Below are 113667 nucleotides of genomic sequence, written 5' to 3' on the forward strand. Positions count from 1 at the left end.
TACTGCATCTTCTGAGGTCGAAAAGCCGTCTCTAACGCCGTGAAATTGTAGATCAGCAACCCCACCCCGATGCCGTCTTGCGTTCAACAAGGCATCAGAGGATGTATACAGCAAAGTGTCATCTACAAATGTTCGGGTATTATCGACTCTCTCAGCGATCGTGGTTATGTACTGTGAGATTTGACCGAGATATATCCATCAGAAAAAACACTCACCTCGCAGCCACTATACTTGAAAATAACCTTCCCAAGTGTTCGGTCGTTGGCGAACAAGCTCTCCAAGGCGTCGGGGTCAATTACTTCATAGAGTGGGGGAGTTAGTTCGAGAGGGTCAACATCTTCTACTTCGGCCACTGATTTAATTACTTCATTGATTACATTATCGACGGACGCTGTTGCGGTCTGTGTTTGAACCATTGACCACTATAGTCCCTCGCCCTTCTTGAACCTATTGGTCATTTGATATTATCCGGGGCGACTTAACAAGGGCTGGAAATTAGCCAGTGTCCCCCTCATTCGCAAACTCCTCCCCGAAGTGGTTGTACGGGTTTGTTTGTTCCTGTTTCATCATCTCCATCCGCTCAATATCGACGCCGAGTGAGTCCAGCGTTTCAAGGGTCTCCTCAATGTCCTCCGGCGTGCGGCCCACTACTTCCAGTGACAGGTTCTCGTTGTTTGTTAATAGCTCTCGGATGCTTAAGATACCGGATACCTCCATCAAGTCGTCCACCATCTTCTCTCGGTCTTGGAGAGCGACTGTCGCGGTGACGAGGAGGTGATGACCTAACCCCGTTTCACTGTACTTGATGATTGGATGATAATCGATAATGACGCCACGCTCCTCAAGACTGTTGATTCGATTAGCGACCGTACTGGACGAAACACCGACTTTCTCAGCCATGTCCTCGGTCGTGTTACGTCGGGCGTCCTTCTGGAGTAGATACAGTATCCCTTTATCCACGTTGTCGATTTCCTCGGAGACCATCGCTACACTGTAGAAGTCGCAACGGGAAGTGACTTTTCTCAGTAGTCATATTTAGAGAATATATCTATCGACTAAACACGCCAAGTCAAACAGGCTGAATTTGGAGGAGACGCCGTGTGAGATTCACTGTGCGTATCTCGCAACAACAATCGGAACACCCTTATGAACTAGTAGAATTTTCGACGGTCAGTAAGCACACGTAATTGCCGCTCAGCACAGGTCTGACATCCGCAAAAGGTGAAAATCATGTCGGAATCGGTGGGAGCCGTGCCTGCTCAAGCCAAAACTCCTCAAAAACATCTACAAGAGACATGAACTCGACAGGATCTGTTGGTTTGGTCAGATAGGCGTTAGCGCGGGCATCATAGCACCGCGCAGCATCCTCGTCAGCTTCCGAACTCGTGAGCATAAGCACAGGAAGTGGTTTGAGCCGGGAATCATCCCGAATCACTTCAAGGACCTCGCAACCATCCCGACCGGGCAGGTTCAAATCCAGCAGGATGAGATCGGGAAGCTCGTTATCTGAAGACCCCTGTAAGAACTCCACAGCGTCGTCACCATTAGTGACTGTCTGTAGTGCTATCTCTTGTTCGGCTGACTTGAATGCCTCCCGAGTGAGCCGAATGTCACCGGGGTTATCTTCGACAAGCAAAATGTCGATCCCATCGTTGCCTGAGGACTGGTGAGCAGGAGTGTCATGCATGGTAGATCGCCGAGGATTACCCCTTGATGCGCCCGTGACCGTGATACTGCTTCTCGACGGCCACATACCCGTCAGAGAACACGCTGATCTCGCAATCGTTATAGTTGAATATAACTTTCCCAACGGTCAGGGAATCGTCAAAAAGGCGGTCTAAGGCCTCGGGATCAATGGCATCGTACAATGGGGGTGTGAGTTCTACAGGGCGCACACCTTCTGCTTCAGCAACTGCTTCCACCACAGTCTGACTAACACGCTTCTCCTCGGGGATTTCGGTCTCGACTTTGTTCACATCCCCTGTAGACCAGCCACATCCTTAAACTTATAGCTTGATTGATGCTTTCCAGAGAGGCTTAAATAGGGTCTGGAAATCAGCCAGTATCGTCCTCGTTCGTAAATTCCTTTCCGAAGTGATTGTAGGGGAACGCTCGAATCCGCTTCAACAAATCTATGCGCTCGATATCGACGCCCAACTCGCCCATCTCACCGATACTCTTCTCAATTTCTTGCTTGTTCTGCCCGACCAACTCAATCGAAAGGTTGGCGTTATTCGTTAACAGTTCACTGACACTCACCACACCAGGGACGCTTACGAGATCGTCAACAATCTCCTCTTGGTCATCAATTGGAATCGTCGCCATGACGAGCAAGTGATGGCCCATCCCCGTTTGCTCGTAGTCAACTGTTGGGTGATATCCCGTGATAACGCCGTCCTCTTCGAGCTTGGTGATGCGATTGGCGACTGTGCTGGACGAGACGCCGACCTGTTCCCCGATGGCGTTCGTCGTGTTATTCCTGGCATCTTCCTGCAAGAGATACAGGATGCCTTTGTCAACCGCGTCAAGTTCCTCCGAAGCCATGGTCGGGCCGTAATGGAACCGTCAATAAAGTAGGTCCCCTTGATTTGTCCAGTACAGGCCGAGTAGTCTACATATCTACGTCTTCGAGAACAGACCCATCGTTGCTGAGAATACGAAGATTGCCATCCCCACATGTACAAGTTTCGTCTCGTCCATTGCCAATGGGCCGTATTTCTCCGTCAGGCCCGAGACGCACCGCATGGGCACTCCCACAGTTTTCACAGACTGCTGCTGCCCGCTGTCTCTCACCTTCCCCCGCCATTTCTCTGCTTCTTGTATGATGTACGAGTTAACTTTTATCCATAGGGAAAGAGAGATTGTCCCCCTCTGATCAGTACGCACACGTAGTTATCGAATCATTCAGTTTTATTCCGGTTTCTGAATAAAGAACCGTACTACTATCTACTGCTAACTCGAGTGACGGGCACCCAACTCGCGTGCGGAAGGAGCGACTGACGCCGACGGCCGACCGTTCGAACAGTCGGCCGCTCGAGCAGGTCGAAAGGAACGTCCCCACGGCCCGCAAAACGGCCAGTATGATCGCGATTTTCTCCGATACGCACAGTACGAACGGCCACGAACTCGAGGGCGAGGCGCTGGCCGCCGTCCGCGAGGCCGACGTCGTCGTCCACGCGGGCGATTTCACCAGCGAGGCGGCGCTCGAGGCCTTTCAGCAGGAGGCGAACCAGCTCTTGGCGGTCCACGGCAACGCCGACAGCGCAGCCGTTCGGGATCGGTTACCCGAAGCACGCGTCGTCGAAGCGGGCGGTATCCGGTTTGCCGTCACTCACCGTCGCGACGGCGGCGAAATGGGGTTGGCGATGTTCGGGCGCTCGAGAGACGCCGACATCGTCGTCTCGGGCCACACTCACCGGCCGACCGTGATCGAGAGCGAGGACTGCCTGCTGCTCAACCCCGGCAGCCACGCCGATCCGCGCGGGAATCGCCCGGGGTTCGCCGTCCTCGAAGAGCCAGAGCCGGGCGAGTCGGGAGACGCCCACGGGAAGCGAGACGGCCGACTCGAGGGCGAGATACGCGAGCCAAGCGGCACGCTCGTGGAGTCGTTTTCGGTCGAATCGAACTGAGAAGTACCGTTCGCTCGGCGACTCGCCAGCGAGCGCGTCAGCGGGGTGGTGGAAGGCGCCGCGGGCGAATGGAGGGGGCCGCGGGCGAATGGAGGGGCTCGGGTGGACCGGCCTGGAGGGCTCGAGTGAACCGGCCAAGTGCACGATCGTGGTGGGACGATCGCAGCGGGGGGACCGCGGCCGGCGCGGAGGGCCACGCGAGCGGGGAGCCGCTGTGCGAGACGCAGTTGTACCTACGGGCGTTCATATAATAGAGTCAACGGAAGGTAAAAGCCCGATTTTAGCTATCCGAATCGCCCGCCGACATCGACCACGCTCACCACCGCGAGCGCGGCCAACAGACGTCGAAACGGTTTTGCACACCGACACAGTACCGATCTGGTATGCTCGATCTCATCCCCGACGATCCCGTCATCATCGCGATCGTCCTCATCTTGCTCTCGCTGATCTTCTTCTCCTATCTCCTGCTTCGCCGGACGATTCTCGAGTTCCGCGACGGCATGCGCGGCGATCGGTAAGGCGATCCGTTGGGCGACGCTGATCGGTGGATGACGGCGATCATCAGCCAGCAAGCGCCGTCTCGATCCGCTCGAGGGCAGTCTCGATATCCCCACGCTCGAGGTCTCGATGCGTACAACAGCGGACCGTCCGCGAGTCGATCGCGCCGGTGTTGACATCGGCCGCTTCGAGCCGATCGACGACGGCCTCGGCCTCGAGGCCCGTCCCCGTGACGTCGACACAGACGATGTTGGTCTCGGGTTCCTGAACCTCGAGGCCGTCGATATCGGACAGTCCGTCGGCGAGCAGCCGAGCGTGGTCGTGATCCGTCGCGAGGTCGTCGACGTTCTCGAGGGCGCGGCGTCCGGGACCGGCGAGGATACCGACCTGTCGCATTCCGCCGCCGAAGAGTTTGCGCACGCGACGGGCCCGCTCGACGAACTCCTCGCTGCCGGCGAGCATCGAGCCGACCGGCGCGCCGAGGCCCTTCGAGAGACAGCACATGACCGAATCGACGTGGTCGGTAATGGCGGTGACGGGAACGTCGAGCGCGACGGCCGCGTTGAACACGCGAGCGCCGTCGAGGTGGACCGGGACATCGCGGTTGCGAGCCGCCTCGGCCGCCGCTTCGATCTGCTCGGGTGCGATCGCGATCCCGCCCTTCGCGTTGTGGGTGTTCTCGAGACACAGCAGGCCGGTTCCCGGCCGGTGAAGGTCTTCCTCGACGTATTCCGTGCTGATTTGGTCGGGCGTGGGAACTCCGCGGTCGCCGCCGTCGAGCATCCGCACCTGCAGACTCGAGTGCTGGGCGAAGCCGGCGAGTTCGTACCGAACGACGTGGCTCTCGCGCTCGGCCAGCACCTCCTGGCCGGGGTCGGTGTGGACGTGAGCGGCGATCTGGTTGCCCATCGTTCCGGTCGGGACGAACACTGCGGCTTCTTTTCCAACGGCGTCTGCGCCGCGGCGCTCGAGGTCGTTCACGGTCGGATCCTCGCCATAGACGTCGTCGCCGACCGCGGCGGTACGGGCCGCTTCGCGCATCCGCTCGTCGGGTTTCGTAACGGTGTCGGAACGCAGATCGATCATGTCCGCTGTACTGGCGCAATCAGCAAATAGCCGGCGACCGTCGTCGACGGCCACCGCACCGCTACCGAAATCTGACTTAAACGGCCGATATGCTTCGTGCCAACCTACTCTCTCGTTGCGGCACGAATCACGATATGGTCATGGAACCTACGGAGACGACCGCAGCGTCGGACTCGAGCGACAAGTCGCCCGGCGACGACGCGTACGCAGCCCATCTCGAGCGAAGCCGACGGGTGTGGGATCGCTGGAGCGACTGGTACGGCCTGAGCGAGTCCGATTTCGAGCCGATACGCGAGCGAGCGATCGACCGGCTGGCTCTCGAGTCGGGCGACCGCGTCCTCGATATCGGCTGCGGACCGGGGGTAAACTTTGCGTACGTCCGCGAGAAAATCGGGTCGGCGGGACACCTCGTCGCCGTCGACTACAGCCCCGAGATGGTCGCCAAGGCCAGAGCTCGCGTCGACGACCACGGTTGGGACAACGTCGAGGTTCGTCGCGCCGACGCAACGACGGTCGCGTTCGACGAGCGATTCGACGCCGCAATCGCAACCCTCTCGCTGAGCGTGATGCCCGACGTAGACAGCACACTCGAGACCGTTCGTCGGCACGTAGCGCCCGGCAGTCCCGTCGCCGTGGTCGACGTCAGGCCCGCGCCGAGTGGTCCGGCGAGGCTCCTGAACCCCCTTATCTGGCGGTTCTTTCGGTGGTACGCGAACTGGAACCCCGAGCAAAACGTCCTCGCGTCGCTGCGGGCCGTCTTCGACGAGTGCGAGGTCGTCGAGACGAACCTGGCTGGCGTCTCGTATACGGCGATCTGTCGAACGGCCGATTCGCGGGAGACGCGACCGTCCGGGCCGCGGGATCCAAACCGGTGACGTCGGCGCTCGAGGGAACCGCCGAGAGCCCGGAATCGATCACAGTGTATCCTCGAGCACGCGCTCGACCGCGTTCGCCTCGCCACGACGGAGCAGTTCCGAGGCCGTCGAGACCGCACATGCGAGTTCGTCGGCGACCGCTTCGATACCGTTTCGCCGCGGGACCTCGTAGTAGCCGAGTTCCCGGGCGACCTCGAGCGCCGCGAGCTGGCGGTCGGACGCTGTCGTGCCCGCGACGGTCACGCTGTCGCTGGTCCAGCGAACGTCGACGCTGACGCCGTCGGCAAGCGTCTCGAGGACGGTCGTGAGATCGGACGGATGGCCGACGATCGTCAGCCGAATCGTTCGGTCCGATCGCACCTCGATCGGGGGCACCACGACGACGGTCTCCTGGGCGAGCGCGGTCACCAGCGACAGTCCCTCGGCCTCGAGGTCGCGCCGGAGATAGAGGAAGAAGCCGTCCGCGGCCGGCGTGAGGTCGTACTCGCGGATCGTCTCGCGACCCTCGAGTATCGGCTCGTAGGCCGACGGCTCGCCAGCAACGAAGGAGGTGATCGTCTCGACGCCGTCGACCGACTGGCCGCCGAGGATAATCTCTCGCTCGATATCGGACGATTCGACGATTCGCTCGTGGATCGGCGAGAGCGCGGCGGGGTCGTGCTCGAGCGAGAGGCCGACGGATTTCATCGTCGGCATACATGCCACCGTGCGATATAAAATCTCGAGTCATACGGTTTACTGTAAGTCGTTACCGCCGAAACCGGGACCCGTCTGCGGTTTCGCCGGTAAATCGTTACAGCAATCCGTATCAGTCCACAGCGGCGAGAAGTTTCGCGACGGAGCGACGCGTCCCGAATCGGCCGTGCAGTTGGCGGGATCGGCCGGCTGGTCGTGAGAACTGTCAGCAAGTGGCTGGGATCGATCGCCCGAGCGGTGACAGACAGGCTTTTGTCGGTCTCGACGGACAATCGACGGCATGAACGAGTCACGCGGGAATCTCGAGCGGACTCTCGCGGTGGTACCGTGACCGACGGCGACGCGAGCGGACGCGCCAGCGTGCTCGTCTCGGTGCTTCGGCTGGCGGCAGTCGCGCTCGTCGTGGTCGGCTTCAGCGGGTGGCTGATCGACCACGACGGCACGGTCGTCCTCGAGTCGCCCTACACGATCGCGTTCGGTGTGGGGGTCGCCTGCGCGCTGGCGTCGATCTATCTCGGGATCTTTCTGGCGAACGGCGGTTCGGCAGCCGAGACCGCCGACTGACCCCGGTTTCGATCCGAAAACGGTATCCGCGCGCTCGGAGACCGGTGGGACATGGATCCACGCATTCGCGAACACGCCGAGATCATCGCGAACCACTCGGTCGACTTGCAGGAAGGGGACAACGTCGTCGTCGACGCCCACCCTGTCGCCGAGGACCTCGTCGTCGCCCTCCACGAGGTCATCGGTGACGTGGGTGCGAACCCGGTCACGACGAGCCAGCGCACCGGCAAACGGAGCCAGCGTGCGTACCTTCGCGCTTCCGACGAGGACGACTTCGGGACGCCTGCCCACGAACTGGCACTCATCGAGGAGACCGATGTCTACATCGCCATCCGCGCCAGCGACAACGTCACCCAAACCGCCGACGTCGATCCCGAGATCAGCGCCGCTCACCAGCAGGCCCACAGCCCAATTCTCGAGGAGCGTCTCTCCACCCGCTGGTGTCTCACGCAGTATCCCGCGCCCGCGAACGCCCAGCTCGCGGAGATGTCGACCGAAGGCTACGAGAACTTCGTCTGGGACGCCGTCAACAAGGACTGGGCGGAACAGCGCGACCACCAGGCCAACATGGTCGAACTCATGGATCCCGCTTCGGAAATCCGCATCAAGAGCGGCGAGACGACGGACGTGACGATGTCCATCGAGGGGAACCCGACGCTGAACGACCACGGCGAGCACAACCTCCCCGGCGGCGAGGTCTTTACCGCCCCACAGCCCGGCAGCGTCGAGGGCGAGGTGCTGTTCGACATGCCGCTCTATCATCAGGGACGGGAGATCACGGACGTCTTCCTCGAGTTCGAAAACGGCGAGGTCGTCTCCCACTCCGCGGCGAAAAACGAAGGCGTGCTGACGGAAGTGCTCGAGACCGATCCCGGCGCGCGCCGCCTGGGCGAACTCGGCATCGGGATGAATCGCGACATCGACCAGTTCACCTACAACATGCTCTTCGACGAGAAGATGGGCGATACGGTCCACATGGCGGTCGGCCGGGCCTACGACGACACCGTCGGCGAAGACAACGAACAGAACGATTCGGCGGTCCACGTCGACATGATCGTCGACATGAGTGAGGACTCGCTCATCGAAGTCGACGGCGACGTGGTACAACGCGACGGGACGTTCCGGTTCGAGGACAGATTCGACGGGTAACGACCGCGGCTGGCTTTATGCGCTCGCGGCCGAAAGCAACAGGTATGGCAATACTCGTCGCCTACGACGATTCCGAACCCGCACAGCAGGCCGCCAGCCACGCGTTCACGCAGTATCCCAACGAGGAGATCGTCCTGTTGCGGGTCGTCGAGGCCGCAGCGGGGTCGACCGGCGCGGGTATCGAACTCGCTCGAGAGTACCTCGCCGAGCGAAAAGAACGAGCCTCCGACGAGTTGGTCGACACCGCCTCCGATCTGGTGAACGCCGACGACGTCGACTTCCGAACCGAAATCGCGGTCGGGAATCCGGCTCGAGAGGTCGTCGCCTTCGCCGAGGAACACGACGTCGATCACATCGTCGTCGGCAATCACGGCCGGTCCGGTGTCTCGCGGGTCCTGCTCGGTAGCGTCGCCGAAACGATCGTTCGTCGCTCGCCGGTGCCGGTGACGGTCGTGCGCTGATCCCGCCGGAACGCCTCTCGAGTGTTGGTCATGCTGCCGTCGACCACGAGCGATTCGTCGGTGACGTAGGGCGCACTCGAGTCGATTTCGGCCTCGATCGGGTCGTGTGTCGGCTCGCTGCCTTCGCGTGGTGGCGCCCGACCGTCGGCGATGACGACGGCTATCCTGTCTGCAAGGAGCGACGACATGCCAGCGTCACTCCCACACCAGCGGGCAAAAAGCAGCGGGCTGGCGACGAGTACGAACGAGGCAGCTATATCCGTCGCCGACGGGAGTGGTCTGATATGGGGTTTATCGCCGAGTACGAGATCGGGTGTGACCGTCTGCCGCTCGTGACCGTCGCGGCGGCCATCCCCGAGGCGACGATCGATGTCGATATCCAGCCCACCCAGGACGACCGACCGCCGCTGATCGCACACGTCGATTACGACGATATCGGAGCCCTCGAGCGCGCCTTCGACGACGTCGTGTTCGTCGCCTCGTACACGCACGTCGGCCGCGAGGACGACACAGACCGCTACCAGATCGAGCCCGCCGTCGGCATGGCGGCCCAACTCGGCGATCGGATCGACGACCTCTCGCAGCTTCATGACCTCGCCAGTACCGACGCCGTCATCGATCGTATCCGGGTTACCCCGACGGGGTGGGTCCAACGCGGCTGGTTCGCCGACAGAGCTGTCCTCGAGGAGTTTCGGGTGTTCTGGCAGCGAAACGGTACTTTCACGCTTCGTCGCCTCACTCGAGATCACTCGAGCGCCGAAGACGATGGACTCACCGATCGCCAGCGCGAGGCCGTTCGAACCGCCTACGAGATGGGGTACTTCGAAATCCCGCGGACAGCCACGCTCGAGGACGTCGCCACGGAACTCGGGATTACCGCGTCCTCGCTGTCCGAGCGACTCCGGCGGGCACAGACCCATCTCGTCGAAACGGCCGTCAGCGGACCTCGGCCCGCCAGGCCCTCCTGAGCAGTGTCGTCGCGATCGCACCGAGGGCGACAACACACAGGGACAACACCGCGACGGCGGGGACGACGGCGTTCCAGTATCCGACGAGGCCGCTCACCTCGAGCACCGTTAGCACGTCCTCGCCGAGCATGAGGGCTCGAATGCCGTCGACGCCGTAGGTGACCGGATTCGCGACGGCGACGGTCCGGATCCAGCCCGGTAACACCTCGAGCGGGAGAAAGGCACTCGAGACGAACAGCAGGGGGAAGGTGAGCAGGTTCGCGATCAGAATCGTCGCCTCCTCGTCGCGAGTCACGAGCGCGACGATCGTGGAGAACGCGACGAAGACGGACCCAAAGCACACTGCGATCGCGACGATACCGAGGAGGCCGAGCACTCCGGTCTGGTGATACGACCCGACCGAGTCGCCGGTCGTATACCACAGCATGGCGTAGCCGAGCGCGAGGATGATCGCCGTCTGGACGGCGATTCGACAGAGTTCCGACAGCGTCTTTCCGAGTATCATCGCTCGGCGGTCGATCGGCGAGGCGAGCTGGGCGTCGAACATCCCCGTTTCCACGTCCTTGACCAGCCCGATACCCGAGACCGCGGCTGCGGCGAGTGCGGACTGGATCACGATCGCCGGCGTGAGAAACGTGACGTAGCGGACATCGTCGCCGTAGGCCTGCGAGAGCGCGCCGTCCGCGACGGCGCCGAGCACCGCAGCCAGCAGCACGAAAAAGAGCACCGGCTGGACGAGCGAGGAAAACGTGACGAACGGACTGCGTGCGGTCTTGCGAAGCCACCGCTCGAGCGAGCACCGCGTATCGCCCCAGAAACCGTTCCCGCTCGCTCGCTGCGGAACCGGTTCCGATTCCCCCCGTCCCGCGTCGCTCGAGTCGCCAGGGGACGACGCCGAACTCATCGTCGCTCCTCCTCGCGTCGTTCGGGCCGGGTGCCGGTCAGCGAGACGAAGACATCCTCGAGCGTCGGCGATCGAAGGTCGAACCCCGTCACCGGAACGTCCGCCTTCGAGAGCGCGATGAGCAGTTCGTGTGCCCGGTCACCGATTCCCTCGGCCGTCACCGTCAGCCCCTCGGGCGTCGAATCGGTCTGTGACGGATCGATACCGTCCAATTCGTGGACGGTTCGGCGTGCGCGCTCGAGGTGGGGTTCGACGGCGAAGCCGTCGCCTGAACCGCCGATCTCGAGCGTCAAGATCTCGCCGCCGACGCGGGAGATGAGCGTCTCCGGTGTGCCCGAAGCAACGAGCCGGCCGTCGTCGATGATGAAGAGTCGATCGCACCGGGGGAGCGTCTGCTCTACGTACTGCGTCGTGAGAAAGACGGTCGTGCCCGCCTCGTTGAGCCGGTCGACGTAGTTCCACAGCTGGGTTCGGGCCGCCGGATCGAGACCGACGGTCGGTTCGTCGAGAAAGACGACGGGTGGGTGATGGACCAACGCGGTGGCCGCGTCGAGTCGCTTTGCCATGCCGCCGGAGAACCGGCCGGCCCGCGTGTCGGCGACATCTGCGAGTCCGACGACCTCGAGCAGTCGGTCGACGCGGTCGCCTCGCTCGGCGCGTGGGACGCCGTAGATATCACAGGCGAAGCGGACGTTCTCTCGAGCGGTCAGTTCCGCGTCGACGCTGGCTTCCTGGGCCATGTAGCCGATCGATTCGCGAACGGCCCGTGGGTCGGATCGAACATCGTAGCCGTTGATCGAGACGGTGCCGTCCATCGGGTACAGGAGCGTGACGAGCGTTCGGATCGTCGTCGTCTTTCCAGCGCCGTTAGGACCGAGAAAGCCGACGCATTCGCCCGCCTCGACCGCGAGCGAAAGCCCCCGAACCGCCTCGGTGCCGTCGTCGTAGGTGACGTGGACATCCGTCGCATCGATGGCCAGCGAGCGCTCCGAGTGCGACCGCGTCGTTTCATACGGTTTATTGTCCGTCATGTCCGGTGCACCCACGACTCGGGCGGCAGGTACGTCGGTACATCGTTACAGCAATCCGTATCATACGGTTTACTGTAAGTCATTTCCGGCGCAACCGCGACCCGGACGGCGGTTGCGCCGGTACATCGTTACAGCAATCCGTATCAGTCGTCGACCGATTGGGTTCCATAGCGGACTCGAACGGTCGAGCGTCGACCGGGTAGCTCTATCTCCAATCCGTGAGGCAGGTTTATACGTCGACGCGACTGGCGACCTCGAGAGTCCCTTCGTCCGTCGGCAAAACCATCGACCGCCGACACCGGCCCCTGCCAGCCCGGTCCTTACCCGGGAACCGCTCCAACGATCGGCTATGAACGTACCCGAACCACTCCAGGACGCCGACCGACACGGTGCGGTCGTTCGAACCCTCGAGTACGACGACGGGACCGTTATCGCGGTCGATTTCGGCACCGCTGCCGACCTTACCATCGATGTCGTCGACTCGAGCGTGATCGTCGTCACCGGCGACGGCCAGTTCGAGTTCGAACTGCCGCCGGAGGCGACCGACATCTCGGGGAACAACGGTATTCTGACGATCCAGGAGTAGCCGGGAGTCATACGGTTTACTGTATGTCATAGGGATTATCGTCGGAGTTCATCGTTGTTCAACGACGAACCGAGAAACGCCGTTACAGTAATCTGTATCACTCATCGTTCTCGGCGACGGCAGGCTCGTACCGCCAGCCCGGACCCTGGTCCGTCTCGAGACGGTCGATACCGGGCGCGTCGTCGAACGTCCCCGCGAGCCACGCTGTCCACGCCTCCCGAGAGTCGTAGCCCGCGGGATGGTCCTCGAAGACGGCGTCGGCGAGCATCGTTTCAGTTGCGACCTCGTGTTCGACCAGTGTCGCGAACGCGACGCGGGCAGCCGTCCGCTCGGCCTCGGTCAGGTCGGCGGTCTCGAGGGCGTGGCGAACGCTGCCGACCGAGGACTCCCCGCCGGGGTCGGGAACCTCGCGCCCGTCGCGGTCCGACTGCTCGAGGGCCGCCTCGCCGTCGTAGCGCCAGCTCTCCGCGACTGGTCCGGTCGACAGCAGTTCCACGTCGGGCAGGACCTCGAGTCGATCCCGAACGAGGTCCTCCCACCAGCGATCGGCCGAGTCGTAGCCGGCAGGGACTTCGGTGTAGGATTTGTCGATCAGTTCGGCGGTCGTCGCCTCGCCCCAGTACCGCAGCGCCGAAACGACGCTACGGACGGCGGCGTCTTCGTCCGCGCGAAGCTCGAACGACTCGAGGGCGTCCTCGACGCGTGCCGGCGTGTCGATCCGGTCGTCGTACCGCCCGATCGGCGTGGCGTGTAGGACTCGGTGGCCGTTCCGGGTGAGTTCGAACTCGCCGTCAGCGACATCGCTGTCACCGATATCGCTGTCGTCGACGGATTGGAGTAAGGCGTTGTCGACCAGTTGGACCAGTCGCTCGTCGATCGCCTCCCGTGGCGCCTCGAGCGCTGCGGCCAGATCGGCTGGGGAGACGCCCCGGCTTGCCGCTCGCTCGAGAATCTTCCGTCCCAGGTCGTCGAGCGTGTTCGAGTCCACGCGAGGGGCTAGGACGGACCGACACTTAGTTCGAATACGGGGTGCAAGCAAGGATATTAAGCGGGGATCCGTGGTCACGTCGACGACGTGTCCGCGACACTGCCGCCGTCACGGTGGCGGAGACACCGGTACGGCCCTCGCGAGTGGCAGCCTCGAGAATCGACGGATCCCGATCGAAACCGACCGCACTCCCGGATTTCGACTCGACCACGGCGTTCGTTCGGGCGACGGCCAGTCCCCTTCGCGGCGAGGAGTTTCCCGCGATCGGAGTGGGTTCGTCGGCGCCGATCCGGCCGCCTCTCTCCGACGCCGAAATCCACTCAGATATTATGCGGGTTCCTGGAATTCTCGAGTTGAAACGATGGGGGCAAATATCGTGTGCAGTTACCGCGGTTCGAACCGCCAGTAGCCCGTCCTCGAGCGCATATCGTACGACAGATCCAGCATCACTTCCGTTGTTTCAGCTGGAGCATTTCCTCCGAGACCATCATCGTGGCGCTCGACGAAGACCGTCGGTTCGTCGGTCTCGAGGACCGCGCGGGCGCCCCGAAGCACGCTCGGCGCGGCCCCCTCGACGTCGACTTTGATCACGTCCGGCGACGCCAGCGAATCCAGCGCCGGGGCGTCGGCTCCGCTGGGCTCGAGGCCGGTAACGAGCGAGTCGAGTCGCCGAACCGGAACCGAGCGGACATCGAGGACGGTCGCCCCCCACCGCGTCGCGGCCGCGCGGTCGAACGCGGACAATTCGGGGTTCGAGGAGCGATAGAACGTCCGCCGGCCGTCCCTCTCGCCCAGTGCGCAGGCGTGGAGATCGATCCGACCCCCGAGGCCGTTCAGCGCCAGGTTCGCCCGGAATCGGTCGGCGACGGCCGACGGCGGTTCGAACGCGGCTACCCGTCGGTCAGGCTCGTCCGTCGCCAGCGCCAGCGCGTAGATTCCGACGTGTGCCCCGACGTCGACGATCACGTCGGTCGGGCCACAGACCGCGTCCAGTTCCGAAAGCATCGCGTCGTTGGCGTGGCGAGTGATCGGTTCGTAACACCGAATAGTGCCCGCCGGCGTCGAATTGTTCCTCGAGTGGAACCGCCGATCGTAGTTCAGCGCCGCGAGCCGGTGGTACCACTCGTGGGCGACACCGCGAACCTGCTCGAGCGCCCCGCTCGGAAAGTTGGCTGGATCGATCGCCATCCAGACGAGACGACGCGAGCATCGACGGTGAATGTTCGGCCGTGTTTCACAGCGCCGAACGGACTCGCCGCAGGGAGGGACGCCATACTCCTACGGATCTCCGAGCCCCAGACGGGACCGTGGTCCTCGAGACGATCGAGACAATCGTTTCCGAGGCCCTGGAGTCCGACGTTCTGGCGCGTCTGACTCGGTCGGCGCCGGTGGGGCGCTCGGTATCGCCACCGTTTGCGGACGACCCTGGCTGTCGGCCCGTGCTGGCCCACGGCGACTACCAGCCGAGCAACCTTCTCGCAGCGCCCGACGGGACGGTCACCGGCGTCTTCGACTCCACGTCACCCACGCTGGCTACGCGCTCGCTCGAGCCGAAGCGCGGTTCGTCGACGTCCACTGTCGGCTCCCGGCAGTGACCCGCGAACGCCTTCGACGAACCTTTCGGGACGCCTACGCCAAACACGGGCCACTCACGGACCAGTACGACTCGCGGGCACCGGTGTACAGGCTGTGCTGGATCGCCCAGTCGGTCGCCAACTACGTGCACGTCGTCCAAACGGCGCGTGGCCGGACCCAGCTGTGGCGACAGTGCCGGCGACTGCTCCCGGGCTGTGATCGATCGCCATAGTCGGCGGATTTATTCCTCGTTTTCCCGAATAGCTGCCTATGACTGGCGACGAAACCGACGGGACGGCGACGGCCACCCGGACGGACGGCGGCCGCGACCCGTCGGACGACCGAGACGAAGGTCGAGACCACGACCGCCCCGAAGACGACAGCGGGTTCGTATTCGGCGAGGACGACGGTGCCGGCGACGAGCCGCGGGACGAACCGACTCAGACGACCAGCGACGACGACCGTCGGATCCGGGTCGATCTGCAGTCGTCGGACGCCGGTGACACCCCCGCGTCGGACTCGAGTGACACGCAGCCATCGGACTCGAGTACGGTCCGGTCGGAGCCACCGAACCGAAACCCCGACCGCGATCTGTTGGCATCGGGTCCCGATCCGGGGCCCAACGCCGTCCGGAACTGGACGGTGCTTTTGGTTGGGCTCTCGCTGACATCGCTTGCGACCGCGGCGTTTACGTACGCGACCCAGGCCGATCCCCTCCCCGTCGTCGGCGCGGCGGCACTCGGGCTCGGCTTCGTCGCGCTGGCGAGCGTCGCACAGAACACCGACGTGGCGCTGCTGGAGTTGCTCTCTGCAGCCTGGATCGAACACCGTCGCTACACCTGGTTCGCGACCGGCCTGTTCGCCGGTGGCATCGTCCTCGGCGCGCTCGCCTTGCTCGCAGGGATCAACGTCCTCGAGCTTCTCATCGAGGTCGCCGGCGAGAATCCGTTCGCCGAACTCGAGGATGAGGAGTTTGAACTGACGGCGTCCTTTTTCATCGTGAACAACACCGGCCCCTTCCTGTTGTCGATCGTCGGCGGGCTGTCGCTTGGCCTGTTGACGGCGTTCGTCATGGTCTTCAACGGCCTCATCGTCGGCAACGTGAGCGCGATGGTCGCCGACCTGGTCGGCCTCGAGTACATTATCGTCGGACTCGCACCCCACGGTATCTTCGAACTCGCGGCACTGTTTCTGGCCGCCGCGGTCGGCTTTCGGCTCATCTATCGACTGGCCGAGCGCGTCCTCGACGTACGCGAGGCGTTCGTGACGAAATCCTACGCCTACCGGACGCTCGCGCTCGTGGGCTTTGCCTGGCTTTTGCTCGTCCTCGCCGCCTTCGTCGAGGCCTACATCACCCCCGAGCTGCTCGAGATGCTCGTTGCCGACGATCTCGAGGCAACGCCGGAAACGACCGAGATGCCATAGGCCGAGGGCGTTCGACGCTCGATCGCGAAAACGGCGGGAAACGGGATACTTTTGGACCGGTCAGTCGAACTGGCGACCATGACCCAGACAACCCACGAGTTCGACGAGTGGCCGCTCAAGCGGCTGCTGACCGAGGTCGTCGGTTCCGGCCCCAAATCGGCCGAGGATATGACGCCAGCGCAGGCCCGCGAGGCCATGGCACGCATCTTCGCCGGCGAACCCGACGAGACGACCCTCGGTGCCTTCTGGCTGGCGAATCGTTGGAAGCGAAACACCCCCGACGAGCTGGCGGCCTACACCGACGTCATGCGCGAGCAGTCGGTCGTCACCGCCGAGCCCGACGCCGACCCGGTCGACTGTGGCGCGAACTACGACGGCAAACACACCTCCGCACTGCTCGGCGTCGGTGCCGGCGTCGTCGCCGCCGCCGCGGGGACGCCCGTCGTCGTCCACTCGGGCGACCGCGTCCCCACCCAGAAGGCGACGGCCTACAAACACGTCCTCGACGAGCTCGGTGTCCGGACCGACATAGAGCCCGCCGAAAGCGCCGATATGGTCGACGAGACGGGCTTTGGCTTCTACTACCAGTCCGCGTTCAACCCCGCCGTCGACGACCTGCTCGAGCGCCGGGATCAGATGGGCGTCCGGACGTTCGTCAACACCATCGAGACGGTCGCGAATCCGGCGAACGCCGACGTTCATCTCGGCTCGTTCTACCACCTCGCGTTCGCGAAGAAGCTGACCGACCTCATCGCGACCAGCGAGGAACTCGAGTACTCGCGGGCCATCTTCTTCCAGGGGATGGAGGGGTACGACGATATCCGACCGGGATCGACGAAAGTCGCAGAATGGGACGCTGAAGGTGGCGATAACTCACTCGAGGACTACGAGATCGAAACCGCCGACTACGGCATGGCGATCGAACGCGAGGACCTCGCCGTCGACGACGTCGCCGCCGACTCGGCGTCGATCACCGAGGCCGTCCTCGCCGGCGAGCGCGAGGATCGCTTCGCCGACGCCATCGCACTCAACGGTGCCCTCCGCATCTACGCCCGCAACGATGTCGACACCCTCGAGGACGGTCTCGAGGTCGCCCGAGAGGTCATCGCCGACGGCAGCGCCGAAGCGGTGCTCGAGGAACTGCGGGCGTTCTGACTCCGTTCGGAGACGTGTTCGTCCAGCGGCCGTTCCCGCGGTCGATGGTCACTTTCTTGATCGAGTCCAGCCTGGTACAAGCCGGACAGTCGGTTCGACCAGCCGTCGCCGTCGATATCGATCGGCGGGGAGACTCGAGGCGGTCGGCGAACCGCGTCGACTCGAGTATGAACTGGCGCTATCGAGACACCGTCCTGGCACTCTGTACGTTCGCCTTTTTCGTCGCGATGTTCGGGCGGCTGGCGATCAGTCCGGTCGTTCCCGACATCACCGCCGCGTTCGGCGTCTCGAACGCGGTCATCGGCGTCGCGCTGACCGGGATGTGGCTCGCGTACGGACTGGCACAGTTTCCAAGCGGCGTGCTCGGCGATCGGTACGGCGAACGGGCGGTCATCCTCGTCGCCGTCGGGGGCACCGCCGTCGCCAGTCTGGTCATCGCGGTGGCACCGGTGTTCGCCGTCTTCGTCCTCGGTGCGATCGCCCTCGGCGCGCTGGCGGGCCTGCACTTTAGCGTCGCGACGACGCTGCTGTCGCGGATCCACGACAACGTCGGGACGGCGGTCGGCATCCACAACTCGGGGGCGACCATCGCGGGGCTGATCGCCCCCGTCGTCGTCGCCTGGATCGCCGTCACCGCGGGCTGGCGACTCGCGATCGCGGTGACGGTCGCAGTCGGCATCCCGGTTTTTCTGGCGATTCTGGTGCTCGTCCGGCCGACCGAACCTCAGCGGCCGAACGAATCCATGCGCGATCGGTTCGACCTCGAGGCGCTGCTCGCGCTACTCTCGCGGCCCACGATCGCGTTCGCGCTGGTGATCGCGGTCGTCGGCGAGTTCGTCTGGCAGGGCGTCGCGTCGTTCCTGCCGCTGTTTCTCGTCGACTATCGGGGCTACTCGACGACGGTCGCCGCGGCGGGGTTCTCGGCGTACTTCGTCGCGCAGGGACTCGCCCAGGTCGGCGTCGGTGCGGCGTCGGACCGGTTCGGACGCGATCTGGCGACCGCGGGCAGTCTGCTCGTCGGCGCGGTCGGGATCGCGCTACTGGTCGCCGGGCCGGGACTCGGTTTCGCCGCCATCGGATTGCTTTGTCTGGGGATCGGCATGAGCTTCGAGGCGGCGCTGTTGCCCCGGTTCCTGGACGAACTCGGGGTCGCCGAACGCGGCGCCGGCTTCGGCCTCGTCCGGACGATCTACGTCGTAACGGCGTCGCTTGGCTCGGTCGTAGTCGGCGTCCTCGCCGACACGTTCGGCTGGGCGGTCTCGTTTTCCGTTCTCGGCGCCCTCATGGGGCTGGCCGTCCTCGCGTACGTGAGCAACTGGGCGCTCGGACTCGAGTTGTAACGTCCCGGGCTGGCATCGAGGATCGACAGCCAGTCACTCGCCGCGAACCTGAACGAACCGGACGCCGCCGTGCTCGCTTCGCTCGAGCGTGCCATCCTCGCGTTTTCGAGCCCTGACGAGCGTCTGGTGGCCCGTGCCGACCGGGGCGAGAATGCGCCCGCCGGGGCGTACTTGCTCTGCAACCGGATCGGGGAGTTCGGGGACGGCACACGTCGCGTAGGCGGCCTCGAAGGGGGCGTGTTCGGGCCAGCCCTCGCGGCCGTCGCCGACGCGGACCGACGCGTCGCCGTAGCCGATCTCGGCCAGCGTCTCGCGGGCGCGCTGGGCGAGGGCCGCGCCGTACTCGACGGAAAAGACGTGTTCGGCGCCGACGATTTCGGCCGTCACCGCGGCGTGGTAACCACAACCGGTCCCGATCTCGAGGACGTCCGCGCCGGGCTCGAGGGCGAGTTCGTCGGCCATGATCGCGACCATGTGGGGCGCGCTGATCGTCTGGCCGTCGCCGATCGGCAGCGGCCGGTCGGCATAGGCGTCGCTGGGCCGGCGCTCGGGGACGAACGCGTGACGCGGGACCGACGCGAGCGCCTCGAGGACGCGCTCGTCGTCGACGCGGTGGGAGACGGTCTCGACCATCCGCTCGCGGGCCGTCTCGAGGTCGTCCGGGTCTGGAGCGGAGCGATCGAACATACGCAGATGTACCGGCTCGAGGGCAATAGGTTGCAGGCCGGGAAATGGAACGCTATTCCTACGCGGTCACACAGCGTGCCCGCTCGACGATCGGCGACCGTCTCGCCATCCGAACTCGAGCCAGCCTACGCTGATCGCGATCATCGCTGCACCGAGGACGTCCGCGTACCCGCCGCCGTGAGCGACGACGACGAGCGGGACGCCGGCGAGCAGCGCCACGGGAACGAGCGGCGCCCCGGCACGCCGGAGCAGGATACCGAGTGCGACGGCAGCCACGGTGATAGCCAGCGAACCGACCAGCGCGAGGGCGCCGACGACCGGACTCGTGACGGTGGCCTCGAGCGCCGCCGCGACGCCCGCTTGCTGCTCGGCCGGCAGTCCCTGACCGACCCGGACCAAGAGCCCGGTCGCGATCCCGGCGATGGCCTCGAACGCGAGGTACGTGACGAGGTAGACGGCGACACCGATCCGACCGGCAGTCGCTACTGGTCCGGCGAAGTCCGCCAGCAGGAGATACAGGCTCACGCCCAGCAGCGCGAACAGCGGTAACAACAGGAGGTGGACGTACAGCCAGACGTCGGCGACCGGCGCGAGGCTCTCGTAGAGGTCCGTGCCGCCGTGGGGGTGGACGGCCAGGACTCCGCCCAGCGCGATGGGCGTGCCGACGAGGAGGAGCCACCGCCACGGCTGGCTCGACGAGACGGACTGCTCACCGTCGCTCGCATCGTGATCGGGTGTGCGGAGTCGGATCATCGGTCACCCTCCGGACGGTTCCCGTCGAACGGGTCACAGACCAGCCGCGTCAGGCGGCCGAACTGTGCCGTCTCGACCTCGGTGACGGACAGGCCCGCTCGGCGGACGACCTCGAGGGGCTCCTGGGTCAGCCGACAGCCGGACTTCTCGTAGTGGGCATCGGCGCGCCACTCCTGATAGCGGGCGATGAGTGGGTTGTCGCTGCGGCCGTGCTCGAGCAACAGGATCTCTCCGTCGGGCCGACAGACCCGACCCATCTCCCGCAGCGCCGCGACGGGATCCGGAAACGTACACGTCGAGAACGACGAGATCACCGTCTCGAAGCTGTCGTCCTCGAACTCGAGCGCCTGCGCGTCCATCCGCGCGACCGTCCCCTCCCGCTCGAGGGTGTCCAGCGCCGCGCGTGCCTGCTCGAGGAGCGGATCGCTGATGTCGATGCCGACGATCTCGGTTCCGGCGGGTAGGTACCGAACGTTCGTTCCCGGCCCACAGGCGACATCGAGCACTCGTCCGTCGGCTCGAGCGAACTGCCGACGACGGTACCGACCGGTGAACAGGTGGTCCAGCCAGCCCAGCCGATCGACCCACGGCGCGTAGCGCGCGTAGGCCGCCTGGATGTCCTCGAGGGTCATATCGCCGTCCTGAAACGGGTCGTCCTCTTCGGGCGGTTCGTAGTCCTCGGACGATTCGCAGCCCTCGGACGGCTCGTGGTCTGTGACCGCCGCGTCACCAGTCTCGAGCGTCATGTCGTCGACTGACAGGGGTCCGGTCTCGTGTGGCTCCGCCCCGTCGGCTGCGTCGGGGCCGCCGATCGCGTCGTGTGTGTCGTACTGTGTCATCCGTGGGGCACCTCGTTCCACACGAGACTAGACCGCGACGTCCACCATAAATATTATCGAGGGATTGATATATTACCAGCGCGGTTGCAAAATTTCGATTGGGTACTACCGCCTGTGTCGAGGGGGTCGACCGAGCCTATCGTGCTCTCCGGCGGTCTGTGGGCGAGACGACTCAACACCAGTTTTGTAACGAACGTGTTACGTCGAGGATCGGTCGCCGCTCCGGGTCCGCACGCGCTCGGTCCGTACGGTTCGGGCGTCGTCGTCGAGCACCAGTCGGAGCTCGGCGTCCTCGTGGCGGAGGACGACCCGGTACTCGACCGGGTCGCTCCCGACGCGTTCGGATGTCCAGCAACCGTCCCTGAGGAATCGATAGCACTCCCACCAGCCGGTTCCCAGCAGGTCGACGCCGCGCTCCCAGTAGAACGCGATCGACGCGGTCCGAAACGCCGCGGCAAACGGTAGGGGGCCGCTGTAGCGCCGGCGACACGACTCACAGTCGTGCAGCGTGAAGTGCGAGACCGGGACATCCTCGAGCGGGGTCAGCTCCTCGACACTGTGGACGGCCGCATCCATCCGACCGGCACACTCCGGACAGATCTCCGCTTGAACCAGCCCGAACTCCATCCCCTGTTTGCGTTTGAGCGACTCGAGCAGCGTCTCTCCGGAGCGTGCGCGAGCCTGGGCTGGCGTGAGGGTGTAGCCGGTGACCGGCCGATCGCAGGTCGGGCACCGAACCACGAAGTACTGCTCGTCCAGTCGCGCCTCGAGGGTGGTCTCCCCGCAGTAGAGGCAGGTGCCGGACGTCTCGATGGAGCCGATATCCGCCGGCCGGCGGAAGTTCTCCGCGAGGATGAACCGAACGATCCGGTCGCCGGCGTGGGTAAACGAGTAGCCGCCGTCGTGTTTCCGGAGGTACGTTCCGGTCAGTTCTCCCAGGTGGTAGGACAGTTTCGAGGTGTTGTCGACGTCGACGCGGTCGTAAATCTCGGAAAACGACAGCGGCTCGAACCCCGCGTTCGACGGCGCCTGTTCGTACTGTGCCATCGCGACGGCTCGAAGGATGTTTACCCGACTCTCGTCGGAGAGCAGGGCGAACGCGTCGGCCGCCGCTCGCCCAGCGGTCATACCTAGGCGGGCGGTACGCGACGAGTTGAATCTATGGGCTGTACTACCCCGATCCAAGTTGCTCCTGATTGACGCTTCGAACCGCGGAGTCGACGAAAAACGGATCTGTGACGTTCAGAGCGCGTTACTCGCTCGATCGACGTCGCCCGATCGTCACACGACCTGCAGATGGTCGTCTTTGAGTTCGTCCGCCGTGAACTCCTGGCCGTGGACCTCCGCCATGTGTTTCTGGGCCAGTTCGACTGCCTCCGTTTCGTTTTCCGATTGGATGATGAACCGGCACGTATCCGATACCGACTCACAGTCCAGTTTGTGTGTGTCTGCCATTGTGATCATCTCGAGTATCCCCGCCGAGAGGCAGTCGGTACCCATACCATGTTATACGGTACCAACCACCAATATAGATAGCACAGGCGTTTACTTAACGATTATCGGTGTTGATCGCACAGCTCGCTGACGGTTTCAGCGTTCGCATGGCCCGCGGTTCTCGCTCGGAACCGCGCATTCGTCGTGCGGTCAGGTGTGCAGTTGCTTACAGTGACTACTATACGACTACGCGGGTTCCGAGCCAGCGCCGCGATCCGCATCGGCCGTTCCGTCCAACCGTCCGGCGGCCGTCCGTCGCCGGCCCGTCGCCGACACGATAGCCGTTCGCTCACAGGCCGCGAGTCCCTGCGGTGGGAGGTTGTTGTAGACGGTTTCGTACTCGCCGGGTTCGATCCGATACGTCTCGTGCCAGATGCCGACGGCGCCGTCCTCGTCGGTACCGTCGCGATAGTAGTCCAGCCACGCCGGTCGATGTAACCGCTCGTCGTCGTGGGCGTACGCCTCGAGCGCCTCGACGGACTCCCAGTACTGGACGAACCCGATCTGACGAACTCCGGGACCGACGACGGTGCGGCTCTCGAGCAGGCCCGAGTCCTCGTCGGCCAACAGCTCCCGAACCATCCGCCCCGCGACGAGGAAGATCGGGAGCCACCGGTGGAGCTTCCAGAACGCGTTGATCCGCATCCCGATGTGGAAGACGACGAACGAATCGGCTCGCTCGGCCGTTACTCGTCGATCGATTCTCGAGTTGGCAGTCGCCTGATCGCCGACCCTCGAGTCGGTATCTCCGTGCTGTGGTGCCATCACACTCTTACTCGAGGGGCGTCTGCTTGCGACTAGCCCCAACATGTTGGTCTCACGCGTGACTGCCGAACGACTCGCTGCGATCGGACGAATACCCGCGAGCGAACTCCCCTCGATCCGCATCGCGACACGATGATCAGCGCCCAGTTTCGCATTCAGATACCCGCCGGCGTCTGGATCCGCGAGGTGTCGGAATCGTGTCCCGACACGACGTTCAAACTGCTGTCTGGCTACCGCCTCGAGGAGACGGCGGTCGAACTCGGCGAAATCGTCGCAGACGACCCCAAGACCGGCGCCGAGGCAGTGCGATCTCATCCGACCGTCCTCGAGTACGATCTGCTCGAAGCGACGGAGGGCCGCGTCCTCTCGAAGTACGAGACGAGCGACACCGCACTCTACGATTTCGTCGAGCTCTCCGGGATGCCGCTCGAATTTCCGGTTCTCGCCCGGGACGGCTGGTTCGAATTCGACCTGACGGGCACCCGTGAGGACCTCGAGCGGCTGCAGGCGACCCTCGAGGACGCCGGGGCACGGTTCGAACTGCAGTCGCTGGTCGGCGGGACGGATCCGGAGACGGTGGTGACCGATCGCCAGCGCGAACTCCTCGAGGCCGGACTCCGAATGGGCTACTACGAGGTGCCACGCGAGTGTACGCTCGCGGAACTCGCCGACTCGTTCGACATCGATAAGGCCACCGCAAGTACGATCCTCCGGCGAGGCGAGGCGAGCCTGCTCAGGGCGTTTCTGACCGGCCCCCCAGGCAGGTGAGTCGCGGTCGAGTCGACACTGACCCAAATCCGTCTGCGACGATCGCCTCGTACGGACAACAGACCGTCTCAGACGGTTTCCTGTCCGTCAGTTCCAGCCCAGCCGCGACCCGGGCGGCGGCTGGGCCGGGACATCGGGACAGGAATCCGTATCAGAGGAGATCGCGCTCGAGCAGCGACCGAAGCGAGCGCTCGAGTGCGTCGGCTTGGGATCCTCGAACCGTCGGACCGAGCTCGAGTTGCAGGCCCGCACCGTCGGCGGCGAGCCAGTTCACGAAGTTGTCGGGATGAGTACCGGCGTACTGTCGGTCGGTCGCGACCGAAACGGGCACGGGGACGGCGTCCTCGAGGTGTCTCGCAACCCGTGTTTTCGTCGGCTCCTCGAGCCCGCCGCCGACGAGAATTTCGTCGTCGGCCAGTCCGTGAATGCTGATCACCGTCTCGAACCCCCGGTCCGCGATCCGACCCAGTAGCGGGTACTCCGCGGGATCGATCGCCGTCGAGGGCGGGTGCCACGCGTCGAACGCACTGCCGTCGGACTCGTGGCCGAGGGTGGCCCAGTAGGCGGCAGTTTCGTGGCCGGTCGCCAGTTCCAGCCCGAGCGCGGCGGTCCCGGGCTCGACATCGCCGCCGTGGCCCGCACAGAAGAGAAGCTCGTCCGTTTCACCGTCGTCGTACAGCTGTTCGAGCAGGTGGCCGGTATCGGTCACCGCGATCGGGTACGTCGTAATCGTCCGGCGAGTCACAGCTGTATCTACGGCGCTGGCATCTTAACCGCTAGCCGAGCAGTGGCCGCTGCGACCAGTCTCGGCCCCACGCTCGAGGTGCAAGCAGACGACCTAACGCCGTCCAGACGGACGTTCGGCCATGGCTACCGACGTTCACAACGGGATCGCGTTCGGCCGGACGGTCGTCGCCGGGGTCCAAGAAAAGAACGTGCCGTTTATGGCCGCAAGCATCGCCTATCAGGCCTTTATTTCGCTGATTCCGTTGCTCGTGCTCGTGTTCTTCCTCGTGACCCTGGTCGGAGACGAGGGGTTGGCGACCGAGGTGTCGGCGATGACGGAGGGGTTCCTGCCCGAGAGCGGCCAGCTGCTGGTCGAGAACGCGATCGCGGAGTCACCCGTGACCGCGGGCTCGACGCTGATCGGACTGGTCGTCGTCCTGTGGGGTTCGCTGAAGATCTTCCGGGGACTCGACACGGCGTTCTCCGAGATTTTCGACTCGGCCGACGAGGCCTCCATCGTCGAACAACTCCGTGACGCCCTGATCGTCCTCGGTGCGATCGGGGCCGCGCTCGTGGCCGCAGCCGTCGCGAGCATCGCCGTCGCCGTCCTCCCGAACGTTCCCTATCTCGGGCTGCTCAATCCCGTGATCCTCGTCGTCGTGCTCACGTTGGCGTTCCTGCCGATGTACTACTACTTCCCCGACGTCGACCTCCAGCTTCGGCAGGTCGTCCCGGGTGCGGTCGTCGCCGGCGTCGGCTGGACGGCACTGCAGTCGCTCTTTCAGGTGTACGTGACCTTCGCCGCCGATTCGGAGGCCGCCGGTCCCGTCGGCGCCGTCTTACTGTTGTTGACCTGGCTCTACTTCGGCGGCATGCTCCTGCTCGTCGGCGGTGTCGTCAACGCCGTCGGTACGGGCTACCTCGAGCCCGAGATCGACGGCTCGGACGACGGCGGGGAAGCCGCTATCGCGGAAGCGGGCCACACACCGTTGCTCGACCGCGTCCAACGCGAGCGCGACCAACTCCTCGAGCGCGCGGAGACGGTCGAACGAGAACGGGACCTGCTGCAAAACGATCTCGCGGCCCAGCGGTCCCGTCGTTACCGTCTCGAGGATCGGGTCGACCGGCTCGAGGCCGAAAAGAGCGACCTCGAAGCCGAAAACGAGCGGTTGCGGGCCACACTCGAGCGCCGACGATGGCCACCCTGGCGACGGGGCGCTCGCGGATTGCTGGCTCGCGTTCGTCGCGTCAGGATCGGTCGCCTCGAGCGGGAGTGATACCCGTCACATGAAGTCCTCGATACCGGACTGTTTGTTTTTGTCATTTTCGAAAATGCTCTCGAGGGACTTCTCGAGCACTTCCAACCGCTGTTTCGTGTAATCCCGGCAGTCGTACTCCTCGGCGACCTGGATCGCGGTCTGCATGTACTTGTTGACCGAGCCTTTGTGGACGGTGAGATTGACGCGGCCACCGCATTCGCGGCAGTCGCCGGTCAGTGGCATCCGCCGAAACTTCTCGCCGCAGTCGAGACAGCGGGTTTCCTGCCGGGAGAACGCGCGCAGATTGCCGATCAGGTCCGGCAGGAAGTGATACTCGATGACTCGCTCGGCGACGTCGGTCTCGTCGACTGCCTCGAGTTTGCGCGAGAGCTCGAGTTGGGCGTCCATCTTGTCCATCATCGAGCCCAGCGTCTTGTACGCCGAGAGGTCGGGGCCCATCGCGATGTTGGTGGTGTCGTGGGTGTGTTCGAACCCGGTGTACTCGCCGTCGGTACCCAGCGTGTCCTCGCCGATCTGGATGTCGACGGATTCGGGATCGGCCTGCTCTCGAGTCGCGAGGTAGAACTCGCGGGGGTACTGGCTAACGATGTCCATGTTGTGGGCCTCGTCGTCGATCTCGGCGGGATCGATCCGAGAGGACATGACCAGGGGCGCGTCCATCTTCCCGCCCCTCTGATCTGGCAAGAAACTGGTACTAAAGTTCAATAGCCCGTCCATGAGGAGCATCACACAATCTTCGTCACCGTCACAATTCCGGCGCTTTGCGGCGTGAAAGTACGGATGAGCATATCCGACTGCCGCACTCGTGAAACCAATTACTCTCCCGACAGTTGCCGCACTCGTGTGGGGTGCCATCCCGAAGACCAGCTCGCCGACCAGTTCGTCCCGATCCTCGAGTTCATAAAATGGCTCGAGGCCGTAGTACTGCTCGAGCAAGTCGTCAATGAAGGCGGCGGTCTGGAGCATGTGCTCGGCAGCGCCATCCGAGAGGACGATGTCCTGGACCTTCAGCTCCACGAGTTGATCCTCGTGGGTCAGGGGCTCGCCGTGGATGTCTTCCTCGTAGCCGAGCGCCTGCAGTTGGCCGACGTCGACGTCGAGCTCGCTCGCCCGGACCGATGTCACGGGGAGATCGGTCATGTCGTAACGAACGGTCCCGTCTTTGAACGCCGAGACGTCGTGTTTCGCCCGTAGAACCCCCTTCTCGATGGGCTCGGGGATCTTGTTCGCCGAGGTCAGTCCCTTCACACCTTTCAGGATCTCGAAGGCGTTTTCGCGTTCGCCGACGGACTCGAGCGCGCCGCGAAACTCCTCGTTGATGTCGATCTCTCGGGGTTCGACGCAGGTGGCCTCGACCTCGCAGTGGTCGCACTCGACGCGGCCGGCCTCGTCGGGTTCGATCTGCTGGTCGCAGTCGGGACACCGGTAATCCGGCGTCGTCCGGTCGTTGCAGTCGGGACAACGGTTCTTGAACGTCTCCGTGCCACAGGACTCACAGCGCTGGCGGCCGATCTGGAGTTCGACGACCCCCGGCGTGTCGGACATCGTCTCGGCGTAGGAGGCCGCATCCGAGACGTTGCGCTGGGCACCACCGGCTTCGCCGATCGGAAAGAGGGTGTGGACCGGCGGGCTCAGATCCCGCCGTTCCGACTTTTCGGGGCGACCCATTCGGTTCCCGACCCGGGTCGGTGCCCGTTCGCGAACCGTGAAGGGAGCGACCTCGTCGACCGCTTCCATAGCGTTTGCACCGGGCTCATCGTTGCCCCACGTCCAGGCACGCTCCGAGAGGTCGTCGTCGTGCCAGGTGCGCTCGAGAGCGATCGCCGGCTCCCCATCGCCGTCGGCTGGATCGAGAGCGGCACCGTCGGTGACGGCCTGGCGCGGCTCACACCCGAGGGTGGCGGCTAGCGGTCGCCAGGTGTCGATCTCGAGGCGGCCGTCGTCCTCGCGCTGGCGGTGTTCGATGACGATCGTCTCGAGGGCGTCGCGGACGGCGTCGGCGTACTCGAGGACGAGCGTACCGCTGTCGTCCGTTTCGCCGACGAATTCGGCCTCGACGTGGCCGTCGGTGATCGTTGCACCCTCGACGTGGCCGTCGGCGACGGCGTCCGCGAGGGTACAGAAGGCGTCGACCGAGAGGTCGTGCCAGAGGTAGGTGTACTCCGGATGGAGCGGCGCGTCGTACTCACGAGCCCACTCGAGGGCCTCGTCTGGGTCGGGAAACTCGAGGTCGATGCGTGGGTCGTCCTCGAGTGCCTGGGTGTCCGCGCCGGCGGCTGCGAGGTCCTGAATCCACCACTCGTAGGTGTAGGAGGCCGGCGCGAGCGGATGGTTGTTCTCGATGAACTCGCCGTAGTTGACCAGATACTCCCCCAGATCGAGGATCTCCTCGACGCCGTTTCTGACCTCGAGGGCGTCGTCGGGGTCGTCGATCCGGCGCACGTCGCCGTTGGCCAGCTTGACGGTCGGCCCCTCGATGGAGTCGACGGGGACGACGCCGGCGGCCTTGCCGGGGCGTTCGGTCTTGATCTGGGTGCCCGTCGCAAGGAAGTCGTCGACTAGGTGCATCGCGGCGGGGTGAACGCCGGCGGTCGCGAACCCGTGGTTGCGCGCTCGACCGTATCGCAACCGGAACCCGCCCGTCGCACAGGGGTGAGAGAAGACGGGGCGGCCGGCGATCAGGTCCCGGAGGAACTTCTCGGAGGTGTCGACGCGGGGCGGCCCATCGGGTTCGTCGGCTGCGTCCCCATCGTCGTTCGGCTCGTCGTCGGCGTCCTCGCCGTCTGGGTCGTCGTCGGCGTCCTCGTCGGCGCTGTCAGCGGCGGTCTCGTCCTCGCTCCCGCCGTAGTTGCCGTCGATCAGATCCTGCAGCCACGGCCAGTCGATCTCCTCGAGGTTGCGGGTGTACCGTTGAATCTTGGGCGCCTTGAGCGCGATCCCTTCGCCCAGGACCAGACACATTCCGCCGCGGGCGCTGTTGGTGTCGACGCGCTCGAGATCGCGAAAGCCCGAGACCTCCTCGTCGCCGGTGGCTTCCCCGTCTAACATGATCGGGAGGTTCTTAGCGATGAACTTCGCCTCCTTTGCCTTGGGCGTGTACTGGAGGCCGGTCTCCTTGTCGTAGAGGGCGATCTCCTCGGCGTAGCGTTCCACTTCGTCGCTTCGGGCGTCGTACTGGTCGATACCGACGAGTGCGCGAGTGTAGTCGGCGACGAGTACCGACAGCGCCTGTGCGGTCCCGCCGGCCGACCGGATCGGCCCGGCGTAGTAGACGTTGACGAACTCGGTGCCGTCGTCGTTCTCTAAGATTTCGACCCTGTCGATTCCCTCGATCGGCGCGGCGACGACGCCCTCGGTCAGCAGGGCGACGGCGGTCCTGACGGCGCCCTCGACCTTGCCGGCTTTCGTCTCGTAGTCGCCGACCCGTCCCTCGGCGAAGTCCGCCGCGAGCTCGAGGGCGGCTTCTTCGCGGCTCATCTCGCCCTCGAGTTCGCGGACCCGTTCGGCGACGCCGTCGATGCCGAGGATGTTCTCGACGCGGTCGGCCATGTCCTTGGCGACCGGAATCTCGACCTCGGGCTCGGGGTCGCCGCCGCGTTCCTTGGCGGTCTCGGCGACGTCGAAGGCCGCGTCTAACTGGGACTCGAGGCGCTCGAAGTAGCGTTCGTCTGCCTCGCGCATCTCAGAGCCAGAGATCGAGTTCGGTGGTGTCGTCGTACTCGCGCTCTAAGCTGTCCTCGAAGACGCGCATATAGACTTCGCCGGCCCAGACGGTCGCCTCGTTCAGATGCCCCGAAATCGTCTCGCCGTCGTCGTCCGATAGTACCGCGTGCGTGTGGGCGAATCGGTCGCCGTCCAGCCAGGAGACGTTGCCGACACAGCTCGCGACCTCGAGGGGCTCGTCGGCGTCGATTTCGTAGTACTCGCACTCGTCCTGATCGTAGAACGCGAGTTCGGCGTCCTGGACCGCCCCGAGGGCCGTAAACCAGGCCGCGTCGGCCTCGACCTCTGCTGCGAGCGATTCGATCTCGCCGCGCCAGTCGGCGCCCGTCTCGAGGCGGGCGACGTACTCTCCGGTCGTCTCGACGGCTCGGTAGTTCATACGCATGTACTGTATCCCCAGGGAGAAAAAGGGCTCCGGTCGGGGCCGCTACAGCGGCGTGGAATCCATACGCTCATCGTGAGCGCCGTCGAAAATACGACGCTGGCCTCCAAATCATCACAAGAATGGATGGCTGTGTGCATTTTAGTAACGTTTCATCCATCTAGGCACGAATACTACTAGCACGCGGGATGAGACACCAAAACGAATAAGGGTTGGCCCCGTGGGATATATGATATCATGGTAACTTTTCACCATGGCCTCTCCCGGCGGCAGCTGCTGGCCGCGGGAGCGTCGGTCTCCGCAGCGACCATCGCAGGGTGCATCGGTGGGAACGGTGAGGACGACGACGCCGAGATTCTCGACCCCGAGGAGTACGACTACGACCGAGACGAACCCGACGACGAAGACGCCGCTCGGCAGAGCTCCATGGTCTACACCCAGGAACTCGAGCGCGACGAGGACTTCGACCCGGTCGTCTCGAACGACGCCTACAGTTTCCAGATCATCACGCTGGTGTTCGACTCGCTGTACGAGTTCGACTACGAGTACGAACTCCAGCCGAAGGTCGCCGTCGACTTCCCCGACGTCGAACGCGACGACACGCGATTCATCTACGAGATCCACGACGGCATCGAGTTCCACAACGGCGAGGAACTGACCGCCAGCGACGTCGCCCACTCGTTTCGTGCGCCGGTCGAGGAAGAAACGCCGAACATGTCGACCTACGACATGATCGAGGAGATAGATGTCATCGACGACTACCAGCTGCAGGTCGATCTGGCCCACCAGTACGGCTCCTGGGAGCTGTTCAACCAGGCCGTCGACATCGTCCCCGAAGACGCTCGGACCGAGGACCGCGAGGAATTCAACGAGAATCCGATCGGTTCCGGCCCCTTCGAGTGGCACGACTTCCAGTTCGGCGAGTACGTCGAACTCGAGCGGTTCGACGACTACTGGGACGAGCCCCAGCCCTACATGGAGTCGATCCGCTTCGAGGACAACGTCGACGACGCGAGCCGAGTCAGCGAGATGCTCGCCCACGATACCGACGCTATCGGCGACGTTCCGAACGACGACTGGGGCCAACTCGAGGACGAGGACGACATCGACGTCCACGTCACCGAGAGCCCGTCGGTCACGTACATCTTCTTCAACACGAACGAGGGTGCAGGGACGGCGGATCCCAACGTGCGACGGGGGATCGCTCACGCCTTCTCGCTGACCGACTACGTCGAGACCTACCTGAACAACGCGGCGATCCCGCTCGTGACGCCGACCTCGCGTATTACGAACGATCTGTGGGAGTTCCCGATCGAGGAGTGGGACGACGAGATCTATCCGGAGTACGATCCCGAACTGGCCGAGGAGCTGTTAGACGAGCACGCGCCCGACGACTGGAATCCGACGTTTATGGCCCCCGACGACGAGCGAGCGACGCTCGCCGAACGCGTCGCGACACGACTGGACGAGATCGGCTACGACATGGAAGTCCAGACGATGGACTTCGGCGCGATGCTCGATCAGACGATCTACAGCGAGGCGGATCCGGACAACTATGAACTCTACATCCTCGGCTGGACCGGCGGTCCCGATCCCGATCAGTATCTCTACTCGCTGTTTCACGAGAGCCAGGAGCAACTCACCAACGGCCATCACTACGACGGCAGCGATGACTTCCACGACACGATCGTCGAGGCCCGCGAGACCGCCGATCAGGCCGAACGCGAACAGCTCTACACCGAGTTGATCGAGGAGGTTCTGACGGAACTGCCCGCCCTCCCCGCCTACACCGAGCACAACTCGATGGCGACCGGCGATCACGTCAGAGATATGCACGTCCATCCACAGATGCAGTACAACCCACACCTCGTCTCCGAGGAGAGCAACGTCTGGATCGAGGACTAACACGCGACCGCAATGGGACTCGCTCGTTACACGCTGTATCGACTGCTGCAAGCGATCCCCGTACTGCTCGGGATCACGATCATCACGTTCGTCCTCGCGAACCTGGCGCCGGGCGATCCGGTCCAGCTCATGCTCGCCGGTCAGGAGGTCGACGAGGAGCTCGTCGAGGCGATCGAACAGCAGTACGGACTCGACCGGCCGCTGCACGAGCGCTATGTCACGTACATGGCCGGCGTGCTCGAGGGTGATCTGGGCTACAGTATCCATTGGGGACAGCCGGTAACGGAGCTGATCCTCGGTCGAGTCGGGCCGACACTGTTGCTCGTACTCTCGGCGTACGCCTTCGCGATCGCAACGGCGATTCCGCTGGGGATCATCGCGGCGACGCGACGTAACGAGCCGACCGACCACGTCTCCCGGATCGTCGCCCTCTTCGGCGTCAGCACGCCGTCGTTCTGGATCGGGATCATGCTCATCCTGCTCTTTGCGGTCCAGTTAGGGTGGTTGCCCTCGACCGGGCTCGTCTATCCGTGGCGCGGACCCGACGCGTACGCGTGGATCGATACCTGGCCCGAGTTACTCTACCAGACGGCTCGACACCTGTTGTTGCCGATGATCGCACTCGGCACGCTCCAGATGGCGACGCTAATGAGAGTCGAGCGAACCCAGATGATCGAGTCGCTACACGGCGAGTACGTCACACTCGCACGCGCCTACGGCGTCCCCGAGCGGACGATCCTGCGAAAACACGCCTTCCAGAACGCCCAGTTGCCGATCATCACGATCATCGGGCTCAACCTCTCGACGGCGCTCTCCGGGGCCGTCCTCATCGAGTACGTCTTCAATATCAACGGGATGGGACGGCTGTTCATCGAGGCGATTCAGGCGTTAGACTACCAACTGATCATGGGGATCACGATCGTCTTCGGGACGATCTTCGTCGTCGGTGTGATCGTCACCGACCTTTCCTACGCGTACATCGATCCCCGCGTCACCTACGGTGAGGAAGAGTAATCATGGCTATCGGCGAATCACAGATGGACGACGGTGGACCGACCGAGGATGTCGAGGCCAAGTTCGGCTGGCGACACACCCTCGGAAAGATCACCGACGACACGACCGCCAGATGGGGACTCTACATCGTCGCGTTCGTGCTGGTGATCTCGGCGTACACCATGGTCGACAGCAACCTCTCGCGGCTCACGTTCGGGGTGCTGTCGGATTTCACGTTCGCCGAGGCGATACCAATCTTCGACCACCCCGAGCGGATTCCGCCGCCGGGAGAGGGCGAGTCCCACCTCCCGCCGGCATTTCACGCCGACGGCTCGATGGCCCACCCACTTGGAACCGACCCCACCGGCCGGGACTACTTCACCCGGATCGTCTACGGCGCGCAGGTGTCGGTGAGCGTCGGCATCGCCTCGACGCTGATCGGGTTCGTCGGGGGGACGATTATCGGTTCCGTCTCGGGGTTCTACGGCGGGAAAGTCGACGACTTCCTCATGCGCATCGTCGAGACCGTCTACGCGATTCCGCCGCTGATCCTCATCATCGTCTTTACCGTCTTCGTCAGCGGCGGCAGCCCGGACATCACCTACGCCATCCTCGGCGTCGGCATCACGTTCATCCCGGTCTTCGCCCGGATCATCCGCAGCGAGGTGCTCTCGATCCGGGAGATGGACTACATCGAGGCCGCCCGCGCCTCCGGTGTCAAACGGCGCAACATCATCCTGCGCCACGTAATTCCAAACTCCATCGCGCCGGTGCTGGTCTACGCCACGCTCCAGATCGGCGTAACGATACTGCTCGTGGCCGGCCTCTCGTTTCTGGGCTACGGTGCCCAGCCGCCGACGCCCGACTGGGGCGAGATGCTCAACGTCTCCCACGGCTACATGCACGCCAACGTCTGGCTCTCGATCTGGCCCGGCCTCGCCATCCTGGTGACCATCATGGGGTTCAACCTCTTCGGCGACGGCCTGCAAGACGCACTGGACCCGCGACTCGAGGACTGACACACGACTACACATGACTGACCCACTCCTCCGCGTCGAGAATCTGAAAACGCAATTTTTCACGGACGCCGGCACCGTCCGCGCCGTCGACGGCATCTCCTTCGAAGTACGGGAAGGCGAGATCGTCGGCCTCGTCGGCGAGAGCGGCGCCGGCAAGAGCGTCGCCTCGATGAGCCTGTTACGACTGATCGAGGACCCCGGCGAGATCGTCGCCGGCGAGATAACCTACAAGGGCGAGACCATCTTCGGTCTCGAGGAGGGCCCCGACGGCGAGCTTCGCGAGCGCGAGGACATGCTCTCGAACGAGGAGATCAGAACACAGATCCGGGGCAACGAGATCGCGGTCATCTTCCAGGATCCGATGGAGTCGCTCAATCCCGTGTTCACGATCGGGGGCCAGTTACGCGAGTTCATCGAACTCAACCGCGACCTGCCGAAAGACGCCGCCAAGGAGGAGGCGATCCGGATGCTCCGGGAGGTCGGCATCCCCGATCCCGAGCAGCGCTACGGGGAGTATCCCCACCAGTTCTCCGGCGGGATGCGCCAGCGGGTGTTGATCGCGATGGCACTGGCCTGCGAACCCAGCCTGATCATCGCCGACGAGCCGACGACCGCACTCGACGTCACCGTCGAGGGCCAGATCCTCGAGCTGGTCGACGAGCTACAGGACAAGTACGACACGAGCTTCCTCTGGGTCACCCACGACATGGGCGTCGTCGCCGAAATCTGTGACCGTGTCAACGTCATGTACCTCGGCGAGATCGTCGAACAGGCGCCGGTCGACGAACTCTTTCACGACACGAAACACCCCTACACCACCGCGCTGCTGAACTCGATGCCCCGCCCTGACCGCACCGTCGGCGAACTCGAGCCGATCGAGGGCGTGATGCCCGAAGCCATCAACCCGCCCTCGGGCTGTCGGTTCCACCCGCGCTGTCCCGAGGCCAGGGAGGTCTGTCAGCGCGTCCACCCTGATGCCAGGGAGGTCGCCCACGCCGACGGCCATCCACACCGCGCGGCCTGTCTCAAACACGACGTCTTCGACGCCGGCTACGACGAGAGCCCGCCCCTCGAGACGGCGACACAGGAAACGGCCGGCGTCCCCGCCGGTGGGAGGTCGACGGGCGGTCCCGGCGGCGAGGACGGAGCGACCGACCTCAAGGACAGCGTGATCGAAGACGGCGGCGAACCGACCGATGGAACACGCAGCGACGACCGAGGTGAGACCCATGAGTGAACGCACTCACACCGAGTCGGCGGCCAGCGAGACGGGCGCGACCGAACCGACCGCGAGCGACGAGACCGTCCTCGAGGTCGACGGGCTCAGCAAGTATTTCACCCAGGGGTCGGGCTTCTTCGCCGGCGTCTCGCTCGATTTCGATCGGTTCCCGCCGATCGATACCGAACAGGAACGCGTCAAAGCCGTCGACGACGTCAGTTTCGAGATCCGACGTGGGGAAACCCTCGGCCTCGTCGGCGAATCCGGCTGTGGCAAGAGCACGCTCGGGCGGACGATCCTCCGGCTGCTCGAGCCGACAGATGGCAGCATCTACTTCAAGGGCGAGGATCTGGCCGACATCGAGGGCGGTGAGCTCCGGGACAAGCGCTCGGAGATGCAGATGATCTTTCAGGACCCACAGTCATCGCTCGATCCTCGGCTGAAGATCGGCCAGATCGTCGAAGAGCCGATGCGCGCCCACGGCATGTTAGACGCCGGGGGTCGCGAACAGCGCGCGAAGATGCTCCTCGAGAAGGTCGGGCTCGATCCCCACCACTACAATCGCCATCCCCACGCCTTCTCGGGCGGGCAGCGCCAGCGGGTCAACCTCGCACGAGCGCTGTCGGTCGACCCCGACTTCATCGTCTGTGACGAGCCCGTCTCGGCGCTGGATGTCTCCATCCAGGCCCAGGTACTGAACACGATGGAACAACTCCAGGAGGAGTTCGGGCTCACCTACCTCTTTATCGCCCACGACCTCTCGGTCATCCGCCACATCTCCGATCGCGTCGCGGTGATGTATCTGGGCAATATCGTCGAACTCGCCGACAAGGAGGAACTGTTCGAGAACCCACAACATCCCTACACCGAGGCGCTGCTCGAGTCCATTCCGGTGCCGGACCCGCGAAAGAAAGGCGCACGCGGCGTCCTCGAGGGCGAAGTACCGAGTCCGGTCGACCCGCCCTCGGGCTGTCGGTTCCGGACGCGGTGTCCGAAACTGATCGCCCCCGAGAACTACGATCTGACCGACGAGAAGTGGGCACAGACGCGATCGTTCATGCGCGCGGTCAAGCGACGAACGTTCGAGCCCATGCCAGCGGAGAGGATCCGCCGGGAGTTCTTCGACGGTGACCTCCCGCGTGGCGAGGCCGGCGAGATCGTCGCGGAGGCGATCGACGTACTGCCGGCCGAGCGCCGGCGACCGGACGAAACGGCCCCGGAGTCGGCCGACGGCTGGACAGAAGCGACCGATCTGTTGCTCGAGTCCTTCGCCCAGCAGAGCATCTGTGCACGGGAGCGCCCGGCCTACGAACTCGAGGCCGAGTACGGAACGGCGCCACACTACGCAGCCTGTCACCTGCATCGGTGACGAGACGCCCCGCGTTCACTCGAGTACCGACGCCGGGTTCTTGAGATAGACGTCCTGTTCGGTAACCCGCTGGTAGAAGTCATAGAGCGTCTCGACCGCGGCAGGGTCCGGATCGAAGCGAACGTGGGGCGCCACATGGTAGCCCCGACAGTTCACGAGAAAGAAGTACAGCGTCCGGTGGTGGGCCGGCGTCGCGTCGACGACACCCATCGAGCGGCTCCCGAGTTCGTTCGAGACGGTCGTCAGCATCGTCTCGATATCGTCCGCTAGCTGTTCGTCCGGACGGTAGTGGGGCACGCCGAACGTCCGTTCCATGTAGTCACGAGTGGCCGCGAGCAGCGGGTTCGCCTCGAGTCCGGTCGGATCGACCGCCTGGAACGTTTCGTAGAGCGCGAGCACCGTCGATAGCTCCTCGCGCGTGACGGCGATCGGCATGACGGGATCGCCCCGCGGCAGTCCGTAGTCGGGAAACGAGTGCGAACCGGGATCGGAGAGGCGGTCGAACACGCGCTCGAGGGACATGTGTGCCACTACGACACACAGGGCAAAACGGCTGTCGGTTACCGCAGTTGGCGGTCGGGACGGACGATCGGTTCGCGGTCGGCAGGCGTTATTCGAGTCGGATCGTCGTCGAATCGCTGGGTTGGTAGCCTGCCGGCCCGGTCGCGACGAACGCGCTGATCTCGTACTCGCCGGGGTCGGGGACGACGAACTCGTGGGGATCGCCGGTCCGTTCGAACCGGCCGGACCAGGTGACGGTCGTCCGCTTTCGCTCTCCGCCGTCGAACGAAAAGGTCGCCGGCCGCTCGGGAACATACCGGCGTTCGTCGCTGGCCTCGAGTTCGCCGTCGACGCGCCAGCCCCAGCGACGCTGCCGGGGTGTCGGGACGTCGACGCCAATCGGGAGTCGATTTCGGAACTCGACGGCGATGTCGACGGACTCGCCGCGATCGTAGCGGTCCCGTGCCGTCTCGACCGACACGGCGATCGCTCGTCGAGCGACCGTGAGTGGAACGAGCGCGGACAGCAGCGTCGCGACGGTCGTCCGGGACGCCTCGAGGTCGTCACTCGGGTCGTCCGCACTCGGTCGCTGTCGGTGGCCGGGACCGACCATCGACAGCAATTCGCGCCTGCAGCCAAAAGTACCCTTCCCCACCCCTGATTATCGCCACGCTGGCAGCGTCGGCGCGTCGTCAGCCTCCATCGAGAGCCATGCGCCGTCGGCTGTAATATCCGCGATGACGTACTCGTCGCCGTCGCTCGCACTACTCGAGTCGATCGAGCCGACGATCGTGTCGGTCTCCGCCATGGCGTGGGGGTTCGTCGCCATGTATGTGACTGACACTCACTCTCATATAAACTCGTCGGATTGATTGTCCGGTTTGGGAACCGATCGGCGGTAGCCGGGCATCGAAACACTGGGTTTATACGCATTTTTGCCCTACAGAGGGGATATGAACGTAGCCGACGCGATGACGCCCCGCGAGGACGTGGTGACCGTCGACCTGCCGGGCACCCGGTCGGACGTCCTCGAGTACCTACAAGAGCGATCGTTCTCTTCGGTGCCAGTCGTCAAGCAGACCGACAACGGACCGGAGTACCGCGGCCTCGTCTCGCGGGATGTCCTGATCGAACAGCCTGACGAGGACCAACTGGTCATGCTGATGGATGACGTACCCACGACGACGCGAGAGACCTCGCTCCCCGACGTCGCACGGACGATGGTCGAGGAGGACGGCCGTCGCGTCCCCGTCGTCGACGGCGAGTTCGAGGGAATCGTGACGATCACGGACATCGTCCACGCCATCGCGACGGGCGATCAAGATGCCGAGGGGACCGTCGGCGACTACGCCAGCGAGAACGTCAACACGACCTACGAGGGCGCCCCGTTGCCGGCCGCCGAGCGCGGACTCTCCTACGCGAACGTTCCCTACACCGTTGCACTCGACGCGTCCGGCGAGATGAGCGGTGTGCTGACGGAAGTCGACATCATCGATGTCGCCCGCATCGTCGAGGGCGAAGAGGAGACGGGCGACAACTTCCCGGACCAGGACTCCGAGTGGTCCTGGGAGGGGATCAAAGGCGTCGGCAGTCGCTATCTCCCGACGCGGGACATCGAACTTCCGAACGGTCCGGTTCGGGAGTTCATGAGCGACGACGTCGTGACGGTCTCGGCCCAGACCGCGGTACAAGATGCCGCCCAGCAGCTCATCAGCAACGACATCGAACAGATTCCGATGGTGACTGGCGAACAGCTCGTCGGTATCGTCCGGGACATCGATCTGCTGGAGGCCCTCTATGAGTGAGGACGGACAGTCGGCAGCGACGGAGTCGACAGACGAGACGAGCGAGCCGACCAGCGGGAAGCTCGTCGAACTCGCCAAGCGCCGGGGCTACTTCTTCCAGTCCTCGGGCGCCTACGGCGGCGTCGGCGGTTTCTACACCTTCGGCCCACAGGGCGCGGCGCTGAAGGGCAACGTCGAGGACGCCTGGCGCGACCGCTTTGCCGTCGCCGAAGGCAACATGGAGATCGACGCGCCGACGATCATGCCCGAACCCGTCTTCGAGGCCTCGGGCCACCTAGACGGCTTCGACGACATGCTGATCGAGTGTCCCGACTGTGGCACCTCCAGTCGCGCGGACCACCTCGTCGAGGACAACACCGACTACGAGGACGCCGAAAGTCTTCCGATCCCCGAGGTCGAGGAGGTCATCGCCGAGTACGAACTCGTCTGTCCCGAGTGCGGTGCCGGACTCGCCGATGTCGCCGTCGAGAATTTCAACCTCATGTTCGATACGAACATCGGCCCCGGCGACGCCGACCCCGGCTATCTACGCCCCGAGACGGCCCAGGGGATCTTCGTCGAATTCCCGCGGCTCAAGGAGTACGCACGCAATCAGCTTCCCTTCGGCGTCACGCAGATCGGCCGTGCGTATCGAAACGAGATCAGCCCTCGCCGATCCATTATTCGAACCCGCGAGTTCACCCAGGCCGAACTCGAGTACTTCGTCGATCCCGAGGAGGACGAGCCCGACCTCGAGAGCGTCGCAGACGTCGCGGTGACCCTCTACCCAGCCAGTGAGCAGAACGCAGAAGACGGCTCGGAGATCGAGACGACGATCGGCGAGGCTGTCGCCGAGGGCATCATCGGCGACGAGTGGGTCGCGTACTTCCTCGGCGTCGCCAAGCCGTGGTACGAGTCGGTCGGCGTCGATATGGACCGGTTCCGATTCCGCCAGCACCTCGCTGGCGAGCGCGCTCACTACGCCGCGGACTGCTGGGACGCGGAAAGCGAAATCGATGGGAACTGGATCGAGATGGCCGGCTTCGCCTATCGGGGCGACTACGACCTCTCGAAACACGGCGACCACTCCGGCGACCGCTTTACCGTCTTCAAACAGTACGACGAGCCACAAACCGTCGAACGTGCAACCGTCGATCCCGACATGAGTTATCTGGGGCCGGAGTTCGGCGGCGCAGCCCAGGCCATCGTCGACGAACTCGAGGCGCTCGCGGCTCGCGATCGCGATGCCTTCGATGGCGAGACGGTCACGATCGACCTCGAGGGCGAAACCCACGAGATCCCCCTCGAGAAAACCGGCTTCGCGGTCGAAGAAGAGACCATCGCCGGCGAGCACGTCACGCCCCACGTCGTCGAACCCTCCTTCGGCGTCGATCGGCTCGTCTACACCGTTCTCCACCACGCCTACCGCGAGGACGAAGTCGACGGCGAGGAACGGACGTATCTGGACCTCGAGCCCGAAGTCGCACCCACTTTCGTCGGCGTCTTCCCGCTGCAAAACGACGCCGAACTCGAGGCGACGGCCGACGAGATCGTCGCCGACCTGCGCGAGGCCGGCCTCTCGGTAACCGAGGACGACTCGGGTAACATCGGTCGGCGCTACCGTCGTCAGGACGAGGTCGGCACGCCGTTTTGCGTGACCGTCGATTACGAGACCATAGAGAATCCGGAGACGACGGTCACCGTCCGCGAACGGGATACGACGTCCCAGAAACGCCTCCCGATCGACGAACTCGCGGAGACGCTGGCCGCGATTCGGACCGGCGACCTCGCCTTCGAGGACCTGTAACTGGCTCGCCGATTGCGATGTTTCCGACGACGGGGCGATCATCTGCCGGCCTCGCGCTGACGACGATAGTGCAGTCCGACAATAGCCGATACCCTACGCGTTTAGCTGCCAGATTTCGAAATTGAGCACCGCCGCGAACGTCACCCAGGCGAGATACGGCACGAACAGCGCCGCCGCCCGCCAGTCGACGCGGCGGGCGGCCGCCATCATCGCGACGATGAACACCCAGAGTGTGAGGATGATCCCCAGCGCGGCCAAGGGCATTTCGAGCGCGAAAAACGTCGGTGTCCAGGCGACGTTGACGGCCATCTGGAGGACGAACAGCCCGAGCGCGAGTCGTCGGCCCGGCGCGTCGCTGCGCCAGAGCAACCAGAGCGCGACGCCCAGCAAGATAAACAGCGCCGTCCAGACGATCGGAAACGCGATCGTCGGCGGATAGAACCACGGTTTCTCGAGCGCCTGGAACCAGGCCGACTCCGGGCTCGAGAGGACGCCCGGAACGCTGCCGACGATGGTGACGAGGAGGACGAAGCCGACCAGTTGCAGTAGCTCGTCCCAGTCGGGTCGTTTGCGAGACGCTGTGTCGAGTGCCATACGTCGACGACGTGCTTGCGGGGCTTGGTATTCGTGGTGGCGAATACTGGTGCTCGTCGTTCGTACGCTCGAGATGCGGTCCCGAGTACTGTCTACCCCCCGTTGTCGAGGCCGTCGATAAGCGCCTCGAGCGTGCCGACGTGTTCTTCGAACTTCTCGCGGCCGGTTTCGGTCAGCTCGTAGCTCGTCCGAGGCTTCCGGTCGACGAACTCCTTTTCGACGCGGACGGCGTCGGCGTCTTCGATCCGCTGGAGGTGACTCGAGAGGTTCCCTTCGGTCACGTCCAGATCGTCAGCGAGGTCGCTGAACGACGTCTCGCCGTGGCGATAGAGGTACGCGAACAGTTGCAGTCGCGTCGGCTGGTGGACGAGTTTGTCGAACTCCAGGCCGTCGTCCGAGCTCGCGTCCATCGTCACTCGTCGTCGGTTTCGGACGCGAGGTACATGTACGCCGCGGTGCCGTAGCCCGCATAGCAGACGCCGAAGCCGGCTAGAACTGCCGCTCGAACTCGAGTCGGTCCGAGACGGTGTAGTAGGGCCCCCCGAGTCGGCCGACGGTATCGACTTTCCGCGAGTCGATCTCGCCGTCGGTCAGCACGCTGTCGTCGACGTGGACGTACTCGACTTCACCGAGAATCGCCAGTCGATCCTTGACCTGCATGGAGTCGTAGAGCGAACACTCCATGGTCACGACGGCGTCGGCCACGCGGGGTGGTGCGATCTGTTCGCAGTCGGCGCGTGCGACCTCGGCGAAGTCGAACTCGCTCTCTTCGGACTCTATGTCCGCTGCGGTCGCGTCCATCGGCTCGGCCAGCGGTTCGGTGACGACGTTGACCGCGAACTCCTCGGTCTCGAGGGCGTTTCGGGGCGTATCCTTCTGATCGTCGCCTTCCGCGTCGGGCGTGTTGAAGATGACGACCGGTTCGGCCGAGGAGACGTAGTTGTAGCTGCTGAAGGGTGCGAGGTTGTCGACGCCGTCCGGACTCGTCGTCGAGATCCAGGCGATCGGCCGAGGGGTGACAGCGGATTTGACGATTCGATCGCGCTCCCTTGTTTCCAATGCGTCGATATCGTAGGCAGGCATCACCCGTGTTTTCGCCCCGACCGTGATATGTGTTGTCGAGACGGCTTCTGATCGACCGCTGGCGATCCGCATCGACGCTTCACTTCCGCCGCGGTACGGGAACCCTTATTCACGCCGGCGAAGAATTCCCGTCAATGTCACGGACGGACGAGTCGGTGCCGTCGATCGATCATCCGCTGCTCGAGCCGGACTTTCTCGAGCGGCGACTCTACCAGCTGCAACTCGCGGGGACGGCCGCCAACGATCACACGCTCGTCTGTCTCCCCACCGGTCTCGGCAAGACCACCGTCAGCCTGCTTGTCACTGCCCGGCGACTCGAGGAGATCGGCGGCACGGCGCTGATGCTCGCGCCGACGAAACCCCTCGTCCAGCAACACGCCGAATTCTACCGGGAGGCCCTCCAGCTTCCTGACGAGGAGATCGTCGTCTTCACTGGCGACGTGAGCCCGGACGACCGCGCCGAGACGTGGGCCGAGGCGACCATCGTCATGGCGACCCCGCAAGTGATCGAAAACGACCTCGTCGGGAGCCGAATCTCACTCGCCGACGTCACCCACCTGACCGTCGACGAGTGCCACCGCGCGACCGGCGACTACGCCTACAACTACATCGCCGAGCGCTACCACGCCGACGCCGACCAGCCGCTCGTGACGGGGATGTCCGCCTCGCCCGGCGGCGACGAGGAAGCCATCCTCGAGGTCTGTGCCAACCTCGGCATCCAGGACGTCGAGGTGATGACCGAGGAGGACGCCGACGTCTCGGAGTTTACCCACGAGACCGACCTCGAGTGGGAGCGCATCGATCTCCCCGAGGCGGTCCTCGAGATTCGGGACGCCCTAAACGAGGTCGTCACGGACCGCCTCGAGAAGTTGAAAGAGCTGGGTATCGCGGCTTCGACCCAGCCCGACCAGTCCCAGAAAGACCTGAACAAGATGCGTGCGGAACTCCAGCGACTGATCGACAACGACCAGTCGGAGGGGTTCGAGGGGATGTCGATCCACGCGGAGGTGATGAAGCTCCGCCAGGCCGTCACGCTCGTCGAAACCCAGAGCGTCGAGGCGCTGAATCGGTACTTCGAACGCCAGCGCAACCAGGCCAGGTCGTCGGGAGCGTCGAAGGCGAGCCAGCGACTGGTCTCGGACCCCCGCGTCCGCGAGGCGATGCGACGCGCCGAGGACTTCGACGAACTCCACCCCAAGTACCGCAAGACGCGTATGCTGCTGGCTGAGACGCTCGGCTTAGAGGACGGCGAACGGGTGATCGTCTTCACCGAGTCCCGCGACACGGCGGAGGCACTGACCGATTTCCTCTCGGAGAGCTTCGACGCGAAACGCTTCGTCGGCCAGGGCGACCGCGAGGGGTCGGACGGCATGACCCAGACCGAACAGCAGGACGTGCTGAACGACTTCCGGGCCGGCGAGTTCGAGGTGCTGGTCTCGACGTCGGTCGCCGAGGAAGGGCTTGACGTCCCCGAGGTCGATCTGGTGCTGTTCTACGAACCCGTGCCGACGGCGATCCGGTCGATCCAGCGCAAGGGCCGTACCGGTCGCCAATCGGACGGCCGCGTCGTCGTCCTCATGGCCGAAGACACCCGCGACGAGGCCTACTTCTGGATCTCGAGACGGCGCGAGAAGGAGATGGAGTCGGAGCTGCGCGAGCTCAAGGGGATGGCCGACGACATCGAACACGAACTCGACGACTCCCAGCAGGCCCTGACCGACTTCGACGACGAGACCGGAGCGAAAGTGAACGACGACGCTGCCGACCCCGACGCAGTCGGCGACTTCTCGAGTGGAAGCGAAGGGGATCGCTCACAGCCGGGACTCCAGGATTTCGGCCCACAGAAGTCGAACACGAGCGACGACGATACCGGTGAACCACCCTCCGCAGACGGGGACGAAACCGACGACGCCGTCGAGACCCACGAGCCGTCCGCCGAGGGCGAGACCGTCGAAATCGTCGCCGACCAACGGGAGATGGACGCGACCATCGCCCGGGACCTCTCGAAACGCGAGGAGATCGAGATCCGCCTCGAGACGCTCGAGGTGGGCGACTACGTCCTGTCGGATCGCGTGGTCGTCGAGCGAAAATCCGTTGCGGACTTCGTCGACTCGCTGTTGGACGGCGATCGATCGCTGTTCGAGCAGGTCGCCACGATGGCCAGACACTACTCCCGGCCGCTCGTGATCGTCGAGGGCGACGGCCTGTACGAACAGCGCGACGTCCACCCGAACGCGATCAGGGGTGCACTCTCGAGTCTGGCCGTCGATTTCGACGCGAGCCTGCTCCAGACCGCCGGTGAGGCCGAGACGACCGAACTGCTCGCGGTGATCGCCGGTCGCGAGCAGTCGACGGCCGACCGCGAGGTCTCGGTTCACGGCGAGAAAGGCGCCAAAACGCTCGCCGAACAGCAGGAGTACGTCGTCTCCGCCATCGCCGAAATCGGTCCCGTCACCGCTCGCTCGCTCCTCGAGGAGTTTGGCACCGTCGAGGCGGTGATGATCGCCAGCGAGTCGGAGTTACAGGACGCAGACGGCGTCGGTTCGGTCACCGCCGAGCGAATGCGGGAGGTAATCGGCAGCGAGTATACTGGCTGATCGCACCTCCTGACGCGGGCGATCGGCGGACAGTATCGATTTCGGGTCGGTCGCGCGAGCAGAAAATACTTATAATGGCACTCGAGAGTATCCAGAAGATACCATAGCGCATCGCCACGCCTGCAGGACGCTCGGCCCTTGTCGAACGCGATTCGACACTGTTCGGCGCCCGACCGTCGTCGATCGCCGATCGCTCGAGTCGGTCTGTGAGCGTGGGCGCACAGACCTCCAATGATCGCGACCCCGGCCCCACGAGACGATCGATGACGCCCGATTTTTCCGTCGACCAACATCGACTCTGGACGCGGCTGCGACGAAACGCTGCGGATTCGGTACGGATCGATACCCGGTCGCTGGCCGTCTTTCGAATACTCGTCGGGCTGCTCGCACTCGCCGATCTCTTCCTCCGGAGTCGTAACTTCAGCTTTTACTACACCGACGACGGACTGATGCCACAGTCGCTCGCGATGGAGATGACGCCGGATCCGGCGTTTTCGTTCTTCTATCTCACCGCCGATCCGACGCTGATCGCCGCGTTGTTCGTCCTCCACGGACTCGTCGCGATACAGCTTCTCCTCGGGTACAAGACCCGAATCGCGACGATCCTTACCTTCCTGTTCGTCATCTCGCTGGATTACCACAATCCGGCGGTCACGAGCTACGCGGACGTCCTCTTTCGGCTGTTGTTGTTCTGGGCGATCTTCCTCCCGCTTGGCGAACGGTGGTCGATCGATGCCGTCCACGCCAATCGCGAGCCACGAGGCTCTATCGCGGGCGTCGCCTCCGCGCTGATTCTCTTCCAGATCGTCTACATGTACTTTCACAACGGCTACCACAAACTGGGCGTCGACATCTGGGAGAGCGGCGAAGCCGCGGCGATGGTGATGGGGCTGGACGACATGACGTTCCTGCTGGCCGGAACGATGCGCCAGTTCCCCACACTCCTCCAGATCGGCGGCTTCACCTGGTTTGCCATGCTAATACTCTCGTGGCTGCTCATCGTCCTGATCGGTCGCAAGCGAATGCTTCTGGCCGGGATGTTCATGGTCGCCCACGCCTCCTTCGCCATTACCGTCCGCATCGGCGCGTTCGCCTACGTCGCGATCGCCGGGCTCGTCCTCTTTATGCAGGCCCAGGTCTGGGCGGACGGCAAGACCGTTCTCGACTACGTCGGGGTCGACTACCGGCGTCTCCTCGAGCGCGGCGACGTTCTCGAGCGGTACGCGGCTGGCGTCCCCGAGTTGACGATCGACAACGAGACCGTCGACCGCGCTCGGTCGGCGGTGTACAGCGTCTCGCTCGGCGTCGTTGCACTCTCGCTCGTGACGGTTCTTGTGTTGTTACACACACCCGTCGGGGGAATCGTCGACGAGGACGACCGAATCCAGGACGGGATCGACGATACCAAATCGATCGTCAACGCTGACCAGCCGGCCTGGACGGTCTTCGCACCGATCCCCAGGACGACGGATCGATACTATGTGTTCGCGGCCGAAACCGCGGCGGGCGATCGCATCGATGTCTACAACGAGCGGCCGTTGACCTACGATCGCCCCGGCGACGAGCTACAGCTGCAGTACGACACCTATCGCGAACGGTTTTTCATGAACAGCGTCCGGCGAGGTACCGACGGCGATAGCGACGGCATCCACACCGAACTGGCCGAGTACTACTGTACCACCTGGGCCGAGGAACACGACGTCGAACTCACGCAGCTGAACATGTACATGGTCTCCGAAGATGTCACGATGGATACCATCACCGAACGAGACGAGCGCGACACCCGAATCTCGGAGTTGTACCAGTACAGTTGTGACGATTCCGAACCCGAGACAATTCAGCCGCCCGAAAGGTAGCGCCGCCTCGAGCACCAACCGACCGCGACCGGAACGCTGAATTCGGTCCCAGCCCTACTCTTCGTCACCCGAATGGCACAGGAACGCTCGGACACCGACGCGGACGTGCCGGCCGACGAACCGATCGTCCTCTTCGACGGCGTCTGTAACCTCTGTACCGGCTTCGTCCAGTTTTTGATCCCGCGAGACCCCGAGGGTCGCTTTCACTTCGCCTCCCTGCAATCGGACATCGGCGACCAGTTACTCGAGCGCCACGACCTCGAGCGCCACGGCCTGGACTCGATCGTCCTGATCGAGGGCGACGACATCTACGTCAAGTCGGCGGCCGTCGTCCGTATCGCGAGTATTCTCGGCGGTATCTACGCGCTCGCCCGTCCGCTCGCCTATCTTCCGCGCCGGCTCCGCGACTGGGGGTACGACATCGTCGCCGCTAACCGGTATCGGATTTTCGGCCAGAAAGACCAGTGTATGATGCCAAGCGAGGACGTCCAGTCACGGTTTCTGGACTAAGCCCCGATTTTCGCTCGATGGTGGCCCTGGCTACCGGAGCGTGTTCAACGTCTCGCTGGCTTCGCGGGCAGCCTCGAGACACGCTTTCGCGTACCGCGGATCGTCGGCCGCCGCGGCTTCGGCCGCGAAGTGTTCGAGGGCCTGCTCGAGCGACTGCCGGGCATCCCCAGTGTCGGTATCGCCCGCCGTCGGCTGTCGTTGTCGTCGATCCGTCGATCGCTCCGGCGATCGGTCGTCGCGCTGTGGGTTCGACGAAGCGGCGGCATCCGGGATTTGACTCGTGGTCGACGGCTGTTCACCCGCTCGCGACTCCCCTCTGACCGCGTCTTCGGCGTCGGTCGTCGCCCCGGTCTGTCGCGACCGTGGGTCCGGCGCTTGGGCACCGTCGTCTGCCGGCCGCCGGGCATCGGCCGACTGCGTCGGTTGCGTATCGGCCGACTCTGCTGGCTGTGATTCGTTCACATCGTCCGTAGACGCCCCCTCGTCGCGTTCGTCGGCGGCGGGCTGGGCCTCGAGGTCGGTCCCCGAGACGGCGTCAGGGTTGCCGTGACAGCTCGGACAGAACGTCGTCCCGTCCTGCTGAAAGAGCGGGTCGCCGCACGTGCCACAGTGGGAGTTGGTCATCGTCGCCCCCTTGAGCAGAAGATCGCTCATCCGCTGGGTCGCCTGCCGTTCGGCCTGGTCGCGTTCGTACTTCTCCCGAAGCTTCTCGCGTTCGGCTTCCTTGTCGAAGTCACTCATACTCGTCTAGAGGAGGTTCTGCGTCGAAAAGGCTACGACACCGATTCGCCTGCTGCAGACGATCGTCGGAATCGAACTCGTGACCGTCACTCGAGTGCCCGTTCGACGGCGTCGACGGCGTTGGTTGCCTGCTCGCGACGGTCGCTGGGGAAAATGCCGATCGTCTCCCCGCCTTCGGCTTTCGCGCCCCGGCAGACGGCTTCCATCGTGGCGCCCCGACTCCCACAGACGACCGTGTATCCTCGAGCCAGCGGTTCGCATCACTATGATCGATTCGGTCGTCCTGGCCGTCGAATCGGCGATCGATTTCGACGAATGGCCACTTGTGAACTACCCCACCCTACTCACTCGCGGCTATCGCCGCTCGTTCCTTGAGGATAGCGTGAGACCGACGGTCTCACGGACCATGCGAACGGGCGCTTCGCGCCCGTGAGCAGATGGGGGTTCCTGTGTCAACGACGGCACTTGCAGGCACTACTTCCCGACGAAGTAGCCCTGCAGAGGTTCCAGTCTCAGCAGGCGTTGATTCGGCCAGTTCCTGACCTACTCCCGACTTGTCTTCACCCACTCCCAGTTCAAGCACTCCGAGACGCTGTACCTCTAACGCAGCGTTCTGGTCCCTATCAGTCTCAAACCCACATGATGGGCACGAATGCTCTCGAACCCACAACGGCTTCTCAGTCTCCACACCACACTGCACACATCGCTTCGTCGTTCCCTCGGGTGGGACAAGCAAGACGTGACAACCGTTTTTGTCGCCGAAACGTTCGAACGTTTTCAGCGTCTCGTACCACGACATCGACGCGACATTCCGACTGTTCCCGTTCTGTTGCATCATACTACCGACGTTCAAGTCTTCGAGGAACACAGCGTCGTATCGTTGCGTGTATGCGTTGGCAAGAGCTTCTCGATACGCTAGGCGCTTGTTCGATAATCGCTCGTATGCTCTTGCCAAGCGTTGGCGAGCCTTATTCCAATTGTTTGACTCGCGTTCCTTGCGAGACACAGCTTGATGTCGTGTCTCGATGCGTTCACGGTCTCCAGTCTCATCTAACGGTGCAAACGCCCGCCCGTCAGAATCGTGGATGAACTTCGTGATACCGAGGTCAATACCGACGGTGTCTTTTATGTCGATGTCTTCGACGGCGGGTTTCTCGGGATAGTCAGCATCGTATTCGACCATGATACTGACTGTCCAGTCACCTGTTTTCTGCTTCTTCAGGATGACTTCCTTGATAGTCGCGTCATCTGGCAGTGGTCGGTGAAAATTCAGGTGGAACGTGCCGATCTTCGAGAGTTTGACCGTAGCGTGGTTAGTCCGGCCCGTGTTACTATCCACGTCAAAGCCAGACTGGTTGTACGTGATGCTACGGTAGTCTCGCGGTGCTTTCCACTTGAGTTCACCAACGTCGAAGCCGCGTTCTTCGAGCGATTCGAGGATGCTTTCACCGTTCTTGATTCGGCGTACAGCCATCTGGAGGCACTTCGAGTACACGTCGCTCCACTCAGTCCACTCACGCTTCCACTGTGGGAGCTTGTTCTGCATCGTAGTGTAGGAGGGTTTGTCGTACTCAGGAGCGGGTTTGTACTCTTGTGTGAGTGCGTGGTTGTATACTTCTCGGCAGGTTTGAATCGAGTGCCATGCACTCTCGGCAGTCGAAGTGTCCTTGGGCTCGGCAGCGTATTTGAACGCTTCTTCGACCACTATTTTCACGTTGTAAATGTCTGTATTTGAATGTTTTGGTTAGACTAAGTGACGGCTGTATCCCCGCCCTACTCACTCCCTGCGGTCGCTCCTTGAGGACGGGGACTTAGCCTGCAACAGTTAATCCATAACGAAAGAACATTGTTCATAGGCCGATACGATATCGACATCTGCCGTATCAACCATCGTCACTGCCCGGCGTTCGTTCTAATTCCGACGGATTTAACGCACGGGCAGGCGCAGTTTTACGTGGTATGACGAAAGTTAGCGTGGTCGGCGCGGCCGGAACGGTCGGGGCCGCCGCAGGCTACAACATCGCGCTTCGTGACATCGCGGACGAACTCGTCTTCGTGGACATCCCGGATCAGGAAGATACCACGATCGGGCAGGCTGCAGACGCCAACCACGGCGCAGCCTACGACTCGAACACGACGATTCGGCAGGGGGACTACTCGGCAACGGAAGGATCGGATGTCGTCGTCATCACCGCCGGCATTCCGCGCCAGCCGGGCCAGACTCGCATCGATCTGGCCGGTGATAACGCACCGATCATGGAGGACATCGGCTCCTCGCTGGCGGAGTACAACGACGACTTCATCACCGTCACCACCTCGAACCCCGTCGACCTGCTCAACCGCCACCTCTACGAAGCAGGCGATCGTGCACGCGAGCAAGTGATCGGCTTCGGCGGCCGACTCGACTCCGCTCGCTTCCGATACGTCATCTCCGAACGCTTCGACGCGCCCGTCCAGAACGTCGAAGCGACGATCCTCGGCGAGCACGGCGACGCGCAGGTCCCCGTCTTCTCGAAGGTCCGCGTCGACGGCCAGGACCTCGAGTTCGACGACGAGGAGAAGGAAGAACTCCTCGAAGAACTCCAGACCTCCGCAATGAACGTCATCGAAAAGAAAGGCGCCACCGAGTGGGGGCCAGCCACCGGCGTCGGCCACATGGTCGAAGCCATCATCCGCGATACCGGCGAAGTGCTGCCCGCAAGCGTCACACTCGAGGGCGAGTTCGGCCACGAGGACACCGCTTTCGGCGTTCCCGTCAAACTCGGTTCCAACGGCGTCGAGGAGATCGTCGAGTGGGATCTGACCGAGTTCGAGCGCAACCAGCTCGGCGAGGCCGCCGAGAAGCTCTCGGATCAGTACGACAAGATCTCGTAAGCAGCTTCCGACCCGTTTTACAGCCGGTAGCGGTCAGTGTCGACAGCTACCGCTGTCGAACGCGAACCTCGAGCGGCCCCGGATCGAGCGTCACACCCAGCGACGGCTCGAGCGAGTCAGTGACGCGGTCGAACTCGACGTGGCGGACGATCGTCGCGAGTGCGAGTTGCAACTCGAGCATCGCGAATCGCATCCCCAGGCAGTGTCGCGGCCCGCCGCCGAAGGGAAAATAGGCGTATTCGGGTCTGTCTGGAGCCGACTCGAGCGTTCGCTCGCCGCTCGAGCTGTCGCCGTCTGCGAGCCAGCGTTCGGGTCGAAACGTCTCGGGCTCGTCCCACCAACGGTCGTCGCGCTGGATGCCGTAGACCGACAGCTGCAGCGTCGTCCCGGCCGGGACGCGATACCCGGACAGGACCATCTCTGTCTCGGGTTCTCGATAAACGCCCGTAATCGGCGGATAGAGTCGCATCGTCTCCCTGACGACGGCCTCCGTATAGACCAGATCATCGAGATCGTCGAGTCCGGGATCACCGTCGTCACAAACCGCCTCGAGTTCCCGATCGAGTTCGGCTCGTACGTCAGGCCTGCCAGCGACGAGCCAGCACGCGACCGCCAGTGCCATCGCGGTCGTCTCGTGGCCGGCGAAGAGAAAGGTGACGAGCTGGTCTCGAACTTCGTCGGGAGAGGGCCGAGCGCCGTCGGGATACTGTGCGCCTGCGAGTACGGAGAGCAGATCGTCGCCGCTCGCGTCCGTCTCGCGTCGTCTCGCCACCAGATCGTCGACGAGGGCCTCGAGTGCCGCCATCGACGCCTCGTACTCGCGTTCGACACGATCGGGAAACCAGGACGGCAGTAGTGAGCCGATCGCTAGCCGTCGTGGCGACGCATACGTCTGGATAGCAGTCACCGTTCGCCTGACGGTTTCGGCGCCCTCGTCCTCGAGCGGGAGATCGAACAGCGTGCGGGTGAGCACGCGGAGGGTGTACGTCGCCATCGCGTCTCGGAGTGCGACGGTTTCACCGTCATCTAACTCCTCGAGGAGGGGTATCACTTCTGCGACCATCTCGTCGGCGTAACCGTAGACGCGATCCGGCGTGAACGACGACTGGAGCAACTGTCGCTGCCGTCGCCACTGTTCGCCTTCGGTGAAGGCGACGCCTTCGGGTGCGACGAGTTCGCCAAAGTCGGTCTCGAACTCCCCCTTTCTGACCTCGTCGGCCCGCGAGACGAGCACCGTCTCGACTGCATGCGGGTCGAACAGGAGCGCGGCATCGTCGCCGTAGGCCTCGTAGGAGACGACGTCGCCGTAGGCCCTGGCGGACTCGACGAATCCGAGCGGATCGCGGCCGATCGAGAGCGTGTTCCCCAGCAGCGGCAGCCCTCGTGGTCCCGGGGGCAGGTCTGCGCTCGAGCGGTCGGTCGTCGTCGACTGCTCCTCGGACTGCGGTGAGTGTGTCTCGGTCATAGCTGGGAGAACGGCAGCCACTAATGTCGGCGTGTTCCCGAATTGGTGAACTTCTTTATATTGAAACGTGACGGTGTACTATGCAATCGACGGATCTAACGCTGCGCTTACCGGACCGGATGCAACTGCCCATCCCCCGTCCGGATTCGGCACTCGAGTTCCAGCGCGAGGAACTGCTCTCCTGGCACGTCGACTCCAAGACTGACCGCGTTCGATTCCTCTCGCTGATCGTCGGTGACCGCGAGGCGATCGAAGCGACGGCGCTCGATCTCGAGGTCGTCCACCGGTTCGATCTCACGCCGATCGACAAGGACACGTTCTACGCCTACGCCGTGATGGATGTCCGCGGTGCTGATGCGACCCTGATGGCGGCGTTCGACGATCCCGGTCTGGTGATCGTGCCGCCGATCGTCTACACCGGTCGCGAGCGCGTTCACGTTACCGTCCTCGGTGAATCCGACGCACTGGCGGGGCTGCTCGAGCGATTCCCCGAAGATGTCGGCGTCGAGGTCGAGCGGGTAAGCGACCACCAGCACCGCGCCGAGACGCTCGCGGGGCGACTGACGGCCCGTCAGTTCGAGGCGATGGCGACCGCTCGAGAACTGGGATACTACGACGTGCCGCGCTCGGCGTCGCTGGCCGAGGTTGGGGCGACTCTCGAGTGTTCCGAGAGTGCGGCCTCGACGCTGTTGCGGACGGTCGAATCGGAACTGGTGGACGCGGCGTTAGGCCGGTAGCGACGACCGGTCTATCGAATCGATCTCAGGGAATAATCTGCTCGTCGTCGTCGTAAATCGTGATCGCGTCGACGGGACACGTCCGGGCGGCGAACTTCGCGTCGAGTTCCGCATCGTCTGGTACCTCACGGGCGAAAACGCCGTCTTCGCTCTCCTCGCTGTCCTCGAGCACTGCTTTCCCTTTCGATTTGTCCTCCGTGAAGGCGTCCCACTCGGCGACACACTGGAACATCCCGATACAGGTGTCCTCGTCGTATTCGACTCGCATACGCGGCCGTTGGGTCGATGGGGCTAAAGCACTGACGGGGCGGGCTCGAGCGCGGGTGCGAGGGTGGGACGTGGATTTCGGGGCAGATACGAAGGAACGTTTTTTTGAACGCCCGTGAAACGACGACGAACGGAATGGTTGCACTGTCGTTCGCGCTTCTGGTCGGGACTGCTATCGTCACCTGTCTGTTCATGGCGTGGGTGCTCGGTGCAAACAGTAACTCGCCGCCGTTTGCGCCTGCCATCGGTGCGAACGCGATTTCGACGATGCAGGCTGCGTTCGTCATCGGACTGCTGGCCGCTGCCGGCGCACTGATGCAGGGCGGAAGCATCTCGGAGACCATCGGCGCGGATCTGATCGACGGCGTCACGATCACCCCGCTTGCGGCGACCGCGGGGCTGTTGACGGCGGCGACGTTCATGGCGGTCGGCATCTACACCCGCTATCCGATCCCCGCGGCGTTTGCGACGACCGGCGCGATGGTCGGCGTCGGACTCTCGCTTGGCGGCGATCCCGCGATGGCGACCTACCAGCGTCTCGGCACGTTCTGGATTCTCGTACCGTTTATGTCCGGCGGGCTGGCCTACGCGACAGCCGTCACGCTGCGTCGCGACGATATCCCCGAATCGGTCGGCGTTCCCCTCCTTGCGGGTATCGTCGGCGCAATCGTCGCGAACGTCCGACTCGGCGTCGTGCCGGATCCGGTCGCCGATCAGGGTACACTCGCTCGTTTTCTCGCCTCCCAGTTCGGCGGCGGACCGACGCTCGTGGCGGATATCTCCCTCGGCGTCGTGCTCGTGACGCTCGTCGCCGGCGGACTCGCGTTCTACTGGGTGCGACGACGGGTCCTCGTCTCCGTCGAGGACGGCATCCGATCGTTCCTGCTCGTCCTCGGTGGGATCGTCGCCTTCTCCTCGGGAGGGTCGCAGGTCGGACTCGCGACCGGCCCCCTCGAGCACCTCTTTCGTGTCGAACTCGGGCTGCCGGCCATCGCGTTGCTCGCGCTGGGTGCGGTCGGTATCCTAGCCGGCGCCTGGATGGCCTCGCCGCGGCTGCTGCAGGCGACCTCGAGGGAGTACGCGCAGTTGGGGGTCCGGCGGTCGATCGCGGCGCTGGTTCCCGGGTTCATCATCGCGCAACTAGCGATCGCGCTCGGCATTCCGATCTCGCTCAACAATATCATCCTCTCGGGAGTCATCGGCGGCGGTCTGGCCGCGGGTTCGGCCGGCGTCTCTCGGCGCAAAATCGCGTTTACCGTCTCCTTCTGGCTGTTTACGCTCGGCAGTTCGATCGCCGTCGGCTACGGGTTCTACCAACTGCTCGCGCTGGCGCTTGGCGGGTGAGGCGAAATATTACTCCGCGGGCGACACGAGATAACTACCGCCGACGGCGACGATGCCGACGAAGACACCGAAGATGCCGATAGGCGGGGAGACGACTGCGAGTGCCCCGCCGAATATCAGTAGACCGACACCAACTCGCCAGGCGATCGACTGCGGGTCGTAGCCACAGTGGGGACATGCCTCGGCGTCTCGCGGAATCTCTTCCGTGCACCGACTGCAAAAATAGGCTGGCTTCATTCGTCGTCACTCGAGTACCGTCACCGGACGCGCAGTTCGGTCGACGACGGTCGTCGCGACTCCGCGACCGAGCAACCGTCCGACGAACCCGCTCGAGGTGGTTCCGTGACCGTGCATGACGACGTGGTCGACATCCGCCTCGCTCGCGTACCGTGGAATCTCGTTCCCGGGCCGGCCGTCGACGACCGCGACTCGAGCGCGCTGTTGGGCATCTCCGACCGACTCGAGGAGCCCCGCCACGCGCTCGCGGGCCGCCTCGGTGCGTTCGTCCTCGCGCTCGAGGATTCCCCCCTCGCTGAGCGGTGCATCGAGTGGCGTTACGACGGCGAGAACGGTCACGTCCGCGTCGGGAAACGTCTCGAGAGCGTAGGAGAGAGCCTCCTCCTCGCGCGGACGGCCGAGCGTCGGAACGAGGACGTGGGCGGGATCGGCCATACGGCCGTGTTCGACCGGGACCCTCATTGGTCTGTCGCCGCGTTCCGTCGTGTCGATGTGTAGTGGTTGCGGAATCGCTATCGGTCGGCGGTTTCGTTTCGACGACGGGACGATTGGCGAGGGGACACTCTGGCGCCTTACCCCAGGACCCAACCGAAGTCGCTCGCGCAGGTGTGACCGCCGCCACCGCCGCCGTCCTCGAGCGTAATCCGGTGTTCCTGTCCGCGATTCCCGCAGTCGATCGTCCGCGTCGATTCGTGGGTCCGATCCGCGCCGCGTTCGACGACGTAGATCGTCATCTCGCCGTGTTCCCAGTTCTCGAGCGTGGTCGTGACGGTTTCGTCGGGCTCGACGACGATCTCCTGGTGACCGACGTCGTCGACGAGCCTGACGTTCTGGTGACCGCGCGGCCAGACGAGATCGGCGAGCGTCACCAGCCGCCGGTCACCGTCGGCGGTCGTCACTTCGAAGTTGAGATAGCCGGCAGCGTCCGCATCCGCGACGGTGTAGGCGCTCACGTAGTAGGTGTCGTCGTCCTCGCTTTCGACCGTCAGCTCGGGGGCTGGATCGCCGGGAACGTCGGTCAACCCGACGAGCGAGACGGCCAGGAGGGTGAGAGTCAGGAGGGCTGCGAGGCGGCGCGAAATCATACCTGATCGCTGTCGCTGCACCGACAAAAATACGTCCGTTTTCCAGCCGTACTGACATCTCGACCGACGGCCTCACCGAAGTCCAAGCGCGAACCTGCCCGAGACCGACCGATACTGGCCCGGTCGAGATCGGCCAGCCACGAACAGATCGGTAGACACATAACGTGTAGCCGAGACGACACGGGACGAGCAATGCCCTCCAGACGTCAGCTCATCGTCGGAGTCGGGAGCGCACTCGCCGGCGGGACCACACTGGTTTCGAGTGCGACACCGCCGACGGCGGCGACGGCTTCGTCCACAGTGGTGCAGTCGACGACAGCAACGCCGTCAGCGGCGGACTCGAGCGATTCGTCTCTCGAGTGGCCGATGGCCGGATACGATCTCGCCGGCACTGGCTACAATCCCGACGCCTCGGGGCCCAGCGACGACGTCGAGATCGTCTGGGAACACGACGCGACGGACTGGTTTCGCGGCGCTGCGCCGCCGATCTTGCTCGATGGCACCCTCTATGCCGCCGGCGACGGACTGGTCGCGCTTGAGGCCGAGACCGGCGAGGGGCTGTTTGGCGTCCGCGGCCCCTACACCTCGAGTCTCGCTCAGGTGGCTGCAGACGCCTATCGAACGGAGACGCTCGCGGCGACTGCGACCAGCGGCATCTACGGGCTGAACGCCGGCGGCGGCCTCGAGGTGCCGTTCCTCGAGACCCGCGTTGGGGCCCACCGCTGGACCGGCCCTGGGCATCACCCACGCGGGCCCAGTATCGGTCCCCACCCGTCGATCGACCCTCGCCCATCGGTCGATCCCGTTGCCACCGATGGCACCGTCTACGCGCCCGTCCACGGGACGAACGATCTCGTCGCGGTCGACGCGAACGACGGGAGCGCGCACTGGCGGATCACCCACCACGAGGACGACCCGGTCAGCGTCTCCTTCGCCCGGCCAGCCATCCGCGATGGCCTGCTGTTCGTCGCCAACTGGCCCTACCAGGTGACGGCCTACGATCGCACGGACGGCGCTCTGGAGTGGCGACGCGAACTCGAGGACCAGATGCAACTCTCTACGGTCGCGACGGAGGCTGGCGTCGTCGTCACCTCGCGAAACGGCGTCACTCTGCTCGATCGTGCCACCGGCGATACCGTCTGGCGTCGGGACCTCGAGGGGAACGCGACCGACGGAACCGCAGCCGTCGCCGACGGGACGATCTTCCTGAGCGACGGCCGCGAGACGTTCTACGCGCTCGACCTCGAGTCGGGCGAGCAACGGTGGTCGGCCCCCTTCGAACGGGAGACGACCCCCGTCGTCGCCGACGGGGTGGTCTACGCCGTCGAACACGGCGCACGACTCGTCGGGTTCGATGCCGACACCGGCGAGGAACGGTTTCGATACGAACCACCGGAGGTACCGCTGTCGCCGCCGATCGTCGGTGACGGCGTGTTGTACGCGGTCAACCGGGAGCGGATTGTCGCTCTCGAAGAAGTCGAGTAGCGTCCGGACACGATTCGTTTGCAGGCCGACTCGACATCACCGTCGAGCGCGAAGGTCCTCCATGGCCGATCCCGAGCGCGACGCGGTCGAGCAGGTGGAGACGTTCGCCGAGCAGGCACGCCGACGCGCCGATCTCGAGCGCGAGGCCCTCGAGTGGGCGATTGACGAACTCGAAGCCAGGATCGACGCGACGGGTGTCGACCTCGACCCGTTGCTCGAGTACGCCCGCCGGAGTCGCGAGAGTTTGCCGGATCGCCACGACCGTGCCTACGAGGCGATGGCCGACATCTTCGACGTCGATGGCGAGGTCTACGAGACCTACGTCTTCGCATTTGCCGAACTCTGCGAGGAGCTAGCCGAGGGAGACGGACGCTCGGAGAAACATCCACAGGGGTGTACGAACGCGCTCGTCTCGGAGCCGAAACTCGACCTCGAGAGCGGCGCTTCCGGTCCGTTGGTGCTCAAGAACCGGGATATCTCGGGACGCGGCGTGCGGCCGAAGTCGGTCGTCGAGCAACCCTCGATCGACGACTACTACGGCTTTCTGACCGTCGATACCTGCGGGACGATCTCCCTTTTCAAGGGCGTCAACGACCAGGGATTGGTCACGGCCAACACCTACATCGAGAGCGAACGCGACGACGTCGAGCCCGAACACCAACTCCGAAACGGGACCGTCATCCGCGTCATCTTGGAAGAGTGTGCGACGGTCGGCGAGGCTCGGACGGTCCTCGAGTCCTACCCGACGCGGCGATTGAGCGGGCAGACGCTGTTTCTGGCCGACGAGACCGACGCCGTCTTGCTCGAGGTCGATCCCGTCGCCGAACGCATCGCGGTCGACGACGAGCCCGTCGTCGTCCGGACGAATCACTTCGTCCACTCCCGGTCGACCCAGACCGAGAGTTCCACGCTGCGGCGCGAGCGCGCGCTCGATCTCTTCGAGCGCGACGACCGATTCGGGCCCGACGACCTCTGGACCGTCGCCCAGGACCACGAACACGGTCCCGGGGACGACTCGATCTGTCGCCACCCCGAGCCCGAGACCGACGCCCCTTACGCGTTCGGCCAGCTAACGACGGCCAGTACGGCCATCTTTCGAGGGGGCTCGCCGAGGATCGACGTCGCGCTCGGTAACCCCTGCGAGCGCGAACGAACACGCTGTGCGTTCGGCGAGGACATCCCAGCCGACCTTCGGACGGGTACGCGGTGGCTCGAGCAGGTGTAGTCGATCGTCACCGACGGCGGGACCCACGCATTGTCGCCAGCGTCGCTTTTTTCGTTGATGACGACGACGAACGATTATGGAGACGATCACGTTCGGCACCGACGGCTGGCGGGCGACGCTCGAGGAGTTCACCGCGCCACGCGTTCGGATGGTCGGACAGGCGGTCGCGACGTATCTACAGGACGAGGGGCTCGAGGGGACCCTCGCGATCGGCTACGACGCCCGCGAGAGTTCCCGCGGATTCGCCGAGGAACTGGCGCGCGTACTGTGTGCGAACGGGTTCGACGTGATCGTGCCCGAACGCGATCGGCCGACGCCGCTGGTGGCCCACGCCATCGTCGATCGGGGCCTCGTCGGCGGGTTCGCGATCACCGCCTCGCACAACCCGCCGGAGTACAACGGCGTGAAGTTCATTCCCGCCGACGGCGCGCCGGCCCTGCCCGCGGTCACCGACGCCATCGCGAATCGACTGGCCGAACCCGATCCGTTATCCGACTCCGAACACGGCAGCGTTCGCGAGGTCGACCTCGCCACCCCCCACGCCGACGCCGCCCTCGAGTTGGTCGAGGATGTCATCGGCGGTGCAGACGCCGCCGGTTTCGCCGAGAGCACGGACCTCGCCGACCTCACTGTCGCCTACGACGCCATGCACGGCAGCGGCCGCGGGACGACCGACGCGCTCCTCGAGCGCGCCGGTGTCGCCGTCGAGCGCCTGCGCTGTGAGCGCGACCCCGAGTTCGGCGGCGGCGCGCCAGAGCCAGCCCCCGACAATCTCGAGGGGCTGATCGACCGTGTCACCGACGACGAGACTGCACCGACGCTTGGCATCGCGAACGACGGCGACGCCGACCGAATCGCCATCGTCACCCCAGAACGGGGCTATCTGGACGAGAACCTCTTCTTCGCCGCGCTGTACGACGCCCTCCTCGAGAGCGATTCCGGGCCGGTGATCCGAACCGTCTCGACGACCTACCTGATCGACCGCGTCGCCGAGGCCCACGACGAGGCCGTCCACGAGGTACCGGTCGGCTTCAAGTGGGTCGCCGAGGCGATCGCCGACCACGACGCGCTCGTCGGCGGCGAGGAATCGGGCGGGTTCACGATTCGAGGACACGTCCGCGAAAAAGACGGCGTCCTGATGGCGCTACTCGCAGCGGTGTTACACGCCGACGAACCGCTCGACGAGCGGGTCGACCGGCTGCTGGCAGCGCACGGCACCGTCGTCCAGGACAAAACCAGCGTCGCCTGCCCGGACCACGAGAAAGCACAAGTGCTAGCCGCCCTCGAGGACGTCATCCCCGAGGACGTCGCCGGCGTCGGCGTCGAGGAGGTCAACACCGCCGACGGCTTCAAGCTCCAACTCGCCGACGGCTCGTGGCTCCTGATCCGCCCCAGCGGGACCGAGCCCGTCCTCCGGGTCTACGCCGAGGCGACCGACGAGGACCGGGTCGAGGCGTTGCTCGAGGCCGGCGAGGAACTGCTCGAGGCGCTGCTGTGATACGGATTGTTGTAGCGTTTTACCGGTGATCACCCGGACGGGGTCGGTGATCACCGGTAAAGAACTACAACGGTCCGTATGAGGGGGTCCCGTACTACCCAGCAGTGACGATTCGACCGTACAGTCTTCGTGCGATCATCAGCAGATGGTAGCACGGCTTCTTTATTCAAAGGTAGTCCTGAAACGTGACCTTCCGATTCAGTAAGTAGGTGTGAATCTAACGCGCTCACTTCTATCAGTAATGGGGATGTTAGGAAGCCGTATCGAATACACAGCGAATGACATCCCTCTCGGTGTGAAGCCGAGATTTCCCGAGTCAATCGAATCGAAGATTCGCGTAGGTCACAACCCACCGATTGAGATCCTAACGCACCTAGTACCCTCCCAAGCGTCGACTGCTGGGTCGAACCGACACCCGCCAACTGGTTCGACCCAGCAGTGCAGGCTTGGGAAGCCACTAGCACGCTCACGCACCCACTTTGTCGACCTGGTACCACTCGCCGTCCCAACTAAGGAAATACTCGAACACACATCGGATGGTCAAGAGGCCAAAACCCGGGTAGACCAACGGGACCAGCGCCAGCGCCGGCGTTAGCTCGGCGACGTGGCCCTGCCGAACGTCGTGGGCGAGAACGGGAACAATCGTCAACGCGATTGCCACGAATGGCAGCAGGAAGAACAATTCGAGGTCGAGCACCAGCAGCACGAGGACCTTGGCGGCGAGTGCGACCAAGAAAACACTGGTTGCGAGACTGGAGACGATCCGGAGCGTTGATAGCTTCCCCCGAAGCCCACCGCGATCGTATCTGCCTGTAATGGCTTTGAAAAAGACCTCGATGTGGCCCAGTCGCCATCGCTTGCGCTGGCCCCAGAGATCGCCGAGATCGTGGGATGCTTCCATCTCGTTTGTAATGTTCCGTGATTGGCGAACGGATAAGCCTGCTCGGAAGCACTTGTGCGCGAAGTCGATGTCCTCAGTCAGCAATTTGTCGAGGCCGTCAACGGTCTCGAAGGCCTCGCGAGTGAACGCCGAGGACGAACTCCGGCAGTAGGTGAACCCTAGTGGCTCAACGAGCTTGTAGCCGGCGTGAAGGAGCAAGCGCTCACAATAGGCCAGCGCCTCGACCGGCCCGGTTACGCGGGGGACCCGTCGGGCCTGGAAGACGTCGACGCCCTCCTCGGTGAGGTGGTACATCGCAGTGGGGATGAAGTCAGGGTCGATCCGTTCGTCGACGTCAAAGGCCGCAAAGTAATCGGCCTCCAGCCGCTCGACGGCATCATTAATTGCACCAGCTTTCGAACCGGGGTCGCCGTTGACCAACACCTGGACGTTTGGGTACTCGGCATACTCGCGGGCGGCCGATAACGTCGGTTCGTCGTTGGGTTCGCCCACGATAGCGATCTCGATATTGTGGTAGTTCGAGGCCAGCAGCGTCTCGACGCTCTCGCCGATCACGTTGGCGTCTTGATACGCGGGGAGGATCGCGGCGACCGGAGGGCCGTCTAGCACGCGCTCGTCGGGATCACGTCCGCTGTAGACTTCCCGAGCGAGCATCACCCCGCTCACCGTCACCAGCACCGAGAAGACGACCGTCGCTGCGACAGCGTCGATCGTGACGATCCGGACGATCACCCAGTGCAAGTCGAGCGAAATCGCTTCCCGTTGGACTCCTTCGTAGGCACCGAATGCCAGCACTGCGATGACAGCCAGCAGATAACCAGCTTGTTCGCCTGTGCTCCGGAGGCTGAAAGCCATATCAGCGATCATCCACCGTTCTGTTGTCAATCTATCGGTCACTATTTTCTGATTCAGGATCCTCCACTTATATTGTCACCAGCAGTGCTATATCAGGAGATGACTGGGTCTAATGGGGCAATCACACCAGAGATGCGGCATTCTCTAACGGTAAATTCGAACCTTTAATTTAAACGTGGAAATGATTTGAGCACACTGTTCTCGACGGTTATCGATGAGGTCGTTCGCTACTCCACCTATACTGATAGGGATTATCGTCGGCGTTCATAGCGTCCCGACCGGGAATCGAAACACGGTATCATACGGTCCGTTGTAGTTCTTTACCGGTGATCGCCGACCCCGTCCGAGCGATCACCGGTAAAACGCTACAACGATCCGTATCAATCCCTTCGAGGCACCCCATCCGGCTGGCGACGATACTCCCTATGAACGCGACTCGAGTGGCGACTGTCGGAAAGTCCACTAGGCCGGCGTCGACGGCCGAAAGAGCCGTCAGGCTGCGTTTGCCGGGCCCGTCTTTACCCGACGTGAACGCGAGTATCGATCCATGAGCGAACGGGACCGCGAGGCGGCCGCCCACATGGAACTGACGCCGGACTCGTGGCACCAGACCGACGACGGGAACTACTACATCGACTGCCCGGAGTGTGGCTCGGCGGCGACGCTGATGAACGTCGTCGATCGCGGCCGGTGTAACGGCTATCTCGACCAGCAGGAAGACGAGACCGAACTCGAGGAGGAGGCGATGGACTGTACGGCGAAACTCTGGCTCGAGCTCGGCTACACGTCCGATCCCGGTGAGACGCCGAGCGACGACGCCGCCGGCGAGTCCGAAGGCGCCGCAGAAACAGACGAGGGTGTTCCCGCATCGGACCAGCCCCCAGGCAACGACGGGACGGTCTCCGAAGAACAGGCCGACGGCGAGTAACTGTCTCGAGCAACGAGGCGGGTTAGTCGTCTGCCGTCTGTGACTCGAGAAACCCGAGCAGCCGATCGTTCACGTCTCGAGAGCGCTCGATGAAGGCGAGATGGCCGGCATCGTCGATAGGGACGAACTCGCCCCGCGGGAGTCCGCGAGCGAGCTCCCGTCCCGCCTCGAGCGCGACGATGTCGTCGTCGGTCCCGTGGAACACCCGCGTCGGCTGGTCCACCTCGAGCAGCCGATCGGACAGGTCGATGTCCGCCAGCGCCTCGCGCTGGGCGGTCCAGCCCGCTCGGTCGGCGTCACCGTCGGCACGCCAGTCGACGATCCCCTCGCAGACGTCGGGGTGTTCCCGGCGGAACGTCTCGGAGAGGCCCGCCGACAGCGAGTCCCGAATCGCCTCGCGGTCGTCGGGCGGTGCCCACAGCGACTCGAGATCGATCCCCGACCCTCGGGATGCCGTCCCGAACAGCGTCAGCGACTCGACGCGGGCAGTCGTCCGAGCGGCCTCGAGCGCGAGCAGTCCACCGAGTCCCGTCGCGACGAGGTGGCCGCTTCGGGCGTCACAGGCGGTGAGGACGGCCTCGAGGTCGGCGACGAGCGTCTCGAGGTCGTACGGACCGGACGGAGCATCGGAGCGGCCGGTGCCCCGTAGGTCCCAGACGACGGCTTCGTAGGGGCCGGCGACGGCCGCGTGTTGCCACCCCCAGAGCCAGCCACCGAGGCCGACTTCGGGGACGAAGACGACGGGGACGCCAGCGCCCTCACGGTCGTAGTACAGCGAGACGGAGCCGTTCGTGGCGGTCGGCATACTCGGTCTGAGCAGACGGAGCAAGGCGATAGTTTCGGTTCCGCGAGCGACCGTCGGCGGTCAGACGAACTATGGTACGTCGTTGCCGGTGCAACCGCGACCGTCTTGCGCTGTCCCGGGAATCGTTACAGTAGACCGTATCAGTCTTCGAATGACTCGGGTTTTCGGACGATTGTGGTGTATACGTCGGGTGCACAGTACCAGCCGGCGTCGATCATCGCATCGATCGTCTCACGTGCGGTATCCGGAGCAATAGCACCGCGTTTCGCACACAGCACGACGAGGTAGGCCGTCCCGCGTGTCTCGATATCCTCGATGTCTGCGACTCGCCGTCCGGCAGTTTCGTCCATTACAGCGACCCCCTCGTTCGAGGCGGCACAGGTAAGTGCTGTGACATCGGCATCGCTAACGGTTGGATTCCCCCGCAATCGATCTGCAAGCGGCGAGTCGTCGACGGAAACGAGGTCGAACCGCCCGTCCTCGACGGACTGTTCGATCCGACGTGCGTCGGGATACCCCGCTTCGAGACCGGTCGTGACGACTTCCTCGTATACGAGATCGGGAATACAGCAGCAACCCTCGAAAGTCGACACGAGCCGTAGCTGCTCGACTTTCGCGAGGTAGATGAGCGCCGTTGCGTCGAAGACCCACATTAGAGGTCGTCGAGATCCGCTTCGAGGTGCTCACTCGAGACCCAGGTCACGTCTCGCTCGTCGGCGAGGACGGCGAATTCCCACGTCGACAGCCCCGCGATGTCGGCTGCTTGTGTGAACGTCACCTCGCCAGCTTCGAGACGATCGAGAGCCTGTTCGCGACGCCACTCCGCGAGCCCGTCGGCGAGCAACTTCCGAACGGCTGTACTCCGGTCGAGACGCTCTTCGTCGAGATACTCCTGGAGTTCGGCCTCGAGATCGTCCGGTACGCGTGCCGAAATCGTCCCCATGTTTGCATCGTATACAAGCGTTCCGTCGAAGCGATTCCCGCTCGAGAGCCGTCGCGGTTCGAAACGGCCGAGACATACCGACACTGATCGGAAAGAGAACGAACAGGTTGCTGTGTCGAGATCGAGCGGTATCACGCGGCGGGAATCGCAGCCGTCGGTGCTTCAGAAGTGGTGAATTGCAGATATCGGTACGTCAGGCGTCGAGAACCTGCCGGAGCACGTCGGGTGCGTCCTCGAGGGCGTCGTCCAGATCCTCGACGTTGGGGCCGCCGCCCTGTGCGAAGTCCGGCGGACCGCCGCCGCCACCGCCGACTTTAGCGGCGAGTTCACCGACGACATCGCCGGCGTTGACGGCGCTGCCGTCGGGGACGGCGACGACGAACTGGGCCCCGCCCTGGCCGCTTCCAAGCACCGCGACGCTGCCTTCTTCGGCGATGGCCGTCGCGGTTGCGCGCAGTTCGTCCATGTCGGAGTCGATGCGGTCGATCACGGCCGTTGTTTCGTCGATTTCGACCTCCTCGCCGCTCCCACCGCCGCCGGCGCGGGCCGAGGCGAGCTGTTCTTTGAGCTCTTCGATCTGCTTGCCGCGATCCTTCCACTCCTCGAAGAATCGTGCGGCCGTCTCGGGGACCTCCTCCGGGGAGACATCGAGCGTCGCTGCGGCGTCGTAGAGGGCATCCTCTTTGGTCTGGGTGGCCTCGATAGCGGCCGCTCCGGCCGCGAAGGTGATACGTTCGACGCCGTCTTGCACGCGCTCGGCGTTGAGAATCTTGATCGTGCCGATCTCGCCGGTACGGGCGACGTGGGTGCCACCACAGGCCTGGACATCCTCGTCGACGTGGATCAACCGGATCTGTTCGCCCGGCGGGATGCCGCCCTGGTAGAGGTCGAAGCCGTGGTCGGCTTCGGCATCGTGGCGGTCGGGCCACTCCTGGGTGACCGCGGTGTTTTCCATCACGATTTCGTTCGCGCGAGCTTCGATGGCTTTGACATCCTCGCGCGTGACTCGATCGTAGTGGCTAAAGTCGATTCGCGAGGAGTCGACCCCTTTCTGGGCACCAGCCTGGCGAACGTGCTCGCCGAAGTGTTCGCGAGCGGCGTGGATGACGATGTGGGTCGCCGTATGGTGTCGCATGAGTTGGCGACGCCGGCCGCCGTCGACCTGGCCGTTGACGAACTCGCCTTTGCCAAGCCGGTCGTCGGTCCGATGGCAGATGACGCCGTCCTGGATCTGGACATCGACGACGTCGACAGTCGCGTCGTCGGTCGAGAGTATCCCCGTGTCGGCGGGCTGGCCGCCGCCTTCGGGATAGAACATCGTCTGATCGAGCACGATGTCGTAGCCGTCTTCGCGCTCGAAGACATCTAAGACCACCGCCTCGAACTGCGTTCGCTGCTGGTCGTCGTAGTAGAGCTTCTCCGTCTCTGGAAGATCCTCGAAGCGTTCGTCGGCCTCGTCGTCGGCGGTCTCCGCTCCAGCATCGGGCGTCTCCTGACGCTGCGCGACGAGACTGTAGAAGTCGTCGGGAACGTCGACATCGGCGCCGGCCTCGGCGGCGATCTCTTCGACCATATCGGGCTGAATTCCGTGTGAGTCGTAGAGTTCGATCAGTTCGTCCGTCGGGATCGGCTCCCCTTTTTCGGCGTACTCCTCGGCGAGACTCTCGACGCGTCGGCCGCCGCGCTCTAAGGTCTCGCGGTACTTTTCGACCTCTGTGCGGACGATGTCACGGATCGTGTCCCGGTTTGCGTAATCGAGGCGCGCAGCCTGCATGTCGACGAGTTCGTCCAGCGGGGCGTCGACACCGACCGTGTCACAGAGGCGTTTCGTCCGGCGCAAGACCATCCGTGCGAGATAGCCCGTGCCGACGTTCGAGGGGACGATGCCGTCGCCGAGCATGTACGCGAGCGTGCGACAGTGGTCCGCGATGGCATAGATGTCCTCGAGCGGTTCGACGAGGTCACGCAGTTCCTCGACCGAAACCCCGAGTTTGTCGGCGATGTCGCCGCGGGCGGCCTCGACATCGTCGACATCGTCGATGTCTAAGTTTCCGGAGAGTCGGGCGGCGCGACCGACGAGTTCGGCTTCCGCCTCGGTGTGGTCGATGCCGGCGTTGTCCTTCAGGAAGTCGATCATCTCGGGGTAGATGGCCTCGTAAACCGTCGCCGTCCCCTGGCTCATCCAGGTCCAGCGTTCCAGTCCATAGCCCGTATCGACGATGTAGGTGTCCATGAAAGAGTAGGTGTTCCCGTCTTTGAGTTCGTACTCGCCGTCGGGGTCCTGTTCCATGCACATGAAGACAAGCGTCGCGAGCTCTAAGCCCTTGTAGATGACCTCGATGGCGGGCCCGGCGTTGCCGCCGCCGACCCAGGGGTCCTCGATGTAGGTGACCTCGGTGATGTCCGCACCCATCGACTCGAGCAGTTCGTCGCAGAGTTCGACGGTGTGACTCTTCCAGTACACTTCCCCTTCGTAGGCGTACTCCTCGTCCGTCTCTTCGCGCGTGTTGAACGCGTGATGGGCCATCATCTCGAAGGCCATCGTGTGTCGGCCCGTTTTCCCAACGTTGTCGATGTCTTGCATCCGAATGCAGGGCTGGCTCACTGTGAGGGGATTCGCCGGCGGCGGCGTCTCCCCGCTGGTGACCAGCGGCTGAAAGTCGTAGATCGATGCTTGGGTCAACAGGACATCGTCACGCCAACGGTTCGCCGCAACTGGATAGGGATCGATCCGCTCGTGGTCGTGGTCTTCGAAAAAAGAGAGGAAGACCTCGCGCATCTCCGCTAAGCTGTAGGCCTGGTCGAAGCCCGGATCGTCGATGAAGTCGTACTCTTCACACGGCGGCTCACCACAGGTTACTCGGTCCTCATCGCGCGTCCAGAAGTGATTCCCACATTCGGGACACTCCTTGCGCACGAACCCTTCTTCCTCGAAGTACTCGAGGCGGTACTCGTCCGCCAGTTCACTCATTGTACGTTGTTGACCAGCCAGTGCCTAAAACAGTTCCGCAACGTTCATTCCCTGCGAGTCGCCGACGCAGTTGGGACGACTGCGTGTCGGTATCGACCACCCATCCGATCAGTGGCGGCCGCTTCGACCCCTCGTTAGAGATGCAGAAAACCATAGTTATAGTCCGAGATTAGTGCCCCATCGTTTGGAACCAAGCGAGAGTAAACCAAATGTCTGTCCCAGATACAAATAACACTTACTATTTCGGCAATTCCGAATCGCCCAGCAGAATCTTTATGGTGGAATTACAGACTGTGCGTATAGACTACCAGTTCGGATTCGATGACATCGAAGGTACACTCGACGACGCGTTCGACCGCCCGATCGATCCTCTACGTCGCCACGACCGTCCAGGCGGCCGAGGACGGAGCGGCGGCACTCGAGAGCGTCCAGACGGGCGGTGAACGAACCGTCCAGCCCACGACATCGATCGATCAGCTCCGCGACCGCACATCGGCGGTCGACTGCGTGGTTCTCGAGACGGATCCAGCAACGGACGACGACCGTCCCGAGATCCTCGAGGCGATCGGAGCGACGCCGGTCGTGCTCTTTGCCGACGACTCCTACAGCGCGACCGCGCCGGCCGGCGATGTCGACGGCTTCGTCCGTCGAGATACCGACGATGCTTACCAACACCTCGTCGACGAACTCGAGCGCGTCTGTGAGCAGAACCCGGCAAACGAGGGGGCTCACTCGAACGTCCGCGCTGTGGCGACGACGTTCGAATCGACCGCCGACCTCGTCGCGTGCCACGAGCGTGATCGACTCTTCGAGGAACTCGTCGACAGTGCCACCGATGTCCTCGCGTACGACTACTGCTGGCTCGCGACGATCAACTTCGGCGAACTGGTTCCTCGCGCCGCAGCCCCAGCCGTTCCGGAACACGCACTCAAGTCGATCTCGCTCGAGGATCCACTCGGCGTCGCCTTCCGTGCCCGCGAACCGATCCAGATCGCCGACCTGGCGAACTACGAGTGGATCGAGCCGCCCTTCGAGGGCGCACGCTCACTGTGTAGCGTCCCCGTCGGGGATGTCGGCGTCTTGCACGTCGCCGCCGAACGGCCGAACGCGTTCGATAGCGCCGAACTCACACTCATCGAGGAACTCTGTGGCGTCGCGACCACGATCCTCGAGCGCAACTGGGCCGAGCAAGGCGTCGCCAACGAACGCGACCGGCTCCGTCGCGAACGCGAACGGTTCCACGAACAGTACACCACACTCAGGGACGAACGCGACGCACTCTTTACGCTGTTTCGCGACGTCTCGGAGCCGATGGTCCACTACGACCTCGACGACGACGACCCCGTCGTCTCGAGTGTCAACGCGAGTTTCGAAGCCGTCTTCGGCGTCGATCGCGAGACTGTCGTCGGCGAACCCCTCGCGGGTGTCGCGCTCCCGAACGGCATCGCCGACCAGCGGGCCAGACTCCGCGACGCGGTCGACGCAACGGAACGCCGCCAGTTCGACGTTCGTCGCGGGACGCCCGACGGCGTGCGTGACTTCTCGCTGTCGATCGTCCCACTCGCGGTTACCGACGCTGTCGAGGCACCCACCGATCGCTCGGGTGGGCTCGTTATCTACGAAGATGTCACCGAACATCGCCGCCGCGAACGCGAACTGCTGGCCGCGAGCCACCGCCTCGAGTCGATCGCCGACCGGATCGACGACGACGTTCGGAGCCCGCTGAATACCGCCCGTGGCTACCTGGAGCTCGCCGAAAAGACCGGCGACGAGGAGCACTTCGACGTCGTCGAGACCGCCCACGAACAGCTCGCCGATCGCCTGCAGGAGCTAGTGGCCGCCGCAACCGACGGCGACACCGATACCGAACCGGTCAGCCTCCACGATATCGCTACCCGTTCCTGGCTGACGACGCCGACGGCCGACGCACGACTCCACACCCAAGACGACCGCCTCCTCGAGGCCGACCGCGACGCCCTCGAGACGCTCTTTGAGTACGTCATCCGAACGACGATCGAGATCGAAGGCGAGGACGCCACCGACGCCGTGACCGTCACCGTCGGCGGCACCGACGACGGCTTCTACATCGCCGGCAGCCGACCCGTCGACAGCGACGAGAGCGGCACCGATCCCGACCCCGACCGTCTCGACGACACCGACGCCAGCGCGTTCGAACTCGAGTTCATCGAGCAGGTCGCCGACGCCCACGACTGGGATATCGGCATCGCAGAAGACGACGACGGCACGGCTGTCGCGTTCCGCGGTGTCGAACCCCTCGAGTAAACGCTCGAGCGACGATCGCTTCCAACTCCCGTCCACGAACGACCGATAGCCGTCATTTCTCGACTTCGAGCAAGACGACGCGTTCCCGAACGAGGGTCGGCAGCGAGGCGTCGGTTGCTGCTCGTTCCGCGTCGGTAATCTCGAAGAACGCACAGAGCGTCGATTCGTCGACGAACTCGAGCGTCGGCTCCCGTGTCAGGACCGCATCGAGATCGGCGACGGCCTCGAGGGCGGCCGGTTCGTCCGTACCGGCGTCGCCCTCGGCCTCCAGCGTCGGGTCGGCGTCGATCAGGACGACCGCTCGCGTCTCGCCCGCCGCGACGCCCATCTCGAGGGCGCGGTCGATCTGACGGCGACCGGCGGCATAGAGGAGTATCTCGACAGCGCGATCGTGGGCGATGTTCTCGCCGCGGTCGATCGCGCGATCGGCGAGTTCGACCGCGCGCTCGAGGTGGCGACGATCGGCGACGTAGCGGGCGTCGAACGCCTGGACGGTCACGCCGTGACGGTCGCCCACGTCACCGAGTATCGCGACGAATGTGTCGAGGTCGTCAACCGCGAGCCGGCACTCGACCAGCTCCATCAGAAATCACCCAGACTGGATTGGCTGTCCTCGGCCGACGACGATTCCGTACGCGGTTCAGTCTCGCTGTCTGTCCCGGCGCTCGAGCCCGGCCCCGCCGTCTCGGCGTCGCCGCCGGCGGGTTCGATGTCGTCCATCGACGGATCCTCCCGGCCGGCGTTCTCGAGGATCGTCTCGGCCGTTTTCTTCCCTTTGAGCACTCGCAGGATCACGCCCTTGTCTGCCGTTCGGAGATCGGCGGGTTCCTCGACCCCCGCCTCGTAGAGCCGTCTGGCGCGCTTACGGCCGACGCCGCCGACCGAGACCAGCTCGAGCAGTTCCTCGCCGACGCCGTGTTCGACGCGGGCACGAGCGTCGCGGACGGCGACCGTCCACTCGCTGTCGATCTCCCGGGCCAGCGATTCGGCGGCTCCGAGCAGCCACTCGGCGGTGTCGACTTTCCCCCGGAGGTCGCCGGGGCCGATCTTGTACCGATCCGTAATCGTCTCCTCGTCGGTTTCCTCGGCCCAATCCTCCAGTAGTTTTCCGGTCTTGAGAGCGGCGAGCCAGTCCTCGAAGCGATCCTCCTCGAACTCGCTGGGCGTATCGCCCAGCAACTCGCGCTCGCGCTCGTAGTAGAGTTCGCCGAATGTATCGTCCTCGCCCGATCGAAGGTAGAGTTCGTACATATCCGGCGTTCGAGCGGTGAGCTGGTAGAGACCGAGGGCGGTCGGGCGCTGGTCGGCGCGCTCGAGGCCGTGGACGATCTCGGCGGCGCTCATCGGATCGAGGTAGAGCCGCGAGACGGTGTGGCCGAGACTGGTCGCCTCGAGAGCCTCGTCTCGATTCTCCTGGGCGGCGAGATCGGCGGCGGCGGTGAACCCGCCTGCGCCCTCGTTTTCGTCGGTACGACCACCGCTCCCCGAGCGCTCGACGAAGTCGTTGCGCTCGAGGTAGCCGAGCACGTCGTCGGTCACCCGCTCGAGGCGGCCAGCCTCGGTCGATTGGCTCGCATAGAGGGTCGCCTCGAGGAACTCGAGCAATCCCTCGCGGGTCCGTGCGAAGCCCGACGCGATCGTCGCGAGGACGTGGGTTCGCAGGGCCGGTTCGGCCGCCAGTTTCGAGCGGACGGCTTCGGGGTCGGCCCAAATATACCGGTCGAACAGCTCGTCGCTCTCGTCGTGGCTCTTGGCCAGCAAAACGGCCTCGCCGTAGGGATCGAGACCCGGCCGACCGGCACGGCCCATCATCTGGTGGACCTCGAGGACATCTAAGGGGGCCATCCCGCCAGCGCTGGGATCGAAGCGTCGCCAGTCTCGAACGATGACGCGGCGAGCTGGCGTATTGACCCCTGCAGCCAGCGTCGGCGTCGCCGAGATGACCTTCAGCAAGCGATCACGGAACGCATCTTCGACGAGCGAGCGTTGGGCGCTCGAGAGGCCGGCGTGGTGAAAGGCCGAACCGTTCTCCACGCAGTCGGCCAGATCCGTGCTCGTCTCGGTGTCGCTGTCGTCGCGAATGTCGGCGGCCAGATCGGCGAGCTCCGTTCGTTCCTCGTCGGTGAGTTCGCGTTTCGCGACGCCGCCCAAACGACTCGCGGCGGCCTCGGCGTTGCGCCGGGAGCTGACGAACACGAGCGAGGAGCCGCCCTCCTGCAGGATGTCTCGCACGAGTGCGGCCTCCTGCTTCTCCGATCCCTCGACCGGCACCTCTCGGGTCGAACCGTCGTCGAAGTTCAGCGCGTTGCCGTAGTGGACGCCCATCTGGAGATCGATCGGTCGCCAGTCGGTATCGACCAGCGCGGCGTCGAGCCAGTCGGCAATCTCGTCGGCGTTGCCGACCGTCGCCGAGAGCGCGACGACCTGCAACGTCGGATTGAGTCGCCGGAGTTTCGCGAGGGTTACCTCGAGGGTGGGGCCGCGTCCGCGGTCGTCGATGAGGTGGACCTCGTCGGAGACGACGCAGGTGAGATCCGAGAGCCAGTCGGCACCGTTTCGCACGAGCGAATCGACCTTCTCGCTGGTCGCGACGACGATATCTTTCGTGGCCAGCCACTCGCTGGTCGACTCGTAGTTGCCCGTCGCCACGCCGGTCGTGACGCCGAACTGTTCGTAGGCGTCGAACTCGGCCTTTTTCTCGCTAGCCAGGGCTCGCAACGGGACGATATACAGCGCTTTGCCGCCGCGCTGGACCGCCGATAGCATCGATAGCGCGGCGATCATCGTCTTTCCGCTGGCGGTCGGGACCGCCGCGACCAGGTTCTCGCCGTCGGTCGCGCCGGCCTCGACCGCCTCGGCCTGGGGCGGGTAGAGCTCCTCGATGCCCTCCTGTCGGAAGTGCTCGAGCGCACCGGGTGGGAGCCCCGACAGCTCCTCGACGTTCATTACCCGCCTTTGGCGTGTCCCGTGGTTTAAACTGTCGTCTCCTGGTGGGTGGGGAACGGTCTTGATTGGAGTGGGAGCCACGTGACCAGGGGACAGCGAACGCAAACACACGCCCGGGAGGCCGGATAGCCTAACCTGTTGGTGTAAATGACTACCCACGTCCGTTCGAATCGGTGAGTATGCTGTCGAACGGGGTGTCGTCGCAGTTGAAACGCATCGCTCGAGGATCCGACGGCGTCGATATCCGTCTCTACCGGCTGATCGTGCTGGTGACGGTCTTCGGCGTCGGTCACCACATCGATCACGTCATCCGCGGGAATCACGTCGGCTGGCCGTTGATTCCGGAAGTCACGGCGTTTACGTACAGTCTCGGGTTCTATCCGCTGATCGCGCTCGGACTCGCACTCTCGCTGGCCGACCGCGTCGGCGCGGGCTACTGGGCGGTCGTCACGGGTGCCGGATTCGTGATGGTCACCGTGTTACACTTCGGACCGCTCGCGGTCGAACCGCCCGGCGACGTCGTCGGCCCCTACGAGAGCGCAACCGTAGGCTACGTCGCGCTCGCGTGGCTCGTCGGGTTCGTCGCCACGCTCGCGGTGACGACGGGCTATGCGAGTTATCGGTGGCTCGAACGAGTGCGATCAGATGTGCAGTGACTGCAGTAGCTACTATAGTCGTGTTCGGCGATTGATACGCGTACGCACGAAGACTTGAATCCGCGAGCAAGCGGTAAGCGGCCGACAGACGGTTGCGACAGTACCGACGGACTGAAGGTCCCGACCGCCGACGATTGGGCTGATGGCCGACGAACTCAAGCGGCGACTCGTCCACGCGAGCGGCTCCGGACTGGTCGCACTCTATCTCCTCGCGAGCTATCTCGAGATTGGTCTCACGTGGGAGTACTTCCGGGTGTTGATGGTCGTCCTCGCGGTCGGAACGATCGGTCTCGAGGTGGTTCGTCTCTACGCTGGTCTCGAGTGGTGGCTCTACGAGAAGCTTACTCGGGAGTACGAACAGGACCAGTTTGCGGGCTATGGCTACTACATGCTCTCCATGACGGTGGTCGTCTTGGTGTTCGAACCGGCGATTGCACTGCCCGCGATGTTGATGCTCGCACTCGGCGATCCCATCAGCGGGGCCGTCTCCGACGATACGCTCAGGACCGTCAAGGGGCCGAAAGTGCTCGGCACGATGTTCGTCGTCAGCGCCGGTATCGCAACCCCATTCCTGCTTGGGACACCCCTGGCGATCGTCGCCGCGGCGCTGGGGGCGACGCTGGCCGACGGCATCAAGATTCGAGTCGGCGACGTTATCGTCGACGACAACCTGACCATTCCCATCTACGCGGCGGTCCTGGCCTGGCTCGCCCTCGAGTTCGGGCCGATCTGACAGTCGGCGCCCAATCTCGAGGCGAGCCTCGAGCGTCGACCGAGTAGCCTCGAGAAACACAACGCATTCCCGTCCTGGCCCGGTAGCGCTGGTATGAGCGAGCCAGATCCGACTGCGGTAGACACCGAACAGTGGCACGAACAACTGGCAGCCAAACGCGCCGAGAAAGACGAGTTCTTCGAGAGCCATCCGCAGTCACCGATCCCACCGGAAAAACGGGAGGATTTCGACGGGCTCACGTATTTCGAACCCGATCCAACCTACCGCGTCGACGCGACCGTGACCGTCCACGACGACCCCGAAGTCGTCCTGATGGACACCACGGGGGGCCGCGAAATGCGATACCTTCGCGTCGCGACGCTTACGTTCGATCTCGAGCGCGGTGGGTCGGACGAATCGACGACGGCAGACGATGGAGCGGCCGAACTATCCGAGGATGACGAACTCGAGAGCGGCACGTACGATCTCGCCGCCTATCAACTCGAGAGCCCAAACGACGAGCCGCTTTTCGTCCCGATGCGCGACAAGACGACCGGTCAGCAGACCTACCAGGGTGGCCGGTATATGGAGCTGTCACCCGACCGGGAACTCGACGACGGCGACGAGATCGTCCTCGACCTCAACCTCGCGTACACGCCATTCTGTGCCTACAGCGACACCTTCGATTGTCCGCTACCTCCCGAGGAGAACTGGCTCGAAGTAGCGATTCCGGCGGGCGAACGGTTCGAGTGATTCCGGCCGCGGCGATAGCGTAATGCCCGTTTCGGGTCGACGTACACAGTCGAAACCGATCGAGGGGAGCGGGGCTCGAGTGGAAACGAGGGGGTTCGATTCGCTCGTGGGCTCGAGTCGAAACGGCGGTCGCCGGTGCCGGGCGACGCGACGCTCGAGATCGGACCACCCTCGAGTCGGAATCGCGGTTGGCTACAGTACAACGCCGACCGTCAACAGCGTCCCGAGTTCGCGGTAGCGTTCGACCATCGCCTCGCGCGTCTCCCAGTCGTCGGTGGGAAACTCGCTTTCGGGCGGGATCCCCACCTCACGGTCGGGAATCTGGTCCTGTTCGGCGACGGCGAGGCCCGCCTCGCGGAAGGCCTCCCGGTACTGGTCGCGATCCCAGCGGGTCATCTCGATCGAAATCGTGTCTTGCCACGGGTGAGAGTGGACGTTCTCTTCGTAGTAGTTGACCGCACAGTAGAACGTCCCACCGGGGCGGAGCACGCGCGTGATCTCCTCGAGTGTGCGGTGGGGATCAGCGGCGTAATAGAAGGCTTCCATCGACCAGACGTGATCGATAGCGTCTGGAGCGAACGGCAACGATCCGAAGTCGCCGACGACGTAGGTAACGCCGGGGTCGTCGGTATAGGTGGCCGCGTTGTGAGCCATCTCCGGTGAGCCATCGAGCCCGTAGATTCGGCCGGCGTTTGCCGTCTCTCGAAGTGCACGGCCGGCGTACCCGCTGCCACAGCCGAGATCCAACACGGTGTCGCCCGACTCGACCGGCATACGCGCGAGCGCGTGTTTCGCGGTGTGCCAGTGTCGATCCTCCATGCCTCTGTCTCGGCCGCTTGCGGCCCACTCGTCGAACTCCTCGCGGACGCTCATACGTCACCTCGCGTCGCCACCGCCAAAACCCGTTCGTCTCCTGGGAGTGTCCGCGCCGCGGCTACACACTCGAGTGGAAGTCCCGCTCGATCGAATCGACCGACACACTCTTTAGGATGGCCTAAAAAGATGTGTGTGGAGAGGTTTAGGTTGGCCGAAATACCGTGGGCATCGGTAATCGGTCGATCGAGAAGCAGTTGCTGTCCCGGCCTCTCGTCCATTCTACCGAAGATAATCGCAAGCTATATGTGTTTTAGGTCGGCCTAAAACTACGTATGCAACAGCGCGACAGCGATCGATCGAATCGTTCGACGACGGGCCGACGACCATTCCTCACCACCGCAATCGCTGCGGCCGGGCTCACTGGACTTGCAGGATGTATGGGTAACGGCGACGGGAATGGATCTTCTGACGGGAACGGCGGCGGAAACGGCAGCGGAAACGGCAGCGGAAATGGCGGTCCAAGCGCCGTCGCCGACGCCGATCCGCTAGCAACGCCGGTCGACCCGAGCGGGGTTTCCTGGGACGATCTCGGCGATCTCGAGGGCGAGATTACGATTTACTCCGGACGAACTCCCGACCAGATCGATCTCGTCTTCGAGGAACTCGAAAACAAGTACAGCGGACTGACGATCGACCGCGACTACGACGACAACGACGTCCAGGTCAACCAGTTAGAACAAGAAGGCGACGCGACGCCCGCGGACGTATTCTACTCCCAGGACCCGGGTGCGCTCGGTGCCGTCCACGACGCGGGAATCGTTCAGGAGCTTCCGAGCGACATCCTCGAGACGGTCCCCGAGAGCTACCGTCATCCGAACGGATACTGGACCGGCGTCAGTGGTCGCGTCCGTTCGGTCTTTTACAACGAGGACCGATTGGACGAAACGCCGTTCGACAGCTGGGACGAACTGCCGACGGATATCTCCGAGTACGCGACCGACGACCGATTCGAGGGAATCATCTCGACGCGTCCCAACTCCGGCACGTTCCGGGGGTTCATTCAGGCGATGGTCGACCTCGAGGGCGAAGACGCGACGCGACAGTGGGTCAGCGACTTCATGGATCAGGATCCACAGCTGTACGGGAGCGGAAGTACCCAAGCCGAGGAAGTCAACCGTGGCGGTGACGACGACCCGATCATCGGGCTCGGCAACAGCTACTACGCCGCCCGCCTCGTCAACGAAGATTCCGACGCACCGATCCGTGTGACGTTCACCGAAGGCGACGCAGGTGCCCTGTTCAGCGTCGCGGGCATCGCCGTGACGAACAACGTCGACGATCCCGAACTCGTCGCCGAATTCGCCCGTCACCTCGTCGCCGTCGAGGGACAGGAGTTCATGATGGACGACAACGGCGAGTTCCCCGTCGTCGACGGCGTCGATTACGTCGGCCCGCTGCCCGGCCCCGACGAGCTCAACTCGCCAACGTACGATCTTAGCGAGTTCGACATGGAACTGCAGGCAGCCAACGACCTCCTGGAAGATGAGGGCATGATGCCACTCTAACGCCGACGACCACCGGTTGACCCTCGCCGACACCAGCATTCGATCCCGTTCTGTCCCACCCCTTCGGCCCCGCCTTTCGCCACTACCACGACGTATCCATCGAACTCGCACGACCGCCCTGATCCGGAAACGCGCTCCGATCAGTCGTACAACCGAAGTCCGAACGACGGACTCGATCCCGTGGTGTATATCTTGGATGTCATCATCGGAGTTCCGGGCTCGAGAAACTAATCAGGAGGTTCAAGAGAATCGAGAGCCGACCGGTTCGTAGGAGATCCGATTCGGTTCACAGACATAGAGGATGAAGCCACTCAAAAGCGCCGTCGAAGCCACCCAACAGATCGCCGCGGTCAGAGAGCGACTCGAGCGTGCAGAGCCAGGGCGAATCGGCTTGGCCGCCGCGAGCGCTCTCGTCGCGTTTTTCGTCATCGTGCCGATGTTCTGGCTGGTCTGGCAGGCGTCGACGGTCGAACTCTCCCGCGCGTACGATCTCATCGTCTCCTCACAGACCGCACGCATCACGGCGAACAGTATCGGATTGATGCTGTTCGTGACGGTGTGTTCCATTTTGCTCGGCGTTCCACTCGCCGTACTGACCACCCGAACCGATCTCCCGTATCCCCGGTTCTGGACGGTCGTGGCCGCGCTTCCGCTCGTGATTCCGAGCTATATCGGCGCGATCGCGTTTACCGGCATGTTCGGGTCCGGCGGCGAAATCGACTCGCTATTCGGACTGGCGCTCCCAGCGGTCGACGGCCTGTCCGGCGCGACGTTCATCATCACGCTGTACACCTACCCGTACGTGTTCCTGACGACCCGGGCAGCGCTACTGTCGATGGACAGTTCGCTCGCCGACGCCGCACGGACGTTAAACGCCGGTCCGTTCGAAGCGTTTCGACGCGTCACGCTGCCACAGATCAGGCCAGGGATCGCCGCCGGTGCGTTGCTCGCCGGCCTCTATGCGATTTCTGACTTCGGGACGCCGGCGTTCATGCGGGCGAGTGTCTTCACGAGCAGGATCTACTGGGAGTTCAGCAGTTTCAACGTCGAGTACGCCGCACTACTCGCCTTGCAACTGATCGCGATCGTCGCCGTCGTCCTCGTCATCGAGGCTGGGATCGGCCGCGACGAGGACGCCACCGGTGGCGACGATACTGGGAGTACGATCCGGCTTGGCAACTGGAAGTGGCCGGCGATGGGTTTCGTCTCGGGGCTGGGCGTGCTCACCCTCGTCGTCCCCGTGGCGATCTTTACGCGGTGGCTGTTCGTGAGCGAGGGCGACCGCATCCCGGCCTACGAGTTCGGGTGGGAGTTGGCCTACAACTCCGTCCACCTCGCCGCACTCGCTGCGCTGGTCGCCTGCCTCTTTGCACTGCCCGTCGCCTACTACTCCGGACGAGCGAATTCACTCGTCTCACGGGTACTCGAGCGGGCAACCTACGTCGGCTTCGCCGTTCCCGGCGTCGTCATCGGCCTCGCGTTGGTGTTCCTTGGAACCCGAACGCTGCCGTCGCTGTACCGGGAAGGCGTCTGGCTGCTCGTGTTCGCCTACGTCGTCCGGTTCTTACCCCAAGCGGTCGGGACCGTCCGCTCGTCGGTCCTCCAGGTCGACGACAAGACGATCGAGGCCGCTCGAACGCTCAACGCCGGCCGACTCGAGGCGTTCCGTCGCGTGACTCTGCCTCTTATCATGCCGGGTGTGATCGCCGGTGCCGTTCTCGTGTTCCTGACGACAATGAAGGAACTCCCAGTGACGCTGATGCTCAGACCAATCGGGATGGAGACGCTCGTCAGTCTCATCTGGAACGCCCAAGACTCGCTTGCGTACCGATACGCGGCGATTCCCTCCCTGCTACTGATACTCATTTCCGGGCTCTCGATGATCGTCCTGCTCCGACAGGAAGGCGACAAGATCGGCTGACGTTCGGTCCCTAGCCGGACGCCATCAGCCGATATCGACCAACGGTGCTGACCGACCGCGAACTCGTGACATCCGCACGCTTAAGTCGATGTCGAAAGTTGTTCACACCAGCATGGACTACAGGCTCGAGATCGACGACACGCCGGCGACGGTACCTGGGGGGACCGGCGTCCTCTTGCTCCACCCGAGCACCGGTGAAACAGATCGCATCGATACCGACTTTCTCAAAACCGACACCGATCACTTTCTCGTCGTCTCCACCCGAACTACCGCCCGCGAAGTCAGACAGAAACTCGAATACTACGATGTCGACGAAGAGCGTGCCGAGATTCTCGACACCCTGAGCATCGAACGCGGCTACTCCCGACGGAAGACGGATACCGTCCACTACGTCGCCGCCCCCGACGACGTCGACGGCATCGTCGAGCACATCGACGGCTTCCTCGAGAACCACGACGGCAAACTTCGACTCAGCTTCGACTCCGTTACAGAACTCGCCTACTACGCCGGCGACGACGACGCCCTCGAGGCCGTCGAGCGCATTCTAGGGTTGCTCGAAGAACACGACGCGATCGGACTGTTCCACCTCTCGGAAGAGCCCCACGACTCGGCAGTCGTCGAGCAGTTCCGTGACCAGTTCGACGGCGTGATCGATCTCGCCGAGGACGGCAGCGTCGACACCGAGTTCTGACAGGGCTGCTGTACCGCGTTCCCGGACCGCAAGCGCTCGCGCTCTCCGGTACCGATGGACACCAGTCCGTACGAACCGGGACCCAGAGATCAGTTCGGATCCGTCCCGTCCGGTAGCGTCGCCGTCGGCTCCGTCGCTCGCTCGCGACGCTCGACGACGGCCTCGAGGTCTGGGCCGTCGGTCTCGATCACCGCCGGATCGGGCAACGCCGGATTAGGGGCGCGACCGATCGTCAGCAACCGTTCTGTCAGCGTGAGTTCTTCGGCTTTCGGGCTCGGTTTCTCGATGGCCTGATGTTCGACGGCGATCCCGTCGGCCGTGGTTTCGATGCGAACGGCACAGAGCTGGTACGACGGGTAAAACACCGGCGGAAGCAAGCCCGTGATACCGTCACGTCGATGGAGGCGTTTGAGCCACGTCCCGGTGTTGACGAGTAATCGACCCTCGAGTTCGCGGGCTTCCGGACGGTGAGTGTGGCCATAACAGAAGATGGCCGTCTCCGGGCGCTCGTCGAAAATTTCGCGTGCGGCCGACTCGTAGGGTTTCTCCGGATCGACCGTGAGATCCGTCTCGAAGAGTCCGAACCTGTCGATCGTCTTTTTGACATCCCGGCGAAGCGCGTAGATCGGGATCCCGACGAACAACAGGATGCCGGCGACCGAGACGTTGATCACCAGCAGGTGCCAGACGGCCGTCCCTGCCATACCGAACTGCCCGAGAAACGTCGCCGTTCGCTCGGTCGGCATCGACCAGACCCCGACCAGATCCAGTCCAGCCAGGATCGCAAGGATCGCGCTCACGTTGAACAACAACAGAAACGGCACCAACGCGTATCGGAAGATCGGGTTCATCTCCACGTAGAAGTACTTCGAAACGAGCCAGATCGGCATCCACTCCGTCGGCGTGATCGCCTGCACGTCTTTCAGCCAGTTGTACCGACCGCGATCGGAGAGCTGTCCCGCACGACTGGTCACGAGCGTATTGTAGTAGTAGCCAAGCGGCGACGCGTGGGGGTTGCCCCAATCCTCGATCCGGTTGTTCTCGTCGCGCTGGTGGCCATGCTCGAAGTGAATCGCTCGCTCGCCGATCGGTCGGCTGATCGACTGGTCCTGGACCAATTCGACGTTGTACTCGGCAAAACGATCGACGTACTCGTCGTACGCCGCCAACTCGTGATCGTGATTGCCGGGCATCAACGTGATTGGGACGTTCTCACCGGTCGCACGAAGTTGGGCGAACAGTTCGGGATACATCTCCTCGAGCGCGTCGAACTTCTCGAGCCCGTCGATTCGCGTAAACTCCCAGAGACCGAACGCGTCGCCGTTGATGATCAACTCGACGTTCTCGTCGGTCTTCTCGAGGTCTTCGAGAAACTCGAGTAACTCCTCGCGGAACTCGATCTCCTCGAGTTGCTCGTCGCCGCCGATGTGGAGGTCGCTAACGACGTAGTAGACGCGATCGTCGACGGCGCTGCCGTCGTCGGTTCCCGTCGTGTGATCGGAACTGGTGGCGGCCATTGGGGATGCTCAAACAGTCCTCAGCGTGACCCCGTAAGTGCATCGGAGCGACTCGGCACAGGTCGGTCGAGGAGACTTCGGTCTCGAGTCGAAAACAGGGTATCCACGAGGAGTGTGAAACGGACCCCAGACGGAAACCACTACTCCGCGAGCGCGTCGAAGGTCGTTTCGGCCCACTGGATGGCGTAGTCGGGGCCGTGATCCCGGTACGCAGCGGTATCGAGCGCGTCGAACGGCGCCGGCAGTTCGATCCCGTGTTTGATCGCCCCACAGGCCAACTCGGTGGCGTCGGCGAAGTCGGTCTCGCCGCGTGCGACCGCCCGTGACAATCCCGAGACTCGATCCTCGAGCCGGTCGCCGGCATCTCGCCACGCGTTGGCGAGATCAGGGTGGGTGTCGTGCCAGCCGGCGAAGATCTCACGAGTCTGGACGCCGAGCCAGCCATCGTACAGCGCCGCAGCGATCTGGTACGTGCTGTTGGGATCGAACGGGACCGCTCGATCGAGATCTCGATACTGCGCCTCGAAAAAACCGATGAACTGTTCGGGCACCTCGAGTCCGCACTCGACCAGCGCTTCCGCGACGAGAAATTCCACGAACGGTTCCGGCGAGCCTTCGATGCGCGGTTTGACCAACACGACCGGTGGGTCGGTCTGGCGGGTCCAAACGATGCTGCCGTCGCCGGGCATGCCGATCGTAAACGTCGAACTCGCGTACCGCTCGAGCAGCGTCGGCGCGTCCGCGGGAAGCCACTCGGTTGGGTAGCTCGCGGGCTCGAGTGCGTCGACGAGTAATCCGAGATCCTCGGCCTGTGCCGGCGCCAGCGTCTCGAAGTCCGTCGCAACGTCACAGACGAGCGCGTCGGGTGCGTGCTCGTCCCGGACGGCGTCGACACTGCTCGAGCAGTCTCGAGGCTCGAACATCAAGCGGCGGTGACTTGCTGGGCGACGATCAGCAGCGACAGCAGTGCCGAGACCGCGACCGTGGCGAGAACGACCTTCGTTGCAGTGCTCATAAACGGAGGCTATCACCCGCATTCCATAAATCCATCTGTCTGTCTTGGGTCGTCAGTCGTCTCTAAGCCGTAATCGATCGCCGACGAACGATCCATAGCGAACCCCCCTCATTTCGACTGGAAACAACGGCGGTGATGCCGAATTGAGGACAAAGAGGCCCTCAAACAGGAAAGGAACCGAGAGACGCGGTAGGAAACTGGAAGTGAAGCGAAGGCCATGTCGGCCAAAACGGAGTTTGGTTACCAAACTGGATGGTAGCCGACAGCGGAATCGACGGCCGATCACTCCTCGGTATCACCGTCACGCCAGGAGTCGGGGACGTCGATGACGTAGCGTCCGTCTTCCTGGAGCGAAATGATGTATTCCTCGCGGTTGTACAACTCCATGAGGTTGAGTTCGTACTGTCCGGGATTGACGATTTTGATGCTCTCGAACTGTTCGTTGAGCTCCGCACGGAGTTCTTCGATCGATGGCTGATCACCGGACGGTTCGCTCACTACGCGACCGTGGTCCGGCGCCTGCTCGTCGTCGACAGCCGGCTGATCGGTGCCCGTCGTCCCCTCGACGGTACCGGCCGGGATGTCGTCGTTCGAAACGACACCACCCCTGGCATCGGCCTGTGCCGAATCCTCGGTCTCGGTAATCGGCGGTTTCGACGGAGCGCTTTCGGCCGACGAATCAAGTTGATCGCGTCCACTGGCACCACTCGAGCGATTGCTCGCATCGTCGCCGCTCGATCGATCCGACGGTTGGTCCGGCGCTGACGATCTGTCTTCGGGCCGGCGAGCAGTGTCTGGCCACTCCCCAAACTCGGATGGCTCATCCGTCGATCCACCGCCCTCGCCGGTCTCACTCGCGGGCCAGGCGGAAGCGGATTCTGCATCGGCGTTGGCACCGGCCGTCTCGAGGCCCTCGGGAGCGGTTTCAGTGTCGGCAGAGGTCGGGTCGGTATCGGCAGAGGTCGTGTCGGTATCGGCAGAGATTGGGTCGGTATCGGCAGAGGTTGGGTCGGTATCGGCGGACGCAGTCCCCGCCTCTCCGAGAGCGGTTCCGCTATCGGCAGCGGTCGCCCGCTCGCCGTCGCGACCGTCGTCGGACGTTACCCAGTTTCGAACGGTCTCGGTCGCTTTCGTGAATCCGCTCTCGGAATCCCAGCCCGAGGTCTCGTCGCCAGCAGGGTCCTCGTCGGGAGCGTCTGCAGCCGACGCTACTGGGGCTGTGTCACCCCCGCCCTGGGACTCCGATCCCTCCGCTGGATCCTGCGATGTCGATCTCGAGGGCGTAAACTGAAACTTGTTCCCACCACAGTCCGGACAGCCCGACAGCATCTCCTTGGAGCCGTCGGGAAACGTCCGGCCGCAGTTCGTACATTCGTGTGGCATTAGTTTCGGGACACGAGCGCGCTGATGAGCGTTTCGTCCTTGTGAAGCGTCTCGATTTGGTTGGCCGGTCCGATCACGGTCAGTTTCGCCTCCGCGTCGTTGGTCCCCATGATGCGACCGAGCAGCGAGGAGTCCCCGGCTTCCGATTTCGGATAGGTCTCGATCTCGATGCCGTTGAAGCCGTCGGGATTGATCTCGGCCATCGTCGTCTCGATGAGGCGGCTCTCTTCGTCCGGCGTCAGCCCTTCCTCTAAGATGACGATGTTGCCGTCGTGGACGCCATCTAGAATCATCCGGATTTTTTCCATCGTGGCCATCTCCGCCATCCGTTCGCCGCTGATCAGGTCGATCTGGACCCCATCAGGCCCCTCCGGGTCGTCCGTATTCGTTGCTTTAGGCATCGATATCACCCAAAATACTGTGCGATGTTGTCGTACACTTCGTCCATGTTGTCGCCCTCCTTAGCCGACAACGGGACGGTCTTGTGTTGGGGGAACGCGTCCTCGATCCGTTTGACGCTCGCGTCGTCGAGGTCGATCTTGTTCGCAAAGATCAAGACGGGGAGGTCGCGAGATTCGATGATACCGATCAACATCGTATTGACCTGGGTAATCGGATCTTCCGCGCTATCGAGCACGTAGATGACACCGTCGACGTCTTCGCGAAGCCAGTGCATCGCTTCGGCGACGCCTTCGGTCGCTTCCCGGGAACGACGGATTGCATCTTCTTCGTCCATCTCGCCGGTAAATTCCTCGTAATCGACTTTCGTCGTCACACCGGGCGTGTCGACGATGTCGATCGTCACCGACTTGCCGTTGCGTTCGATCTCGACGTTTTCTTTCCTGCGCGCGCGTCGCGTTTCGTGTGGAACGTGACTCTCCGTTCCGATCGCATCGCCAGTCCAGTCTCGTGCGATTCGATTTGCAAGCGTTGTCTTTCCGGCGTTCGGGGGTCCGTAGATACCGATTCGTTTGGGATCCTGATCGGAGAACAACCGATCGGTTGCCCGAGAGATACTATCTTTGAGTTCTGTGAACAGTCCCATTTGTAGGGCCTCCAGCACACGGGGTGTGTCTGCGCGTACTACCGCACTGAATTCACTTAAGCCTACGTTACTGGTGTTGTTTTTCGTATATGTTCGCACGAAACGATGCGATCGATTCGACCGTCCGATTCGACGCCGCGTCGGAAACGAACGACCAAGAGCTCGGTTCGGCACGCAGTCATCGGAGTGTGGGCACCCTCGTCCCTGTCACGTCACCGGAGTGGCACCTCGAGTGGAAACGAGGGCATAGTACCAACTGCAACGATGCACACACTGATCGGACAGCCGTCGTGTGATCTGGAGCCATACTAGGAGTATCCCTCCTAACGCACACCTGCACAGAGGAGCCACGAACTCAATGTGTGATATAATGACTTAGTAGCCGTTCAGCACCACCCCCACCCCTTCGTTTCGTGTGGAACCAGCCAACAGTGGGTTCGAGAGGTGCTGGGATATGCGGCTGTTTTCATTCGAACTCAAGTGCTGACCCAATAGACTGTAGAGTTAGAGCTTCTCTGTAGAGAATGTGGCTGTCTCGATCCTCCTAATAACGAACCGGTTCCTGAGCGGTAAATCTAGTAAGCTCTAGTAATAATATTGAAACTACTAGCAATTAATCTAACTCACTTGGTTTGCGGATACTGTTTCTGCACTACCAATATAAAACCTCCCCTTCTCAGATCCTTCACGGTGGGGGGTGGGTTCGGAACGTTCCACACGAAACGAAGGGGTGGGGGGCAGGTGGGCGGATCGTTCGACTGAGAACAACTCACTCACCCTCACACTCCACTCTCCACTCAGGATATCTCCTCACCCACCTCCCTCCACCCCTCCCTCTCGAGTTCACCGTTCAGTCGTCGACTTCCACACTGTCCACACTGTGACGTTCGTTCCTCGAGTTGGTTGTCACCGCGTCTCGACCTGACGACAGTCCACCTGTTGGGGCCCCGAACTCTTTCGTCCCTATCCGTCGAATCGTCGCCAAACGTGGTACTACTGTAATCGTGACTGTACTCCTGCGACGATCTTGTACTCCTGCGACGACCCGTCTAGTATTATTGACCTCGTCGATATATCATCGAAATATAGGAAAATGCACGGGTACTCGATCGAGTCACAACCTGCCAAACGGCAATCGATCCAGCGGGTTCGATCGCGAACTGAAGGGAAGAATTTAATATCACGGTGTTCCTCTGGTTCGTTTGCATCAACTGGATCCGACCCGGGTCGATATATTCGCCGATGATCTTCCAGAGGCGGTCTTGCCCGTGAAATCTTCCGCTCCGGTACCGGATCTCCACTCGAAATGAGGGGGTACGCGTACGACGAATGTCTGACGACGATCTAAACACGCCGCCGACCGACGATCTCGATATCGACGGTACGAGTGGCTTCTCGACGGACCTCGAGGGAACCGACCTTGGCGAGGAATCGTCGAACCAGGGCTTGTTCGACGATCTTCTCAGCGGTGAACCGATCTTCGAGAACAAGGAGGTCTTGCGACCGTCGTATACGCCACACGAACTTCCCCACCGAAACGATCAGATCAACAAGATGGCGACGATTCTCGTCGCCGCCCTTCGCGGTGAAACCCCCTCGAATATCCTGATATACGGGAAGACGGGGACCGGCAAGACCGCGAGTGCGAAGTTCGTCAGCAAAGAACTCGAGAGTACGTCACAGAAATATAGCGTCCCCTGCGACGTCGAATACATCAACTGCGAAGTCACCGACACTCAGTATCGCGTGCTCGCGCAACTGGCGAACAAGTTCATCGAAAAAAACAAAGCCCGTATCGACGACAAAATCGACTCACTCGAGACGCTGCTCGAGCAGGTCGATGCCGCCGGTGCCGATGTCGATGCCGGTCCAGCGGGATCGAACACGGATTCGACGACGCCTGCCGAAGGTTCGGGCTCGGTATCCTCGGTTTCGAGTCGAAACCAAACCGACGGGAAAACGGACGACTCAGCCGCCGATACTGGTCGCCCAGTCGAAACGGCAGGGTCGGCCGAGGGCGACGATACGGGTAACGCCACGCCGTCTGATTCCGGTTCGACGGACGGCCTGTCCACGGACGAGGCGACTGGGGACCAGCCCTCCCCCGATGAGTCTACAGTAGCGCACCCGCTCGAGTCGACGCCGTTCGACTCCAGAGCCGATGTCGTCGAACGGATCGAACAGCTCGCAGCGGACAAAGAGTCCTTCGAGGACGTGCCGATGACCGGTTGGCCAACCGATCGAGTCTACAGCGTCTTCTTCGACGCCGTCGATTACGACGAGCGAGTCGTCGTCATCATGTTAGACGAGATCGACAAACTCGTCGAGAAAAGCGGGGACGATACGCTCTACAATCTCTCGCGGATGAACTCCGAACTCGAGAACTCTCGCGTGTCGATCATCGGCATTTCGAACGATCTCAAGTTCACGGACTTTCTCGATCCGCGGGTCAAGTCCTCGCTTGGCGAGGAGGAGATCGTTTTCCCGCCCTACGACGCCAACCAGCTTCGCGATATTCTGGAACACCGATCGGACGTGGCGTTCAAAGGCGGTGCGCTCTCCGAGGACGTGATCCCGCTGTGTGCGGCCTTTGCCGCACAGGAACACGGCGACGCCCGCCGCGCGCTGGATCTGCTCCGGACCGCTGGCGAACTTGCCGAGCGATCCCAGGCTGAGACGATCGACGAGGACCACGTTCGCCAGGCCCAGGACAAGATCGAACTCGATCGCGTCGTCGAGGTCGTTCGGACGCTGCCGACCCAGAGTAAGCTCGTCCTCTTTGCGATCATTCTCCTCGAGAAAAACGGCGTCCACAGCATCAATACGGGCGAGGTGTACAATATCTACAAACGTCTCTGTGAGGAGATCGACGCCGACGTTCTTACCCAGCGTCGGGTCACCGATCTCATCAGCGAACTCGACATGCTCGGCATCGTCAACGCCGTCGTCGTCTCGAAGGGACGATATGGCCGCACCAAAGAGATCAGCCTCTCGGTGCCGATCGACGAGACCGAGGCCGTGTTGCTCTCGGATTCGCGACTCTCCGACATCGACGATGTCCAGCCGTTCGTGCAGGCGCGCTTCGAGAACTAAATCCACTGGACTGTCGGCCGGGAATCGACGAGGGAATCATAACGGGGGAGTTACTTTCCACAGGTATGTACCGCCGCCAGGTCCTTCTCGGTACCGGGGCCGTCGTCTCGCTTGCGGGCTGTCTCTCCGACGACAGCGAAATCGACGAGATGGAGCGGGGACGGATCGAGATCGTCATCGACGACGAACCGGTCGACCTCGAGGCGGACCGATTTCAGTCCGAACACGCCGAGGAATACTCGATCGACTTTCACTTTCACGAGTTCGACGAGTTCTGGTATATGGAAGGTGAGAAACGAGTCACGTTTGCCGAGGCGATCGATTTGATTCCCCACTTCGAATACGCCACCGACGAGGGCGAACACGTGCTCACCTACGACGGAACGACCTACGACACGAATCATTCGGAAATTCACATTTCGTTTTTCCACAACGACGATCCCGTCGATCCGACGGAGCAGTTGCTCTACAACGGCGACGAACTGCTCGTCGAGGTCGAGACCGACGGTATGGAATAGTGAACAGGAGCTGCTGAAAATCGACGAAGCCGATCAGGATACTGGGACGATTTCGTCTCCAGCCGAAATGGGGGCCTCGAGTCCGGTCGTCACTGCCGAGATGTCGGTCGGTGCGGGCGTCGGCGCGAGCATCCCGCCGAACAGACTGTCGAAGAGGAGCCTGATGTGACCGAGCCACGGGATGCGGAACTGTGCTTTGCCGGTGATCCAATCGGGATCGACCACGTCGGTCTGGGCCCCGCCCTGGTGCTGATCGTAGCCGCTGTTGGCGTCGCCTTTGGTGACGAAGCCGTCACGAGAGGCCGGACACGTCTGGACGTCGTCACAGGTCGCATCGCCGATGATCTCCTCGTCGGCTTTCGTGTCGACCCAGTTTTCGCCCTCGTCGACCCAGAAGTGCGCGCGGTGTATGACGGGCGTTCGATACTGGCTGCCGTCGGGTCTGAAGATGACTACGTCCCCGGGTTGGCCGAACGTGTCGTGGCCGCTCTCGAGGCCGTTGTCGGCCGTCACGACGCCGGTGGCGTCGACGGGGCCATCACCGACGAAGCGGTCGTCGTCGACGACGAAGATGAGGTCACCGCGTTCCATGTTGGGTTCCATACTGCCACTTTCGACGGCGACCAGCGGCGGCCAGACGCCACTGACGGCAAACAGGAGGAGTCCGATCGCGGCCACGATCGCGACGCTGCTTACGATGTCGCGAACGAAGACGACGGAGCCGTCCTCGCTGCGAAGAAACCAGCGGACGACGCCGTCGTCCTCGATGGTGACGGCCGGCCGGTCGGCGCTGGTATTGTCGTCGGACTCCGCCGCTGTTGGGCCGGCGGACGCGCGATCATCGCTCGAGGATGGCATCATCTCGTCGGACTCGTCGCTGGAGGTGGGATGACCGTCGCCAGTTTCGTCATCCGCTTCGTGGTCGCCGGGATCGGGACCGCTCATTGTCCCGGCTTTTGCTGGGGGCACCAATCAACTTTCCCCTCGCCCCACGGCCGTGAGACAGCGTCTCTGACGTGGGCGAATCTGCCGTAACGATATCCCGACGAAACTGGAGACTGCTGGTGGTTTCGGCGTAACGACGTTCATCACGACGCCGTATCGAGTGGAGCCGAATCGACCGTCGGTGTACTCGTGGCGAATAACGATTCGAACGCCAGTCGGACGTTACCGAGCCACGGCACCCGGATCGAGCCCTTGCCGACGATCCAGTCGGGGTCGACGACGGTCGTCTCGGCGCCGCTGCCCTGGATCTGGTCGTAGTTCGGGTTGTTGTCGCCTTTCGTGATGAAGCCGTCGTGTGGTGCCGGACAGGTTGCCAGATCGCTGCAACTATTTCCAGCGAGGGTATCCGCGTCGGCTTTCGTGTCGACCCAGTTTTCGCCCTCTTCGACCCAGTAGTGAGCTCGGTGGATAATCGGCGTCTCCGTCGGATCACCGTTGGGCTCGAAGATCACGACGTCGCCGGGCTGGCCGAACGTCTCGTGGGTTCCGCCCGCCCCGTTTTCGAGTGGAACGACGCCGGTGTCACCCGCGGGATCGTCGCCGACGAACCGATCGTCGTCGACGACGAAGACGAGGTCACCTTCGCCGACGTTTGGCTCCATGCTGGGACTCTCGACCGCCACGAGCGGCGGCCAGGTGCCGCTGATCGCGAACAACAGGCCACCGACGACCCCAACAAGGACGAGTATCGTCACTACGTCGCGAACGAGTGCGACCGATCCATTGTCGGTCAGGACCAGCCAGCGGACGATACCGTCGTCCTCGATCGTGACCGACGGCTCGTCGGGTTTCGAGCGTCGACGAGGGCCAGTAGCATCGACCGGCGGCGCCGACGCAGAACGTCCGTCACCGTCGCGGGAGTCGGTTCGGTCGTCGCGGTCGCCACCGTCCATTACAGCGTCGTTCACCGAACAGCGACATTATCGCTACGGTTTTGACCCGTTTGCTCGGTGTTCGTCGGCGGATATCGGTTTCCCGTCTATCAGCGGTATCGCTATCCTTTTTTTCTTACCCGCGAATGGAGTGATGTGCCACTCGAGGCCCCCGCTCGAATCGTTAGCGAACTGGTAAGCCGCGGCTACAACGCCGAACGCGAGGCCGTCACGCAACTGGCCTCGAGCGACGACCCCGACCGGGCACTCGAGCGCGTGCTCGAGGACCTTGCGGAGGAAACGCTCGTCGTTCGGACCGAACACGTCGAATCGGCGCTCTCTCGGGACTCACCGCCACGGTCTTCGGCGTCGGAGACGGCTTCCGCCACCGAAGACCCCTCCGTTTCGACTGGAACGGCCGGCGGGACGGGTCGTGGATCGACGACCCGATCTCCAGTTGAAACAGGGGGGTCCGCCGGTGGGCCAACCCCGGCGGCTGGCAGTGGAAATCGCTCGGCCGATCCCGCGTTGCGATCGCTGGAGATCGCCAACGACATGACGGGTGCGAGTACGGGAACGGGCGAGTACGAGGATTTCGTCTCGGTGTTTCGGGATCGGCTCGAGCGACTGGGAGCGACGCTTCGTGGACGAGTCAACCATCGGCCGGCGACGGCGATCCAGTCGATGCCCGGCGGTTCGGAGGCGGGGATGGTCGGGCTGGTCAACGATATCCGATCGACCGCGAGCGGCCATTGGCTGATCGAACTCGAGGACGCGACGGGAACGTTCCCGTGGCTCGTGATGAAAGATCGGGAGTACGCGGATCTGGTCGAGCAGTTGCTCTGTGACGAGGTGCTGGCGATGGAGGGGACGCTCGCGGACGATTCGGGGATCGCGTTCGTCGATTCGATGCACTTTCCGGATATTCCGCGCACGCACGAGCCGTCGACGGCCGATCGACACGTCCAGGCGGCGCTGATCAGCGACATCCACGTCGGGAGCCAGGAGTTCATGGCCGAGGCCTGGAACGCCTTTGCCGACTGGCTCCACACCGAGGCCGCCGAACACGTCGAGTATCTCTTGATCGCCGGCGACATGGTCGAAGGGGTCGGCGTCTACCCGAATCAGGACGAGGAACTGGACATCGTCGACATCTACGATCAGTACGAGGCGTTCAACGCGCGTCTCAAACGCGTTCCCGGCGATATCGAGATCGTCATGATCCCCGGCAACCACGACGCGGTTCGTCTCGCCGAGCCACAACCGGGATTCGACGAGCAACTGCGCGATATCATGTCGGCCCACGATTCGCGGATCGTCAGCAACCCGTCGCTGGTGACGCTCGAGGGGGTTTCCGTGTTGATGTATCATGGCGTCTCCCTGGACGAGGTCATCGCCGAACTCCCCGAGGAGAAGGCCAACTACGACGAACCCCACAAGGCGATGTACCAGCTGTTGAAAAAGCGCCACGTCGCTCCCCAGTTCGGTGGCCACACCCGTCTCGCTCCCGAGGAGAAGGATTACCTCACCATCGACGACGTTCCCGACATCTTTCACACCGGCCACGTCCACAAACTCGGCTTCGGCAAGTACCACGACGTGCTCGCGATCAACTCCGGCTGCTGGCAGGCCCAGACCGATTTCCAGCAAAGCGTCAACATCGACCCCGACGCCGGCTTCGCACCCATCGTCGACCTCGATACGCTCGAGGTGACCGTCCAGAAGTTCAGTTAGGGCGTCCGACGGTCGGATCCCCCGGTTCCGGCGACGGGTTCCGTGACCTCAACGATTTTCACGGACTGGCGTGAGACTCAGCCAACCCCTGGCTCGAGATCGAATGCAGTGGAACTACCGGTACACGCTACTCGTCCTCTGTACCTTCGCATTTTTCGGGACGATGGTGGCGCGGCTGGTCATCAGTCCGCTCGTGCCCGCGATCACCGACTCGTTTACGATCACGAACACGGCGATCGGCGTCGCATTGACGGGGATGTGGCTGGCGTACGCGCTGACGCAGTTTCCGAGCGGCCTGCTTGGCGATCGGTACGGCGAACGGCTGATCATTCTCGTCGCCGTCGGCGGCACTGCCGTCATGAGTTTCGTCCTCGCGCTCGCACCGGTTTTTCCCGTCTTCGTCGTCAGTGTCATCGTCCTCGGCGCGGTCGCCGGCTTGCACTACAGCGTCGCGACCTCACTGCTTACGCGAACGTTCGACGACCAGATGGGGATGGCAGTCGGCATTCACACGATCGGCTCACCGGCCGCGGGCTTGTTCGCGCCGGTCGCGGCCGCGTGGGTCGGCACCCGATACGGCTGGCGCGCCGGCATCGCTATCGGCGCGGCGATCGCCGCCCCCATCTTCGTCCTCTTTGCGCTTCGAACTCGTCGAACCGATCCACAGCGGCCGGACCAGCCGGTTTCCGACCGTCTCGAGTTCGCGCCCTTGGTCGATCTCCTCTCGACGCCGCCGATAACGTTTACCGTCGGCATCGCCGCGATCTGTGCGTTCGTCTGGCAAGGAACCGCCTCCTTCCTCCCGACGTTTCTCGTCGAGTATCGGGGACAGTCGGCGACGCTTGCGGGCGTCGTCTTCTCGTCGTACTTCGTCGTTCAGGCGGTGACCAAACCGGTCCTCGGCTCGCTGTCGGATTCCTACGGCCGAGACAGCGTCATCGTCGGCTGTATGGTGACGACCGTCCTCGGGCTCGTTCTGTTCGTCGCCGTCCCTGGGGCCCTCGCCGTCGTCGCTGCGATCGTGCTGGTCGGGACGGGACTGGGCTGGGCCTCCGCGGTCGAGCCACGATTCATGGACGAGTTGGGCGACCGTGAACGCAGTGCCGGCTTCGGCCTCGTCAGAACGGTGTACCTGGTGGTCGGCTCGCTCGGATCGTTCGCCGTCGGGCTCTTCGCCGACGCCTTCGGCTGGGCCGTCTCGTTTGGCGTCCTCGTCTGTCTCCTGTCGCTGGTCGCCGTCGCCGTCGTCATCAACGGCGCCCTCGAGCTCGGCTACTGACATCAATCCAGGGTGGTCAGGAGCTGACGGCGTCGCCGAACAACTGTGCCAGCAGTCGCCGTTGGCCGATCCGCAGATGGCGGTTGACAGTTGGTTGGGACACGTCGAGGCGGTCGGCGATCTCCTGACCGGTGCTCTCGCGGGGCCACTCGAAGAAGCCGGCGTAGAAGGCCGTCCTGAGTACCTCGAGCTGACGGTCAGTCAGTTCCTCGAACAGCGAGGAGATGAGTTCGCGTCTCGTGTGCATGGAACGTTCGACGTGGCGGCGGCTGCGGAGTTCAACGTCGCGGTGTGTGTCCGCGAGGGCATCGATGAAGGCGCGAACGTCGGTCCCGGTCGTAACGTCGACGGTTACGATCGTCTCCTCGTCGTCGCCGACGATCGATCGCGGACTGGCGCCGTGGCGGATCAGTTGCGACGCGAGCACTTCGCCGCTGACGAGCGCCTCGAACCGACAGCGGTCCTCGTCCTCGCTCAGCAGCCGGTAGGCCGAGACGACCACGAGTTCTTCGAGGATGGCCGTCACCGCTTGCGGGTCCACGTCGTGGGTTTCGAAGAACAGGAGCGTGTCCTCGCTCGAGTGTGTTCCGATGCCGTCGTACTCGATGCGTCCGCCCGTTTTCGTCGCGATCTGTGACAGGATATCGTTCGACTCCGTCATCGCGAGGGTGAGTTCGATCTGTACGGCCGAGTGGAGGGCTTCCCGGGTACGCGTCACGTTGATCGCGTTCGCGATCGTCTCGCCGAGTTCGCCGAATACCTCCCGCTCGAGCTCGGCAAACGCGTCGGGTTCGGTCGCGTAGACGGTCAGTACGCCGTACGAGTACTCCGCTAACGTCAGCGGAATGCTGATCACCGACTGGAAGCCCGCATCGAGCGCTTTTCGCCGCCAGGACTCGCCACGGATATCGTCGACGACGTTCTCGACGACGGTCGTCTGCTCGGTTCGTGCGGTCCGACACGCGGGTTCGACCGACGTCTCCGTCGCAAGCGAAACGCTATCGAGGTACTCGCCGTTTGTCCCGGCCCAGCTCTGGGGCTCGAGGGTCGATTCGCTCGAATCGACGGTGCCGATCCAGGCGAAGCCGATCCCCGTCGCCTCGACGAGACGCTCGGGGACGGTCGAATCGATCTCGGCGCGGCTCGTCGCGCCGACGAGCGAGCCGTTGATTCGTCTGATGATCTCGGTGACCGACATCTGCCGTCGAAGGCGCTGATTCTGGGCCTCGAGTTCGGCGTCGCGTTCGCGCAATCGCGACTCGTGCTCGAGTCGGTCGAGAGCGGCTTCGGTCGTCGCCGCCAGCGTCTCGACGAGCTGGCGGGTTTCGGCGTCGATAGCGTCGGACTCGGCGGCGACCGTGACCACTCCGTGGTTGCCGATCGGGACGACGACGGCACTCTCGACGTCGTCTTCGAAGAGCTGTGTTTGATCGCCAGCAGCGGGATCGTCGACGACGGTCTGTGCGCCCGTGACGAAGGCATTCCAGAGGACCGAGCCGTCGCTGGCAAGTGGGGTTGTTGGCGCCTCGTGTGTGAGTCGATCGAACGCGTCGCTGTGGCCGACCGGGACGAGCTGGTTGACGTCGTCGTCGAGCCGATAGAGTGCAACGCCAGCGTCGTCGAAGAGATCGGTCGCGGTGTCGATGACCAGATCGGCGACCGCTTCGACGGTTTCGACGCCTAGTAGCCCGCGCGCGGCTTCGTGAAGCGACTCGAGTGCTAACTCCCGGTGTTTCAGGTCGGTCACGTCCCGCAGCGCACCCTGGTAGGCGACCAGTTCGCCGTCCTCGAAGACGGGCTCGCCGACGCCGCGGACCCAGATCAGTTCCTCCGGTGTCGGTTCGATCCGTGCCTCGAGCTCGTAGATAGATTCGGTCTCGATCGCGGTCTGGAGTCGTTGGCGAACGCGCGGGCGATCGTCGGGGTGATACTTTTCGATGGCCGCGCTCAAGTCGGGCGGCGTGTCACGGGGCAGTCCGTGAATCCGATACTGCTCTTCGGTCCAGGTCGGCTGTGGCGGATCCTCGGTCAGATCCAGTTCCCAGCCGCCGACGCCGGCCAGTTGCTCGACGCGCTCGAGAAGTTCCTGGGTCTGCTCGAGTTCGCGTTCGCGCTCCTTGCGGTCGGTAATGTTCTGGATCGAGCCCCGGACGGCGACGACCGCATCGTCGGTCGACTGCAGGCGATCCTCGTTCGACGCTGCTACCGCGTCGCCCGTGACGATCGGCTCTCCGATCGCCCGCACCCAACGTCTGTGGCCGTCCGTGGTGGTCAGGCGTAGTTCGAGATCGTAGGGTTCGCCCTCCTCGATCGCGCGGTCGAGGGCCGTTCGGAGACGCGCCCGATCCTCGGGGTGATACAACTCGAGTGAGTCTTCGAGGGAAAAACTCGACGTTTCCGGATGGTAGCCCAGTATTCTGGCGACCTCGTCGGTTCCCTCGAGTTCGTACGGCTCCTCGCGGACGTCGAGCTCCCAGGCGCCGACGCTTGCGAGGTGCTGGGACTGCTCAAGCAGCGCCCGGGTTCGCTCGAGTTCGCGTTCGTACCGCTTGCTCTCGGAAACGTCTTCGATCGCCCCCATCACGCCGACGACCTCGCCACTCGAGTCCCGGATCGGTGCTTTCGAGATGCGGACGTCGAGTAGTGAGCCGTCTTTCGTTCGACGCTGTAGTTCGACGCCGGTGATCGTCTCACCGGCGCGAAGCCGATCGAGGAAGATGTCGAGTGACTCCTCGTCCGGCTCCGGGATCGTCGGCAGTTCGTTGCCACGTACTTCCGACTCGTCCCACCCGAAGATGCGCTCGGCTGCGGGATTCCACAGTTGGACGGTATCCTCGAGATCGACCGCGATGAGTGCTGCCGGCGAGGCATCGATGATCGCGTCGAGCCACTCGTTGGTCTCTCGCAGCCGCTGTTCGCGGATTCGGCGATCGGTCACATCTTCCTGAAAACCGACGAAATTCGTCACCGTTCCCGCGTCGTCTTCGATCGGAGCGAGATGGACTCGGTTCCAGAACTCGGTGCCGTCCGGTCGGTAGTTACGAAGCTCGACGGCAGTTGGCTTCCCGTCCGCGACCGCCTCCTGTAGCTGCTCGACGCGGTCTGGATCCGTCCGTTCTCCCTGCAAGAATCGGCAGTTTCGTCCGATTGCGTCTTCACGGTCGTAGCCAGTGACCTCCTCGAAGGCCTCGTTCGCGTAGATGATCGGATTGTCCGGCTGGTCCGGATCGGTGATCGTCACCCCGACTGGTGCTGCCTCGAGCGCTCGATCTTTGAGTCGAAGTTCACGTTCGTACCGTTGGCGATCGAACGCGTGGCCGATCCAATTCGCCATCAGATCGACGAACGTGCGATCGGCCGTCGAAAACTCCCCCTCGCGTGGCGTTCGGTCGAGGAAACACAGCGTCCCGTAGCGCTCGTCGCCGATCTCGAGGGTCGTCCCGAGATAGCTGTTGATATCCCCCGACTCGACCGCGGGATCGTCTGTGTCTCTCTCGTCGTCGGCGTCGTGAATCCCACGGAGACCGTCGGATTCGACCGTCTCGCGACAGAACGTCTCCGAAAGTTTCGTCTCCGTTCCGTCCGGGACGACCTCGGTCCCGTGGGTGTACTCGACGACGTAACGATCGGCGTCTTCGTCGGTTCGCGAGACGAGCCCCGCTTCCATCTCGAGTCGGTCACAGCCGAGTTCGAGCAACTGGCGTATCTGCTCGTCCGTGCTCGCGTTTGTCTCGGCGGTAATTCGATACAGCGCGTCTCGGTACTGTTCGTGTTCCGCGATGCGCTGACTGCAGCGATGGAACGCACTCGTCAGGTCGTCGATTGCGGCCGAGAGTTCGCCGAGTTCGTCGTCTCGGTCGAGTTCGATGTTGATTTCGTCGGTCCGTATCTCCGTCGGATGCGTCGTTCCCTCGAGTCGATCGACGACGGTTCGGACGTCGGTTGCGAGACGTTCGATCGCGTTCGATCGATCGGCGCTGCCACCGACTGCGAGCCCGAGGACGACCGATTCGACAGCCTGCTCTATGTACAGCCCCAGAAGCACCGTCCCGACGAACAGCAGTGACCCGGCGACGATAGCGTTGATCCCGGACATTCGGGACCGATACCACGGTAGCGCCAGCTGGGGGTCTCGTGCCGGTGACGCTCCGTCATCGTGTGACGACCCTCGGCTGAAAGGCATAGCGGCTGTATGTGACCGACAAGAATGAGTGTTCGGTCGGTTCGGCGTCCCTGGTCGGCGCGTTGGCAGCGAAACGATGGAGTCAATCGAGCAACAGCAACTCGGGATGCTCGAGGTACTCCATCACGGTGTTCGTAAAGCGCGCGCCGACGGCGCCGTCGATCAGCCGGTGGTCGAACGACAGCGACAGCGTCAGCACGGAGCGTGGTTCGATCGATTCCGCGCCGTCGTCGGTGACGACGCGGGGTTTGCGCTTGATCTCGCCGATGGCGAGAATCCCCGATTCGGGGTAGTTCAGGATCGGCGTCGCGTACTCGCCGCCGATGCCGCCGACGTTGGTGATCGTAAACGTCGAGCCCTGCAACTCGTCGGGGCCGATCGTTCGATCGCGCGCTTTCTCGACGAGTTCGTTCGTCTCGGAGGCCAACTGGAGCAACCCCTTCTTGTCGGCGTCCTCGAGGACCGGCACCATCAGGCCGACGTCGGTCGCGGTCGCGACGCCGATGTTGTAGTAGTCGCGGTAGACGATTTCCTCCGCGTCCTCGTCGATGACCGCGTTCATCTCGGGGTACTCCTGTAAGGCCGCGACGACGGCTTTCGTGACGAACGGCATGTAGGTCAGCCGAATGCCCCGGTCCTCGGCACGCGGGGCGAGTCGGTCTCGCGTCTCGACCAGCGCCGTCACGTCGACCTCGTCGTGGTGGGTGACGTGGGGGGCGCTGTACGTCGACTCGACCATCGCCTCGGCGATTCGCTTGCGGACGCCGCCGAAGGGTTCGCGGCGCTCGCGCTCGCCGGGTTCGAACGCGGCGTACTCGCGCTCGCCGACGGGGTCCCCGGCCTCGAGTGCCTCGCGATCCGCATCTTGGGCCCGGCGTTGGGCCTCGGCGTACTCCTGGACTGCCTCGGGCGTGACGAACGCCTCGCCGTCGCGGTGGTCGACTGCGGGGACGGCGTCGATGTCGACCCCCGCCTCGTCGGCGAGTCGTCGGGTCGCCGGCGCGGCCAGCGTCCGCTCGCGATCCGCCGACTCGAGGTCGCCTGCCGCCGGCGCGGTCGACGCACCAGCATCGGCGCTCGAGGTCGCCGGATCGCTCGCGGCGACGTCCGGCTCGTCGGCGTCGGCAGACGCGTTACCCGCAGTGGCAGCCGTGTCGCTCCCGGCGGATTCGGAGTGAGTCGGCTGCGAGTCGGTTGTCTGTGAGTCGGTGCCCGTCGCAGCCCTGACATCGGCCGTCGTGATCCGACCGCCGGGGCCGCTGCCCTCGAGCGTCGCGAGGTCGATCCCCGCCTCGCGGGCCAGTTTGCGGACTCGCGGCGGTGCGAAGACGCGGTCCTGGGGGGTATCGATCGTCTCGGTCTCGGCGCCGGTTGCGCCGGGATCACCCGCTGACTCGCTCTCGCCCTCGGTTGTGGTCAGGTCGGCCGCCTCGCTCGAGTCGGTGTTTTCGATATCGCCGGTTTCGGCGGGCGCCTCGCCCTTGAGCGAGAAGGTAACGAACACCTCCCCGACGGGGATGACGTCGCCCTCGTCATAGTGTAGTGTTTCGACGGTACCGTCGACGGGCGAGGGGATGTCGACCAGCGCCTTGTCGGTCTCGATCTCGGCGATCGGCTGATCCTCTTCGACGGTGTCGCCTTCAGCGACGAGCCACGAGACCAGTTCGCCCTCGGCGACGCCCTCGCCGACGTCGGGCAGTTCGAACTCACGAACCATTCTAGAACCCCGCAGCGCGCCGAATGCCGTCCTCGATGCGGGCGGCTTCCGGCAGGTAGTAGTCTTCGAGCGCGTACAGCGGGAACGGCGTGTCGAAGCCGGTGATGCGCTCGATCGGTGCCTCCTGGTAGAGCAGCGCCTCCTCCTGGATCGTCGCGGTGATTTCGCCCGCGAGCCCGCCCGTCTTGGGGGCTTCGTGGACGACCGCGGCGCGGCCGGTCTTCTTGAAGGAGTCGAGGATGGTGTCGTCGTCCAGCGGCGAGAGCGTCCGCAGGTCGACCACCTCGACGTCGACCTCGTCCGCGAGATTGTCGGCGGCCTCGAGCGTCGGCCGGGTCATCGCGCCCCACGTGAAGACGGAGACGTCGCTGCCCTCGCGGCGAACGGCGGCCTCGCCGAGAGGGACCTCGTAGGAGTCGACCGGGACGTCCTCGCGAAACGCCCGGTAGATGAGTTTCGGCTCGAGGAAGAGCACGGGATCCGGGTCTCGAATCGCACTCGTCAACAAGCCCTTCGTGTCGGCGGGCGTCGAGGGGACGACGACCTTGAGGCCGGGCTGGTGGACGAACATCGCCTCGGTCGACTCGGAGTGGTGTTCGGGCGCGCGGATACCGCCGCCGTAGGGTGCGCGGACCACCAGTGGACACGTAAATCGTCCTCGAGAGCGCGTTCGCAGGCGTGCGGCGTGGGAGACGATCTGGTCGAATGCGGGGTAGATAAAGCCCATAAACTGCATCTCGGCGACGGGACGCAGCCCGTAGGCGGCCATGCCGATGGCCGTGCCGACGATTCCGGACTCCGCGAGTGGAGTATCGATGACTCTCTCCTCGCCGAACTGATCGTAAAGGCCTTCCGTCGCGCGAAAGACGCCGCCGTTCTTGCCGACGTCTTCACCCATGACGAGGACATCCTCGTCGCGTTCCATCTCGGTTCGAAGCCCGTCCTGAACCGCCTGGACCAGGGTCAGGCTCTCGGTCTCTCGGTCGGTCTGCGGTTCCGTTTCGGTAGCCATGGTATCACTCCAGGAGTTCGTCGTCGCCGTGGTCGTCGCGAATCGATTCGAGATACTCGAGTTGGCGCCGTAATCGTTTGGGCATCCCCTCGTAGACGTGAGCGAAGATTTCCTCGGGATCGGGCCGGCGAACCGACTCGACGGCCTCGATGGCGTCGGCGACGTCCGCTTCGACGCTGGATTCGATCGCGTCGACGCGCTCGTCGTCGAGGATGCCTTGCGAGCGCAGGTAGGTTTCGAGGCGCGGGATCGGATCTTTTTCCTTCCAGTTTTCGACCTCGTCGTCCTCCCGGTAGACGGAGGGATCGTCGGCCGTCGTATGGGCGCCAAAGCGGTACTGGACCGCCTCGATCAGCGTCGGTCGGGTGGCGCGGCCGGGTGCGTCGTCCACGAAATCGTCGGGGTCTTTGGCCTTCTCGACGGCCTCGCGGGTGACCTTGTAGACCGCGAGCGGGTCCATGCCGTCAACCTGGACGCCCTCAAAGCCGTAGGCTTCGGCTTTCTGGGCCAACGTCTCGCTCGCACTCTGGCGCTCGCGCGGGACCGAGATGGCCCACTGGTTGTTGTTACAGAAGAAGACCGTCGGGGTGTCGAAGACCCCGGCGAAGTTCAGCCCCTCGTGGAAGTCGCCTTCCGAGGTCGCGCCGTCGCCGAAGTAACAGACGAATGCCTTCCGCTCGCCCTTCAGTTTCGACGCCCACGCCGCGCCCGTCGCGTGGGGAATCTGGGTCGCGATCGGCACCGCGACCGAGAACATGTTGATGTCCTTGGGAATCGCATTGCCTTGCTCGTGGCCCATCCAGTACAGCAGTGTTCGCTCTAAGCCCATCCCGCGAACCAGGCCGACGGCGTGTTCGCGGTAGCTGGGAAACACCCAGTCCTCGGTGTCCATCGCGTGGGCACTGGCGACCTGGGCGGCCTCCTGTCCTGATAATGGGGGGTAGGTTCCCATTCGTCCCTGGCGCTGCAGGCTCACCGCGCGTTCGTCGAAGTGGCGGGCCAGGCGCATCTGCTCGTAGATCTCGAGGAGTTCGTCGTCGGAGAGATCGGGCACGTCGGCACCCTCGCGCACCCGCCCCGTCTCGTCGAGGATCTGTACTCGTCGCGTCGGATCGCGCTGTAACGTACTCACGGGGAACCCCTCCAGTACATACCCGACCAATGTATCGCTCAGGATAAAGGATTTTCCCTAAATAGCTTACTATCGGTGAGATTCTTACCACACAGAGCCACGTATTCCGGACAACAGTGGATAATTATGGACAGATGTGGGCGAAGACAGTGTCGTCGAGACGGTCGAGAGGTGTACTGACGTGCCACGCGGCGATGAGCGAATCGATGTTTCCGACCCGTACGATGCGATGTGGGACGAGGCGTCGCCTCATACGGATTGCTGTAACGATTTACCGGCGAAACCGCAGACGGGTCGCGGTTTCGGCGGTAACGACTTACAGTAAACCGTATCAGTCCGATGCGGCCCGCGCCTCCTGCCGGGCCTGCTCGACGCTCTTTCCCTCCCGGAGCACGGCGTCGACGAACAGTTCGCCGGCCTTGTACGACGACCGGACCATCGGGCCGCTGGCGCAGTACAGAAAGTCCAGTTCCTCCTCGGCGACGCGTCGCCACGTGTCGTACTTCTCGGGGTGGTCGTACCGTTGTACCTCGAGGTGATCTCTCGAGGGCCGGAGATACTGGCCGAGGGTAACGATGTCGACGCCGCGGTCGCGACAGTCGGCCAACGTCTGGTAGACCTCGTGGTCGTACTCGCCGTGGCCGAGCATGATCGAGGTCTTGGTGTAGATATCCGATTCCCGGTCGACCTGCTCCAGCACGCCCAGGCTCTGTTCGTAGCCGGCGCGGCGGTCCCGGACGGGAAACTGCAGGCGCTCGACGGTCTCGACGTTGTGGGCGATGACGTCGGGGTCGGCGTCGATAATTTTGCGAACGAGACGTTCCTCACCCTGAAAATCGGGGATGAGGACCTCGACGAGGATGCCGGGGTGGCGATCCTTGATCTCGCGGATCGTCTCGGCGAAGTGGCCCGCACCCTGGTCGGGGAGATCGTCGCGGTCGACGCTCGTGAGGACGACGTAGTCCAGTCCGATCTCGGCGATCGCGTCGGCGACGTTCGCGGGTTCGTCGGGATCGAGCGGCTCCATCCCGCCGGTTTCGACGTCACAGAAGTTACAGGCCCGGGAACAGCGATGGCCCATCAGCATGAACGTCGCCGTCCCGCCTTCGCCGCTGCCGGTTCCAGCCCCGCCGGACCAACATTCACCGAGGTTCGGACAGTTAGCCTCCTCGCAGACAGTGTTGAGATCGCGCTCGCGCAGTGTCTCCCGAATGTCGGCGAACTCCCGACCCGACGGCGGCCGCATCTTCAGCCAGTCGGGTTTGCGTGCGCTGCTCATAGGCGATGTCACGGGCGGGAGCGTGAAAAACCGTCGCTTGTCGGCAGTCGTCAGGTCGTTAGATCGTGCCGAATCCTTGCAGTCGGAGCGCGACCGAGACGACGGCGGCCACGAGACCGACGACGACGACCGCCCAGTCGACAGTCTGGAATGGCTGGCGGTTGTAGAACGACCGGTCACCACGCGTATCGAACCCGCGGGCCTCGAGTGCCATTGCCTGCGTCTGGACGTTCCGAATCGCGGTCATGAACACCGGGATCAACAGCGGAATATAGCTTCGCAGCAGCGTGACCGGGTTGTTGCCGCCGACCTCGTGTCCGCGAGCGGCCTGGGCCTGTCGGACCGTGTTGGCCGACCCGAGGAAGGTCGGAAACAGCCGCAGTGCGGTGCCGACGGCGAAACAGAACGCGAAGGGGATACCGAGCGACCGCATCCCCGCGACGATCTCCTCGTTCGATGTCGTCGTCACGAACAGTAGACCGCCGATGATGAACGCCGCGATCCGTTCGGATCGACCGAGGGCGAACAGCACCTCTCGCTCGGTCAGCGTCCCGACCGGCGTCGAGAGCAAGACGGCACCGCCGGAGTGGGTAAACGCCGGCCAGACGGCGAAGCCGACGAGAAATAGCGCGACGACGATGAAAGAGAGTCGTTTGAAGTTCGGCCAGCCGCCGACGGCCACGAGCGCGAGAAACGAGGCCGCCAGCGGCACGAACACCCACACCGGATCGGTGAACGAGTACGCCATGACGAACAGGCCCGTGATAAGCGCCAGTTTCGAGCGTGCGTTCAGCCGGTGAATGAACGTGTCACGGTCGGCGTACAGCGACGGCGAGGAACTCACGAATGGTCACCCCCAGTAGCGGCGTCGGCCTCGGCATGGGTCTCGCCGGATGCGGCGTCCGACCCAGCCGTCTCGAGGCCAGCGACCAGTTCGTCGACCGACAGCGCCGGCAGCGCGTCGTCCTGACCGGTTTCGGCGGCCAGTCTATTCGACACCTCGATGGGTTGTGGCGGCTCGAGGTTCCAGCGCTCGAGCAGCGACTCGTCGGCGAACAGTTCTCGAGTCGGCCCGTCGAACGCCTTCTGTCCGTCGTCCATCACGACCGTCCGGGGCGCGTACTGGGCAACGGTGTGCATGCTATGGGTGACCATCGCGATCGTGACGCTGGTCTCTCGGTTGAGGCGAGCCACGAGATTCATAAATTGGTCGCGCTGGGTGGCGTCGAGGCCGGTCGTCGGCTCGTCGAAGACGATCGCGTCGGGATCGGTCGCGAGGATCGACGCCAGCGCCACGCGCTGGCGCTGTCCCTTCGAGAGGTTGAACGGGTCGGCGTCCTCGAGGCCGTCGAGTTCGACCGTCTCGAGCGCTTCGGTGACGGCCTGGTCGAGTTCGTCGCCCGTCATGCCGAAGTTCTCGGGGCCGAACGCGACCTCGTCGCGAACGGTGTCGGCGAAGATCTGGTGATCGGGGTTCTGGAAGACGTAGCCGACGGCTCGGCCGATCTCGCTCATCGAGCGCTCCGCGACGTCCCGTCCGCGCCAGCGTGCCTCCCCTGAATCGGGCTCGAGCAAGCCGTTGAGGTGTTTCGCGAGCGTCGTCTTCCCGCTGCCGTTGTGGCCGACGATGGCGACGACTTCGCCGGATTCGACGGTGAGATCGACGCCGTCGACGGCCCGAACCGTCTCGCGGTCGGTCTCGTACTCGTGGACGATGTCCTCGAGTTCGAACACCGGATCGCCGGTCTTCTGGCGGGTGCCGGCGGGTGCGCCGGGTAGCGAGTCGCCGCGGCGTGCTGGCGGCGTCCACTCGAGGGCTCGCTCGAGCACGGCCTCGACGGCCTCGTCGGGATACAACGGCAGGTCTTCGCGCGACCAGCCGAGGCGATCGAAGGTGTCGACGACCGGCGGAACGGCGACACGCGCGTTGTGGAGCGCCTCGACGTCGGTAAACACCTCGCGAATCGGCCCCTGACGATACACCTGGCCGGCGCGCAAGAGGACGGCGTGGTCGGCCAGCAGCGCCTCCTCGATCTCGTGGGTGATCGTGACGATCGTCTCCGGCCCGTTCCAGCCCTCCGGGGCGTCGAAGCCATCGGCGTCCGCGAGCGAACGGATCACCTCGAGGGTATCGTGGCTACCCGCGGGATCGAGGTCGCTGGTCGGTTCGTCGAGCAACAGCAGTTCGGGGTGGTTTGCGACCACACCAGCGAAGACGAGGCGTTGTTTCTGGCCGCCCGAGAGCGCGTCTGGCGGCCGGCGTCGGTCGAGATCGGAGAGTCCGGCGACCGACAGCGCGTGCTCGACACGGGGATCGATGTCGTCGATCGGAACGGCGAGGTTTTCGGGACCGAACACCGTCTCGCTCGTCACGCTCGTTCCGAACAGCTGGGATTCGTAGTCCTGTAACACCATACCGACGTCGTCTGCCATCTCGGGGACGCGGGCGCTCGTTGCGTCGCGCCCGAGAACCTCGATATCGCCAGCGAACGAGCCGGTAACGAAGCTTGGGATGATCGCGTTGAACGTCCGTAGGAGCGTGGATTTCCCGCCGCCACTGGCCCCCATTATTACGGTGAAGCTTCCGGCCGGGATATCCAGATCGAGGCCCCGGAGTACCGCGCCCCCGCGGTCGTCCGGGTCGTACGCCTCGTCGTCTGCGAACGAATCCGCAGCGGGAAGGTCCAGCCCGCGATCGTACGCGAAGACGACATCTCGCAATTTCGCGGCCGGTTCCCCCGTCGAGTCACTGCCCATTCTATCTGGTATCACGCGGGTTCTAGAACTAAAACAGTCCGGATTGGCCCGCGGGAAATTCGGGGGTAATCGTCACCCGATCAGTCGAGCAGTCGCGAGAGTCGCTCGCCGGAAATCGCCGTCAGCCCGAGCACGAGCAGGAACCCGATCGCGCCGAGGACGATCTGGATCGTCGCGCCGCCCTGACCGAAGGTTTCGCCTTGAGCGACGCCGAATTCGACGTTGTAGACTCCGAGCGAAATCGCGATACCGACCGTGACCCAGATGATCGACACTGCCAGCAATCCGAGTGCGGCTGTTCTAGCTCGCCCCAGCCCGACGTCCGGCACGTCCTCGTCGTGAAGCAGGTCGGGGTAGAGCAGTCCCATCTCTTTGATCCGCGGGTAGGTCAGGTACAGCAGCGGCGGACCGAGGACGACCGTCGCGATCAGGTTGTTCGCGAAGATCACCGTGCCGAGTACCGAGAACGGGAACAGCCCGAGTACTTCGAGCCCCCAGGCGATGATCGCCGCACAGACCGCCGAGGCCGCGGCCGCGATAGCGACGAACTCGACCAGTTGTCGAATCGTGTTCTCGCGGAAATCGGGCTCCACCCCGCTCGAGAGCGGACCGAGGTTGCCCCACAGTTTGTAGCCGAGCAAGCCGAAGAAGAAGTTGCCGATGAACCCGAACAGGCTTCCCGGGCCGAACGTCCCCGCGAAGATATCGTTGATCAGGTTTCCGATCGCCGACCCCCAGGCCGCCGCCGGTCCGAACATGATGCCGAAGATCACCGGAATCACGTTGCCCGGCCGAACCGCCGTAATGCCGGGAACGACCACGAACCCGGCGAAGGGTATCAACAGCGCAGCGTAGACCGCAGCGACGACTGCGACGAGCATTATCATTCGCGTGTCACGCCACATCGTGAGTAGCTCTCTCATCGGTTTACAACCCTCAGAACTGCTACTTAAACATAGTCGTTTTCTCCATCATCTTTCGATCAAATGTAACTATTTCATTTATTTCGGCCTGCCGACCGCGCTCGGTGTTGCCATCGATCGCTATGGAGATCGCCGGCAGACGCGCACCGAGCGCAGCAACCACGCGACTGCACGAAGAGCGATCCGCAGTCACTTAATGTCGGACGAACAAGCCTCGAGTATGGGACTCGAGGGGCGATTCGACGAGCAAGCGGGCATCGTCCGCGTCGGTGGCGACGCTCGCCAGCGGTACTACGACTCGCGGGGCTATGGCTACCCACTCGAGGGTAACGAGATCGCGCTGGCGCCGGTCGAGGCGGCCCATCTGCTCTTTCGGGACGACCTCGAGGCGGTCGTCGACGAGTCGGGCGACCGATTGTCGTTTCGGGCGTTCGCCAGCCGCGAGCCCGGTGGCGACTTCGGCGTTCGATTTCTGGTCTACGCCGACTTGCGCGAGCGCGGATTCTACCTTTCGCCGGCGGCCGAGCCGTGGGTCGACGATCCACCGGCGACCGACTTCGCCGTCTTCCCGCGCGGCAAAGGGCCACAGGACGGCGAGATCGCCTATCCGCTGAGTGTGATCGGCGAGCGAACCGATGTCCCCGCGAGCGACCTCGCCGACGGCGTCCTCGCGGTCGTCGACGAGGAAAGCGAGATCACTTACTTCGACATCAGTCCGCGAGAGCCCGAGGGATCGACGGACGCCCCGGTTCCCGAAGACTGCCCCGCTGACCTCCTCGCCGATCGGGTCGTCGTCTGGGAGCCCCCGCTCGAGCTCTACGAGGAGTCGTTCTACGGCCAGCCCCTCGAGGGGCGAGAGTACGACCGGCCGACGCTGCAGTGCTCGCTGCTCGAGGCGGCCTACCTGGCCGAACGCGGGGCGCTCGCGCTCGAGCCGGAGACGGTCCGCGAACGCGGACGCGAGGTCGAAGGTGAGCGGTTCGACCGACGCCTCGCCGTCTACACGACGCTTCGGGAGCGCGATATCGTTCCCAAGACGGGCTACAAGTTCGGCGCGGACTTTCGGACCTACGCCGATGTCGAGTCGGTCGACGAGCTGGGTCACTCCGAGTTGCTGATTCGGGTCCACCCCGCCGACGCCGCCTTCGAACCGCGGGATCTCGCTCTCGACGTGCGCCTCGCACACGGCGTCCGCAAGACGATGGTGTTCGCGCTCGTCGATGATTCGTCCCACATCGAGTGGTGGTCGATCGAGCGCCTAACGCCGTAAGCTGCTCGCACGCGCTATGATCGCCGCCAACGGTGCTGGTCGGAAACGTAAAAACCCCAACAGCCGATAGCTCCCCATATGCAACTCGAGGTGATCGGTGTCGGCGCCGCGGGATGTCGGATCGCCGATGCGATTCACGCGGGCGATCCGGCCGAGCGGTCGGTCGTCGGGACGGCGTTCGCGTTCGATGTCGACGGCGAGGACGTGACCGCCCTGCAGTCGATCCCGGTCGCACGCCGATTTCGGTACGGGGAGACGATCGAGAACGGACTCAACGGCAACCTCCAGCGCGGGTTCACCGTCGGCGAGGAGCACGTCGACGAACTCAGTCGTCACCTCGACGACGGCCAGCCCTCGATCGCGGACGCTTTCGTCGTCGCTGTCGGCCTCGGCGGGGCGACCGGCGGCGGGACGGTCCCCGCGCTCGTCGAGAATCTGCAACGACTGTACGACAAGCCGGTCTACGTCCTCGCGACGCTGCCCGCGACGAGCGAACTCGAGCCGTCGAGCGACGATCGGTCCGGGTCGGGGTCCGACGCCGAGACGCGGCCGATGGCCGAGGAAAACGCTGTTCGCACGCTCGAGCGCCTCGAAGGGAGCGCGGATGCCGTCATCGCGTTCGACAACGAGGAGTGGCTCCGAAGTTCGGAGACAGTACTCGAGGCGCGCGATCGCCTCAACCGGGAGCTGGCCGACCGAGTGCTGGCGTTTTTCACGGCGACCGCGAGCGGGACGGACGAACCGAGCGGTGCGGAGACGATCATCGACGCGAACGACGTCGCGCGCATTCTCGGCGACGAGACGGGGATCGCGACGATCGGCTACGGCAAACAGCAGGTCGAGACCGACGACGGCGGCTCCCGATTCGGGCTGGGGCTCTTTTCGGCGGAGACGAGCGTCGACACGACGACGGCGATCAGCGCCATCGAGACGACGATCCAGAAAGGGCTGCGGGGCAAGCTTACCCTCGAGTGCGATCGCGGCGATGCCGATCGAGCACTGCTGGTCGTCGGTGGCCCGCCGGCGTGGCTCAACCGCCAGGCGATCGCCGACGGCCGCTCGACGCTCGAGTCGGCGACCGGCTCGGCCGAGATTCTAAGCGGTGACGCCCCGCGTCCCGACAGCGACCAGGTCTTTGCGGTCGTCTTGCTCGCCGGCGTCGAGCCCGCGGGCCGACTCGCGGCCCTTCGCTCGAGGACGAAGCCGCTCGATCGGCGTCGGGCGGGCGAGTGATACGGTTTACTGTAACGATTTACCGGTGCACCCGCCGCCCGGGTCGCGGGTGCGCTGGAACCGACGTAAGCAGTCCGTACGAATCCGTCTCGGACAGTATTTTTATTGGTTCTGCCGGAGTGCGTGACGGTAGGACGATTGCTCCGGTGTGTACATGGAGGGGACTGACGAGGGTGCGGTGACGTCCGGGCCGGACCGGCCGGACTGGGGACAGCTCGGTCTGGTCGCGCTCGCGCTCCTGATTTTGGCGCTGGCAGCGGTTGCGATCCCGGCTCTCGGCGGCGTTTCCCTCGGTGGACCGTCACAGGCGGGCCCGGATGCCGGGAGCGAGTCCGGATTCACCGACCTCGAGACGGCGCCGGATGGCGCGGACGCCGATGGCGCCTCGAGCGGCGAGGCCGCAGACGGTACGAACGGCGCCGGCGACGACACCGTGGCGGGCGACCCGGAGGCTGGAGACGGTGCGGTGGCCGACGGTGATCTGGACGACGCCGACACGCCCGGGGACGCCGACGGCGCCGACGGATCGGCTATCGGCGACGGCACCGAGGGAGACGCCCTCGAAGTCGGCGACGATCCCGGCGGAGCGGACGCGGAGGATGCCGATGCGTCCGACGGCGGTAGTCCCGATGGGGCCGACCAACCGGGAGACGGTGACGAGTTCGACGATGGAGAGCTGGCCGGCAGTAGCGGCGAACCCGGCGACGGCGACGAAATCGGTGAGGGCGGTGGGTTCGGCGGTGGTGAGCCAGCGGACGGCGACGGGGCCGGTGACGGCGACGTGCCAGGAGATGGTGAATCCGGTGACGGTGACGAACTCGGAACGGGTGCTGGTGACGGTGGCGACCCCGGAGATATCGACGACGGTGCGTCCGGAGACGACACTGAACCGGGTGGTGGCGATGCCGACGATGACCTCGTCGACCTCACGGACGACGTGGACGGGGACGCTACCGACGGTAGCGACGACGGCGACCTCGGAGACGGTGCCGACGGTGGTGCGGACGAGAACGGCGACGAGCCCGGGGGCGATGCCGCCGACGGAACCGACGGGGAAAACGGGCCGGACGATGGCGACGAAGGCGGCGAAACGGGGGCTGCCTACGATATTTCGTTCGAGGACTCGCCGAGTCCCGGCAGCGAGGCGACGGCCACGATCACCGAAGACGGCGACCCGCTCGAGGGCGCGACGGTCTTTTTCGACGGCGAGCCCGTCGGAACGACCGACGGTGACGGTCGGGTAACGGGGACGGTTCCGTTCACGACTGAACTCGAGGTCCAGATCGATCCGTCGGGAGCGACCCAGGCCTCGGTCGTCCGCGGTGGCGGGGGTGTACCGGGTGGCACGGGCACACCGGGCGGGAGCGGAGCGAGGCAGTTTTCGGGTGGAAGCGTCGGCGCGATCCAGCAGTGGGACAACGAGACGCGAACGACCATCCAGTTGGACGCCGAGACGACCCTCGAGGTCGACGGCGAGTTCGTCGCCGGCAGCGAGCGGACGGTGACCGCGACGGTCGACGGAAATCCGATCCCCGACGGGATGGTGCTGGTCGACGGCGAGGAGTATGGGACGACCGACATCGACGGCACGGCGACGATCGAAGTGCCCGAGGACCGCGAGAACGCGACGGTCGCGGTCGAGCGCGACGAGATTCGCGCCGAGCGGACGTTCGACGTTCGGCACTTCTCGGTCGCGGTCAGCGATCGGCTCCCCGTCCCCGGGCGGACCGTCGACGCCGCGGTCACCGACGGCGATGGGCCGGTCGCAAACGCCACGGTTTCGCTCGAGGGCGAGCCAGTCGCCGAGACGGGTGCGGACGGAACGGTTGCCGTCCAGTTGCCGGTCGCGAGCGAGGCGACGATCGCGGCCCAGTACGACGGGGCGACGACCGAGACGACCGTCGACGGGCTCTATCGCAACGCCGCGATCCTAGGAGCAGCTGTCGTCGGCGTGCTCGCGCTCGTCGCCGCGACACTCGTCCGCCGGTACGGGGCGTCGGCGTCTGCGGCCCGCTCGCTGCCGACGAGGCTCTACCGGCGGGCTCGAGAACTCCTCCATGCGCTCGGTCGGTTCGCGGTCGACGCCGTCGTCCGACTCGCCGGCGCACTCGAGCGACTCGGGCGCTGGCTCGCCGCCCGAATTCGGGGCGGTTGGCGAGCGCTCCGTCGGGCCGGGCGTTGGCTGTACGCACTGCCGGGCGAACTCGCCGCCGAGGGTCTCGATGCACTCGCGGCGATCCATCCCGCACGACTCTACGCCGCCATCGTCGGCGTAGTCCGATCGCTGATTCGTTCGTCGCGATCCGGACCCGAATCGATGGTTTCGTCCGGAAGCGGCGGGAGCGCGAGCGATGATCGCGCTGGTCGGGATGGCGACCAGGTCGGCACCCTCCGAGAGCTCTGGCAGGAATTTCTGGCCCTGGTTCGACCGCCTCGGCTCCGTACGAAAACGCCCGGCGAAATCGGACGCTACGCGATCGAGAAGGGGTTTCCCGAGCCGCCGGTTCGAACCGTTGTCGATACGTTCAGGGACACCGAGTACGGTCGCTCGAGTCCCTCCGAAGACCGACTCGAGGAGGTGCAGACGGCCGTTCGATCGGTCGATGGCGCCCGAACCGACAGCGGTGACGAGACGGCAACCGACGGCGATGACGATACCCGAACCGACAGCGGCGACGATACCGGCACCGACGGCGTCGACAGTTCCCGACCGGCAGGAGGTGAGTCGACGTGAGCCGGTCGGTAACTGACGCGGTACTGGTACTCGTCGCGGTGGGTACGCTCGCGCTCGGTGGCCTTCTCGCCACGGCACCGACGATGCTCCCGCCGACCGTCCTCGAGACGGTCGAGGGTATCGAGAGCGCCGTCGACACCGATCGAGCGTTGCTGGCGATCGGCCTCGTCGTCGCCCTGTTTGCGGTGTGGCGTGCCTACTTCTCGGGCGCAGACGACGTTCATGATCCGGGCATCGAAGGAGAAGCGACGGCTCGAGAGTCGAACGTCGGGGGTGCGAAGACGCCCCGAGACGCGATCGAAAGCGAGCAACCGCGGGATCCGACCGCCGGAACAGCGCTCGAGGAGCCGGCGACGGCCGGCAGTGACACCGTCGCGATCGTCGGCCAGCGGACGACCGATCGGATCGAGGGGACGATCGCGTCGCTGCAACGCGGCGACGAAGCGGACACCAACGCCGTTCGTGAGGAGCTGCGAGCGACCCTGCGAACCGTCGAAACTGCTCGCGGCCGCTCGAGGCAGGCCGCCGCCGACCGGGTTCGACGGGGCGCGTGGACCGACGATCGGGTCGCCGCCGTCTTCCTTGGCGACGACGCCGCGGGCACCCTCTCGATCTGGCACCGACTCCGTCGGTGGCTGTTCCCCGGCCGGACGTTCGATCGACGACTCGAGCGAACCCTCGCGGAACTCGAGGCGTACGCGGCGACTCCGGCGAACGGCGCTGTCACCCGAACGGGCGGTCATGGCGACGAGTCCGACGGGACGAGACCCGAGGGCGACGCCGTCGCGAACGCGGTCGATCCGACGGAGGTCGATCATGCGTAGGGTCTCCCGGTGGCACTCCGGCGTCGTCGCCACCATCGTGCTGACGACCGCCGGATTGCTGGTCGGGTCGCGAGCGCTGTTGCTGGCGGCGATCGTCCCCATTACCTATCTGGGCTACGGTGCGCTGTCGTCGATTCCCGACCCCACAGACGCGCTGTCGGTCGAACGCGAGTGTTCGCCACGCCGACCCCTTCCCGGCGAGCGCGTCGCTGTCACGCTCACGGTTCGAAACGAGGGTCGGCGAACGCTGCCGGACGTCAGAATCGTCGACGGCGTCCCCGACGAACTCGAGGTCGTCGAGGGCTCCCCACGCGCCGGTGCGACGTTGCGGGCCGGCCAGGAGACGACGCTCTCGTATACGCTCCAGCCCCGACGCGGGTCCTACGCCTTCGGCGACACCCGGGTCCGCGTTCGCAGCCTGAGCGCGACGGCTGTCGCGACGGCGGCGTGTCCGGTTACGGGCGACGACGACCTCGAGTGTCGCGTGCCGGTAGACGGGCTCCCGGTCGAGCGCGACACGATCGCGGTCGCCGGCGCGGTCGCGACCGACAGCGGCGGGCCGGGCAACGAGTTTCACTCGACGCGGGACTACCAGCGGGGCGATCCCCTCAACCGCGTCGACTGGCGACGGTACGCCCGCACCGGCGAACTCGGGACCGTCCTCTATCGCGAGCAGGAGGCGGCCACCGTCGTCGTCATCGTGGACGGTCGCCAGTCCGCCCGCGTCGCCGCCGCGCCGGGTCATCCCGACGGCATCACGCTCGCGGCATACGCGGGCGTCGTCACGGCCAGCGCGCTGATCGACGCCGGCCACACCGTCGGCGTCGTCGGCCTCGGCGTTCGCGGCGACGTTC

Annotated in this window: 107 protein-coding genes and 1 pseudogene (1 of these 108 only partly in view); 48 read left to right on the forward strand and 60 right to left on the reverse strand. The window is 64.0% G+C overall.

What is annotated here, in order from left to right; genetic code table 11:
- Nucleotides 1-164 precede the first annotated feature (164 nt).
- From D8Y22_RS05600 to D8Y22_RS05625, 6 genes are all read right to left on the reverse strand, one after another.
- A complete protein-coding gene (locus tag D8Y22_RS05600) occupies nt 165-416 on the reverse strand; it encodes a HalOD1 output domain-containing protein (RefSeq protein ID WP_141463731.1) in 252 nt (83 codons plus the stop codon).
- A gap of 79 nt (nt 417-495) precedes the next feature.
- On the reverse strand, nt 496-984 hold the full coding sequence (locus tag D8Y22_RS05605) for an Lrp/AsnC family transcriptional regulator (protein ID WP_141463732.1): 489 nt from the start codon (nt 982-984) through the stop codon (nt 496-498).
- A 244-nt stretch (nt 985-1228) separates the two neighbouring features.
- Nucleotides 1229-1687 (reverse strand): response regulator, encoded by a 459-nt coding sequence (locus D8Y22_RS05610; protein ID WP_141463733.1) that lies wholly within the window; start codon nt 1685-1687, stop codon nt 1229-1231.
- Between the two features lie 16 nt (nt 1688-1703).
- Complete coding sequence (locus D8Y22_RS05615) at nt 1704-1976, reverse strand: HalOD1 output domain-containing protein (protein WP_141463734.1); 273 nt, start codon at nt 1974-1976, stop codon at nt 1704-1706.
- Nucleotides 1977-2055: 79 nt separating this feature from the next.
- Nucleotides 2056-2544 carry an Lrp/AsnC family transcriptional regulator gene (locus tag D8Y22_RS05620; RefSeq protein WP_141463735.1) on the reverse strand — a complete coding sequence of 163 codons (489 nt, stop codon included), beginning with the start codon at nt 2542-2544 and terminating at the stop codon, nt 2056-2058.
- Nucleotides 2545-2619: 75 nt separating this feature from the next.
- The gene (locus D8Y22_RS05625; protein WP_174811776.1) at nt 2620-2886 is read right to left on the reverse strand and encodes a hypothetical protein; all 267 of its coding nucleotides are present in this window, start codon (nt 2884-2886) and stop codon (nt 2620-2622) included.
- A 194-nt stretch (nt 2887-3080) separates the two neighbouring features.
- On the opposite strand from D8Y22_RS05625, the gene D8Y22_RS05630 reads away from it, so the two are divergent.
- The 3 genes from D8Y22_RS05630 (at nt 3081) to D8Y22_RS23115 (ending at nt 4147) form a co-directional block, all read left to right on the forward strand.
- Nucleotides 3081-3629, forward strand: a complete 549-nt coding sequence (locus tag D8Y22_RS05630) for a metallophosphoesterase (RefSeq protein ID WP_141463882.1) — start codon at nt 3081-3083, stop codon at nt 3627-3629.
- Nucleotides 3630-3754: 125 nt separating this feature from the next.
- On the forward strand, nt 3755-3880 hold the full coding sequence (locus D8Y22_RS23110) for a hypothetical protein (RefSeq protein ID WP_281282378.1): 126 nt from the start codon (nt 3755-3757) through the stop codon (nt 3878-3880).
- Between the two features lie 132 nt (nt 3881-4012).
- The gene (locus tag D8Y22_RS23115) at nt 4013-4147 is read left to right on the forward strand and encodes a DUF7859 family protein (protein ID WP_281282379.1); all 135 of its coding nucleotides are present in this window, start codon (nt 4013-4015) and stop codon (nt 4145-4147) included.
- Nucleotides 4148-4190: 43 nt separating this feature from the next.
- On the opposite strand, the gene D8Y22_RS05635 is transcribed toward D8Y22_RS23115, so the two are convergent.
- On the reverse strand, nt 4191-5213 hold the full coding sequence (locus tag D8Y22_RS05635; RefSeq protein ID WP_141463737.1) for a threonine aldolase family protein: 1023 nt from the start codon (nt 5211-5213) through the stop codon (nt 4191-4193).
- Nucleotides 5214-5347: 134 nt separating this feature from the next.
- Here D8Y22_RS05635 and D8Y22_RS05640 point away from each other — a divergent pair, with 134 nt between their 5' ends.
- On the forward strand, nt 5348-6088 hold the full coding sequence (locus D8Y22_RS05640; protein ID WP_394348190.1) for a class I SAM-dependent methyltransferase: 741 nt from the start codon (nt 5348-5350) through the stop codon (nt 6086-6088).
- Between the two features lie 39 nt (nt 6089-6127).
- Here the strand turns inward: D8Y22_RS05640 and D8Y22_RS05645 are convergent, their stop codons facing one another.
- Nucleotides 6128-6775, reverse strand: coding sequence for a helix-turn-helix domain-containing protein (locus D8Y22_RS05645; RefSeq protein ID WP_141463738.1), 648 nt, complete (start codon nt 6773-6775; stop codon nt 6128-6130).
- A gap of 336 nt (nt 6776-7111) precedes the next feature.
- Between D8Y22_RS05645 and D8Y22_RS05650 the strand changes: the two genes are divergently transcribed.
- The 3 genes from D8Y22_RS05650 to D8Y22_RS05660 are packed head-to-tail and all read left to right on the forward strand — an operon-like array spanning nt 7112 to nt 8958.
- Nucleotides 7112-7348, forward strand: coding sequence for a hypothetical protein (locus D8Y22_RS05650; protein ID WP_141463739.1), 237 nt, complete (start codon nt 7112-7114; stop codon nt 7346-7348).
- A gap of 51 nt (nt 7349-7399) precedes the next feature.
- Nucleotides 7400-8497, forward strand: a complete 1098-nt coding sequence (locus D8Y22_RS05655; protein ID WP_141463740.1) for an aminopeptidase — start codon at nt 7400-7402, stop codon at nt 8495-8497.
- 44 nt (nt 8498-8541) lie between these two features.
- Nucleotides 8542-8958, forward strand: a complete 417-nt coding sequence (locus tag D8Y22_RS05660; protein ID WP_141463741.1) for a universal stress protein — start codon at nt 8542-8544, stop codon at nt 8956-8958.
- Here D8Y22_RS05660 and D8Y22_RS05665 read toward each other — a convergent pair.
- Nucleotides 8865-9146, reverse strand: a complete 282-nt coding sequence (locus D8Y22_RS05665) for a hypothetical protein (protein ID WP_141463742.1) — start codon at nt 9144-9146, stop codon at nt 8865-8867. The two genes, D8Y22_RS05660 and D8Y22_RS05665, sit on opposite strands and share 94 nt — an antisense overlap.
- A 96-nt stretch (nt 9147-9242) precedes the next feature.
- Here D8Y22_RS05665 and D8Y22_RS05670 point away from each other — a divergent pair, with 96 nt between their 5' ends.
- A complete protein-coding gene (locus D8Y22_RS05670; RefSeq protein ID WP_141463743.1) occupies nt 9243-9926 on the forward strand; it encodes a helix-turn-helix domain-containing protein in 684 nt (227 codons plus the stop codon).
- Here D8Y22_RS05670 and D8Y22_RS05675 read toward each other — a convergent pair.
- The gene (locus D8Y22_RS05675; protein WP_141463744.1) at nt 9895-10830 is read right to left on the reverse strand and encodes an ABC transporter permease; all 936 of its coding nucleotides are present in this window, start codon (nt 10828-10830) and stop codon (nt 9895-9897) included. The genes D8Y22_RS05670 and D8Y22_RS05675 overlap by 32 nt on opposite strands.
- Nucleotides 10827-11861: an ABC transporter ATP-binding protein gene (locus D8Y22_RS05680; protein ID WP_141463745.1), complete on the reverse strand. Its 1035-nt coding sequence runs from the start codon at nt 11859-11861 to the stop codon at nt 10827-10829. Before D8Y22_RS05680 ends, D8Y22_RS05675 begins: the two co-directional genes overlap by 4 nt.
- Before the next feature lie 349 nt (nt 11862-12210).
- Here D8Y22_RS05680 and D8Y22_RS05685 point away from each other — a divergent pair, with 349 nt between their 5' ends.
- Nucleotides 12211-12447, forward strand: a complete 237-nt coding sequence (locus D8Y22_RS05685; RefSeq protein ID WP_141463746.1) for a DUF7127 family protein — start codon at nt 12211-12213, stop codon at nt 12445-12447.
- A gap of 97 nt (nt 12448-12544) precedes the next feature.
- Here D8Y22_RS05685 and D8Y22_RS05690 read toward each other — a convergent pair whose 3' ends face one another.
- Nucleotides 12545-13435: a hypothetical protein gene (locus D8Y22_RS05690; protein ID WP_141463747.1), complete on the reverse strand. Its 891-nt coding sequence runs from the start codon at nt 13433-13435 to the stop codon at nt 12545-12547.
- 384 nt (nt 13436-13819) lie between these two features.
- Nucleotides 13820-14623 (reverse strand): FkbM family methyltransferase, encoded by an 804-nt coding sequence (locus D8Y22_RS05695; protein ID WP_141463748.1) that lies wholly within the window; start codon nt 14621-14623, stop codon nt 13820-13822.
- Between the two features lie 119 nt (nt 14624-14742).
- Between D8Y22_RS05695 and D8Y22_RS05700 the strand changes: the two genes are divergently transcribed.
- The 4 genes from D8Y22_RS05700 to D8Y22_RS05715 all read left to right on the forward strand — a co-directional run bounded on the left by D8Y22_RS05700 (nt 14743) and on the right by D8Y22_RS05715 (nt 18930).
- Nucleotides 14743-15030: a phosphotransferase gene (locus D8Y22_RS05700; RefSeq protein ID WP_141463749.1), complete on the forward strand. Its 288-nt coding sequence runs from the start codon at nt 14743-14745 to the stop codon at nt 15028-15030.
- 250 nt (nt 15031-15280) lie between these two features.
- Nucleotides 15281-16435, forward strand: coding sequence for a stage II sporulation protein M (locus tag D8Y22_RS05705; RefSeq protein WP_141463750.1), 1155 nt, complete (start codon nt 15281-15283; stop codon nt 16433-16435).
- Nucleotides 16436-16513: 78 nt separating this feature from the next.
- Nucleotides 16514-17590 (forward strand): anthranilate phosphoribosyltransferase, encoded by a 1077-nt coding sequence (locus tag D8Y22_RS05710; RefSeq protein WP_141463751.1) that lies wholly within the window; start codon nt 16514-16516, stop codon nt 17588-17590.
- Nucleotides 17591-17757: 167 nt separating this feature from the next.
- Nucleotides 17758-18930, forward strand: coding sequence for an MFS transporter (locus tag D8Y22_RS05715; RefSeq protein WP_141463884.1), 1173 nt, complete (start codon nt 17758-17760; stop codon nt 18928-18930).
- A 33-nt stretch (nt 18931-18963) separates the two neighbouring features.
- Here D8Y22_RS05715 and D8Y22_RS05720 read toward each other — a convergent pair whose 3' ends face one another.
- The 6 genes from D8Y22_RS05720 to D8Y22_RS05745 all read right to left on the reverse strand — a co-directional run bounded on the left by D8Y22_RS05720 (nt 18964) and on the right by D8Y22_RS05745 (nt 23468).
- Nucleotides 18964-19617 carry a protein-L-isoaspartate(D-aspartate) O-methyltransferase gene (locus D8Y22_RS05720; protein WP_141463752.1) on the reverse strand — a complete coding sequence of 218 codons (654 nt, stop codon included), beginning with the start codon at nt 19615-19617 and terminating at the stop codon, nt 18964-18966.
- 66 nt (nt 19618-19683) lie between these two features.
- The gene (locus D8Y22_RS05725) at nt 19684-20370 is read right to left on the reverse strand and encodes a hypothetical protein (RefSeq protein WP_174811777.1); all 687 of its coding nucleotides are present in this window, start codon (nt 20368-20370) and stop codon (nt 19684-19686) included.
- The gene (locus D8Y22_RS05730) at nt 20367-21209 is read right to left on the reverse strand and encodes a class I SAM-dependent methyltransferase (RefSeq protein WP_246084361.1); all 843 of its coding nucleotides are present in this window, start codon (nt 21207-21209) and stop codon (nt 20367-20369) included. Before D8Y22_RS05730 ends, D8Y22_RS05725 begins: the two co-directional genes overlap by 4 nt.
- A gap of 198 nt (nt 21210-21407) precedes the next feature.
- A complete protein-coding gene (locus tag D8Y22_RS05735) occupies nt 21408-22337 on the reverse strand; it encodes a DUF7351 domain-containing protein (protein WP_141463753.1) in 930 nt (309 codons plus the stop codon).
- 153 nt (nt 22338-22490) lie between these two features.
- On the reverse strand, nt 22491-22664 hold the full coding sequence (locus D8Y22_RS05740; protein ID WP_141463886.1) for a DUF1059 domain-containing protein: 174 nt from the start codon (nt 22662-22664) through the stop codon (nt 22491-22493).
- Between the two features lie 225 nt (nt 22665-22889).
- Complete coding sequence (locus D8Y22_RS05745; protein ID WP_141463754.1) at nt 22890-23468, reverse strand: DUF4188 domain-containing protein; 579 nt, start codon at nt 23466-23468, stop codon at nt 22890-22892.
- A gap of 132 nt (nt 23469-23600) precedes the next feature.
- Here D8Y22_RS05745 and D8Y22_RS05750 point away from each other — a divergent pair, with 132 nt between their 5' ends.
- A complete protein-coding gene (locus tag D8Y22_RS05750) occupies nt 23601-24236 on the forward strand; it encodes a helix-turn-helix domain-containing protein (RefSeq protein ID WP_141463755.1) in 636 nt (211 codons plus the stop codon).
- A 151-nt stretch (nt 24237-24387) separates the two neighbouring features.
- Here D8Y22_RS05750 and D8Y22_RS05755 read toward each other — a convergent pair whose 3' ends face one another.
- Nucleotides 24388-24981, reverse strand: coding sequence for a poly-gamma-glutamate hydrolase family protein (locus tag D8Y22_RS05755; protein WP_141463756.1), 594 nt, complete (start codon nt 24979-24981; stop codon nt 24388-24390).
- 121 nt (nt 24982-25102) lie between these two features.
- Between D8Y22_RS05755 and D8Y22_RS05760 the strand changes: the two genes are divergently transcribed.
- Nucleotides 25103-26239, forward strand: a complete 1137-nt coding sequence (locus tag D8Y22_RS05760; protein WP_141463757.1) for a YhjD/YihY/BrkB family envelope integrity protein — start codon at nt 25103-25105, stop codon at nt 26237-26239.
- A gap of 6 nt (nt 26240-26245) precedes the next feature.
- Here the strand turns inward: D8Y22_RS05760 and D8Y22_RS05765 are convergent, their stop codons facing one another.
- Nucleotides 26246-29923 (reverse strand): DNA polymerase II large subunit, encoded by a 3678-nt coding sequence (locus D8Y22_RS05765; protein WP_141463758.1) that lies wholly within the window; start codon nt 29921-29923, stop codon nt 26246-26248.
- 1 nt (nt 29924) lies between these two features.
- Nucleotides 29925-30344: a PPC domain-containing DNA-binding protein gene (locus D8Y22_RS05770; protein WP_141463759.1), complete on the reverse strand. Its 420-nt coding sequence runs from the start codon at nt 30342-30344 to the stop codon at nt 29925-29927.
- Between the two features lie 240 nt (nt 30345-30584).
- On the opposite strand from D8Y22_RS05770, the gene D8Y22_RS05775 reads away from it, so the two are divergent.
- From D8Y22_RS05775 to D8Y22_RS05795, 5 genes are read left to right on the forward strand one after another with little or no spacing between them, the layout of a single operon-like run.
- Nucleotides 30585-32252 (forward strand): ABC transporter substrate-binding protein, encoded by a 1668-nt coding sequence (locus D8Y22_RS05775; RefSeq protein ID WP_141463760.1) that lies wholly within the window; start codon nt 30585-30587, stop codon nt 32250-32252.
- Nucleotides 32253-32264: 12 nt separating this feature from the next.
- Nucleotides 32265-33266 (forward strand): ABC transporter permease, encoded by a 1002-nt coding sequence (locus tag D8Y22_RS05780; protein WP_141463761.1) that lies wholly within the window; start codon nt 32265-32267, stop codon nt 33264-33266.
- Nucleotides 33267-33268: 2 nt separating this feature from the next.
- The gene (locus tag D8Y22_RS05785) at nt 33269-34264 is read left to right on the forward strand and encodes an ABC transporter permease (protein WP_141463762.1); all 996 of its coding nucleotides are present in this window, start codon (nt 33269-33271) and stop codon (nt 34262-34264) included.
- A gap of 13 nt (nt 34265-34277) precedes the next feature.
- Nucleotides 34278-35501 (forward strand): ABC transporter ATP-binding protein, encoded by a 1224-nt coding sequence (locus D8Y22_RS05790; RefSeq protein WP_141463763.1) that lies wholly within the window; start codon nt 34278-34280, stop codon nt 35499-35501.
- Nucleotides 35494-36852 carry an ABC transporter ATP-binding protein gene (locus tag D8Y22_RS05795; protein ID WP_141463764.1) on the forward strand — a complete coding sequence of 453 codons (1359 nt, stop codon included), beginning with the start codon at nt 35494-35496 and terminating at the stop codon, nt 36850-36852. The genes D8Y22_RS05790 and D8Y22_RS05795 overlap by 8 nt, the downstream gene beginning before the upstream one ends.
- A gap of 15 nt (nt 36853-36867) precedes the next feature.
- On the opposite strand, the gene D8Y22_RS05800 is transcribed toward D8Y22_RS05795, so the two are convergent.
- From D8Y22_RS05800 to D8Y22_RS22255, 3 genes are all read right to left on the reverse strand, one after another.
- Nucleotides 36868-37374, reverse strand: a complete 507-nt coding sequence (locus D8Y22_RS05800) for a hypothetical protein (protein ID WP_141463765.1) — start codon at nt 37372-37374, stop codon at nt 36868-36870.
- Between the two features lie 88 nt (nt 37375-37462).
- Nucleotides 37463-37966 carry a hypothetical protein gene (locus tag D8Y22_RS05805; RefSeq protein WP_141463766.1) on the reverse strand — a complete coding sequence of 168 codons (504 nt, stop codon included), beginning with the start codon at nt 37964-37966 and terminating at the stop codon, nt 37463-37465.
- Between the two features lie 48 nt (nt 37967-38014).
- Nucleotides 38015-38182 (reverse strand): DUF7556 family protein, encoded by a 168-nt coding sequence (locus D8Y22_RS22255; RefSeq protein ID WP_174811778.1) that lies wholly within the window; start codon nt 38180-38182, stop codon nt 38015-38017.
- 124 nt (nt 38183-38306) lie between these two features.
- On the opposite strand from D8Y22_RS22255, the gene D8Y22_RS05810 reads away from it, so the two are divergent.
- Together D8Y22_RS05810 and glyS are read left to right on the forward strand one after the other, a co-directional pair.
- A complete protein-coding gene (locus D8Y22_RS05810; protein ID WP_141463767.1) occupies nt 38307-39158 on the forward strand; it encodes a CBS domain-containing protein in 852 nt (283 codons plus the stop codon).
- A complete protein-coding gene (gene glyS / locus D8Y22_RS05815; protein ID WP_141463768.1) occupies nt 39151-40944 on the forward strand; it encodes a glycine--tRNA ligase in 1794 nt (597 codons plus the stop codon). Before D8Y22_RS05810 ends, glyS begins: the two co-directional genes overlap by 8 nt.
- Nucleotides 40945-41037: 93 nt before the next feature.
- Here the strand turns inward: glyS and D8Y22_RS05820 are convergent, their stop codons facing one another.
- The 3 genes from D8Y22_RS05820 to D8Y22_RS05830 all read right to left on the reverse strand — a co-directional run bounded on the left by D8Y22_RS05820 (nt 41038) and on the right by D8Y22_RS05830 (nt 42621).
- Entirely contained in the window at nt 41038-41538 is a 501-nt protein-coding gene (locus D8Y22_RS05820) for a TspO/MBR family protein (protein WP_141463769.1), read from the reverse strand.
- Between the two features lie 92 nt (nt 41539-41630).
- Nucleotides 41631-41924, reverse strand: a complete 294-nt coding sequence (locus D8Y22_RS05825; RefSeq protein WP_141463887.1) for a transcriptional regulator — start codon at nt 41922-41924, stop codon at nt 41631-41633.
- A gap of 103 nt (nt 41925-42027) precedes the next feature.
- Nucleotides 42028-42621: a flavin reductase family protein gene (locus D8Y22_RS05830; protein WP_141463770.1), complete on the reverse strand. Its 594-nt coding sequence runs from the start codon at nt 42619-42621 to the stop codon at nt 42028-42030.
- A 134-nt stretch (nt 42622-42755) separates the two neighbouring features.
- Between D8Y22_RS05830 and D8Y22_RS05835 the strand changes: the two genes are divergently transcribed.
- From D8Y22_RS05835 to D8Y22_RS05845, 3 genes are all read left to right on the forward strand, one after another.
- Nucleotides 42756-45218, forward strand: coding sequence for a DEAD/DEAH box helicase (locus tag D8Y22_RS05835; protein ID WP_141463771.1), 2463 nt, complete (start codon nt 42756-42758; stop codon nt 45216-45218).
- 263 nt (nt 45219-45481) lie between these two features.
- On the forward strand, nt 45482-47074 hold the full coding sequence (locus D8Y22_RS05840; RefSeq protein WP_141463772.1) for an HTTM domain-containing protein: 1593 nt from the start codon (nt 45482-45484) through the stop codon (nt 47072-47074).
- A 72-nt stretch (nt 47075-47146) separates the two neighbouring features.
- Nucleotides 47147-47584, forward strand: coding sequence for a thiol-disulfide oxidoreductase DCC family protein (locus tag D8Y22_RS05845; protein ID WP_141463773.1), 438 nt, complete (start codon nt 47147-47149; stop codon nt 47582-47584).
- A gap of 30 nt (nt 47585-47614) precedes the next feature.
- Here the strand turns inward: D8Y22_RS05845 and D8Y22_RS05850 are convergent, their stop codons facing one another.
- From D8Y22_RS05850 to D8Y22_RS05860, 3 genes and pseudogenes are all read right to left on the reverse strand, one after another.
- Nucleotides 47615-48325 (reverse strand): Sjogren's syndrome/scleroderma autoantigen 1 family protein, encoded by a 711-nt coding sequence (locus tag D8Y22_RS05850; protein ID WP_141463774.1) that lies wholly within the window; start codon nt 48323-48325, stop codon nt 47615-47617.
- Nucleotides 48326-48435: 110 nt separating this feature from the next.
- Nucleotides 48436-48573 (reverse strand): annotated as a pseudogene (locus tag D8Y22_RS05855) (SLOG cluster 4 domain-containing protein); the annotation flags it as partial.
- Between the two features lie 149 nt (nt 48574-48722).
- On the reverse strand, nt 48723-50030 hold the full coding sequence (locus tag D8Y22_RS05860) for an RNA-guided endonuclease InsQ/TnpB family protein (protein WP_141463775.1): 1308 nt from the start codon (nt 50028-50030) through the stop codon (nt 48723-48725).
- A 254-nt stretch (nt 50031-50284) separates the two neighbouring features.
- Between D8Y22_RS05860 and mdh the strand changes: the two genes are divergently transcribed.
- Nucleotides 50285-51199: a malate dehydrogenase gene (gene mdh, locus D8Y22_RS05865; RefSeq protein ID WP_141463776.1), complete on the forward strand. Its 915-nt coding sequence runs from the start codon at nt 50285-50287 to the stop codon at nt 51197-51199.
- 46 nt (nt 51200-51245) lie between these two features.
- On the opposite strand, the gene D8Y22_RS05870 is transcribed toward mdh, so the two are convergent.
- Nucleotides 51246-52664: a cytochrome P450 gene (locus tag D8Y22_RS05870; RefSeq protein ID WP_141463777.1), complete on the reverse strand. Its 1419-nt coding sequence runs from the start codon at nt 52662-52664 to the stop codon at nt 51246-51248.
- Nucleotides 52665-52744: 80 nt separating this feature from the next.
- Between D8Y22_RS05870 and D8Y22_RS05875 the strand changes: the two genes are divergently transcribed.
- Nucleotides 52745-53401: a helix-turn-helix domain-containing protein gene (locus D8Y22_RS05875; protein ID WP_141463778.1), complete on the forward strand. Its 657-nt coding sequence runs from the start codon at nt 52745-52747 to the stop codon at nt 53399-53401.
- Nucleotides 53402-53426: 25 nt separating this feature from the next.
- Here the strand turns inward: D8Y22_RS05875 and D8Y22_RS05880 are convergent, their stop codons facing one another.
- Complete coding sequence (locus tag D8Y22_RS05880) at nt 53427-53669, reverse strand: ferredoxin (protein ID WP_141463779.1); 243 nt, start codon at nt 53667-53669, stop codon at nt 53427-53429.
- 134 nt (nt 53670-53803) lie between these two features.
- On the opposite strand from D8Y22_RS05880, the gene D8Y22_RS05885 reads away from it, so the two are divergent.
- Nucleotides 53804-55012 carry an inorganic phosphate transporter gene (locus tag D8Y22_RS05885; RefSeq protein ID WP_141463780.1) on the forward strand — a complete coding sequence of 403 codons (1209 nt, stop codon included), beginning with the start codon at nt 53804-53806 and terminating at the stop codon, nt 55010-55012.
- Nucleotides 55013-55021: 9 nt separating this feature from the next.
- Here the strand turns inward: D8Y22_RS05885 and D8Y22_RS05890 are convergent, their stop codons facing one another.
- The 3 genes from D8Y22_RS05890 to D8Y22_RS05900 all read right to left on the reverse strand — a co-directional run bounded on the left by D8Y22_RS05890 (nt 55022) and on the right by D8Y22_RS05900 (nt 56334).
- A complete protein-coding gene (locus tag D8Y22_RS05890; protein ID WP_141463781.1) occupies nt 55022-55249 on the reverse strand; it encodes a zinc-ribbon domain-containing protein in 228 nt (75 codons plus the stop codon).
- Between the two features lie 6 nt (nt 55250-55255).
- Nucleotides 55256-55711: a universal stress protein gene (locus tag D8Y22_RS05895; protein ID WP_394348192.1), complete on the reverse strand. Its 456-nt coding sequence runs from the start codon at nt 55709-55711 to the stop codon at nt 55256-55258.
- Nucleotides 55712-55821: 110 nt separating this feature from the next.
- Nucleotides 55822-56334, reverse strand: a complete 513-nt coding sequence (locus D8Y22_RS05900; RefSeq protein WP_141463783.1) for a hypothetical protein — start codon at nt 56332-56334, stop codon at nt 55822-55824.
- A 192-nt stretch (nt 56335-56526) separates the two neighbouring features.
- Between D8Y22_RS05900 and D8Y22_RS05905 the strand changes: the two genes are divergently transcribed.
- The 3 genes from D8Y22_RS05905 (at nt 56527) to D8Y22_RS05915 (ending at nt 60542) form a co-directional block, all read left to right on the forward strand.
- Nucleotides 56527-57819: a PQQ-binding-like beta-propeller repeat protein gene (locus D8Y22_RS05905; RefSeq protein ID WP_174811779.1), complete on the forward strand. Its 1293-nt coding sequence runs from the start codon at nt 56527-56529 to the stop codon at nt 57817-57819.
- Between the two features lie 61 nt (nt 57820-57880).
- On the forward strand, nt 57881-59044 hold the full coding sequence (locus D8Y22_RS05910; protein WP_141463784.1) for a C45 family autoproteolytic acyltransferase/hydolase: 1164 nt from the start codon (nt 57881-57883) through the stop codon (nt 59042-59044).
- 76 nt (nt 59045-59120) lie between these two features.
- Nucleotides 59121-60542: a phosphohexomutase domain-containing protein gene (locus D8Y22_RS05915; protein ID WP_141463785.1), complete on the forward strand. Its 1422-nt coding sequence runs from the start codon at nt 59121-59123 to the stop codon at nt 60540-60542.
- Between the two features lie 466 nt (nt 60543-61008).
- Here D8Y22_RS05915 and D8Y22_RS05920 read toward each other — a convergent pair whose 3' ends face one another.
- The gene (locus D8Y22_RS05920) at nt 61009-62298 is read right to left on the reverse strand and encodes a glycosyltransferase (protein WP_141463786.1); all 1290 of its coding nucleotides are present in this window, start codon (nt 62296-62298) and stop codon (nt 61009-61011) included.
- 547 nt (nt 62299-62845) lie between these two features.
- Between D8Y22_RS05920 and D8Y22_RS05925 the strand changes: the two genes are divergently transcribed.
- On the forward strand, nt 62846-63226 hold the full coding sequence (locus tag D8Y22_RS05925; protein ID WP_141463787.1) for a hypothetical protein: 381 nt from the start codon (nt 62846-62848) through the stop codon (nt 63224-63226).
- Between the two features lie 22 nt (nt 63227-63248).
- On the opposite strand, the gene D8Y22_RS05930 is transcribed toward D8Y22_RS05925, so the two are convergent.
- The 4 genes from D8Y22_RS05930 to alaS all read right to left on the reverse strand — a co-directional run bounded on the left by D8Y22_RS05930 (nt 63249) and on the right by alaS (nt 67945).
- Nucleotides 63249-64031: an alpha/beta fold hydrolase gene (locus tag D8Y22_RS05930; RefSeq protein WP_141463788.1), complete on the reverse strand. Its 783-nt coding sequence runs from the start codon at nt 64029-64031 to the stop codon at nt 63249-63251.
- A 140-nt stretch (nt 64032-64171) separates the two neighbouring features.
- Nucleotides 64172-64684, reverse strand: a complete 513-nt coding sequence (locus D8Y22_RS05935) for a DUF3368 domain-containing protein (protein WP_141463789.1) — start codon at nt 64682-64684, stop codon at nt 64172-64174.
- Nucleotides 64684-64974 carry a UPF0175 family protein gene (locus tag D8Y22_RS05940; protein WP_141463790.1) on the reverse strand — a complete coding sequence of 97 codons (291 nt, stop codon included), beginning with the start codon at nt 64972-64974 and terminating at the stop codon, nt 64684-64686. The genes D8Y22_RS05935 and D8Y22_RS05940 overlap by 1 nt, the downstream gene beginning before the upstream one ends.
- A gap of 193 nt (nt 64975-65167) precedes the next feature.
- Nucleotides 65168-67945, reverse strand: a complete 2778-nt coding sequence (alaS, locus tag D8Y22_RS05945) for an alanine--tRNA ligase (RefSeq protein ID WP_141463791.1) — start codon at nt 67943-67945, stop codon at nt 65168-65170.
- A gap of 321 nt (nt 67946-68266) precedes the next feature.
- Here alaS and D8Y22_RS05950 point away from each other — a divergent pair, with 321 nt between their 5' ends.
- Nucleotides 68267-70228, forward strand: coding sequence for a GAF domain-containing protein (locus tag D8Y22_RS05950; RefSeq protein WP_141463792.1), 1962 nt, complete (start codon nt 68267-68269; stop codon nt 70226-70228).
- A gap of 52 nt (nt 70229-70280) precedes the next feature.
- Here D8Y22_RS05950 and cgi121 read toward each other — a convergent pair whose 3' ends face one another.
- Both cgi121 and D8Y22_RS05960 read right to left on the reverse strand, forming a co-directional pair.
- A complete protein-coding gene (gene cgi121, locus D8Y22_RS05955) occupies nt 70281-70811 on the reverse strand; it encodes a KEOPS complex subunit Cgi121 (protein WP_141463793.1) in 531 nt (176 codons plus the stop codon).
- Complete coding sequence (locus D8Y22_RS05960) at nt 70811-73174, reverse strand: ATP-dependent DNA helicase (protein ID WP_141463794.1); 2364 nt, start codon at nt 73172-73174, stop codon at nt 70811-70813. The genes cgi121 and D8Y22_RS05960 overlap by 1 nt, the downstream gene beginning before the upstream one ends.
- Nucleotides 73175-73353: 179 nt before the next feature.
- Between D8Y22_RS05960 and D8Y22_RS05965 the strand changes: the two genes are divergently transcribed.
- The 3 genes from D8Y22_RS05965 to D8Y22_RS05975 all read left to right on the forward strand — a co-directional run bounded on the left by D8Y22_RS05965 (nt 73354) and on the right by D8Y22_RS05975 (nt 75295).
- The gene (locus D8Y22_RS05965) at nt 73354-73830 is read left to right on the forward strand and encodes a hypothetical protein (protein ID WP_141463795.1); all 477 of its coding nucleotides are present in this window, start codon (nt 73354-73356) and stop codon (nt 73828-73830) included.
- Nucleotides 73831-73972: 142 nt separating this feature from the next.
- Nucleotides 73973-74563, forward strand: a complete 591-nt coding sequence (locus tag D8Y22_RS05970; protein WP_141463796.1) for a diacylglycerol/polyprenol kinase family protein — start codon at nt 73973-73975, stop codon at nt 74561-74563.
- Between the two features lie 93 nt (nt 74564-74656).
- The gene (locus D8Y22_RS05975) at nt 74657-75295 is read left to right on the forward strand and encodes a DUF1684 domain-containing protein (protein ID WP_141463797.1); all 639 of its coding nucleotides are present in this window, start codon (nt 74657-74659) and stop codon (nt 75293-75295) included.
- A 192-nt stretch (nt 75296-75487) separates the two neighbouring features.
- Here the strand turns inward: D8Y22_RS05975 and D8Y22_RS05980 are convergent, their stop codons facing one another.
- Complete coding sequence (locus tag D8Y22_RS05980) at nt 75488-76168, reverse strand: class I SAM-dependent methyltransferase (protein WP_141463798.1); 681 nt, start codon at nt 76166-76168, stop codon at nt 75488-75490.
- 275 nt (nt 76169-76443) lie between these two features.
- Here D8Y22_RS05980 and D8Y22_RS05985 point away from each other — a divergent pair, with 275 nt between their 5' ends.
- The 3 genes from D8Y22_RS05985 to D8Y22_RS05995 all read left to right on the forward strand — a co-directional run bounded on the left by D8Y22_RS05985 (nt 76444) and on the right by D8Y22_RS05995 (nt 80288).
- Nucleotides 76444-77676 (forward strand): extracellular solute-binding protein, encoded by a 1233-nt coding sequence (locus tag D8Y22_RS05985; protein WP_141463799.1) that lies wholly within the window; start codon nt 76444-76446, stop codon nt 77674-77676.
- 301 nt (nt 77677-77977) lie between these two features.
- Nucleotides 77978-79597 (forward strand): ABC transporter permease, encoded by a 1620-nt coding sequence (locus D8Y22_RS05990; RefSeq protein ID WP_141463800.1) that lies wholly within the window; start codon nt 77978-77980, stop codon nt 79595-79597.
- Between the two features lie 112 nt (nt 79598-79709).
- The gene (locus D8Y22_RS05995) at nt 79710-80288 is read left to right on the forward strand and encodes a DUF7090 family protein (protein WP_141463801.1); all 579 of its coding nucleotides are present in this window, start codon (nt 79710-79712) and stop codon (nt 80286-80288) included.
- 89 nt (nt 80289-80377) lie between these two features.
- Here D8Y22_RS05995 and D8Y22_RS06000 read toward each other — a convergent pair whose 3' ends face one another.
- The 6 genes from D8Y22_RS06000 to D8Y22_RS06020 all read right to left on the reverse strand — a co-directional run bounded on the left by D8Y22_RS06000 (nt 80378) and on the right by D8Y22_RS06020 (nt 85248).
- Nucleotides 80378-81805, reverse strand: coding sequence for a metallophosphoesterase (locus D8Y22_RS06000; RefSeq protein WP_141463802.1), 1428 nt, complete (start codon nt 81803-81805; stop codon nt 80378-80380).
- Nucleotides 81806-81945: 140 nt separating this feature from the next.
- Nucleotides 81946-82728: a DUF7089 family protein gene (locus tag D8Y22_RS06005; RefSeq protein WP_141463803.1), complete on the reverse strand. Its 783-nt coding sequence runs from the start codon at nt 82726-82728 to the stop codon at nt 81946-81948.
- On the reverse strand, nt 82728-82820 hold the full coding sequence (locus tag D8Y22_RS23480) for a hypothetical protein (protein WP_449421048.1): 93 nt from the start codon (nt 82818-82820) through the stop codon (nt 82728-82730). Before D8Y22_RS23480 ends, D8Y22_RS06005 begins: the two co-directional genes overlap by 1 nt.
- A gap of 282 nt (nt 82821-83102) precedes the next feature.
- On the reverse strand, nt 83103-84203 hold the full coding sequence (locus D8Y22_RS06010) for an OapC/ArvC family zinc-ribbon domain-containing protein (RefSeq protein WP_141463804.1): 1101 nt from the start codon (nt 84201-84203) through the stop codon (nt 83103-83105).
- Nucleotides 84203-84604: a DUF2073 domain-containing protein gene (locus D8Y22_RS06015; RefSeq protein ID WP_141463805.1), complete on the reverse strand. Its 402-nt coding sequence runs from the start codon at nt 84602-84604 to the stop codon at nt 84203-84205. The genes D8Y22_RS06010 and D8Y22_RS06015 overlap by 1 nt, the downstream gene beginning before the upstream one ends.
- A gap of 5 nt (nt 84605-84609) precedes the next feature.
- On the reverse strand, nt 84610-85248 hold the full coding sequence (locus D8Y22_RS06020; protein ID WP_141463806.1) for an Era-like GTP-binding protein: 639 nt from the start codon (nt 85246-85248) through the stop codon (nt 84610-84612).
- Nucleotides 85249-86577: 1329 nt separating this feature from the next.
- Here D8Y22_RS06020 and D8Y22_RS06025 point away from each other — a divergent pair.
- Together D8Y22_RS06025 and D8Y22_RS06030 are read left to right on the forward strand one after the other, a co-directional pair.
- Nucleotides 86578-88341 carry a Cdc6/Cdc18 family protein gene (locus D8Y22_RS06025; protein ID WP_141463807.1) on the forward strand — a complete coding sequence of 588 codons (1764 nt, stop codon included), beginning with the start codon at nt 86578-86580 and terminating at the stop codon, nt 88339-88341.
- 65 nt (nt 88342-88406) lie between these two features.
- A complete protein-coding gene (locus tag D8Y22_RS06030; protein WP_141463808.1) occupies nt 88407-88859 on the forward strand; it encodes a hypothetical protein in 453 nt (150 codons plus the stop codon).
- Between the two features lie 33 nt (nt 88860-88892).
- Here D8Y22_RS06030 and D8Y22_RS06035 read toward each other — a convergent pair whose 3' ends face one another.
- Both D8Y22_RS06035 and D8Y22_RS06040 read right to left on the reverse strand, forming a co-directional pair.
- Entirely contained in the window at nt 88893-89804 is a 912-nt protein-coding gene (locus D8Y22_RS06035; RefSeq protein ID WP_141463809.1) for a S24/S26 family peptidase, read from the reverse strand.
- A gap of 143 nt (nt 89805-89947) precedes the next feature.
- Complete coding sequence (locus D8Y22_RS06040) at nt 89948-90757, reverse strand: S26 family signal peptidase (RefSeq protein WP_141463889.1); 810 nt, start codon at nt 90755-90757, stop codon at nt 89948-89950.
- A 135-nt stretch (nt 90758-90892) separates the two neighbouring features.
- On the opposite strand from D8Y22_RS06040, the gene D8Y22_RS06045 reads away from it, so the two are divergent.
- Entirely contained in the window at nt 90893-92470 is a 1578-nt protein-coding gene (locus D8Y22_RS06045) for a DNA-directed DNA polymerase II small subunit (protein WP_141463810.1), read from the forward strand.
- 103 nt (nt 92471-92573) lie between these two features.
- Nucleotides 92574-93749: an MFS transporter gene (locus D8Y22_RS06050; RefSeq protein ID WP_141463811.1), complete on the forward strand. Its 1176-nt coding sequence runs from the start codon at nt 92574-92576 to the stop codon at nt 93747-93749.
- 16 nt (nt 93750-93765) lie between these two features.
- Here the strand turns inward: D8Y22_RS06050 and D8Y22_RS06055 are convergent, their stop codons facing one another.
- From D8Y22_RS06055 to D8Y22_RS06090, 8 genes are all read right to left on the reverse strand, one after another.
- Entirely contained in the window at nt 93766-97845 is a 4080-nt protein-coding gene (locus tag D8Y22_RS06055; protein ID WP_174811780.1) for a PAS domain S-box protein, read from the reverse strand.
- 169 nt (nt 97846-98014) lie between these two features.
- Nucleotides 98015-99649 carry a 2-oxo acid dehydrogenase subunit E2 gene (locus tag D8Y22_RS06060; protein ID WP_141463813.1) on the reverse strand — a complete coding sequence of 545 codons (1635 nt, stop codon included), beginning with the start codon at nt 99647-99649 and terminating at the stop codon, nt 98015-98017.
- A 1-nt stretch (nt 99650) separates the two neighbouring features.
- Nucleotides 99651-100661: an alpha-ketoacid dehydrogenase subunit beta gene (locus D8Y22_RS06065; protein ID WP_141463814.1), complete on the reverse strand. Its 1011-nt coding sequence runs from the start codon at nt 100659-100661 to the stop codon at nt 99651-99653.
- A 4-nt stretch (nt 100662-100665) separates the two neighbouring features.
- Nucleotides 100666-101793, reverse strand: coding sequence for a pyruvate dehydrogenase (acetyl-transferring) E1 component subunit alpha (pdhA, locus tag D8Y22_RS06070; protein ID WP_141463815.1), 1128 nt, complete (start codon nt 101791-101793; stop codon nt 100666-100668).
- Nucleotides 101794-102124: 331 nt separating this feature from the next.
- Nucleotides 102125-103072, reverse strand: coding sequence for a lipoyl synthase (gene lipA, locus D8Y22_RS06075; protein ID WP_141463816.1), 948 nt, complete (start codon nt 103070-103072; stop codon nt 102125-102127).
- 58 nt (nt 103073-103130) lie between these two features.
- A complete protein-coding gene (locus tag D8Y22_RS06080; protein ID WP_141463817.1) occupies nt 103131-103916 on the reverse strand; it encodes an energy-coupling factor transporter transmembrane component T family protein in 786 nt (261 codons plus the stop codon).
- A complete protein-coding gene (locus D8Y22_RS06085; RefSeq protein WP_141463818.1) occupies nt 103913-105829 on the reverse strand; it encodes an ABC transporter ATP-binding protein in 1917 nt (638 codons plus the stop codon). The genes D8Y22_RS06080 and D8Y22_RS06085 overlap by 4 nt, the downstream gene beginning before the upstream one ends.
- An 80-nt stretch (nt 105830-105909) precedes the next feature.
- Nucleotides 105910-106752, reverse strand: a complete 843-nt coding sequence (locus tag D8Y22_RS06090; protein WP_217350861.1) for a QueT transporter family protein — start codon at nt 106750-106752, stop codon at nt 105910-105912.
- 220 nt (nt 106753-106972) lie between these two features.
- On the opposite strand from D8Y22_RS06090, the gene endA reads away from it, so the two are divergent.
- From endA to D8Y22_RS06115, 5 genes are all read left to right on the forward strand, one after another.
- Complete coding sequence (endA, locus tag D8Y22_RS06095) at nt 106973-108022, forward strand: tRNA-intron lyase (RefSeq protein WP_141463891.1); 1050 nt, start codon at nt 106973-106975, stop codon at nt 108020-108022.
- 78 nt (nt 108023-108100) lie between these two features.
- A complete protein-coding gene (locus D8Y22_RS06100; protein WP_141463819.1) occupies nt 108101-109255 on the forward strand; it encodes a tubulin/FtsZ family protein in 1155 nt (384 codons plus the stop codon).
- A gap of 154 nt (nt 109256-109409) precedes the next feature.
- Complete coding sequence (locus tag D8Y22_RS06105) at nt 109410-111989, forward strand: DUF4129 domain-containing protein (protein WP_141463820.1); 2580 nt, start codon at nt 109410-109412, stop codon at nt 111987-111989.
- Entirely contained in the window at nt 111986-112813 is an 828-nt protein-coding gene (locus D8Y22_RS06110) for a DUF7269 family protein (protein ID WP_141463821.1), read from the forward strand. The genes D8Y22_RS06105 and D8Y22_RS06110 overlap by 4 nt, the downstream gene beginning before the upstream one ends.
- Nucleotides 112806-113667, forward strand: the 5' portion of a protein-coding gene (locus tag D8Y22_RS06115) for a DUF58 domain-containing protein (RefSeq protein ID WP_141463822.1). 503 nt of this gene lie beyond the right edge of the window; the window shows 862 of its 1365 coding nt (coding positions 1-862); it begins with the start codon at nt 112806-112808; the stop codon falls past the right edge of the window. Before D8Y22_RS06110 ends, D8Y22_RS06115 begins: the two co-directional genes overlap by 8 nt.

This window comes from Salinadaptatus halalkaliphilus (assembly GCF_006543045.1).
GTDB classification, from domain to species: Archaea; Halobacteriota; Halobacteria; order Halobacteriales; family Natrialbaceae; genus Salinadaptatus; species Salinadaptatus halalkaliphilus.

Excerpts from the sequence above, each read along its gene's own strand:
- D8Y22_RS05990 (WP_141463800.1), top strand. The coding sequence starts at position 77,978 with ATGAAGCCACTCAAAAGCGCCGTCGAAGCCACCCAACAGATCGCCGCG.
- D8Y22_RS05980 (WP_141463798.1), bottom strand. The coding sequence starts at position 76,168 with ATGAGCGTCCGCGAGGAGTTCGACGAGTGGGCCGCAAGCGGCCGAGAC.
- D8Y22_RS05630 (WP_141463882.1), top strand. The coding sequence starts at position 3,081 with ATGATCGCGATTTTCTCCGATACGCACAGTACGAACGGCCACGAACTC.
- D8Y22_RS06040 (WP_141463889.1), bottom strand. The coding sequence starts at position 90,757 with ATGGACGGTGGCGACCGCGACGACCGAACCGACTCCCGCGACGGTGAC.
- D8Y22_RS05740 (WP_141463886.1), bottom strand. The coding sequence starts at position 22,664 with ATGGCAGACACACACAAACTGGACTGTGAGTCGGTATCGGATACGTGC.
- D8Y22_RS05710 (WP_141463751.1), top strand. The coding sequence starts at position 16,514 with ATGACCCAGACAACCCACGAGTTCGACGAGTGGCCGCTCAAGCGGCTG.
- D8Y22_RS06060 (WP_141463813.1), bottom strand. The coding sequence starts at position 99,649 with ATGGTTCGTGAGTTCGAACTGCCCGACGTCGGCGAGGGCGTCGCCGAG.
- D8Y22_RS05670 (WP_141463743.1), top strand. The coding sequence starts at position 9,243 with ATGGGGTTTATCGCCGAGTACGAGATCGGGTGTGACCGTCTGCCGCTC.
- D8Y22_RS05905 (WP_174811779.1), top strand. The coding sequence starts at position 56,527 with ATGCCCTCCAGACGTCAGCTCATCGTCGGAGTCGGGAGCGCACTCGCC.
- D8Y22_RS05780 (WP_141463761.1), top strand. The coding sequence starts at position 32,265 with ATGGGACTCGCTCGTTACACGCTGTATCGACTGCTGCAAGCGATCCCC.
- D8Y22_RS05820 (WP_141463769.1), bottom strand. The coding sequence starts at position 41,538 with ATGGCACTCGACACAGCGTCTCGCAAACGACCCGACTGGGACGAGCTA.
- D8Y22_RS05890 (WP_141463781.1), bottom strand. The coding sequence starts at position 55,249 with ATGAAGCCAGCCTATTTTTGCAGTCGGTGCACGGAAGAGATTCCGCGA.
- D8Y22_RS05875 (WP_141463778.1), top strand. The coding sequence starts at position 52,745 with ATGCAATCGACGGATCTAACGCTGCGCTTACCGGACCGGATGCAACTG.
- D8Y22_RS05800 (WP_141463765.1), bottom strand. The coding sequence starts at position 37,374 with ATGTCCCTCGAGCGCGTGTTCGACCGCCTCTCCGATCCCGGTTCGCAC.
- D8Y22_RS05985 (WP_141463799.1), top strand. The coding sequence starts at position 76,444 with ATGCAACAGCGCGACAGCGATCGATCGAATCGTTCGACGACGGGCCGA.
- D8Y22_RS06010 (WP_141463804.1), bottom strand. The coding sequence starts at position 84,203 with ATGCCACACGAATGTACGAACTGCGGCCGGACGTTTCCCGACGGCTCC.
- cgi121 (WP_141463793.1), bottom strand. The coding sequence starts at position 70,811 with ATGGAGCTGGTCGAGTGCCGGCTCGCGGTTGACGACCTCGACACATTC.
- D8Y22_RS06105 (WP_141463820.1), top strand. The coding sequence starts at position 109,410 with ATGGAGGGGACTGACGAGGGTGCGGTGACGTCCGGGCCGGACCGGCCG.
- D8Y22_RS05635 (WP_141463737.1), bottom strand. The coding sequence starts at position 5,213 with ATGATCGATCTGCGTTCCGACACCGTTACGAAACCCGACGAGCGGATG.
- D8Y22_RS06065 (WP_141463814.1), bottom strand. The coding sequence starts at position 100,661 with ATGGCTACCGAAACGGAACCGCAGACCGACCGAGAGACCGAGAGCCTG.
- endA (WP_141463891.1), top strand. The coding sequence starts at position 106,973 with ATGGGACTCGAGGGGCGATTCGACGAGCAAGCGGGCATCGTCCGCGTC.
- D8Y22_RS05720 (WP_141463752.1), bottom strand. The coding sequence starts at position 19,617 with ATGTTCGATCGCTCCGCTCCAGACCCGGACGACCTCGAGACGGCCCGC.
- D8Y22_RS05640 (WP_394348190.1), top strand. The coding sequence starts at position 5,348 with ATGGTCATGGAACCTACGGAGACGACCGCAGCGTCGGACTCGAGCGAC.
- D8Y22_RS05610 (WP_141463733.1), bottom strand. The coding sequence starts at position 1,687 with ATGCATGACACTCCTGCTCACCAGTCCTCAGGCAACGATGGGATCGAC.
- D8Y22_RS05810 (WP_141463767.1), top strand. The coding sequence starts at position 38,307 with ATGAACGTAGCCGACGCGATGACGCCCCGCGAGGACGTGGTGACCGTC.
- D8Y22_RS05950 (WP_141463792.1), top strand. The coding sequence starts at position 68,267 with ATGACATCGAAGGTACACTCGACGACGCGTTCGACCGCCCGATCGATC.
- D8Y22_RS06015 (WP_141463805.1), bottom strand. The coding sequence starts at position 84,604 with ATGCCTAAAGCAACGAATACGGACGACCCGGAGGGGCCTGATGGGGTC.
- D8Y22_RS06035 (WP_141463809.1), bottom strand. The coding sequence starts at position 89,804 with ATGAGCGGTCCCGATCCCGGCGACCACGAAGCGGATGACGAAACTGGC.
- alaS (WP_141463791.1), bottom strand. The coding sequence starts at position 67,945 with ATGAGTGAACTGGCGGACGAGTACCGCCTCGAGTACTTCGAGGAAGAA.
- D8Y22_RS05770 (WP_141463759.1), bottom strand. The coding sequence starts at position 30,344 with ATGAACTACCGAGCCGTCGAGACGACCGGAGAGTACGTCGCCCGCCTC.
- lipA (WP_141463816.1), bottom strand. The coding sequence starts at position 103,072 with ATGAGCAGCGCACGCAAACCCGACTGGCTGAAGATGCGGCCGCCGTCG.
- D8Y22_RS05655 (WP_141463740.1), top strand. The coding sequence starts at position 7,400 with ATGGATCCACGCATTCGCGAACACGCCGAGATCATCGCGAACCACTCG.
- D8Y22_RS06020 (WP_141463806.1), bottom strand. The coding sequence starts at position 85,248 with ATGGGACTGTTCACAGAACTCAAAGATAGTATCTCTCGGGCAACCGAT.
- D8Y22_RS05795 (WP_141463764.1), top strand. The coding sequence starts at position 35,494 with ATGAGTGAACGCACTCACACCGAGTCGGCGGCCAGCGAGACGGGCGCG.
- D8Y22_RS05940 (WP_141463790.1), bottom strand. The coding sequence starts at position 64,974 with ATGGGGACGATTTCGGCACGCGTACCGGACGATCTCGAGGCCGAACTC.
- D8Y22_RS05975 (WP_141463797.1), top strand. The coding sequence starts at position 74,657 with ATGAGCGAGCCAGATCCGACTGCGGTAGACACCGAACAGTGGCACGAA.
- D8Y22_RS05735 (WP_141463753.1), bottom strand. The coding sequence starts at position 22,337 with ATGACCGCTGGGCGAGCGGCGGCCGACGCGTTCGCCCTGCTCTCCGAC.
- D8Y22_RS05760 (WP_141463757.1), top strand. The coding sequence starts at position 25,103 with ATGGCTACCGACGTTCACAACGGGATCGCGTTCGGCCGGACGGTCGTC.
- D8Y22_RS23480 (WP_449421048.1), bottom strand. The coding sequence starts at position 82,820 with ATGAGCACTGCAACGAAGGTCGTTCTCGCCACGGTCGCGGTCTCGGCA.
- D8Y22_RS05750 (WP_141463755.1), top strand. The coding sequence starts at position 23,601 with ATGATCAGCGCCCAGTTTCGCATTCAGATACCCGCCGGCGTCTGGATC.
- D8Y22_RS06030 (WP_141463808.1), top strand. The coding sequence starts at position 88,407 with ATGTACCGCCGCCAGGTCCTTCTCGGTACCGGGGCCGTCGTCTCGCTT.
- D8Y22_RS05765 (WP_141463758.1), bottom strand. The coding sequence starts at position 29,923 with ATGCGCGAGGCAGACGAACGCTACTTCGAGCGCCTCGAGTCCCAGTTA.
- glyS (WP_141463768.1), top strand. The coding sequence starts at position 39,151 with ATGAGTGAGGACGGACAGTCGGCAGCGACGGAGTCGACAGACGAGACG.
- D8Y22_RS05695 (WP_141463748.1), bottom strand. The coding sequence starts at position 14,623 with ATGGCGATCGATCCAGCCAACTTTCCGAGCGGGGCGCTCGAGCAGGTT.
- D8Y22_RS05840 (WP_141463772.1), top strand. The coding sequence starts at position 45,482 with ATGACGCCCGATTTTTCCGTCGACCAACATCGACTCTGGACGCGGCTG.
- D8Y22_RS05660 (WP_141463741.1), top strand. The coding sequence starts at position 8,542 with ATGGCAATACTCGTCGCCTACGACGATTCCGAACCCGCACAGCAGGCC.
- D8Y22_RS05725 (WP_174811777.1), bottom strand. The coding sequence starts at position 20,370 with ATGATCCGACTCCGCACACCCGATCACGATGCGAGCGACGGTGAGCAG.
- D8Y22_RS06005 (WP_141463803.1), bottom strand. The coding sequence starts at position 82,728 with ATGTTCGAGCCTCGAGACTGCTCGAGCAGTGTCGACGCCGTCCGGGAC.
- D8Y22_RS06085 (WP_141463818.1), bottom strand. The coding sequence starts at position 105,829 with ATGGGCAGTGACTCGACGGGGGAACCGGCCGCGAAATTGCGAGATGTC.
- mdh (WP_141463776.1), top strand. The coding sequence starts at position 50,285 with ATGACGAAAGTTAGCGTGGTCGGCGCGGCCGGAACGGTCGGGGCCGCC.
- D8Y22_RS06090 (WP_217350861.1), bottom strand. The coding sequence starts at position 106,752 with ATGAGAGAGCTACTCACGATGTGGCGTGACACGCGAATGATAATGCTC.
- D8Y22_RS05745 (WP_141463754.1), bottom strand. The coding sequence starts at position 23,468 with ATGGCACCACAGCACGGAGATACCGACTCGAGGGTCGGCGATCAGGCG.
- D8Y22_RS05885 (WP_141463780.1), top strand. The coding sequence starts at position 53,804 with ATGGTTGCACTGTCGTTCGCGCTTCTGGTCGGGACTGCTATCGTCACC.
- D8Y22_RS05785 (WP_141463762.1), top strand. The coding sequence starts at position 33,269 with ATGGCTATCGGCGAATCACAGATGGACGACGGTGGACCGACCGAGGAT.
- D8Y22_RS05835 (WP_141463771.1), top strand. The coding sequence starts at position 42,756 with ATGTCACGGACGGACGAGTCGGTGCCGTCGATCGATCATCCGCTGCTC.
- D8Y22_RS05600 (WP_141463731.1), bottom strand. The coding sequence starts at position 416 with ATGGTTCAAACACAGACCGCAACAGCGTCCGTCGATAATGTAATCAAT.
- D8Y22_RS05605 (WP_141463732.1), bottom strand. The coding sequence starts at position 984 with ATGGTCTCCGAGGAAATCGACAACGTGGATAAAGGGATACTGTATCTA.
- D8Y22_RS05680 (WP_141463745.1), bottom strand. The coding sequence starts at position 11,861 with ATGACGGACAATAAACCGTATGAAACGACGCGGTCGCACTCGGAGCGC.
- D8Y22_RS05870 (WP_141463777.1), bottom strand. The coding sequence starts at position 52,664 with ATGACCGAGACACACTCACCGCAGTCCGAGGAGCAGTCGACGACGACC.
- D8Y22_RS05715 (WP_141463884.1), top strand. The coding sequence starts at position 17,758 with ATGAACTGGCGCTATCGAGACACCGTCCTGGCACTCTGTACGTTCGCC.
- D8Y22_RS05845 (WP_141463773.1), top strand. The coding sequence starts at position 47,147 with ATGGCACAGGAACGCTCGGACACCGACGCGGACGTGCCGGCCGACGAA.
- D8Y22_RS05775 (WP_141463760.1), top strand. The coding sequence starts at position 30,585 with ATGGTAACTTTTCACCATGGCCTCTCCCGGCGGCAGCTGCTGGCCGCG.
- D8Y22_RS05965 (WP_141463795.1), top strand. The coding sequence starts at position 73,354 with ATGCTGTCGAACGGGGTGTCGTCGCAGTTGAAACGCATCGCTCGAGGA.
- D8Y22_RS05685 (WP_141463746.1), top strand. The coding sequence starts at position 12,211 with ATGAACGTACCCGAACCACTCCAGGACGCCGACCGACACGGTGCGGTC.
- D8Y22_RS06050 (WP_141463811.1), top strand. The coding sequence starts at position 92,574 with ATGCAGTGGAACTACCGGTACACGCTACTCGTCCTCTGTACCTTCGCA.
- D8Y22_RS05925 (WP_141463787.1), top strand. The coding sequence starts at position 62,846 with ATGAGCGAACGGGACCGCGAGGCGGCCGCCCACATGGAACTGACGCCG.
- D8Y22_RS05880 (WP_141463779.1), bottom strand. The coding sequence starts at position 53,669 with ATGCGAGTCGAATACGACGAGGACACCTGTATCGGGATGTTCCAGTGT.
- D8Y22_RS05935 (WP_141463789.1), bottom strand. The coding sequence starts at position 64,684 with ATGTGGGTCTTCGACGCAACGGCGCTCATCTACCTCGCGAAAGTCGAG.
- D8Y22_RS05850 (WP_141463774.1), bottom strand. The coding sequence starts at position 48,325 with ATGAGTGACTTCGACAAGGAAGCCGAACGCGAGAAGCTTCGGGAGAAG.
- D8Y22_RS05730 (WP_246084361.1), bottom strand. The coding sequence starts at position 21,209 with ATGACACAGTACGACACACACGACGCGATCGGCGGCCCCGACGCAGCC.
- D8Y22_RS23115 (WP_281282379.1), top strand. The coding sequence starts at position 4,013 with ATGCTCGATCTCATCCCCGACGATCCCGTCATCATCGCGATCGTCCTC.
- D8Y22_RS22255 (WP_174811778.1), bottom strand. The coding sequence starts at position 38,182 with ATGGCGACGAACCCCCACGCCATGGCGGAGACCGACACGATCGTCGGC.
- D8Y22_RS06100 (WP_141463819.1), top strand. The coding sequence starts at position 108,101 with ATGCAACTCGAGGTGATCGGTGTCGGCGCCGCGGGATGTCGGATCGCC.
- D8Y22_RS05910 (WP_141463784.1), top strand. The coding sequence starts at position 57,881 with ATGGCCGATCCCGAGCGCGACGCGGTCGAGCAGGTGGAGACGTTCGCC.
- D8Y22_RS05895 (WP_394348192.1), bottom strand. The coding sequence starts at position 55,711 with ATGAGGGTCCCGGTCGAACACGGCCGTATGGCCGATCCCGCCCACGTC.
- D8Y22_RS05805 (WP_141463766.1), bottom strand. The coding sequence starts at position 37,966 with ATGGTCGGTCCCGGCCACCGACAGCGACCGAGTGCGGACGACCCGAGT.
- D8Y22_RS06025 (WP_141463807.1), top strand. The coding sequence starts at position 86,578 with ATGTCTGACGACGATCTAAACACGCCGCCGACCGACGATCTCGATATC.
- D8Y22_RS05970 (WP_141463796.1), top strand. The coding sequence starts at position 73,973 with ATGGCCGACGAACTCAAGCGGCGACTCGTCCACGCGAGCGGCTCCGGA.
- D8Y22_RS05620 (WP_141463735.1), bottom strand. The coding sequence starts at position 2,544 with ATGGCTTCGGAGGAACTTGACGCGGTTGACAAAGGCATCCTGTATCTC.
- D8Y22_RS05900 (WP_141463783.1), bottom strand. The coding sequence starts at position 56,334 with ATGATTTCGCGCCGCCTCGCAGCCCTCCTGACTCTCACCCTCCTGGCC.
- D8Y22_RS05705 (WP_141463750.1), top strand. The coding sequence starts at position 15,281 with ATGACTGGCGACGAAACCGACGGGACGGCGACGGCCACCCGGACGGAC.
- D8Y22_RS05830 (WP_141463770.1), bottom strand. The coding sequence starts at position 42,621 with ATGCCTGCCTACGATATCGACGCATTGGAAACAAGGGAGCGCGATCGA.
- D8Y22_RS06000 (WP_141463802.1), bottom strand. The coding sequence starts at position 81,805 with ATGGCCGCCACCAGTTCCGATCACACGACGGGAACCGACGACGGCAGC.
- D8Y22_RS06055 (WP_174811780.1), bottom strand. The coding sequence starts at position 97,845 with ATGTCCGGGATCAACGCTATCGTCGCCGGGTCACTGCTGTTCGTCGGG.
- D8Y22_RS05920 (WP_141463786.1), bottom strand. The coding sequence starts at position 62,298 with ATGGCTTTCAGCCTCCGGAGCACAGGCGAACAAGCTGGTTATCTGCTG.
- D8Y22_RS05790 (WP_141463763.1), top strand. The coding sequence starts at position 34,278 with ATGACTGACCCACTCCTCCGCGTCGAGAATCTGAAAACGCAATTTTTC.
- D8Y22_RS05930 (WP_141463788.1), bottom strand. The coding sequence starts at position 64,031 with ATGCCGACCGCCACGAACGGCTCCGTCTCGCTGTACTACGACCGTGAG.
- D8Y22_RS05675 (WP_141463744.1), bottom strand. The coding sequence starts at position 10,830 with ATGAGTTCGGCGTCGTCCCCTGGCGACTCGAGCGACGCGGGACGGGGG.
- D8Y22_RS05960 (WP_141463794.1), bottom strand. The coding sequence starts at position 73,174 with ATGAACGTCGAGGAGCTGTCGGGGCTCCCACCCGGTGCGCTCGAGCAC.
- D8Y22_RS05995 (WP_141463801.1), top strand. The coding sequence starts at position 79,710 with ATGGACTACAGGCTCGAGATCGACGACACGCCGGCGACGGTACCTGGG.
- D8Y22_RS05645 (WP_141463738.1), bottom strand. The coding sequence starts at position 6,775 with ATGAAATCCGTCGGCCTCTCGCTCGAGCACGACCCCGCCGCGCTCTCG.
- D8Y22_RS05665 (WP_141463742.1), bottom strand. The coding sequence starts at position 9,146 with ATGTCGTCGCTCCTTGCAGACAGGATAGCCGTCGTCATCGCCGACGGT.
- D8Y22_RS05915 (WP_141463785.1), top strand. The coding sequence starts at position 59,121 with ATGGAGACGATCACGTTCGGCACCGACGGCTGGCGGGCGACGCTCGAG.